This is a genomic window from Fuscovulum ytuae (assembly GCF_029953595.1).
GTDB classification, from domain to species: Bacteria; Pseudomonadota; Alphaproteobacteria; order Rhodobacterales; family Rhodobacteraceae; genus Paragemmobacter; species Paragemmobacter ytuae.
This window is the reverse complement of sequence record NZ_CP124535.1, coordinates 339,735-454,176: the sequence shown is the minus strand read 5'-3', so window position 1 is coordinate 454,176 and position 114,442 is coordinate 339,735. Positions and strand designations below refer to the sequence as shown.

The 114,442-nt window shown below is 63.4% G+C and carries 111 protein-coding genes, 1 tRNA gene, 1 pseudogene and 1 other annotated feature (2 of these 114 only partly in view); of the genes and pseudogenes, 63 read left to right on the top strand and 50 right to left on the bottom strand.

Translation table 11 applies throughout. The annotated features are described in order from the left end of the window. The 19 genes from QF092_RS02220 to QF092_RS02130 all read left to right on the top strand — a co-directional run. Positions 1–295, top strand: the 3' portion of a protein-coding gene (locus tag QF092_RS02220) for a glycosyltransferase family 2 protein (RefSeq protein ID WP_281467216.1). Its footprint begins 731 nt before the window's first position; the window shows 295 of its 1,026 coding nt (coding positions 732–1,026); the start codon falls outside the window, past its left edge; its stop codon occupies positions 293–295. A 226-nt stretch (positions 296–521) separates the two neighbouring features. Then, positions 522–1,550: a phosphoadenosine phosphosulfate reductase gene (locus QF092_RS02215; protein WP_281467214.1), complete on the top strand. Its 1,029-nt coding sequence runs from the start codon at positions 522–524 to the stop codon at positions 1,548–1,550. A 74-nt stretch (positions 1,551–1,624) separates the two neighbouring features. Further along, positions 1,625–2,665: a dihydroorotase gene (pyrC, locus tag QF092_RS02210; protein WP_281467212.1), complete on the top strand. Its 1,041-nt coding sequence runs from the start codon at positions 1,625–1,627 to the stop codon at positions 2,663–2,665. Positions 2,666–2,799: 134 nt separating this feature from the next. After that, complete coding sequence (locus QF092_RS02205; protein ID WP_281467210.1) at positions 2,800–3,480, top strand: orotate phosphoribosyltransferase; 681 nt, start codon at positions 2,800–2,802, stop codon at positions 3,478–3,480. Between the two features lie 235 nt (positions 3,481–3,715). Continuing rightward, positions 3,716–5,218 carry a replicative DNA helicase gene (locus QF092_RS02200; protein ID WP_281467209.1) on the top strand — a complete coding sequence of 501 codons (1,503 nt, stop codon included), beginning with the start codon at positions 3,716–3,718 and terminating at the stop codon, positions 5,216–5,218. Between the two features lie 8 nt (positions 5,219–5,226). Next, a complete protein-coding gene (locus QF092_RS02195; protein ID WP_281467207.1) occupies positions 5,227–6,015 on the top strand; it encodes an L-fucose dehydrogenase in 789 nt (262 codons plus the stop codon). Positions 6,016–6,248: 233 nt separating this feature from the next. Next, entirely contained in the window at positions 6,249–7,307 is a 1,059-nt protein-coding gene (gene alr / locus QF092_RS02190; protein WP_281467205.1) for an alanine racemase, read from the top strand. Then, positions 7,304–8,089, top strand: a complete 786-nt coding sequence (locus tag QF092_RS02185; protein WP_281467203.1) for an MlaE family ABC transporter permease — start codon at positions 7,304–7,306, stop codon at positions 8,087–8,089. The genes alr and QF092_RS02185 overlap by 4 nt, the downstream gene beginning before the upstream one ends. Then, entirely contained in the window at positions 8,086–8,832 is a 747-nt protein-coding gene (locus QF092_RS02180) for an ABC transporter ATP-binding protein (RefSeq protein WP_281467201.1), read from the top strand. Before QF092_RS02185 ends, QF092_RS02180 begins: the two co-directional genes overlap by 4 nt. After that, a complete protein-coding gene (locus QF092_RS02175; RefSeq protein WP_281467199.1) occupies positions 8,832–9,209 on the top strand; it encodes a hypothetical protein in 378 nt (125 codons plus the stop codon). Before QF092_RS02180 ends, QF092_RS02175 begins: the two co-directional genes overlap by 1 nt. A 137-nt stretch (positions 9,210–9,346) precedes the next feature. Next, positions 9,347–10,126: a DNA repair protein gene (locus tag QF092_RS02170; protein ID WP_281467197.1), complete on the top strand. Its 780-nt coding sequence runs from the start codon at positions 9,347–9,349 to the stop codon at positions 10,124–10,126. A gap of 36 nt (positions 10,127–10,162) precedes the next feature. Beyond that, complete coding sequence (locus QF092_RS02165) at positions 10,163–10,591, top strand: paraquat-inducible protein A (RefSeq protein WP_281467195.1); 429 nt, start codon at positions 10,163–10,165, stop codon at positions 10,589–10,591. 32 nt (positions 10,592–10,623) lie between these two features. Continuing rightward, positions 10,624–11,982, top strand: coding sequence for a DNA repair protein RadA (gene radA, locus QF092_RS02160; RefSeq protein WP_281467194.1), 1,359 nt, complete (start codon positions 10,624–10,626; stop codon positions 11,980–11,982). A 33-nt stretch (positions 11,983–12,015) separates the two neighbouring features. Beyond that, complete coding sequence (locus QF092_RS02155) at positions 12,016–12,609, top strand: CvpA family protein (RefSeq protein WP_281467192.1); 594 nt, start codon at positions 12,016–12,018, stop codon at positions 12,607–12,609. A 112-nt stretch (positions 12,610–12,721) separates the two neighbouring features. Continuing rightward, the gene (purF, locus tag QF092_RS02150; protein ID WP_281467190.1) at positions 12,722–14,185 is read left to right on the top strand and encodes an amidophosphoribosyltransferase; all 1,464 of its coding nucleotides are present in this window, start codon (positions 12,722–12,724) and stop codon (positions 14,183–14,185) included. Beyond that, positions 14,185–14,397, top strand: coding sequence for a hypothetical protein (locus QF092_RS02145; protein WP_281467188.1), 213 nt, complete (start codon positions 14,185–14,187; stop codon positions 14,395–14,397). Before purF ends, QF092_RS02145 begins: the two co-directional genes overlap by 1 nt. 312 nt (positions 14,398–14,709) lie before the next feature. Continuing rightward, on the top strand, positions 14,710–15,276 hold the full coding sequence (locus tag QF092_RS02140) for a hypothetical protein (protein WP_281467186.1): 567 nt from the start codon (positions 14,710–14,712) through the stop codon (positions 15,274–15,276). Between the two features lie 109 nt (positions 15,277–15,385). Then, a complete protein-coding gene (locus tag QF092_RS02135; protein WP_281467185.1) occupies positions 15,386–16,048 on the top strand; it encodes an SDR family NAD(P)-dependent oxidoreductase in 663 nt (220 codons plus the stop codon). A gap of 92 nt (positions 16,049–16,140) precedes the next feature. Continuing rightward, positions 16,141–16,875, top strand: coding sequence for an SDR family oxidoreductase (locus QF092_RS02130; protein ID WP_281467183.1), 735 nt, complete (start codon positions 16,141–16,143; stop codon positions 16,873–16,875). Positions 16,876–16,993: 118 nt separating this feature from the next. Here the strand turns inward: QF092_RS02130 and QF092_RS02125 are convergent, their stop codons facing one another. The 6 genes from QF092_RS02125 to QF092_RS02100 all read right to left on the bottom strand — a co-directional run bounded on the left by QF092_RS02125 (position 16,994) and on the right by QF092_RS02100 (position 27,242). Next, a complete protein-coding gene (locus QF092_RS02125; protein WP_281467181.1) occupies positions 16,994–18,109 on the bottom strand; it encodes a cystathionine gamma-lyase in 1,116 nt (371 codons plus the stop codon). A 144-nt stretch (positions 18,110–18,253) separates the two neighbouring features. Continuing rightward, positions 18,254–19,153, bottom strand: a complete 900-nt coding sequence (locus tag QF092_RS02120; protein WP_281467179.1) for an NAD(P)-dependent oxidoreductase — start codon at positions 19,151–19,153, stop codon at positions 18,254–18,256. Between the two features lie 24 nt (positions 19,154–19,177). Beyond that, positions 19,178–20,608 carry an aldehyde dehydrogenase family protein gene (locus QF092_RS02115; protein ID WP_281467177.1) on the bottom strand — a complete coding sequence of 477 codons (1,431 nt, stop codon included), beginning with the start codon at positions 20,606–20,608 and terminating at the stop codon, positions 19,178–19,180. A gap of 7 nt (positions 20,609–20,615) precedes the next feature. Continuing rightward, on the bottom strand, positions 20,616–22,169 hold the full coding sequence (locus QF092_RS02110) for a trimethylamine methyltransferase family protein (protein WP_281467175.1): 1,554 nt from the start codon (positions 22,167–22,169) through the stop codon (positions 20,616–20,618). A 117-nt stretch (positions 22,170–22,286) separates the two neighbouring features. After that, on the bottom strand, positions 22,287–24,746 hold the full coding sequence (locus tag QF092_RS02105; protein WP_281469714.1) for a GcvT family protein: 2,460 nt from the start codon (positions 24,744–24,746) through the stop codon (positions 22,287–22,289). A 54-nt stretch (positions 24,747–24,800) separates the two neighbouring features. Further along, a complete protein-coding gene (locus QF092_RS02100) occupies positions 24,801–27,242 on the bottom strand; it encodes a GcvT family protein (protein ID WP_281467173.1) in 2,442 nt (813 codons plus the stop codon). A gap of 123 nt (positions 27,243–27,365) precedes the next feature. On the opposite strand from QF092_RS02100, the gene QF092_RS02095 reads away from it, so the two are divergent. Further along, the gene (locus tag QF092_RS02095; RefSeq protein ID WP_281467171.1) at positions 27,366–28,217 is read left to right on the top strand and encodes a LysR family transcriptional regulator; all 852 of its coding nucleotides are present in this window, start codon (positions 27,366–27,368) and stop codon (positions 28,215–28,217) included. 259 nt (positions 28,218–28,476) lie between these two features. On the opposite strand, the gene QF092_RS02090 is transcribed toward QF092_RS02095, so the two are convergent. Continuing rightward, a complete protein-coding gene (locus tag QF092_RS02090) occupies positions 28,477–29,160 on the bottom strand; it encodes a GntR family transcriptional regulator (protein WP_281467169.1) in 684 nt (227 codons plus the stop codon). Then, complete coding sequence (locus tag QF092_RS02085) at positions 29,160–30,506, bottom strand: formimidoylglutamate deiminase (RefSeq protein WP_281467167.1); 1,347 nt, start codon at positions 30,504–30,506, stop codon at positions 29,160–29,162. The genes QF092_RS02090 and QF092_RS02085 overlap by 1 nt, the downstream gene beginning before the upstream one ends. A gap of 72 nt (positions 30,507–30,578) precedes the next feature. Between QF092_RS02085 and hutI the strand changes: the two genes are divergently transcribed. The 3 genes from hutI to hutU are packed head-to-tail and all read left to right on the top strand — an operon-like array spanning position 30,579 to position 34,980. Then, on the top strand, positions 30,579–31,766 hold the full coding sequence (gene hutI / locus QF092_RS02080; RefSeq protein ID WP_281467166.1) for an imidazolonepropionase: 1,188 nt from the start codon (positions 30,579–30,581) through the stop codon (positions 31,764–31,766). Beyond that, positions 31,756–33,285 carry a histidine ammonia-lyase gene (hutH, locus tag QF092_RS02075; protein ID WP_281467164.1) on the top strand — a complete coding sequence of 510 codons (1,530 nt, stop codon included), beginning with the start codon at positions 31,756–31,758 and terminating at the stop codon, positions 33,283–33,285. Before hutI ends, hutH begins: the two co-directional genes overlap by 11 nt. 12 nt (positions 33,286–33,297) lie before the next feature. Continuing rightward, a complete protein-coding gene (hutU, locus tag QF092_RS02070) occupies positions 33,298–34,980 on the top strand; it encodes a urocanate hydratase (RefSeq protein WP_281467162.1) in 1,683 nt (560 codons plus the stop codon). 94 nt (positions 34,981–35,074) lie between these two features. Here hutU and QF092_RS02065 read toward each other — a convergent pair whose 3' ends face one another. Further along, positions 35,075–36,028 (bottom strand): PHP domain-containing protein, encoded by a 954-nt coding sequence (locus QF092_RS02065; RefSeq protein WP_281467160.1) that lies wholly within the window; start codon positions 36,026–36,028, stop codon positions 35,075–35,077. A 136-nt stretch (positions 36,029–36,164) separates the two neighbouring features. Between QF092_RS02065 and QF092_RS02060 the strand changes: the two genes are divergently transcribed. Further along, positions 36,165–36,668, top strand: a complete 504-nt coding sequence (locus QF092_RS02060) for a flavin reductase family protein (protein WP_281467159.1) — start codon at positions 36,165–36,167, stop codon at positions 36,666–36,668. A gap of 210 nt (positions 36,669–36,878) precedes the next feature. Beyond that, the gene (locus tag QF092_RS02055; protein ID WP_281469712.1) at positions 36,879–37,163 is read left to right on the top strand and encodes an ArsR/SmtB family transcription factor; all 285 of its coding nucleotides are present in this window, start codon (positions 36,879–36,881) and stop codon (positions 37,161–37,163) included. A gap of 3 nt (positions 37,164–37,166) precedes the next feature. Here the strand turns inward: QF092_RS02055 and QF092_RS02050 are convergent, their stop codons facing one another. From QF092_RS02050 to QF092_RS02035, 4 genes are read right to left on the bottom strand one after another with little or no spacing between them, the layout of a single operon-like run. Then, positions 37,167–37,901, bottom strand: a complete 735-nt coding sequence (locus QF092_RS02050; RefSeq protein WP_281467156.1) for an SDR family oxidoreductase — start codon at positions 37,899–37,901, stop codon at positions 37,167–37,169. After that, positions 37,898–39,643 carry a glycosyltransferase family 4 protein gene (locus QF092_RS02045; RefSeq protein WP_281467154.1) on the bottom strand — a complete coding sequence of 582 codons (1,746 nt, stop codon included), beginning with the start codon at positions 39,641–39,643 and terminating at the stop codon, positions 37,898–37,900. The genes QF092_RS02050 and QF092_RS02045 overlap by 4 nt, the downstream gene beginning before the upstream one ends. Next, positions 39,592–39,789 carry a hypothetical protein gene (locus QF092_RS02040; RefSeq protein WP_281467151.1) on the bottom strand — a complete coding sequence of 66 codons (198 nt, stop codon included), beginning with the start codon at positions 39,787–39,789 and terminating at the stop codon, positions 39,592–39,594. The genes QF092_RS02045 and QF092_RS02040 overlap by 52 nt, the downstream gene beginning before the upstream one ends. A 3-nt stretch (positions 39,790–39,792) precedes the next feature. Next, the gene (locus QF092_RS02035) at positions 39,793–40,392 is read right to left on the bottom strand and encodes a hypothetical protein (protein ID WP_281467149.1); all 600 of its coding nucleotides are present in this window, start codon (positions 40,390–40,392) and stop codon (positions 39,793–39,795) included. Positions 40,393–40,624: 232 nt separating this feature from the next. On the opposite strand from QF092_RS02035, the gene QF092_RS02030 reads away from it, so the two are divergent. The 9 genes from QF092_RS02030 (at position 40,625) to QF092_RS01990 (ending at position 50,951) form a co-directional block, all read left to right on the top strand. Continuing rightward, positions 40,625–42,448, top strand: coding sequence for a glycosyltransferase family 2 protein (locus tag QF092_RS02030; RefSeq protein ID WP_281467146.1), 1,824 nt, complete (start codon positions 40,625–40,627; stop codon positions 42,446–42,448). Between the two features lie 102 nt (positions 42,449–42,550). After that, a complete protein-coding gene (locus QF092_RS02025) occupies positions 42,551–43,366 on the top strand; it encodes a hypothetical protein (protein ID WP_281467144.1) in 816 nt (271 codons plus the stop codon). Between the two features lie 4 nt (positions 43,367–43,370). Beyond that, complete coding sequence (locus tag QF092_RS02020) at positions 43,371–43,517, top strand: hypothetical protein (protein WP_281467142.1); 147 nt, start codon at positions 43,371–43,373, stop codon at positions 43,515–43,517. Positions 43,518–43,524: 7 nt separating this feature from the next. Beyond that, entirely contained in the window at positions 43,525–44,964 is a 1,440-nt protein-coding gene (locus QF092_RS02015) for a hypothetical protein (RefSeq protein ID WP_281467140.1), read from the top strand. Further along, positions 44,964–45,719 carry a LamG domain-containing protein gene (locus QF092_RS02010; RefSeq protein ID WP_281467138.1) on the top strand — a complete coding sequence of 252 codons (756 nt, stop codon included), beginning with the start codon at positions 44,964–44,966 and terminating at the stop codon, positions 45,717–45,719. Before QF092_RS02015 ends, QF092_RS02010 begins: the two co-directional genes overlap by 1 nt. Beyond that, positions 45,709–48,075 carry a sulfatase-like hydrolase/transferase gene (locus QF092_RS02005; RefSeq protein WP_281467136.1) on the top strand — a complete coding sequence of 789 codons (2,367 nt, stop codon included), beginning with the start codon at positions 45,709–45,711 and terminating at the stop codon, positions 48,073–48,075. Before QF092_RS02010 ends, QF092_RS02005 begins: the two co-directional genes overlap by 11 nt. Continuing rightward, complete coding sequence (locus tag QF092_RS02000) at positions 48,068–49,204, top strand: glycosyltransferase family 61 protein (protein ID WP_281467134.1); 1,137 nt, start codon at positions 48,068–48,070, stop codon at positions 49,202–49,204. Before QF092_RS02005 ends, QF092_RS02000 begins: the two co-directional genes overlap by 8 nt. Then, on the top strand, positions 49,197–50,093 hold the full coding sequence (locus tag QF092_RS01995) for a hypothetical protein (RefSeq protein WP_281467132.1): 897 nt from the start codon (positions 49,197–49,199) through the stop codon (positions 50,091–50,093). Before QF092_RS02000 ends, QF092_RS01995 begins: the two co-directional genes overlap by 8 nt. After that, complete coding sequence (locus QF092_RS01990) at positions 50,094–50,951, top strand: hypothetical protein (protein ID WP_281467130.1); 858 nt, start codon at positions 50,094–50,096, stop codon at positions 50,949–50,951. A gap of 6 nt (positions 50,952–50,957) precedes the next feature. Here QF092_RS01990 and QF092_RS01985 read toward each other — a convergent pair whose 3' ends face one another. Then, complete coding sequence (locus QF092_RS01985) at positions 50,958–52,043, bottom strand: glycosyl transferase family 90 (protein WP_281467128.1); 1,086 nt, start codon at positions 52,041–52,043, stop codon at positions 50,958–50,960. Between the two features lie 318 nt (positions 52,044–52,361). On the opposite strand from QF092_RS01985, the gene QF092_RS01980 reads away from it, so the two are divergent. From QF092_RS01980 to QF092_RS01955, 6 genes are all read left to right on the top strand, one after another. After that, positions 52,362–53,489 carry an extracellular solute-binding protein gene (locus QF092_RS01980; RefSeq protein WP_281467127.1) on the top strand — a complete coding sequence of 376 codons (1,128 nt, stop codon included), beginning with the start codon at positions 52,362–52,364 and terminating at the stop codon, positions 53,487–53,489. A 176-nt stretch (positions 53,490–53,665) separates the two neighbouring features. Next, a complete protein-coding gene (locus tag QF092_RS01975; RefSeq protein WP_281467125.1) occupies positions 53,666–54,748 on the top strand; it encodes an ABC transporter ATP-binding protein in 1,083 nt (360 codons plus the stop codon). A gap of 3 nt (positions 54,749–54,751) precedes the next feature. Continuing rightward, positions 54,752–55,675 (top strand): ABC transporter permease, encoded by a 924-nt coding sequence (locus QF092_RS01970; protein WP_281467123.1) that lies wholly within the window; start codon positions 54,752–54,754, stop codon positions 55,673–55,675. Between the two features lie 12 nt (positions 55,676–55,687). Continuing rightward, positions 55,688–56,527 carry an ABC transporter permease gene (locus QF092_RS01965; RefSeq protein WP_281467121.1) on the top strand — a complete coding sequence of 280 codons (840 nt, stop codon included), beginning with the start codon at positions 55,688–55,690 and terminating at the stop codon, positions 56,525–56,527. Positions 56,528–56,865: 338 nt separating this feature from the next. Next, entirely contained in the window at positions 56,866–57,645 is a 780-nt protein-coding gene (locus tag QF092_RS01960; RefSeq protein WP_281467119.1) for a hypothetical protein, read from the top strand. Further along, the gene (locus QF092_RS01955) at positions 57,642–58,352 is read left to right on the top strand and encodes a phosphotransferase (protein ID WP_281467118.1); all 711 of its coding nucleotides are present in this window, start codon (positions 57,642–57,644) and stop codon (positions 58,350–58,352) included. The genes QF092_RS01960 and QF092_RS01955 overlap by 4 nt, the downstream gene beginning before the upstream one ends. Here the strand turns inward: QF092_RS01955 and QF092_RS01950 are convergent. Both QF092_RS01950 and QF092_RS01945 read right to left on the bottom strand, forming a co-directional pair. Next, the gene (locus tag QF092_RS01950; RefSeq protein WP_281467116.1) at positions 58,349–59,572 is read right to left on the bottom strand and encodes a sigma-54-dependent transcriptional regulator; all 1,224 of its coding nucleotides are present in this window, start codon (positions 59,570–59,572) and stop codon (positions 58,349–58,351) included. The two genes, QF092_RS01955 and QF092_RS01950, sit on opposite strands and share 4 nt — an antisense overlap. A gap of 1 nt (position 59,573) precedes the next feature. Further along, positions 59,574–60,953 carry a sensor histidine kinase gene (locus tag QF092_RS01945; RefSeq protein WP_281467114.1) on the bottom strand — a complete coding sequence of 460 codons (1,380 nt, stop codon included), beginning with the start codon at positions 60,951–60,953 and terminating at the stop codon, positions 59,574–59,576. A 206-nt stretch (positions 60,954–61,159) separates the two neighbouring features. On the opposite strand from QF092_RS01945, the gene QF092_RS01940 reads away from it, so the two are divergent. Genes QF092_RS01940 through QF092_RS01920 form a run of 5 tightly spaced genes read left to right on the top strand, consistent with a single transcriptional unit; the run spans position 61,160 to position 68,063 of the window. Beyond that, entirely contained in the window at positions 61,160–62,746 is a 1,587-nt protein-coding gene (locus QF092_RS01940; RefSeq protein WP_281467113.1) for a response regulator, read from the top strand. Next, positions 62,739–63,953, top strand: a complete 1,215-nt coding sequence (locus QF092_RS01935) for a glycosyltransferase family 4 protein (protein WP_281467111.1) — start codon at positions 62,739–62,741, stop codon at positions 63,951–63,953. The genes QF092_RS01940 and QF092_RS01935 overlap by 8 nt, the downstream gene beginning before the upstream one ends. Beyond that, a complete protein-coding gene (locus tag QF092_RS01930) occupies positions 63,953–65,119 on the top strand; it encodes a glycosyltransferase family 4 protein (protein ID WP_281467109.1) in 1,167 nt (388 codons plus the stop codon). Before QF092_RS01935 ends, QF092_RS01930 begins: the two co-directional genes overlap by 1 nt. Then, positions 65,116–66,885 carry an ABC transporter ATP-binding protein gene (locus QF092_RS01925; protein WP_281467107.1) on the top strand — a complete coding sequence of 590 codons (1,770 nt, stop codon included), beginning with the start codon at positions 65,116–65,118 and terminating at the stop codon, positions 66,883–66,885. The genes QF092_RS01930 and QF092_RS01925 overlap by 4 nt, the downstream gene beginning before the upstream one ends. Then, the gene (locus tag QF092_RS01920) at positions 66,882–68,063 is read left to right on the top strand and encodes a phosphotransferase family protein (RefSeq protein ID WP_281467105.1); all 1,182 of its coding nucleotides are present in this window, start codon (positions 66,882–66,884) and stop codon (positions 68,061–68,063) included. The genes QF092_RS01925 and QF092_RS01920 overlap by 4 nt, the downstream gene beginning before the upstream one ends. 26 nt (positions 68,064–68,089) lie before the next feature. On the opposite strand, the gene QF092_RS01915 is transcribed toward QF092_RS01920, so the two are convergent. Continuing rightward, positions 68,090–68,347: a hypothetical protein gene (locus QF092_RS01915; RefSeq protein ID WP_281467103.1), complete on the bottom strand. Its 258-nt coding sequence runs from the start codon at positions 68,345–68,347 to the stop codon at positions 68,090–68,092. On the opposite strand from QF092_RS01915, the gene QF092_RS01910 reads away from it, so the two are divergent. The 6 genes from QF092_RS01910 to QF092_RS01885 all read left to right on the top strand — a co-directional run bounded on the left by QF092_RS01910 (position 68,339) and on the right by QF092_RS01885 (position 74,887). Next, positions 68,339–69,220 carry a phosphotransferase gene (locus QF092_RS01910; protein WP_420026525.1) on the top strand — a complete coding sequence of 294 codons (882 nt, stop codon included), beginning with the start codon at positions 68,339–68,341 and terminating at the stop codon, positions 69,218–69,220. The two genes, QF092_RS01915 and QF092_RS01910, sit on opposite strands and share 9 nt — an antisense overlap. Before the next feature lie 305 nt (positions 69,221–69,525). After that, the gene (locus QF092_RS01905; RefSeq protein WP_281467099.1) at positions 69,526–70,329 is read left to right on the top strand and encodes a phosphotransferase; all 804 of its coding nucleotides are present in this window, start codon (positions 69,526–69,528) and stop codon (positions 70,327–70,329) included. Continuing rightward, complete coding sequence (locus QF092_RS01900; RefSeq protein WP_281467097.1) at positions 70,326–71,453, top strand: glycosyltransferase family 4 protein; 1,128 nt, start codon at positions 70,326–70,328, stop codon at positions 71,451–71,453. Before QF092_RS01905 ends, QF092_RS01900 begins: the two co-directional genes overlap by 4 nt. Next, a complete protein-coding gene (locus tag QF092_RS01895; RefSeq protein ID WP_281467095.1) occupies positions 71,447–71,977 on the top strand; it encodes a histidine phosphatase family protein in 531 nt (176 codons plus the stop codon). Before QF092_RS01900 ends, QF092_RS01895 begins: the two co-directional genes overlap by 7 nt. 137 nt (positions 71,978–72,114) lie before the next feature. Then, the gene (locus QF092_RS01890) at positions 72,115–73,794 is read left to right on the top strand and encodes a D-apionate lactonase family protein (protein WP_281467093.1); all 1,680 of its coding nucleotides are present in this window, start codon (positions 72,115–72,117) and stop codon (positions 73,792–73,794) included. 76 nt (positions 73,795–73,870) lie between these two features. Continuing rightward, the gene (locus tag QF092_RS01885; RefSeq protein WP_281467061.1) at positions 73,871–74,887 is read left to right on the top strand and encodes a Gfo/Idh/MocA family protein; all 1,017 of its coding nucleotides are present in this window, start codon (positions 73,871–73,873) and stop codon (positions 74,885–74,887) included. Positions 74,888–74,941: 54 nt separating this feature from the next. Here QF092_RS01885 and QF092_RS01880 read toward each other — a convergent pair whose 3' ends face one another. From QF092_RS01880 to epmA, 11 genes are all read right to left on the bottom strand, one after another. Then, complete coding sequence (locus QF092_RS01880; RefSeq protein ID WP_281467059.1) at positions 74,942–76,564, bottom strand: dihydroxyacetone kinase subunit DhaK; 1,623 nt, start codon at positions 76,562–76,564, stop codon at positions 74,942–74,944. Between the two features lie 15 nt (positions 76,565–76,579). After that, positions 76,580–77,572 carry an ABC transporter ATP-binding protein gene (locus tag QF092_RS01875; protein ID WP_281467057.1) on the bottom strand — a complete coding sequence of 331 codons (993 nt, stop codon included), beginning with the start codon at positions 77,570–77,572 and terminating at the stop codon, positions 76,580–76,582. After that, complete coding sequence (locus QF092_RS01870; RefSeq protein WP_281467055.1) at positions 77,565–78,662, bottom strand: ABC transporter ATP-binding protein; 1,098 nt, start codon at positions 78,660–78,662, stop codon at positions 77,565–77,567. The genes QF092_RS01875 and QF092_RS01870 overlap by 8 nt, the downstream gene beginning before the upstream one ends. Next, entirely contained in the window at positions 78,655–79,020 is a 366-nt protein-coding gene (locus tag QF092_RS01865; protein ID WP_281467052.1) for a bleomycin resistance protein, read from the bottom strand. The genes QF092_RS01870 and QF092_RS01865 overlap by 8 nt, the downstream gene beginning before the upstream one ends. Positions 79,021–79,025: 5 nt before the next feature. Next, positions 79,026–79,214, bottom strand: coding sequence for a hypothetical protein (locus QF092_RS01860; protein ID WP_281467050.1), 189 nt, complete (start codon positions 79,212–79,214; stop codon positions 79,026–79,028). Next, positions 79,211–80,152, bottom strand: coding sequence for a carbohydrate ABC transporter permease (locus QF092_RS01855; RefSeq protein WP_281467048.1), 942 nt, complete (start codon positions 80,150–80,152; stop codon positions 79,211–79,213). Before QF092_RS01855 ends, QF092_RS01860 begins: the two co-directional genes overlap by 4 nt. Beyond that, complete coding sequence (locus tag QF092_RS01850; RefSeq protein ID WP_281467046.1) at positions 80,149–81,093, bottom strand: carbohydrate ABC transporter permease; 945 nt, start codon at positions 81,091–81,093, stop codon at positions 80,149–80,151. The genes QF092_RS01855 and QF092_RS01850 overlap by 4 nt, the downstream gene beginning before the upstream one ends. 128 nt (positions 81,094–81,221) lie before the next feature. Then, positions 81,222–82,538 carry an ABC transporter substrate-binding protein gene (locus QF092_RS01845; RefSeq protein WP_281467044.1) on the bottom strand — a complete coding sequence of 439 codons (1,317 nt, stop codon included), beginning with the start codon at positions 82,536–82,538 and terminating at the stop codon, positions 81,222–81,224. Between the two features lie 227 nt (positions 82,539–82,765). Further along, positions 82,766–83,830, bottom strand: a complete 1,065-nt coding sequence (locus QF092_RS01840; RefSeq protein ID WP_281467042.1) for a LacI family DNA-binding transcriptional regulator — start codon at positions 83,828–83,830, stop codon at positions 82,766–82,768. A 168-nt stretch (positions 83,831–83,998) separates the two neighbouring features. Then, positions 83,999–84,418, bottom strand: coding sequence for a response regulator (locus QF092_RS01835; RefSeq protein ID WP_281467040.1), 420 nt, complete (start codon positions 84,416–84,418; stop codon positions 83,999–84,001). Between the two features lie 383 nt (positions 84,419–84,801). Further along, on the bottom strand, positions 84,802–85,863 hold the full coding sequence (gene epmA / locus QF092_RS01830) for an EF-P lysine aminoacylase EpmA (RefSeq protein ID WP_281467038.1): 1,062 nt from the start codon (positions 85,861–85,863) through the stop codon (positions 84,802–84,804). A gap of 105 nt (positions 85,864–85,968) precedes the next feature. Here epmA and efp point away from each other — a divergent pair, with 105 nt between their 5' ends. The 6 genes from efp (at position 85,969) to QF092_RS01800 (ending at position 90,805) form a co-directional block, all read left to right on the top strand. Beyond that, a complete protein-coding gene (gene efp, locus QF092_RS01825; protein ID WP_281467036.1) occupies positions 85,969–86,535 on the top strand; it encodes an elongation factor P in 567 nt (188 codons plus the stop codon). A gap of 296 nt (positions 86,536–86,831) precedes the next feature. Beyond that, on the top strand, positions 86,832–87,002 hold the full coding sequence (locus tag QF092_RS01820) for a hypothetical protein (RefSeq protein ID WP_281467034.1): 171 nt from the start codon (positions 86,832–86,834) through the stop codon (positions 87,000–87,002). 152 nt (positions 87,003–87,154) lie between these two features. Beyond that, positions 87,155–87,940, top strand: a complete 786-nt coding sequence (gene surE, locus QF092_RS01815; RefSeq protein ID WP_281467032.1) for a 5'/3'-nucleotidase SurE — start codon at positions 87,155–87,157, stop codon at positions 87,938–87,940. Further along, complete coding sequence (locus tag QF092_RS01810; protein ID WP_281467030.1) at positions 87,937–88,605, top strand: protein-L-isoaspartate(D-aspartate) O-methyltransferase; 669 nt, start codon at positions 87,937–87,939, stop codon at positions 88,603–88,605. Before surE ends, QF092_RS01810 begins: the two co-directional genes overlap by 4 nt. Positions 88,606–88,658: 53 nt before the next feature. Next, complete coding sequence (locus QF092_RS01805; RefSeq protein ID WP_281467028.1) at positions 88,659–89,897, top strand: peptidoglycan DD-metalloendopeptidase family protein; 1,239 nt, start codon at positions 88,659–88,661, stop codon at positions 89,895–89,897. 41 nt (positions 89,898–89,938) lie between these two features. After that, the gene (locus QF092_RS01800) at positions 89,939–90,805 is read left to right on the top strand and encodes an FkbM family methyltransferase (RefSeq protein WP_281467026.1); all 867 of its coding nucleotides are present in this window, start codon (positions 89,939–89,941) and stop codon (positions 90,803–90,805) included. Here QF092_RS01800 and QF092_RS01795 read toward each other — a convergent pair. The 5 genes from QF092_RS01795 to QF092_RS01775 form a co-directional block, all read right to left on the bottom strand. Continuing rightward, positions 90,802–92,082 carry a hemolysin family protein gene (locus QF092_RS01795; RefSeq protein WP_281467024.1) on the bottom strand — a complete coding sequence of 427 codons (1,281 nt, stop codon included), beginning with the start codon at positions 92,080–92,082 and terminating at the stop codon, positions 90,802–90,804. The genes QF092_RS01800 and QF092_RS01795 overlap by 4 nt on opposite strands. A 63-nt stretch (positions 92,083–92,145) precedes the next feature. Next, positions 92,146–92,988 carry an ATP-binding protein gene (locus QF092_RS01790; RefSeq protein WP_281467022.1) on the bottom strand — a complete coding sequence of 281 codons (843 nt, stop codon included), beginning with the start codon at positions 92,986–92,988 and terminating at the stop codon, positions 92,146–92,148. Continuing rightward, positions 92,985–93,848, bottom strand: coding sequence for a twin-arginine translocase subunit TatC (gene tatC, locus QF092_RS01785; protein ID WP_281467020.1), 864 nt, complete (start codon positions 93,846–93,848; stop codon positions 92,985–92,987). Before tatC ends, QF092_RS01790 begins: the two co-directional genes overlap by 4 nt. Then, complete coding sequence (tatB, locus tag QF092_RS01780) at positions 93,845–94,504, bottom strand: Sec-independent protein translocase protein TatB (RefSeq protein ID WP_281467018.1); 660 nt, start codon at positions 94,502–94,504, stop codon at positions 93,845–93,847. The genes tatC and tatB overlap by 4 nt, the downstream gene beginning before the upstream one ends. A 101-nt stretch (positions 94,505–94,605) precedes the next feature. Then, positions 94,606–94,842 carry a twin-arginine translocase TatA/TatE family subunit gene (locus QF092_RS01775; protein ID WP_281467016.1) on the bottom strand — a complete coding sequence of 79 codons (237 nt, stop codon included), beginning with the start codon at positions 94,840–94,842 and terminating at the stop codon, positions 94,606–94,608. Between the two features lie 148 nt (positions 94,843–94,990). Here QF092_RS01775 and QF092_RS01770 point away from each other — a divergent pair, with 148 nt between their 5' ends. From QF092_RS01770 to QF092_RS01760, 3 genes are all read left to right on the top strand, one after another. Then, positions 94,991–95,347 carry a helix-turn-helix transcriptional regulator gene (locus QF092_RS01770; protein WP_281467014.1) on the top strand — a complete coding sequence of 119 codons (357 nt, stop codon included), beginning with the start codon at positions 94,991–94,993 and terminating at the stop codon, positions 95,345–95,347. Positions 95,348–95,416: 69 nt separating this feature from the next. Continuing rightward, positions 95,417–95,800: a hypothetical protein gene (locus QF092_RS01765; RefSeq protein ID WP_281467012.1), complete on the top strand. Its 384-nt coding sequence runs from the start codon at positions 95,417–95,419 to the stop codon at positions 95,798–95,800. A gap of 31 nt (positions 95,801–95,831) precedes the next feature. Then, positions 95,832–96,512, top strand: a complete 681-nt coding sequence (locus tag QF092_RS01760; protein WP_281467010.1) for a helix-turn-helix transcriptional regulator — start codon at positions 95,832–95,834, stop codon at positions 96,510–96,512. On the opposite strand, the gene QF092_RS01755 is transcribed toward QF092_RS01760, so the two are convergent. Continuing rightward, positions 96,502–97,617 carry an ABC transporter ATP-binding protein gene (locus QF092_RS01755; protein WP_281467008.1) on the bottom strand — a complete coding sequence of 372 codons (1,116 nt, stop codon included), beginning with the start codon at positions 97,615–97,617 and terminating at the stop codon, positions 96,502–96,504. The genes QF092_RS01760 and QF092_RS01755 overlap by 11 nt on opposite strands. Before the next feature lie 136 nt (positions 97,618–97,753). Here QF092_RS01755 and QF092_RS01750 point away from each other — a divergent pair, with 136 nt between their 5' ends. Further along, positions 97,754–98,335 (top strand): histidine phosphatase family protein, encoded by a 582-nt coding sequence (locus QF092_RS01750; protein ID WP_281467005.1) that lies wholly within the window; start codon positions 97,754–97,756, stop codon positions 98,333–98,335. Positions 98,336–98,440: 105 nt separating this feature from the next. Here QF092_RS01750 and tdh read toward each other — a convergent pair whose 3' ends face one another. The 6 genes and pseudogenes from tdh to QF092_RS01720 all read right to left on the bottom strand — a co-directional run bounded on the left by tdh (position 98,441) and on the right by QF092_RS01720 (position 104,508). Beyond that, a complete protein-coding gene (tdh, locus tag QF092_RS01745) occupies positions 98,441–99,466 on the bottom strand; it encodes an L-threonine 3-dehydrogenase (protein ID WP_281469710.1) in 1,026 nt (341 codons plus the stop codon). Between the two features lie 13 nt (positions 99,467–99,479). Then, complete coding sequence (locus QF092_RS01740; RefSeq protein WP_281467002.1) at positions 99,480–100,670, bottom strand: glycine C-acetyltransferase; 1,191 nt, start codon at positions 100,668–100,670, stop codon at positions 99,480–99,482. 147 nt (positions 100,671–100,817) lie between these two features. Beyond that, positions 100,818–101,372, bottom strand: a complete 555-nt coding sequence (locus tag QF092_RS01735) for a helix-turn-helix domain-containing protein (protein WP_281467001.1) — start codon at positions 101,370–101,372, stop codon at positions 100,818–100,820. Between the two features lie 51 nt (positions 101,373–101,423). After that, the gene (locus QF092_RS01730) at positions 101,424–102,857 is read right to left on the bottom strand and encodes a protein adenylyltransferase SelO (RefSeq protein ID WP_281466999.1); all 1,434 of its coding nucleotides are present in this window, start codon (positions 102,855–102,857) and stop codon (positions 101,424–101,426) included. A gap of 85 nt (positions 102,858–102,942) precedes the next feature. Next, positions 102,943–103,446 carry a putative pterin-binding protein gene (locus QF092_RS01725; protein ID WP_281466997.1) on the bottom strand — a complete coding sequence of 168 codons (504 nt, stop codon included), beginning with the start codon at positions 103,444–103,446 and terminating at the stop codon, positions 102,943–102,945. 232 nt (positions 103,447–103,678) lie between these two features. Then, positions 103,679–104,508, bottom strand: a pseudogene (locus tag QF092_RS01720) (IS3 family transposase). Between the two features lie 227 nt (positions 104,509–104,735). After that, positions 104,736–104,793: a sequence feature (sul1 is cis-regulatory element that is thought to sense ions involved in sulfur or methionine metabolism; They are found in Alphaproteobacteria), on the top strand. A gap of 58 nt (positions 104,794–104,851) precedes the next feature. On the opposite strand from QF092_RS01720, the gene QF092_RS01715 reads away from it, so the two are divergent. Both QF092_RS01715 and QF092_RS01710 read left to right on the top strand, forming a co-directional pair. After that, positions 104,852–106,342: a SulP family inorganic anion transporter gene (locus QF092_RS01715; RefSeq protein WP_281466995.1), complete on the top strand. Its 1,491-nt coding sequence runs from the start codon at positions 104,852–104,854 to the stop codon at positions 106,340–106,342. 10 nt (positions 106,343–106,352) lie between these two features. Beyond that, complete coding sequence (locus QF092_RS01710) at positions 106,353–107,210, top strand: universal stress protein (protein WP_281466993.1); 858 nt, start codon at positions 106,353–106,355, stop codon at positions 107,208–107,210. 269 nt (positions 107,211–107,479) lie between these two features. On the opposite strand, the gene QF092_RS01705 is transcribed toward QF092_RS01710, so the two are convergent. The 10 genes from QF092_RS01705 to QF092_RS01660 all read right to left on the bottom strand — a co-directional run. Then, positions 107,480–108,505 carry a fatty acid desaturase gene (locus QF092_RS01705; protein ID WP_281466992.1) on the bottom strand — a complete coding sequence of 342 codons (1,026 nt, stop codon included), beginning with the start codon at positions 108,503–108,505 and terminating at the stop codon, positions 107,480–107,482. A gap of 261 nt (positions 108,506–108,766) precedes the next feature. After that, positions 108,767–109,153, bottom strand: coding sequence for a DUF6481 family protein (locus QF092_RS01700; protein ID WP_281466991.1), 387 nt, complete (start codon positions 109,151–109,153; stop codon positions 108,767–108,769). 41 nt (positions 109,154–109,194) lie between these two features. Continuing rightward, a complete protein-coding gene (locus QF092_RS01695; RefSeq protein WP_281466990.1) occupies positions 109,195–109,413 on the bottom strand; it encodes a hypothetical protein in 219 nt (72 codons plus the stop codon). A gap of 225 nt (positions 109,414–109,638) precedes the next feature. After that, complete coding sequence (locus QF092_RS01690; protein ID WP_281466989.1) at positions 109,639–109,950, bottom strand: DUF982 domain-containing protein; 312 nt, start codon at positions 109,948–109,950, stop codon at positions 109,639–109,641. Between the two features lie 76 nt (positions 109,951–110,026). Next, complete coding sequence (locus QF092_RS01685) at positions 110,027–110,233, bottom strand: cold-shock protein (protein WP_281469708.1); 207 nt, start codon at positions 110,231–110,233, stop codon at positions 110,027–110,029. 226 nt (positions 110,234–110,459) lie between these two features. Beyond that, a complete protein-coding gene (locus QF092_RS01680; RefSeq protein WP_281466988.1) occupies positions 110,460–110,669 on the bottom strand; it encodes a hypothetical protein in 210 nt (69 codons plus the stop codon). Between the two features lie 166 nt (positions 110,670–110,835). Beyond that, positions 110,836–110,925 (bottom strand) — tRNA-Ser (locus QF092_RS01675). A gap of 67 nt (positions 110,926–110,992) precedes the next feature. Continuing rightward, the gene (locus QF092_RS01670) at positions 110,993–111,712 is read right to left on the bottom strand and encodes an alanyl-tRNA editing protein (RefSeq protein WP_281466987.1); all 720 of its coding nucleotides are present in this window, start codon (positions 111,710–111,712) and stop codon (positions 110,993–110,995) included. Beyond that, a complete protein-coding gene (locus QF092_RS01665) occupies positions 111,709–114,231 on the bottom strand; it encodes a DUF3772 domain-containing protein (protein ID WP_281466986.1) in 2,523 nt (840 codons plus the stop codon). The genes QF092_RS01670 and QF092_RS01665 overlap by 4 nt, the downstream gene beginning before the upstream one ends. Before the next feature lie 32 nt (positions 114,232–114,263). After that, on the bottom strand, positions 114,264–114,442 hold the 3' portion of the coding sequence (locus tag QF092_RS01660) for a cysteine synthase A (protein WP_281466985.1). 856 nt of this gene lie beyond the right edge of the window; 179 of the gene's 1,035 nt are visible here — the last part of the coding sequence; the start codon falls outside the window, past its right edge; the stop codon is at positions 114,264–114,266.

Here is a 114,442-nt window from a genome sequence, read left to right as displayed (position 1 = left end):
CGACCTTGGCTATTGGGTGGACCGCAACCACTGCGGGGTCGAGGATCGGTCGATCCTGTCCCTGTCCAGCCGCGCCCTGCGCGATGAATTGATGGCCGACCCCGACCTTGCCCGTCTGCATCGCGCGGCCTTCGACTGGCGGTGCAACAGGTTCCGTGACCTGATGCGCGAGGAAGGATGGCGTGCGCTGTTCGGGCGGCTGATGATGGCCCCGCCCACACGCAGCCTGACGGCGGCCGAGGCGCGCACCATCTGGACCCATGCCCTGCGCCCCGCTGCCGAAACCGATGATTGACATGGTGCCGCCCCCGCCCCACATCCCAAGGGATGGCCGACCCCTGTCCCCATCGCATCGGATCGACCAAAGGATCACGCAATGGCCCGCATCCGCTAAAGATTCGCCATAAACTTGCCCTCACCAGCGCCTAGCTCAGGGGCAAGATAAAGATAGACGGTATCGCGGCAGCACAGGCTCCGAAGCCGCCGCAACAGAAACGAAGATGATGAAAGGGCACAGGCCCATGTCCGACCGCGCCGATGGCGACCTGACTGATCCCGAAGATGCCGCGCCCGATGCGCTGGCAGGCGTCGTCACGCTGCAACGGGCCGAGTGGATCGAAAAGATCGACAGGCTCTGCGCCGAAGAAGGGTATTTTGAGCCGCTTGGACGCCGCCACCACGCCTATTTCCACGATGACGGTCCGGTTCTTCTGGTCACCTTCGAATCACTGGAACGCATCCTCGCACGGCGCGGGCAGATGCCCTTTGGCCACGACCTCGCCCTTGCCAATGGCTGGTCCCACCTGACCCTGATCTGCGAAGGCGAAACATGGTTCCGCGATCCGGCGGTCTGGGGCTATTTCGACCGCCTGGTTGATGACGCTTTCTTCGAAGATTTCGACCGTGTCCTCTTCTTTGGCGCCGGGGCCTGCGGTTACGCCGCCTGCGCCTATTCCGTTTGCGCCCCGGGGGCGAATGTCCTCGCACTCAGCCCGCGCGCCACGCTTGATCCCGCCTTCGCCGGATGGGATCGCCGCAACCTTTCGGAACGCAGGCTCGATTTCACCTCGCGTTACGGCTTTGCCCCAGACATGACCGAAGGGGCGGCGCAGGTGCACATCATCTTCGACCCGACAGTGCCCGAAAATGCGATGCATGCGGCCCTGTTCCGCAAACCTTGGGTGACCCCACTTCCGGTGCGCCATTTCGGCGACTCGCTGGAAAACGCGCTGGAACTCACCGACCTTCTGCCCGATCTCGTGCGGGCGATCTTTGAAAACCGCCTGACGCCGCTTGCCTTCGCGCGGCTTTGGCGCATCCGTCGCCGCTTCCTGCCCTACCTCAAAAACATGCTGCGCAAGGCCGAACTGGCCGGGCGGCCACGGCTTGCATTGATGGTCTGCCGCTCGGTCACGCGGCGGCTGGGCGCGCCACGCTTCCGCAAACGTCAGGCCGATCTGGAACGCCATCTCGGCATCCAAAGCCAGATCGCGCCACCTGAAACCGACGCTGCGGCAACAGATCGGCCATCTCTCGCCACCTCGGCCTGATTTGCGCAGAAGGGGCGGTCGCCTGCCGCAACTCCGCTCTGGAAAGACGGGCGAAGTTGCGCTAGGCGCGGATCATGACCGATCGCCTCACCCTCCGCCGCCCCGATGACTGGCACCTCCATCTGCGCGACGGCGCGATGCTGAAAGGCGTCCTGCCCGAAAGCGCGCGCCACTTCGCCCGCGCCATCATCATGCCGAACCTCGTCCCGCCCGTGGTGACGGGCGATCAGGCCGCCGCCTATCGCGACCGTATCCGTGCCGCCCTGCCGGACGGCATGCAGTTCCAGCCGCTGATGACGCTCTACCTCACCGAAGGCACGGACCCCGATGATGTCGCCGCCGCCCATGCGGCCGGGATCGTGACGGCAGTCAAACTCTACCCCGCTGGCGCCACCACCAATTCCCATTCCGGCGTGCGTGACATCGCCAAGGTCATGCCCGTTCTAGAACGCATGGCCGAGATTGGCCTGCCGCTCTGCGTCCATGGCGAAGTGACCACGCATGAGGTCGATATCTTCGACCGCGAGGCCGTATTCATCGACACCGTCCTCGATCCGCTGCGCCGCCGCCTGCCGGAATTGCGCGTGGTGATGGAACATATCACCACCGAAGAAGGCGTTGCCTATGCAAGGGCGGGCAACGAAAACCTCGGTGCGACGATCACGACCCATCACCTGATCATCAACCGCAACCACATCCTCGCGGGCGGGATCAAACCGCATTACTACTGCCTGCCCGTGGCCAAGCGGGAAAAGCACCGCCTCGCCCTGCGCGCCGCCGCCACATCCGGCGACCCGCGCTTCTTCCTTGGCACCGACAGCGCCCCGCATGTCGACGCGCTGAAAGAACATGCCTGCGGCTGTGCGGGCTGCTTCACCGCCACGAACACGCTGCAACTACTGGCCCATGTGTTCGAGGAAGACTCCGCCCTCGACCGACTTGAGGCCTTCTGCAGCCTGAACGGCCCCGCCTTCTACCGCCTCCCCCCGAACGAGGATCGCATCACCCTGATCAAGGGCGCTGCCGCCCAATGGCCCGCCAAAATCCTGACCGAGGCCGGCCCCGTCACCGTCTTCGACCCCGGCTTCACCGTGCATTGGCATGTTGAAGCCTGACTCCTGCGAAAAATTTTCCCCGAAAATTTTTCGCCCCCACCCCCGCGCCGAAGAATTTTCGGCGAAAATTCTTCTCAACCGCCCCGAAATCTTTCACGGAAAGATTTTGGGGCCTGTCGACAGGACACGCGCCCATGATCCCCACGACCTTCCCGCCCAAAGAGGAAATCGCCCGCCTCACCGCCCGCGCGCTGTTGGAGATCAAGGCCGTCCACTTTAACGCCGAAACACCCTTTACGCTGGCCTCGGGCCTGCCCTCGCCCACCTATATCGACTGCCGCAAGCTCATCTCCTATCCGCGCATCCGCTCGACCCTGATGGATTTCCTCGCCGTGACCATCATGCGCGACGCGGGGTTTGAGGCATTTGACAATATCGCAGGCGGCGAAACCGCAGGCATCCCCTTTGCCGCGCTGGTGGCCGAACGCCTTGCCCTGCCGATGACCTATGTCCGCAAGAAACCCAAAGGCTATGGCCGCAACGCCCGCATCGAAGGCGCGATGACCGAAGGCCAGCGCGTGCTTCTGGTCGAAGACCTCACCACCGATGGCGGGTCGAAACTCTCCTTCGTGGATGCCATCCGTGACACGGGCGCCACCTGCGCCCATACGGCAGTGATCTTCTACTACGGCATCTTCCCCGAAACGACGCAGCGTCTGGCCGATCACGGCGTGGCGCTCCATCACCTCTGCACCTGGTGGGACGTGCTGGCCGAGGCCCGCGCCAGCGCGGCCTTCGACAGCAAGACACTGGCCGAAGTGGAAACCTTCCTCACCGATCCCCGCGCCTGGCAGGCAGCCCGCGCCAAATCCTGAACGAAGCGTAAAATTTCCTGTGGGCGGCCCTGTGGATGCTTTGTGCATGACTCACCCTTCGTCAGGGCCGAAACAGCCCTCGCTGGTGGCAAAGCCGGACAACCGCCGCAAGATGTGGTAGAACAGGCGCACCCCCTGCGACTCGCCGCGTGCTTTTCCACAGGGTTGTTCCTGCCTGTTCCCGCAGGCCGAACCGGGGCATATCCGACCCCGGCAGCAACGAACCGAGGCAGACATGACCGAAATCGCGACCCTCCGCCCCAACCTGCCCACCGCCCCCCAACCCGGCCCGGAACCCGAGGCGCTGCCCCATAATATCGAGGCCGAACAGCAGCTCCTTGGCGCGATCCTGACGAATAACGATGTCTATGATCGCATCGCCGCCCTCGTGAAGGCCGACCATTTCTTCGACCCCGTCCATCAGCGCATCTTCGACAAGGCCGCCGCCCGCATCCAGAAAAACGCGCTGGCCTCCCCCGTCACGCTGAAACCCTTTTTCGAAGATGACGACGGGCTGAAGGAACTCGGCGGTCCCGCCTATCTCGTCCGCCTTGCCGGTGCCGCGATCTCCTCCTTTGCCGCCCGCGACTACGCCCAGATGATCTACGACCTCGCGGTCCGCCGCGAACTCATCTCCTTGGGCCGCGACATCGCCGCCAAGGCCGCCAAGGTCGATGTCACATCCGAACCCCGCGAACAGATCACCGAGGCCGAACAGCATCTCTACAAGCTTGGCGAACAGGGCGTCGCCCAACGCGGCTTCGTCTCCTTTCTCCGCGCCACGACCGAGGCGGTGAATTCCGCCAACGCCGCCTATCAGCGCGGCGGTGGCCTTGCCGGCATCTCGACGGGCCTCGTCGATCTCGACCGCAAACTCGGCGGCCTCCATCCATCCGACCTGCTGATCCTCGCCGGGCGCCCCTCCATGGGGAAAACCTCGCTCGCCACCAACATCGCCTTCAACATCGCCAAGGCCTATCGCCGCGGCCGCCTCTCGGATGGCAGCGAAGGCGCGGTCGATGGTGGCGTCGTGGGCTTCTTCTCCTTGGAAATGAGCAGCGAGCAGCTTGCCGCCCGTATCCTCTCCGAGGCATCCGAAGTTCCCTCCGAACAAATCCGCCGCGGCGACATGACGGAAGAGGAATTCCGCCGCTTCGTCGAGGCCGCCAAATCCCTCGAATCCTGCCCGCTCTATATCGACGACACCCCCGCCCTGCCCATCAGCCAAGTCGCCGCCCGCGCCCGCCGCCTGAAACGGACCCATGGCCTTGATGTGCTGATGGTCGACTACCTCCAGCTCCTCAAGGGCACGGGCCGGGGCGAAACCAACCGCGTGCAGGAAGTCTCGGAAATCACCCAAGGCCTCAAGGCCATCGCCAAGGAGCTCAACATCCCCGTCGTCGCCTTGTCACAGCTTTCGCGGACGGTCGAATCCCGCGACGACAAGCGCCCGCAACTGTCCGACCTGCGCGAATCCGGCTCCATCGAACAGGATGCTGACGTGGTCATGTTCGTCTATCGCGACGAATATTACCACGAACGCCTCAAGCCACCGGAAGAGGATCCCCGCTTCGCCGAATGGTATGAGAAAATGAACCGCGTCCATGGCAAGGCCGAGGTCATTATCGGCAAGCAGCGCCACGGCCCCATCGGCACGGTGGAACTCAGCTTTGAGGGCCGCTTCACCCGCTTTGGCAACCTCGCCCAGCCTTGGCAGGGCGACGGCGGCGGGTACTAGGGGGCGACATGGATCTGCAGCTGAAAGACAAGCTCGTGATCGTCACGGGCGGCGGCCAAGGCATCGGCGGCGCGATCAGCATGGCCCTTGCCGCCGAAGGCGCCATCCCCGCCATCCTCGCCCGCCGCGCCCCTGATCCGGCCTTCCTCGCCCGCCTGACCGCGCTCCAGCCCAAGGCGGGCTGGGTGCAGGTCGATCTGTCCAAAGACGATCAGATCACACAGGCCGTGGACGAGGTGCATGCCCGATGGGGGCAGGTCTACGGCCTCGTGAATAATGCAGGCACCAATGATGGCGTGGGGCTCGACGCAGGCCCCGCCGCCTTCCGCGCCTCGCTCGACCAGAACCTGATCCATTACTACACCCTCGCCCATCTGTTGCAGGATGACCTCAAGGCGCAGCGGGGGGCCATCGTCAACATCTCCTCCAAAACGGGCGTCACGGGGCAAGGCTCCACCTCGGCCTATGTCGCAGCCAAGGCCGCCCAGCTTGGCCTCACCCGCGAATGGGCCGCCGCATTTGCCCCCCATGGCGTGCGCGTGAACGCCGTCATCCCGGCCGAAGTCCTCACCCCCATGTATGACGCCTGGCTCGACACTTTCCCGAACCGCGCCGAAAAACTGGCTGAAATCACCCGCCGCATCCCGCTTGGCCAGCGCATGACGCTTGATACCGAAATGGCCGATACTGTCGTCTTCACCCTGTCTCCCCGCGCGGGCCACACGACAGGCCAATGGCTTTTCGTCGATGGCGGCTATGTCCATCTCGACCGCGCCATGGCAGGCCTGCGCGACTGACCCGCCCCTTCATCTTGGCGGAAAATACTCTCCAGGGGTGAATGGCCGCGCGGGCACCGCGCGGACAGAGGGGACGGAACGTCCCCTGACCACGGAGCCGGAGCGCGGCAGCGCGCAGGCGACAGGAAAGGCTTGCGCGAAGCGCTCCGCAGGATCACGCCTCCGCCACCTCACCCCCCCGCCACCAGAATTCCCTTGACCCCAGCCCCGCCCCTGCCGAAAACCCCCGCATCATGGCCACAGCAACCCTCACCATCGACCTTGACGCCATCGCCGCCAATTGGCGCGCGCTGGATCGTCTTTCCGCCCCCGGCACCCAGACCGCCGCTGTCGTCAAGGCCGATGCCTATGGGCTGGGCATCGACCGTGTCGCCCCGGCCCTCGCCCGCGCAGGCGCGCGGCGCTTCTTCACCGCCGTCGCCGAAGAAGGCGCCCGCCTGCGTCAGATCCTCGGCCCCGGCCCCCAGATCGGCATCCTCGGCGGCCATATGGCGGGCGATACCGAGATGATCCATGATCTCGACCTGACACCGATGCTCAACTCGCTCCAGCAGGTCACCCGCCACCTCGAAGCCCTGCCCGGTCATCCTTTCGGCATCCAGCTTGACACCGGGATGAACCGTCTGGGTCTGGAAGACCCCGAATGGCGCGCCATCGCCCCCATCGTGCTTGAGGCGGGCCCCGATTTCCTGATGTCCCACCTCGCCTGCGCCGATGAACCCGACCACCCGATGAACGCCGCGCAACTGGCGCAGTTCCACCGCATGACCGACGGGCTAGGCATCCCGCGCAGCTTTGCCGCCACGGGCGGCATCCTCCTCGGCCCTGACTACCATTTCGATCTCACGCGCCCCGGCATCGGCCTTTACGGCGGTCAGCCTTTCGCGGATGCGCGTTCCAGCCTGACCCTCTCCCTCCCCGTCATCCAGACGCGCGAGGTGGGGCCGGGCGAAACCGTGGGCTATGCCAATTCATGGACGGCGGAAACCGCCACCACGGTCGCCACGCTTTCCGCAGGCTATGCCGATGGCCTGCCCCGCACGCTGTCAAACAAGGTCCATCTCTGGGATGGCGACACGCCCGTGCCCTTGATCGGCCGCGTCTCGATGGACCTCATCACCGCCGATATCGGCCACTTGGCCGAAGTGCCGCGCAGCCTCGATATCATCGGCCCGCATCAGGGCGTCGATGACCTTGCCGCCATCGCAGGCACCATCGGTTATGAAATTCTCACCTCGCTCGGCCCCCGTTACGCGCGCCGCTATGTGACCCGCCAAGGGGGACAGGCGTGACCGCCCTCACCGCCCCCCTCGCCGCCCTCGGGCGGCCTGTTCTCGCGGCCCTCGCCGCCATCGGCCGCGTGGCGCTTTTCGCCGCGCAGGTCATCAGCCATCTCTTCCGCCCGCCCTTCTACCCGCGCGAAATCCTGCATGCCCTCGTCCAGATCGGCTGGCTCTCGCTGCCCGTCGTGGGCCTGACCGCCGTCTTCACCGGGGGGGCGCTCGCCCTGCAAATCTATTCCGGCGGCGCAAGGTTCAACGCCGAGGCCGTCGTCCCCTCCATCGTCGCCATCGGCATGGTGCGCGAACTTGGCCCCGTCCTTGGCGGGTTGATGGTCGCGGCCCGCGTCGCCTCTTCCATCGCGGCCGAGATCGGCACCATGAAGGTCACCGAACAGATCGACGCGCTGGTCACCCTCTCCACCAATCCGATCAAATACCTCGCCGTCCCCCGCGTTCTGGCCGCCACGCTGGCCGTCCCCGTCCTCGTCGCCGTGGGCGACGCCATCGGCATCGCCGGGGGCTGGCTTGTGGGCGTGAACCGGCTTGGCTTCAACTCAGCCACCTATCTGCAAAACACCGTCGATTTCCTTGAAACATGGGATGTCGTCTCGGGCCTGTGGAAAGGGGCCGCCTTCGGCTTCATCGTGGCGCTGATGGGCTGCTATCACGGCATGAATTCGGGCCGCGGCGCGCAAGGCGTGGGTGCGGCCACGAAATCCGCGGTGGTGGGCGCCTCGGTCCTGATCCTTGCCTCCAATTACATCCTCACCGAACTGTTCTTCTCCGCATGATCACCCTCACCGCCGTCACCAAGACCTTCGGCAAGAACCGCGTCCTGCGCGGGGTGGACCTGACCATCCCGTCTGGCCAAAGCATGGTCATCATCGGCGGCTCTGGCACCGGGAAATCGGTCCTGCTGAAATGCATCCTCGGCCTTGTCCATCACGACACCGGCACCATCACCCTCGATGGTCAGGACGTGACACAGGCCGACCGCGACGCCTTCCTTGCCCGTTTCGGGATGCTCTTCCAAGGTGGTGCGCTCTTTGACTCGCTCCGCGTCTGGGAAAACGTGGCCTTCCGCCTGATGCGCGGCCCCACCAAACGCCCCAAGGCTGAAGCGCGCGAGATTGCCATCGAAAAACTTCGCCGCGTGGGCCTGAAACCCGAGGTCGCCGATCTCTTCCCCGCCGAACTGTCGGGTGGCATGCAGAAACGTGTGGGCCTTGCCCGCGCCATCGCGGCGGAACCGGAAATCATCTTCTTTGACGAACCCACCACCGGGCTTGACCCGATCATGGCTGGCGTCATCAATGATCTGATCCGCGAGATCGTGACAGAGATGGGCGCCACCGCCATGACCATCACGCATGACATGACCTCGGTCCGCGCCATCGCCGACCGCGTGGCCATGCTGCATGACGGCGTGATCCAATGGACAGGCCCGATCGCCGAGCTTGACACCACACCCGACCCTTACGTGCAGCAATTCATCCACGGTCGTGCCACCGGCCCCATCGCCGCGGTGCGCTGATGCTGCTGGATTGGCTGGCAGGGGTTCCGCACACGCTCGCCGCCTCGCCGCTGTTCCGCGCCCTCGCCCTTGCCCTGCCCGTGGCCATCACCGTCGCGGCCATCGCGGGCTGGCGACAAAGGGTCGAAGGCGCAGGGCAATTGGCCCTCTTCGGCATTGTGGTCTGCCTCTGGCTGGGCCTGCCATGGCATTCCACCTATCTGGAACTGCAACAGGCCAGTCTTGTGCTGTCCATCCTGTGCTGGTTCTGGCTGCTCATGGCCTGGGGGCGGCATGTTCTGGGCGACTGGCCCGCGCCGATCTGGGGCCATTGGCTGGTCGGCACGCTGCTTTGGCTGCTGCCGCTGATCGGCACCATTGTCCTGATCCGGGGTTAACTGTTTCCCATACAGAAACGATCCGCCCGCTGCACTGCGATAACCGCCCGTCACGGAGCGTCGACCATAAAATCGTTGCCGAATCCCCCCCGGGCATCCTTTTCTGTGATCGTGGTTAAGAGTGTTCCGGTTTCCCCATGTCGCAGTCCATGCCGTCTTTGTCCTTCCGCCGCCTGCATCCGGCCCTCTCCTATGCCCAGACCCTTGCGCATGGCCTGCTCGTCCTTCTAACCCTCGCCGCCCTTGCCGCCTCTGGTTTGGCGGCCTTTGGTCAGCTGCCTTGGCTTGATCTGGCGCTGCGCTACGGCGCGATGGACCTGCCGCAGTCCGGCATGTGGGCGCAGCTTTCCCTCACCGCACTTCTTTGCCTCATCTGCCTCTTTTTGCCCGCCAATGCCCGCATGGCGCGGCTGGAACGCAGCCACCGCTCCTTTGCCATGGGGTTGGACGATGTGGCCCATGCCTATCGCCTGGCCCATGCCGCCGACCGCGCCGGGGTCTTCGCCCTGTCTGGCGAATTCGAATCCATGCGCGCCCGCCTTGCCCATTTGCGCAACCACCCCGACCTTGGCCAACTGGAACCCGAACTCCTGCAACTCGCCGCACAAATGAGCTTTTTGACACGCGATCTCGCCCGCACCTATTCCGACGACCGCGTGGCCCGCGCCCGCGCCTTCCTTCAGCAGCGTCAGGAAGAGGTGACCATGCTCACCGACCGCATCACCCTTGCCCGCACGACCGTCGACGAACTCCGCCGCTGGCTCACGGATATCGAGGTCGAGGAACGTCAGGCCGAAACGCAGATCAAACGGCTTGAGGCAGACCTGCGCGAAATCCTGCCCCAGCTTGGCTATGCGATGGAACCCGAAGAAACCCGCGACGCCACCGTCGTTCAACTTCCCAAACCGGGGAAATGACTTGAACCGGGGCGGTATCGGGGGCCAGATGCGCCCATGCGCTTGGCCCCCCTTCTGAACCTCTCGCTTCTGATCCTCTTTCCCGTGGCATGGTTCGCGCCGCTTCTGCGCGCGGGGCTTCTGCCGATCTTCGGCCTTTCGGAAATCTCGGTCCTCACCGGGCTGCAATCACTCTGGGACACTGACCCCGCCCTTGCGCTTCTGGTCAGTTTCCTTGCCCTCTTCGCCCCCTATGCCAAGGTGCTGGGCCTCGCGCTGATCGACTTCGGCCTCCTCTCCCCCCGCACCCTGCCCGCGCTCCGCCTGATGGGCCGCCTCGCCATGGCCGATATCTTCCTCGTCGCGCTTTACATCGTGCTGGCCAAGGGGACGGGCTTTGGCACCGTTGAAACCGCGTGGGGCCTCTGGCTCTTCACCGCCTGCGTGGCGCTCTCGCTCCTTCTCTCACACCGCCGCCACACTTGAACCCCCGGCCCCCAGCGGCTACCCAATGGGGCATGAGCAAATCCGCCCCCGCCTTCACCTGCACCGCCTGTGGCGCTGTCCACCGCAAATGGGCGGGCAAATGCGATGCCTGCGGCGCGTGGAACTCCATCGTGGAAGAGGCACCGCTGTCCACCGGCCCCAAATCCCTTGGCGCCAAGGGGAAAACCATCTCCCTCACCGACCTCGCCACCGAAGAGGCCCCGCCCCCCCGCGCCGCCAGTGGGATGGATGAACTTGACCGCGTCCTTGGCGGCGGCCTTGTCCCCGCATCCGCCATCCTCGTGGGCGGCGACCCCGGCATCGGTAAATCCACCCTCCTTCTGCAAGCCACCGCCAGCTTTGCCCGACGCGGCCTCAAATGCCTCTACATCTCGGGCGAAGAGGCCTCGGCACAGGTCCGCATGCGCGCCCAACGCTTGGGCCTTTCTGACGCGCCCGTGGCGCTCGGCGCCGAAACCGCGCTGCGCGACATCCTGACCACGCTCGACGCCGAACGCCCCCACCTCGCCGTGATCGACTCGATTCAGACCATGTGGCTCGACACGGTCGAAGCTGCCCCCGGCTCCGTCTCGCAGGTCCGCGCGGCGGCGCATGAACTGGTTACCTTCGCCAAACGCCGCGGCGTGGCGATCATCCTCGTCGGCCACGTCACCAAGGAAGGCCAGATCGCAGGCCCCCGCGTGGTCGAACACATGGTCGACACCGTCCTTTATTTCGAAGGCGAACGCGGCCACCAGTTCCGCATCCTGCGCGCCGTGAAGAACCGCTTCGGCCCCGCCGATGAAATCGGCGTGTTTGAGATGACGGGCGACGGCCTTGCCCAAGTCACCAACCCCTCGGCCCTTTTCCTGTCCGATCGCGGCCAAACCACCCCCGGCTCTGCCGTCTTTGCTGGCATCGAAGGCACAAGGCCGGTGCTGACCGAAATTCAGGCCCTCGTCGCGCCCTCGAACCTCGGCACCCCGCGCCGCACGGTCGTGGGTCTCGATAGCGGCCGCCTCTCCACGATCCTCGCGGTGCTCGAGGCGCGCTGCGGCATCCCCTTCGCAGGCCTTGATGTCTTTCTCAACGTCGCAGGCGGCATGCGCGTCTCCGAACCCGCCGCTGACCTTGCGGTCGCCGCAGCCCTCCTTTCAGCGCGCGAAGATGTCGCCCTGCCCCCCGACATGGTGCTTTTCGGCGAAATCTCTCTCTCTGGGGCACTCCGGCCAGTCGGCCAGACGGAAAACAGGTTGAAAGAGGCGTCGAAACTTGGTTTCTCACAGGCGATTGCGCCGGACCGCTCTAAGATTGGGGTGGAAACGGGGATGCGGGTGCGTCAGATGCCCGACCTCACGGCCTTTGTGGGCGAAATGTTCGGGGCAGGCTAAAGAACCCCGGCAGGGACAGGAGCAGGACGGCACATGGAAGGTTTTACCCTGATCGACGCCGTAGTGGCCGGCATCATCATCCTCTCGGCGATCCTCGCCTATAGCCGGGGCTTCGTGCGCGAAGCGATGGCCATCGTCGGCTGGATCGGCGCGGCCTTTGTCGCCTTCCTCTTCGCCGCCCCCGTGCAGCCCTTGGTCAAGGAACTTCCCGTCGTGGGCGAATTCTTGGGCGATAGCTGCGAACTCTCGATCATCGCGGCCTTCGCCGTGGTTTTCGCCGGTGCCCTCATCATCGCCTCGCTCTTCACGCCGCTCCTGTCCTCGGCCATCCACCGCACCGCTCTGGGGGGCCTTGATCAGGGCCTCGGCTTCCTTTTCGGCGTGGTGCGGGGTGTCCTTCTCGTGGCCGTGGCCTTCCTCGTCTACGACCGCGCCGTGGCCGCCAATGCCATCCCCATGGTGGATGACAGCCGCTCGGCCAAGGTCTTTGCCACCTTCCAAGACAATCTGGATGCGCAAGTGCCGACCGATGCCCCCGGCTGGATCGTCGCCCGCTACAACGACCTTACACAGGTCTGCGTCGGCGATGCGGCCCCCGCAGAAACCGCCCCCTCCACCTCTGGCTGATCTGCAAACCGGTCTTGCAGCGACATCGGCCAACTGCGGCCAAAGGGGGCGTGACTTCACCGTCACAAAGCACTAGATCACTCCCATCCCTCTCCCCGGATTCGGAGGCCCCATGCGCCCCTTCCTTTCGCACCCCTTCGACGATGACAAGCTGAAGGAGGAATGCGGCGTATTCGGCGTCATCGGCGTGGCCGATGCGGCGAATTTTGTGGCCCTTGGCCTGCACGCGCTTCAACATCGCGGGCAAGAGGCAGGCGGCATCGTCGCCTATGACCCGGATCAGGGGTTCAACTCGGCCCGCCGTTTTGGCTATGTGCGCGACAATTTCACCAAGGCCGATGTCATGGCCACCCTTCCGGGCGAATTGGCCATCGGCCATGTCCGCTATTCCACCGCCGGGTCAAAGGGCGCGACCGCCATCCGCGACGTGCAGCCCTTCTTCGGCGAATTTTCCATGGGCGGGGCCGCCATCGCCCATAATGGCAATCTGACGAATGCCGCAGCCCTCCGCCGCGAACTGATCGAACGCGGCTCCATCTTCCAATCCTCCTCCGACAGCGAATGCATCATCCACCTGATGGCGCGCTCGATCCAGAAGACGATCCCCGAACGCATCAAGGATGCGCTGCGCCGGGTCGAAGGGGCCTTCTCCGTCGTCGCCATGACGCGCACCAAACTCATCGGCGTGCGCGATCCCTTGGGGGTCCGCCCCCTCGTCCTTGGCCGCATCGGCGATCATGGCTGGGCATTGTCGTCGGAAACCTGCGCGCTTGATATCATCGGGGCCGAATTCATCCGCGAAATCGATCCCGGCGAAATGGTGGTGATCGAGAATAACAAGGTGGAAAGCTTCCGCCCCTTCTCCCCCGCCAAATCGCGCTTCTGCATCTTCGAACATGTCTATTTCTCGCGCCCCGACTCGATCCTCGGCGGCCGCTCGGTCTATGAAACCCGCCGCCAGATCGGCGTTGAACTGGCGCGCGAAGCGCCCGTAGAGGCCGATCTCGTCTGCCCCGTCCCCGACAGCGGCACCCCCGCCGCCATCGGCTTTGCCGCCGAAAGCGGCATCCCCTTCGGCCTCGGCATCACGCGCAACCAATATATGGGGCGCACCTTCATCGAACCGACCGAACAGATCCGCAACATGGGCGTGCGCCTGAAACTCAACGTCAACCGCGCCCTCATCAAGGGCAAGCGGGTGATCCTCGTCGATGACTCGGTCGTCCGTGGCACCACCTCGCGCAAGATCAAGGACATGATCCTCGACGCAGGCGCGGCCGAGGTGCATTTCCGCATCGCCTCCCCCCCCACCGCATGGCCCTGCTTCTATGGCGTAGACACGCCCGAACGCGAAAAGCTCCTCGCCGCCACGATGTCCGAGGATGAGATGCGCGATTGGATCGGCGTCGATAGCCTGAAGTTCATCTCGCTCGACGGGCTCTACCGCGCCGCAGGCGAAGCGGCGGGCCGCGATGCAACCAACCCCCGCTACTGCGATGCCTGTTTCTCGGGCGATTACCCCGTGGCTCCGTCCGACAAGCTCGAAGAGGGTTTCCAGATGAAGGCTGCCCAATAATGCCCGGCAGCGCGGCCGCGGTAGATGCCGACCTCGCCGCCCTGCTCTCTGACCAGAAGACCGCCCTGCGCCACCTTCGCGAATTCTTCGCAAGATTGTTGCACGGCCATTTCGAATGCATCTCCTACGCCATGCCCGGCTTTCTCCAATCGGGACCACAGGGCCGCATGGTCGCTGGCTACGTTGGCTTCCGGCGGCATCTTTACCTCTAGCCGCGTTCCGGCAAAGTGATCCCGTGGATCGACTGCCGCCCATTCAAAACCTCAAAAAACGGTATCCTCTCCACCTCCAGCCACCGGTTTCCCGAACCGCTGCCACCGCCATCATCGCCGCTCGCCTAGCCCAATGCGCCGCCGAGCATCTGTATAGGCAGTGACCTTCCCGTCCGCGTTGTTCAAATATCCCACGAAGTTTCCGTGATGTTCCCTAACAAAGCTTCGCTTGCGACAGAGGCAGTCACGGTGATATTCAACAGTGGTGCCATGAGTTCCAAGTAACGTTCCAACTGAAGGCTGCTGTGTTATATGCGAGTTCAACCTTTTGAAAACATCTTCGTTCTGTGCACGGGACGATGCGGCTCCACGACTTTTGTGCAGGCAGCGCGACACGCGACCAATTTCACCGCGTCTCATGAAAGCCGAACACATTTGGCTGGCGCCCTACGCCTCGCCTATCCATCCAAGCATATTGAAGCAGACAATCGGTTAACCTGGCTGCTCGGTCGGCTGGACGTCACCTGGGGCACCCGCCCGCTCTATGTGCATCTGCGGCGCGACGCGGAAGAGACCGCACAATCCTTCGCCAAACGTGCAAATCAGGGCATACTTCTGGCCTATCGAACGACCATTCTGATGGGGGCTGCCAAGCGGAACACGTCTACAGAAATGATAGATTTCTGCCGCGATTACGTACAGACTGTCGAACAGAACATCGCGCTTTTTCTGCGCGACAAACCGCATGTCACGCAGGTGACACTTGAAAACGCACAGACCGATTTCCCAAATTTCTGGGACCGGATAGGAGCCGAAGGCGATCTGGACGCCGCTATGGCGGAATGGGCCGTCAAGCATAACGCCAGCAAGTCCGCCTGACCGCCCTTGAAAGCCCGCGACGCGCCCCTTTCACAGTGGTGACCAAAGGCCCTTGCCCCTTCACCTTGGATCAAATACTTCACGCCCGGCCAGTCACGGAGCATGAGGCATGACCCAGAAGATCGCCCTCGTCACCGGCGCCTCGCGCGGCCTTGGGTCCGCCATGGCCGAACAACTGGCCCTGCGCGGCTGGCATGTGGTCGCCGTCGCCCGCACCGTCGGCGGGCTTGAGGAACTGGATGACCGTGTGAAATCCGCCCGCCTTCCCGGCGCAGGCGCGCTGACCCTCGCGCCGATGGACATCACCAATGACGATGCGATGCGCCATCTCTGCCGTTCCATCCATGATCGCTGGGGCCATCTCGACCTCTGGGTCCACACCGCCATCCATGCCGCTCCCCTCGCGCCCATGGGCAGCCTTGATGCCAAGGACTGGGAAAAATCCATCGCCACGAATACCCGCGCGACGGGCATGCTCATCCCGATGATCGAACCCCTGCTGCGCGCCGCCCCCGATGGCGGCACGGCCCTTTTCCCCGATGATCCCAAAGCGGGCCAGAAATTCTACGGCGCCTATGGCGCGACCAAGGCCGCGCAGATGGCGCTGGCGCGCTCATGGCAGGCCGAGGCGACAAAGCATGGCCCCCGCATCCTCATCGGCGAACCGGCCCCGATGCCCACCGCCACCCGCGCCCGCTTCCACCCCGGCGAGGATCGCGCCAAACTGGCAGATATCCGGACCGAAGCCAGCCGCCTTCTTGACCTGATCTGACACCCGTGGCGAACTGACATGTCAGTTTGCCCTTGCCCCGCCCCCGCGCATCCGCTTGACTGCGCGCGACAGGGATAAGGGATGATCTGACCATGCGCCTCGCCGGGAAAACCGCCTTCTGCACTGCCTCCGGCGCCGGGATCGGCCTTGCCACCGTCCGTGCCTTCAAGGCCGAAGGCGCCCGCGTCATCGCTACAGATATTAGCAGCAAGGCCGTCGACGACCTCCGCGCCGAAGGGTTCGAAGCGCACCGCCTAGACGTGACCGATGCCGCCGCCGTCGCCGCCATGGCGGCCCAGACAGGCCCCGTCGATATCCTTTTCAACTGCGCGGGCTTCGTTCATGCGGGCACCATCCTTGACTGCGAGGAAAAGGATTTCGACTTTTCATTCGAGTTGAACGTGAAATCGCTCTACCGCGTCACCCGCGCCTTCCTGCCCGCGATGCTGGAAAATGGCGGCGGGTCGATCGTCAACATCGCCTCGGTCGCCTCCTCGATCATCGCCGCTCCCAACCGCTTCGTCTATGGCGCGACCAAGGCCGCCGTGATCGGCATCACAAAATCCATCGCCGCCGATTACGTCACGCGCGGTATCCGCTGCAACGCGATCTGCCCCGCCACAGTCGAATCCCCCTCGCTGGAACAGCGCATGCGCGCCCAAGGGGATTACGAGGCCGCCCGCGCCGCCTTCATCGCGCGCCAGCCCATGGGCCGCATCGGCAAGCCGGAAGAGATTGCCCATCTCGCCGTCTACCTCGCCTCGGACGAGGCCGCCTTCCTGACCGGGCAGGCGATTAGCATCGACGGCGGCTGGACCAACATCTGACAGGGCAGACAGCGAAAATTCTTCCCTGAAGAATTTTCGCCCCACCATATAAACAGAAGATTTTTCTACGAAAAATCTTTGCCTCTCAGAAAATTCTTCTGCGAAGAATTTTCGGCGCTCACACCGCCGCCAGCCCGTCCTTGATCCCTGCCCACAGCGCCTCAACCGGCTCCACCCCGATCGACAGGCGCAAGAACCCCTCCGGCACCGCATCGCCCCAGCGCGCACGGCGTTCGCCTGCACTATGGGTAGACCCGAAACTCGTGGAGCGGGCCATATAGGGGCAAGCCTCCAGAAACCGCTCCGCCGCCTCGGCGCTTTCCAGCACCATCCCGATCAGGAAGCCAAAGCCCTGCGCCTGCCGGGCCATCACCGCATGCGACGGGTCCCCCGGCAGCCCCGGATACCGCAGGCCCCCCACCTTGGGATGATTGGCCAACCGCTCGGCAATCACCTGCGCGCTTTGACACATCCGCGCCATGCGCAGCTCCAGCGTCTCGATCCCCCGATGCACCAGCCAGGCCTCGAACGCCCCCGGCACCGCGCCCGAAAGCTTGCGCCAATCCCGCACCCTCTGCATCAGCGCGTCATCGCGCCCTGCCACATGGCCGAACAGCACATCGGAATGCCCCCCCGGCGCCTTGGTATCCGCCGCCACCACCAGATCGGCGCCAAGCTCCAAAGGCCGCTGCAAGACCGCGGTTAGCGTCGTGTTGTCCACGATCACCCGCGCCCCCGCCGCCTTGGCCCGCGCCGCAACCGCGGCGATGTCGCAGACATCCAGCCCCGGATTGGAGGGCGTCTCGATATAGACGATCCCAGCCCCGGCGAAATCCGCCACCGCCATCTCGACCGTCGGCACATAGTCCAAGGTCACGCCGAAAGGTTTCAGAAACCCTTCCGCGAAAAGCCGCACCGTGTAATAGCCATCCGAAGGCAGGATCACCCGCTTGCCCGGCAGAACGGCAGCGAACAAAGCCGCCGAAATCGCCGCCATGCCCGAGGGAAAGCTGATGCAGGGCGCGCCTTCCAGCACAGCCAATTGCGCCTCCACCTCTTCCCATGTCGGCATGGACATGCGGCCATACATGAACCCGCCCTGATCCACGCGCGGCAGATGATAGGTCGCGGCACTGACAAGGGGCGGCGTCACCGGATCGCCCTGTTCCAATCGCGCCGCGCGGTGATGCAGCAGATCGGCGAAACGGCGGTCATCGTCATTTCGGATGGTCATGGCACATGTCTCCTTCGCGCCGATCCTTCCTCCGTCGGACGGGCGGATGCAACCCCGCCCCGGCGCGCCCAGCGGCACCCGCCGGGAGGGCTGCCCGCCCTCCCGGACCCACCAGGGGATATCTTCAGACAGAAAATGAAGGGGTCATTCAAGCCGTGCGGGGAAGCCTTCGGCCCGCAGATCGGTGCCCAACGCATCTTCCAAAAGTTTCACGATCTGCGTCGATTGCGCCGTGCCGCCATAGACGGCCTTGCCCTTCATGAAGGTCTGATTGGTCAAGGAGGCAAGGTCGAGGGGCACCCCGAATTCCTTGCCAAAGCCCATCGCAAAGCCCAGATCCTTCAGAGCAAGGTCCATGGTGAAGGCGATGTCATAGCTGCCATTCAGGATCAGCTGACCTTCCGTTTCATGCACGAAACTCGTGCCGGACGAGGCCGTGATCGCCTCCCATGCCGTCTTGAGGTCCAGCCCCCCCCGCTTGGCCAGCATCAAGGCCTCGCCATCCGCGACCAGATGGATGAAGGCGAGCATGTTGGTGATCACCTTGATGATCGCCGCCGATCCCAACGGCCCCATATGGAAGATCCGGCTGCCGATCGCCTGAAGCGCGGGCTTGTGCATCTCGAAAAGCTCGGCATCGCCGCCGACCAGCACCGTGATCTCGCCCCGCGCGGCAAGGTGAACGCCCCCGGTCACCGGCGCCTCGAGCAGCCGGACGCCCCCCGTATGCGCCAATCCCGCCAGCCGCAGAATATCCTCGCGCCCAAGCGTCGAATTCTCGATCCATGTCGCGCCGGGCTTCATCGTGGTCAAAAGCTGCGCCAGCACCGCCTCGGACACGGCAGGCGAAGGCAGGCAGGTAAAGACATGATCCGACGCCGCCGCCACCTCGGCCGGGCTAGAAGCGACCTTGGCCCCCATCGCCCGATGCCGTTCAGCAAGGCTTTCATCGCGGTCATAGACCGTGACCTCATGCCCGGCACGGATCAGGCTTGCCGCCAAGTGCCCGCCCAGATTGCCCAGGCCCACATATCCGTATTTCATTCTCGCCTCTTACCCCCCAGGTCCTTATGCCCCATGTCCCACGATGGCCTTGACCTCGCAGAAATCATGGATGCCCCAATCGGCATATTCCCGTCCGTTCCCCGATTGCTTGTAACCGCCAAAGGGCGCGAACGTATCCCAAGCCGGATAGTTCAGGCTGACCTGACCCGCCCGCAGCCGCCGCCCCACTGCGATCGCCTCGGCCGTATCGCCCTGCACATAGGCGGCAAGGCCATAGACCGTGTCATTCGCCATCGCCACCGCCTGATCGACCGTGTCATAGCCGATGACAGACAGAACAGGGCCAAAGATTTCCTCTCGCGCCACTGTCATGTCATTCGTCACATGGCCAAAGATGGTGGGCCGCACGAACCAGCCCCGGTTCACGCCCACCGGTCGGCCCACGCCCCCGGTCACCAGCGTCGCCCCTTCATCGATCCCCTTCTGGATCAATGCCTGCACCTTGTCGAATTGCAGCTTGGACACCAGCGGCCCCATCGTCACCGCAGGGTCATTCGGGTCGCCCACCACAACGGCCTCGGCCGCCGCCTTCGCCACGGCCAGCGCCTCATCCATCCGCGCGGCAGGAACAAACATCCGCGTCGGCGCATCGCAGGATTGCCCCGTATTGCCAAAGCAGCCCTCGACACCGCCCGACACCGCCGCCGCCAGATCGGCGGAAGGCAGGATGATATTGGCCGATTTGCCGCCCAACTCTTGCGCCACCCGCTTCACCGTGGGGGCCGCCGCCGCCGCAACCGCTGTGCCCGCGCGGGTGGACCCGGTAAAGGACACCATATCCACCTCCGGATGGGCCGACATCCGCGCACCAACCTCCGGCCCCGTGCCGTTCACCAGATTGAACACCCCCGCCGGAACCCCCGCCGCATGGCAGACCTCGGCAAACAGGATGCCCGACAAGGGCGCGATCTCCGACGGTTTCAGAACCATGGTGCAGCCCGCGGCAATGGCAGGCCCCACCTTGCAGGCGATCTGGTTCATCGGCCAGTTCCACGGCGTGATCAGGGCACAAACCCCGATCCCTTCGCGGATCAACAGCGTCTCGCCCCGCATCTCTTCCCAGTGGAACTCCTTCGCAGCCTTGATCGTGGCCTCCAGATGCACCTGCCCCGCCCAGGCCTGCGCCTCGCGCGCCCAGGCCATTGGCGCACCCATCTCGGTGCTCATCGCAACGGCGAAATCCTCATAGCGCTTGTTATACTCGGCCAAAATGGCCTCCAGCAGCGCGATCCGATCCGCCGCCTTCCAGGCGGTGAACCCGTCAAACGCAGCCCGCGCCGCCAGGATGGCCCGGTCGGCATCGGCCACCGTGCCAAGCGCCACCTGCGCCACGATCTCTTCGGTGGCAGGGTTCTCCACCCCCATCGTGGTGCCCCCCAGCGGTGCCACCCATTCCCCGTTGATGTAGAACTTCGACAGATTTGCGTAGGTCATTCTTCCCTCACCGGAAATAGATGTTGAACCGGGCCCGGATGGCGGCATCGATCTCGGGATCGACACGGCATCCCGCCTTGGCAAGGATGTCATTCTTGCGCCGGATCGCGGTGTCCAGCAACAAAGGTTTCCCTGCCTCGTTCCATTCCTTCGGGCTCATGCGGTTGCCCACATTGGGATAGATATATTCCGTCTGCATCAGGGACAGCGTCTGCTCCGATCCAAGGTAATGCCCCGGACCGCCCAGACAGACCTCCTTCATCGCCTCGATGGAGGTCGAGTCCTCCGTCACATCGATCCCCCGCACCAGACGCATCGCCTGCCCCAGAAGGTCATCCCCCAGCACCAAGGACTCAAGGCAGAAGCCCAAGAGCGAGGCATGCATCCCCACCGCCTCATAGCACATGTTCAACCCCGACAGGCCCGCCAACGAATTGGTGATCCCCTGCTCCCACCCGGCCTGCATATCGGGCAGCTTGCTGTCGGAAATCCCCGACGCCGCCCCACCCGGCAGGTCATAGAACCGGTGCATCTGCGCGCAGCCCGCCGTCAAAAGCGCCTGCTCCGCGCTGCCCCCGCTCATCGCCCCGGTCCGCAGATCGCTGACAAAGGGCCATGTGCCAAAAATGGCAGGCGCCCCCTTCTTGATCGCATTCACATAGACGACCCCGGCAAGGCATTCCGCCACCGCCTGCACAATGGTCAAGGCGATGGGCGCAGGCGCCGTCGCCCCCGCCTGACCCGCGCTCAACAAAAGCATGGGCATGCCGCGCCGGATGCAATCCTCCATCGTGATGCAGGACTCTTCGGCAAACTTCATCGGCGGCACGACAAAACAGTTGGAGTTCGAAACAAATGGCCGCTCCAGCCATTTCTCCTCACCCCCGGCAACCATGTAAAGCATGTCAAAGCAATCCGCGACATGGGACGGATCGCTAAAGGATGTCCCCACATGCTTCTTCGTGCCCGCAAGGCAGGCATAAAGCGTGTTCAGGTCCATCTCCTTATTGTCCACCACATCGCGGCAGACCATCGTGCGCTGGTAGAAATGGATGTTGTCAAGGTTGTCGACCAACCGCGCCCCGTCATACAGGTCCTGCGCCGTGGACTCCCGGTATTCCAGCGTGACCGGGTCCACGATATGCACCGCCGCCCCCGCCGTGCCGAAATGCACATTGGTCCCCGACAGATGCAGGTCATGCTTGGGATCGCGGGCATAAAGCGTGATGTCCCGCGCCGCCACCGCCAACATATCCTCAACCAGCGCGCGGGGGAACCGCAGCCGCCCGTCATCACCCTGAATGGCCCCCGCCGCTGTCATGATCTCGACGCCCGATTTCGGCGCCTGACTAAGGCCGATCACCTCCAGCGCCTCCAGCGCCGATTGGTGAATCTTCGCCATCCCCGCATCCGTCAGGGGCTTGTACTGCCCCCCCGGCATCCCCGCCCGCACGGGCCGCACGTCATCCGCCAAGGGGGCCGCCCGCAGCGCCACCCGCGCCGACCGCCCGCCCGACCGCCGCGCCCGTGCCGGTTCGCAAACCTCACCGATATCGCTCATTTCGCAAGCCCCTTCATCTTGGCCCAAATACTCATCTTCCCCCGCTCCCAACCGCGCCACGCCCGTGGTCCCGCGCCGGGGGGTCCGGGGGGGCGCATGGCCCCCCCGGCGTTATCCTCACATCCGCACCCGTTCCGATTTCGGATCATGCATCGGCACCAGCGAGGCGACCGCCCGATGCCGCACCCCCGCCACTTCGATCTCGTAGGAAGACGCCAGCACCTCCCCCTCGCTCTCGCCTGCGCAAGGCACGTATCCCATGCCCACCGCGCCCCCAAGGAAATGGCCGTAATTCCCGCTCGTCACCGGTCCCACGATGCGCCCGTCCCTGACGATCGCCTCATTGTGGAACAGCATCACCTCCGGGTCCTCCATGCGGAATTGCACCATCCGGCGCGAAAGCCCCGCCTCCTGCCTGCGCAGCACCGCCTCACGCCCGATGAAGCCAGCCTTCTTCTTGGAAACGGTGAAGCCCAGCCCCGCCTCCAGCACATGATCCTCATCCGTGATGTCATGGCCCCAATGGCGATAGGCCTTTTCGATCCGGCAACTGTCCAGCGTGTGCAGCCCGCAAAGCGTGAACCCAAGCCCCTCGCCCGCCGCCTCCAGCGCCTCAAAGACATGCGCCGTCTGGTCAGAACTGACATACAGCTCCCAGCCCAGCTCGCCCACATAGGTCACCCGATGCGCGCGGGCCAATCCCATCCCGACCTCGATCTCCCGCGCCGTCCCGAACGGATGCGCAGCGTTCGAAAAATCGTCCGGAGAAACCCGCGCCATCAAGTCCCGCGCCTTCGGCCCCATCACGCACAGCACCGATTCCGCCGCCGTCATATCGGTGATGGTGACGAATTCCTCCCCCAGACAGCGCCGCAGATGCGCCAGATTGCGCTGCAAGGTCGCCCCCGGCACCACCAAGAGATAGGCCGTCTCCGACAGGCGCGTGACCGTCAAATCCGCCTCGATCCCACCCCGCGCATTCAGGAACATCGTATAGACGATGCGCCCCGGCGCCACATCCACCTCCGCCGAACAGACCCGGTTCAGAAAGGCCGCCGCATCGCGCCCCTCCACCCGGATCTTCCCGAAAGAGGTCATGTCAAAGAACCCAACCCCCTCGCGCACCGCCATATGTTCGGCCTTCTGGTTCTCGAACCAGTTCTGCCGCTTCCAGCTATAGCGATATTCCCGCTCCTGCCCCGGCCGCGCGAACCAATTCGCGCGCTCCCATCCGGCCACCTCGCCGAACACCGCGCCCCGCGCCTTCAGATGCTCGTGCAACGGCGTCCGCCGCACCCCGCGCGACGTTTCCACCTGCCGATAGGGGAAATGGTCGGCATAAAGCAGCCCCAGCGTCTCGCTCACCCGCTCCTTCAAATAGGCGCGGTTGCGCTGGAACGGCTGCGCCCGCCGGATGTCCACCTCCCACAGATCAAAGGGCGGCTCCCCTTCCGTGATCCACGAAGCCAGCGCCATCCCCGCGCCCCCCGACCCTGCGATGCCCACCGAGTTATACCCGGCGGCAATCCAATACCCCCCCAGTTCCGGCGCCTCGCCCAGATAGTATCGGTCATCCGGCGTGAAACTCTCGGGGCCATTGAAAAAGGTATGAATCCCCGATGTCTGGAACAAAGGCATCCGGTGCATCGCCTGCTCTAGGATCGGCATGAAATGATCCCAATCCTCGGGCAGCGTGTCGAACATGAAATCCTCGCGGATGCCCTCCATCCCCCAAGGCTTGGCCTTGGGTTCAAAGGCCCCGATCATCATCTTGCCCGCGTCCGACTTGTAATAGGCGCATTCATCCGGCACCCGCAGCACGGGCAGATGGCCAAGCCCCTCCACGGGTTCGGTGATCAGATAGAAATGCTCGCAGGCATGCAAAGGCAGCGTGACGCCCGATTGCGCCGCCAAGTCGCGCCCCCACATACCGCCGCAATTCACCACCACATCGGCGGCGATAAAGCCCGGCTCGCCATCCGCGCTCACATACTCCACCCCCGTCACACGGCCGCCCGCCTGCCGCACCCCGGTAACCTTCGTATGCTCAAAAATCTGCGCCCCGCGCATCCGCGCGCCCTTGGCCAGCGCCATCGCGATATTGGCCGGGTCGCATTGCCCATCCAGCGGCAGATGCACCGCCCCCACCACATCGCCCACATTCAGATGCGGATACATCTCCTTGACCTGAGACGGCGAGATTTCCGCCACATCCACCCCAAAGATGCGCGCCACGGTGGCCTGCCGCAGCAACTCCTCCCGCCGATGCTCGGTCAGCGCGACCGAGATGCTGCCCACCTGCCGCATCCCCGTCGCAACCCCCGTCTCCGCCTCCAGCTTCACATAAAGATCCGCCGAATATTTCGCGAGCCGCGTCATATTGGCCGATCCGCGCAACTGCCCGATCAGCCCCGCCGCATGCCAAGTCGTCCCCGATGTCAGCTGCTTGCGCTCCAGCAACACCACATCCGTCCACCCGGCCTTGGCCAGATGATAGGCCACCGAACAGCCCGACACGCCCCCGCCGATGACCACCGCCCGCGCCTTGCCCGGAATTCCCATCGCCCCGTCCTTCATCTTGGCCAAAAATACTCCGGGGGTCCGGGGGCTGGCCCCCGGTCCCGCCGCCTGTCACGCGCGCAGCCGCTCGTTCTTTGCGTCCCAAAGCGGCGCATCCTCGCAGACCACCGCCTTGCAGCGCTCCCCGAAGATCTCCACCTCGACCGCCGTCCCCGGCATGGCCAGATCGGCCCGCAGCATGCCCAAGGCCACCACCTTGCCCACCCGATGCCCGAAATAGCCGCTCGTCGTCTCGCCCACGACAGCACCGTCATGCCAGATCGTGCTCATGTAAGGCGGGTCACACTCCCCCGCCTCGACCGTCAGGGTGACAAAGCGCTTCGCCACGCCCCGCTGCTTTTCCGCCTCCAGCGCAGCCTTGCCCCGGAAGTCCGGCTTGGCCCAATCGACGAACCGCTCCAATCCGCCCTGAAGCACGGTGTAATCGGTGGAAAGATCCCCCTTCCACGCCCGATAACCCTTCTCCACCCGCAAGGAATTCAGCGCGAACATCCCAAAAGGCCGCAAGCCCGCTGGCACACCCGCCGCCATCACCGCGTCAAAGACCGCAGGCGTATCCGCCACCCGCGAATGGATCTCCCAACCCAATTCCCCAGCAAAGCTCACCCGGAACAGCGTGACCTCTGCCCCCGCGATCCGCGCCGTCTGGAACGTCAGCCAGCCCTTCGTCAGGTCCGCATCCGAACAGGCCGCCAGCACCTCGCGCGATTTCGGCCCTGTCAGGATTTGGCAGGACCAATCCTCCGTCACGTCCTCAAGGCGCAGCCCCGGCACCAGATGCCGCTGCAGCCATTCCTTGTCATGCATCTGCGCCGTGGCGGCGGTGATCAGAAGGAACTGATCCTCCCCCATCCGCGCGACCGACATCTCGGTCACGATCCGGCCCTTGTCATCCGCGAAATAGGCCAGACCCAGCCGCCCGACCGACGGCAGCTTGCCCGTGACCTGCGCCGACAGCCACGCCGCCGCCCCGTCGCCCGTCAGCACGAACCGCGAAAACCCGGGAAGGTCGAGGATGCCACAAGCATCCCGCACCGCAAGGCATTCCTCGCGCACCGCACCGAACCACGGGCCTTCCCGGTCCCATGTCCGCTGCGCGTCCTCCGATGTGTCATCACCGGGCCGCGCATACCACAGCGCCCGCTCCCAGCCATTATAGGGCCCGAACTGCGCCCCCATCGCCGCCACCCGGTCATGCACGGCGGAATGCTTCTTCCCCCGCCCCACTGGCCAGACATGATGCGGGAAATGGATGGCATATTCGTGCCCGTAAACCTCCATCCCCTTGTCGACGCAATATTGCGGGTCCTCGAACCCTGTGAAACGGCGCGGATCGCAGGACCACATGTCCCATTCCGTCGCCCCTTCCGTCACCCATTCCGCCAGAACCTTGCCCGCGCCACCCGCCTGACAGATGCCAAAGGTGAAAACGCAGGCCTCAAAGGCATTGGGCACCCCCGGCATCGGCCCGATCAAAGGGTTTCCGTCCGGCGTATAGGGGATCGGCCCATTGATGACCTTGGTCAGATTGGCCTGCGCCAGCAAAGGCACCCGCGCCATCGCGTCATTGATATGCCATTCCAGCCGCTCCAGATCGTCGGGGAACAGCTGGAAGGAAAAATCCTCCGGCATCGGATCATCCGCCGTCGCCCAATGCGCGCGGCAATTCCCCTCATAAGGCCCAAGGTTAAAGCCGTATTTCTCCTGCCGCAGATAGTAGGAACTGTCCACATCGCGCAAAAGCGGCAGCTTATGCCCCACCCCCTTGGACCAGCTTTCCAGTTCGGGGATCGTGTCGAACAGCAGATATTGATGGCTCATCACCATCATCGGCAGATCGCGGCCAAACATCTTGGCCACCTCACGGGCGTAATATCCGGCGGCATTCACCACGATCTCGCAACGGATCTCGCCCTTCGGCGTCTCCACCACCCATTCATCGCCCTCGCGCCGCACGCCCGTCGCGGGGCAGAACCGCTCGATCCGCGCGCCCATCTGGCGCGCGCCCTTGGCCAAGGCCTGCGTCAACTGCGCCGGATCAATGTCGCCATCATAGGGGTCATACAAGGCCCCGCTCAGATCATGTGTCTCAAGAAACGGATAGCGCGACCGGACCTCGTCAGGCGACAGGATATCAAGGTCCATTCCCTGATACCGCCCCATCCCCACCACACGCTTGAATTCCTGCAACCGCTCCTTGGAATGCCCCAACCGCACCGATCCGGTGACGTGGTAATTCATCGGATAATCGACCGCCTCACCCAGACCCCGGTAAAGCTGGGCCGAATAGCGCTGCATGTTCATGATCGACCAGCTTGACGAAAAGGTGGGCACATTCCCCGCCGCATGCCAAGTGGACCCTGCGGTCAATTCGTTCTTCTCCAGAAGGACGCAATCCGTCCACCCGGCCTTCGCCAGATGATAAAGGGATGAGGCCCCGACAGCCCCCCCCCCGATGATCACCACCCGCGCGCTCGTGGGAAAATCCGCCATGCCATCCTCCACCGTCCCGTGCCCGCAAAGGGCGCATTTCGCGCGGCAGGATGACAGCGCTTCAGCGCGCTTTCAATTCGGGCAATTCGCGCCTATTGATCGGAAAATCCGATCAGAGGCACCATGCAGATCGACCTTCTCGACACCTTCCTCGACCTTGCCGAAACCCGCAGCTTCAACCGCACGGCAGAACGGATGGGGCTGACCCAATCCACCGTCTCTGCCCGCATCGCGGCACTGGAACAGGCGCTGGGGGCGAAACTCTTCACCCGCTCCCGCGCGGGCACGGACCTCACCATCGAAGGCGGCCGCTTCGAATCCCATGCCCGCGCGCTCCGCCACGAATGGCACGAGGCGCGGCGCCGGATCAAAGTCCCCGACCGCGCCGCCCATCTGATCCGCCTTGGCATCCAGAACGACCTCGCCGCCCAGCATATCGGCGAATGGATCGCCGATTTCCGCCGCGCGCTTCCCGACACGGCCTTCTATATCGAACCCGATTATTCCAACCAGATGTGCGCCGATGTCCTGACGGGCATCCTCGACTTCGCGGTGATGTATTCCCCAAAACCCCATCCCGACCTGCATTTCGCACAACTGGGTGAGGTGACCTACCGCATGGTCAGCACCGATACCGACCGCCGGGCCGAGGTGAACCCACAGACCTTCATCTTCGCCCATTTCTCCCCGGCCTTTGAGGCGATGCATCGCGACCTGACGCCCGAATTCGCCTCTGCCCCCGTCTCGGTCGGACAAAGCGCGACGGTGGCCTCCCTCCTCACCGCGATGGGCGGGGCGGGCTATGTGCTGGAACGCACCGCCACCCAGATGCTCGCCTCAGGCCGCTTCCGCGAGGTGGCCGATGCCCCGGTCCTGCGCCAGCCCGTCTATGCCGCAACCCATCTGCGCCACCGCATCACCCCCCTGCACCGCAAACTCCACCGCATCGTCCAGCGCCGCCTGACGGGGCGATGACGTCCCTGTTCCATTTTCTGTCTGAAAAGCGCCTCGGGGGGGTCGGGGGCAGACAGCCCCCGGGGGCCCGCCACCCCACGCGACGCCGAAGGCAATTTCCCCAAAACCCCACGGCCCAGACGCCAGCCCTATCGCCAAAGCTCCCGCCATAACCCCTGCCTATACCCGTTGCGCCAAACCCCGCCAAAGCGCGCGCTCCGTGCCCACAGTTTGCTGCACAGAATCCGGCACAAAACAGGGGACAGCCGATGACAGCGCCTCAGACCATCGTCCGCAGCCGATATCCCGGCCCATGCAGCAGCCGCACAAAGGTGATCGGGGCCTCCGCCGTCCATGTCGCCCGCTCTGTCACAAAAACCGGATCGCCTGCCCTTATCCCCAATGCCGCCGCCTCTTCAGGCCGTGCGCTTTCGGCAGAAAACTCAATATCCCCAGTGGCATAGGCCACATTCTGCACCAACCATTCATTGGCGCTCACCTCGCCAAAATCGGGCACCACGCCCCCCGGCAGCACAGCAATATTCAACCACCGCACCTCATGCGCAAAGGGCCGCCCCCCCGCCAGATGTAGCGTCTCAAGGAACATCATCCGCGCCCCCGCCGCCACCCCCATCCGCAAGGCCACCGCCAAGGGCACGCCTTCCATCCGGCTCTCCAACACGCGATGGCCATAGACCTCGCCTCGCGCCTCAACCTCTTGCCGTATAATGGAAATTTCCAGCGTCGCCTTGCGCACCGGCAACAGAGCCACCCGTGTTCCCGCCTTCCTGCGCCGCTCCAGAAGCCCCGCCTCCGCCAGATCGCGCAGCGCCCGGTTCACCGTCGCCCGCGCCACCCCGAATTCCACCGCCAAGGCCTCTTCCCCCGGAATAACCTCTCCCGGCGCCCAGTCCCGCGCCCGAATTCGGCGCAACACCTCGTCCCGCACCCCTTCCCAGCCCATCACGCCCGCTCCCGCAGGCCCGCCATCACCGCGCGGAACCGCCCTTCCACGCGCTCCCGCGCCACATGCCGCCCCCCCGTCACGATATGCCGCCCGGCCGACCAGACCTCGGCCACAAGCGCATCATTTCCTGCAAAAACAAAGGCATCAAGGATCTCATCCGCTTCCCGCCCCGCCAGATGGACCGATCCCATATCCAGCGCCACAAGATCCGCCACCGCCCCCTCGCAGATCGCGCCAGAGGCGCGGCCCGCCGCCATCGCCCCCCCTTGCACCGCCCCCTCCCACAGCACTCGCCCGGTCGACCGGGAACCCTCGGCCAGCATCGCCCGCCCCCGATCGCGCAACCGCTGCGAATACTCAAACAGCCGCAATTCCTCGGCCAACGAGATACGCACATTGCTGTCCGACCCCACGCCCCAGCGCCCTCCCGCGCCTGCAAAGCGCACCCCGTCAAAGATGCCATCGCCCAGATTTGCCTCGGTGATCGGGCACAGCCCCGCCACGGCCCCGGAACGCGCCAAGGCCACTGTTTCGGCCTCGGTCATCTGGGTGCAATGGATCGGGCACCAACGCCCATCCACCGCCGCATTGGCCAAAAGCCACTCTACCGGACGCGCCCCATAAGCGGCAGAAACCTCTTCCACTTCAGCCACTTGCTCAGCCAGATGAATGTGGATCGGCGCATCGGGGGCAAGCCGCTCTGCCATCTGCAACCCCGCCACATCCACCGCCCGCAGCGAATGCGGCGCAACCCCCGTTGCCCCATCCGGCAACCGTTTCACCGCCGCGGCCGCCCCCTCCCACATCCGTGCGAACCGCTCCGGATCATTGCCAAACCGCATCTGCCCTGCCGACAGCGCCCGCCCGTCACAGCCGCCACGCTGATAGAGAACCGGCAGCAGCGTCAGGCCAAACCCGGTTTCTTCCGCCGCGTTGACGATGCGTTCAGACATTTCTGCCAGATTGGCATAAGGCACGCCTCCGGGCTGATGATGCAGATAATGGAACTCCGCCACGGCGGCGAACCCGGCTTCTGCCATCTCAACCATCACCTGCGCGGCGATTGCCTCCACATCCTCGGGCGTCAAGCGGTCCAGAAAGCGATACATCAACGAACGCCAGGTCCAGAAACTGTCCTGCCCGGCACTTCGCCGCTCTGTCATCCCCGCCATCGCGCGCTGAAAGGCGTGCGAATGCAGGTTTACGGGCGCGGGCAACAGGCAGCCCACCCGCTGGCCACCCATGGCTGGCCCCACCGCCACCACCCGCCCGCCCTCGATACGCACCCCCACATCCGACGCCCAGCCCTTTGGCAACAACGCGCGTTCTGCATGGATCAACATCTCAGCCCCTCGCTTGACAGGTCTTTATGTATATACATAATAACGTCAACCTCAGACATAAGGCAAGATGGGATGGCGATTCTCCTCACCGGGATCACGGCGGCCACGATGCAGGGCGGCTATGGGCTAATCCCAGATGCGGCCCTTTTGATCGAAGGCGAAACGATCGCCTGGATCGGGCCTCGCAGCGCGGCACCAAAGGCGCAAACCATTGACCTAAATGGAAAACTCCTTACCCCCGGCCTGATCGATGCCCATACCCATCTGGTCTTCGCAGGCAACCGCGCCGCCGAATTTGAACTGCGCCTGCAAGGCGCCAGCTACGAAGAGATCGCCCGCCAAGGCGGCGGCATCCTCTCCACCGTCACTGCCACCCGCGCTGCTTCCGAAGACGACCTGATCGCCCAATCCCTCCCCCGCCTCGACGCGATGATCGCCCAAGGCATGACCACCGTCGAAATCAAATCCGGCTACGGCCTTACTGCGGAGGATGAGCTGAAAATGCTCCGCGCCGCCCGCCGCCTCGGCCAGTTGCGCCCTGTCACGATCACCACCACCCACCTCGCCGCCCATGCCATCCCCCCGGAATATAAGGGAAATGCGGATGGCTATATCAATGAGGTTGCGATCCCCTCGCTCAGCGCCGCGAAGGCCGAAGGCCTGATCGATGCCGTAGACGCCTTCTGCGAAACCATTGCCTTCACGCCTGCGCAGGTGGACCGCCTCTTCACCGCCGCCCGCGCCTTGGGCCTGCGGGTGAAACTTCATGCCGAACAACTCTCAGATCAAAGCGGCGCGGAACTCGCGGCCCGCCATGCCGCCCTCTCTGCCGATCACTTGGAACATCTCTCTGCCGAAGGCATCGCGGCAATGGCCCGCGCGGGCACCGTGGCGGGTATCCTGCCGGGGGCCTTCTACACACTTCGCGACACCCATATCCCCCCGATCACGGCCCTGCGTGCGGCGGGTGTCCCGATGGCCGTCGCCACCGATTGCAATCCCGGCTCATCCCCCATGACCTCGCTGCCCTTGGCCATGAACATGGCCTGCACCCTCTTTCGCATGACCCCGGAAGAGGCGCTTCTTGGCACGACCGCCCATGCGGCCCGCGCGCTGGGTCTGGCCGATCGCGGCACCCTTGCCCCCGGCATGCGCGCCGATCTTTGCCTTTGGAACCTGACCCATCCGGCCGAACTTTCCTACCGCATCGGGGCCGAGGCTTTGCACAAATCAATCTTCGGAGGCCATCTTGACGCCTGAAATTCTCAATCCCGGTGGCACAACACTTACACAAATCGAACATATCTACCGATCTGGCTGCCCCGCCCGCCTGCACCCCTCCGCCCGCACGGGTATCGATGCGGCATCCGCCCAGATCGCCGCCGCCGCCGCAGGCGATGCCGCCGTCTATGGGGTCAATACCGGCTTTGGCAAACTCGCCTCGCTCAAGATCGCGGCCAAGGATACCGCCACGCTTCAGCGTAACCTGATCCTGTCGCATTGCTGCGGCGTGGGCGACCCGATGCCCCGCAATGTGGCCCGCCTGATGATGGTGCTGAAACTCCTCTCGCTTGGGCGCGGGGCCTCTGGCGTCCGCTGGGAAATCGTCGCCCAGATCGAGGCGATGCTCGAACAGGGCATCACCCCCGTCATCCCCGCCCAAGGCTCCGTCGGTGCCTCCGGCGACCTTGCCCCCCTCGCCCATATGGCCGCCGTGATGATCGGCGCGGGGCAGGCCGAGGTGGACGGCCACACCCTCCCCGCGACCCAAGCCCTTGCCAGGAAAGGCCTTTCCCCCGTCACCTTGGGCCCGAAAGAGGGCCTCGCCCTCATCAACGGCACACAGTTCTCCACCGCCTATGCCTTGGCAGGCCTCTTCGACGCATGGCGCAATGCGCAGGCCGCCCTTGTCATTTCGGCCATGTCGACCGATGCAATCATGGGTTCCACCGCCCCCCTGCATCCACAAATCCACGCCCTTCGGGGCCATACCGGCCAGATCGAGGCTGCCGCCACCCTGCGCGCCCTGCTCGATGGATCGCCCATCCGCGAAAGCCACCGCGACGGCGATACCCGCGTGCAAGATCCCTATTGCATCCGCTGCCAGCCACAGGTCACCGGGGCCGCCATGGATATCCTGCGGCAGGCCGCACAAACCCTTGAAATCGAAGCCAATGCTGCAACCGACAACCCACTGGTCCTGTCCGACGGGCAGATCGTTTCGGGCGGGAATTTCCACGCCGAACCCGTGGGTTTCGCGGCGGATATGATTGCCTTGGCGGTTTCAGAAATCGGCGCCATCGCCCAGCGCCGCGTCGCACTGATGGTGGACCCCACGCTTTCCTTCGACCTGCCGCCCTTCCTCACCCCGAACCCCGGCCTGAATTCCGGCCTGATGATCGCCGAGGTGACGACAGCAGCTTTGATGAGCGAAAACAAACACCTCGCCCATCCCACCGTCACCGACTCCACCCCCACCAGCGCCAATCAGGAAGACCATGTCAGCATGGCCGCCCATGGTGCGCGCCGCCTTGGCCAGATGAACGCCAACCTCTCTCACATTCTGGGGGTCGAGGCGCTTTGCGCCGCGCAGGGGATCGAATTTCGCGCCCCCCTGACCACATCGCCCCCGCTGCAAAAGGCCCTCGCCCGCCTGCGGGCCGAGGTCGAAACGCTGGGCGAAGATCGCTACCTCGCCCCTGATCTTGAAACGGCCTCCCGCCTTGTCGCCGCAGGCGACCTTGCGGCGGCGGCTGCCATTCCGCTTCCCATGCTTTGAAGGGTAAACCCTATGAACAAGCGTCATAATCTCCGCGACATCTACCCCCCCACCGGCCCGGAAATCACCGCCAAAAGCTGGCTGACAGAGGCCCCGATGCGGATGCTGATGAACAACCTGCATCCCGATGTGGCCGAGAACCCTCATGAACTGGTGGTCTATGGCGGCATCGGCCGCGCTGCCCGGACATGGGAAGATTTCGACCGCATCGTTGCTACGCTGAAAACCCTGAACGATGACGAAACCCTTCTCGTGCAATCCGGCAAACCTGTGGGCGTTTTCCGCACCCACAAGGACGCGCCGCGTGTTCTGATCGCCAATTCCAACCTCGTCCCTCATTGGGCAAATTGGGATCATTTCAACGAGTTGGATAAGAAAGGCCTGGCCATGTATGGCCAGATGACCGCTGGGTCGTGGATCTATATCGGCACGCAAGGCATCGTCCAAGGCACCTATGAAACCTTCGCCGAAGCAGGCCGCCAGCACTACGGCGGCTCCCTTTCGGGCCGCTGGATTCTGACCGGGGGTCTTGGCGGGATGGGCGGTGCGCAACCCCTTGCAGCTGTCATGGCGGGTGCCTCATGCCTTGCGGTCGAGGTGGATGAAACCCGCATCGATTTCCGCATCCGCACCCGCTATCTGGATGCCAAGGCCCATACGCTGGACGAAGCCCTTGCCCTCATCGCCGACTGGACCTCGAAGGGAGAGGCGAAATCCGTGGGCCTTCTCGGCAATGCCGCCGAAATCTTTCCTGAACTCGTCGCCCGGATGAAGGCAGGCGGCCCCCGCCCCGACATCGTCACCGACCAGACCTCGGCCCATGATCCGCTACATGGTTATTGCCCCGCAGGCTGGACCACCGCGGAATGGCGGGCCAAGCAGGAAACCGATCCAAAGGCCGTGGAAAAGGCCGCCCGCGCCTCTATGCGCGCCCATGTCGCCGCGATGGTGGATTTCTGGAATGCGGGCGTGCCCACGCTGGATTATGGCAACAATATCAGACAGGTGGCACTGGATGAGGGGTTGGAGAATGCCTTCGCCTTCCCCGGCTTTGTTCCTGCCTATATCCGCCCCCTCTTTTGCAAAGGGATCGGCCCCTTCCGCTGGTGCGCGCTGTCGGGTGACCCCGAGGATATCTACGCCACCGACCGCGCGATGAAGCGGCTTTTCCCCGAAAACGCCCATCTGCACCGCTGGCTGGATATGGCGCAGGAACGGATCGCCTTCCAAGGCCTGCCCGCCCGCATCTGTTGGATCGGGCTGGGCGACCGGCACCGCGCCGGGCTGATGTTCAACGATATGGTGAAATCGGGCGAGTTGAAGGCCCCCGTTGTCATCGGCCGCGACCATCTCGATAGCGGCTCTGTCGCCTCTCCCAACCGCGAGACAGAGGCAATGCGGGACGGATCGGATGCGGTATCGGACTGGCCACTTCTGAATGCGCTTCTGAACACGGCATCGGGCGCGACATGGGTGTCGCTGCATCATGGCGGCGGCGTTGGTATGGGCTTTTCACAGCATTCCGGGATGGTCATCGTGGCGGATGGTACCGAGGATGCCGCGCGCCGCCTGAACAATGTGCTCTGGAACGACCCGGCCACGGGCGTGATGCGCCATGCCGATGCGGGCTATGACATCGCGCTCGATCATGCCCGCGCCATGAACCTGCGTCTGCCGGGTATTCTGGGGAATTGAAACAGACAGGGGGGCTTTGCGCCCCCCTCTTCGCCTGCGACGCATTCATCCCCCGCAGGATAGTTTCAGACAGAAAATGAAGGGGTTGCGCGCCTCAGACCCGTGGGTTCCCGCCTTCGGTATCGCGCCAGAACGGGTTTGACCACGCCCGCTTGCCCGCCGCATCGATCACCGTCACACGCAGCCACGGACTGTTGAGGAGCCGCGCCAGCGGCACCTCGGTCCGGGTCATGGATGCCCCGTGCACCCCTTTCGCCCCCGTCCCCCAGCCCTGCACGATGACCGAGGCCACGGCAGAGCTTTCGACCACCACCGCATCCCCCTCGATCCGCACGTCGCGCAATTCCGGCCCTTGCGAGGAATAGAAATCCCCCCGCTTCAGCGCGGCAAGCAAGGCCTCCGGCGCGTTCTCCTCGGCCTTCACCATGACCCAGCCGCCAAAATGATCGGGTTCCGAGAAATGGGCGTCATCCGTGGCGATCATCGAAAGCTTGCGCCCTTCGCTCAGCAGAAGGTCCGCGATGGCAAAGCCGTCCGGTCGGTCGCAGCCTGCGGCGCAACCGTGGTTATAGACCTCTACCGCATGGGCCGCCGTGATCGTCCGCGCATCGGCCAGCGTCAGGCCAGACCATTGCGGATGGGCAATGGCCACGAAAGCCCCCGCCGCCACCGCCCGCGCGGCAATCTCGGCCGCCGTTTCCTGATCGGGGCGCGGCAGGAAATCCGGGGAATGCGACGGGGCGAAATCCGGCGGCAGGCCGACGGCAAGGATATGCCACAACTCGCCATTGGCCATCGCGCCCGAATGCAGCTCTGCCCCAAGGATGGTGGTGAAGCCTTCGGTTCGGAAGGGAACCGTATCCACGATCGGATAGCCCCACAGCCCCACGAAATGATCGGTCAGGGCAAGGAAATCATAGCCTTCCGCGCGATAGCGGCGGCACACCTCTTCTGGTGAAAGCACCCCGTCCGACCGGGTGGAATGGGTATGCAGATTGCCGCGCCAAAAGCGTCCCGATGCCGTAAAGGCGGAAAGCGGTCGCTGCATGAAGATCCTCCTCGCTGAGTCGCGCCGCAGCCTAGCGCCGCTCTGTAACGGGCGCATCCCCCTGCCTTCAGATCCGCCATTGCCCTCGAGGTGAAAACCCTTATCTGAACAGCCCGCATCGCACGAGGCCCGCCCCATGACCGACCCGTCCCCGCTTGAATTCACACCAGGCCCCGAAACAGGCCGCGCCTTGCGCGATGCGCTTGGGCGCTTTGCCACGGGCGTCACCGTCATCACCTGCCGCGGCCCTGACGGCCCGCTGGGGATCACGGTAAACAGCTTCGCCTCCGTCTCGCTTGACCCGGCGCTGGTGCTTTGGTCAGTCGACCGCGCCTCTTCGCGCGCCGCCGCCTTTGTTGCGGCGGACACCTTTGCCATCCACATCCTTGGGCGTGAAGAACGCGACATCGCCGCCCGCTTCACCCGCAATGGGGCCAGTTTCGATGGTCTGAACTGGACAAGTGGCCCAGATGGCCTGCCCGTCCTGAACGGCACTCTTGCCCGCTTTGAATGTGCCCGCCACGCCACTCACGATGGAGGCGATCACCTAATCCTTATCGGCGCGGTGCGACGCGCGGCGTTCCGAAACGGTGCCCCGCTGATCTTTTCCCAAGGGCATTTCGGCGATTTTGCCTTCTGATCCACTTTAAATCGGCAAGACATACCCCATCTGAAGCGCAAGAGAGCAGCGAACGCGGCAAGATGGCATGGCGGACCATATCGCCAGCAGCGCCTTGCTGTGATACAGGCTAAGGAAAGGGTAAGGCAGGACATGCAATTGCGGGTGCCTCTGAGCGAACTTCAACCCGATGACGCACAGGATGGCTGCGGCCATCTTGCCGTGGATGAAATGACCGAACGCGCCACGGCGGCGGCGGCATTTCTGAAGGCGCTGTCGCATGAGGGGCGGCTGATGATCCTGTGCCACCTTTCGTCGGGCGAAAAGTCGGTCACCGAACTGGAACGCCTGCTCGATCAACGTCAGGCCGCCGTCAGCCAGCAATTGGCGCGCCTGCGTCTGGAAGGCCTCGTCGCTTGCCGCCGCGAAGGCAAGGCGATCTTCTACTCCATTCAAGACCCCAAGGTCAGCCGCACCATCGCGCTGGTCTACGACATGTTCTGCCGCGAGGTGTAAGGGTCATCCCCGTCCGACAAATGGCATGTCCCGCGCCATGATCGTCAGGAAGGGGATGTTCGTCGACAGCGGCAGGTTTGCCATGTGCAACACGGCTTCGGCGACATGGGAAACATCCATGACGGGTTCTACCTTTACCGACCCATCCGCCTGCGGCACACCTTTTGTGAAAGCGGCGGCCATTTCGGTCAGGGCATTGCCGATATCGATCTGACCGCAGGCGATATCAAAACGCCGCCCGTCAAGGGCAAGCGTTTTCGTAAGCCCCGTTACCGCATGTTTCGACGTCGTATAGGGCGCCGATCCGGGCCGGGGCGCATGGGCCGAGATCGACCCGTTATTAATGATCCGCCCGCCCTGCGGCGTCTGCCGACGCATAAGGCCAAAGGCCGCACGCGCGCATAAAAACATACCGGTGATGTTCACACGTTCAAGCCGCAGCCAATCCTCCACCGGAATTTCGTCGATCGGCGCGGCCTTGACCAAAATCCCGGCATTGTTGAACAGAACATCCAACCGCCCCCAATCCCGCGCCACTGCGGCGAAGACCGCCTCCACCTCTGCCGGATCGCCCACATCCGCAGGCAGGATCAGCGCGCCACTGTCGCCTGCCGTTTCCTCCAGCGCATCCCGCCGCCGCCCGACCAGCGCCACCTGCCAGCCTGCGGCAAGGAAGGCCCGTGCAGTCGCACGCCCGATGCCGCTGCCTGCGCCCGTGATCAGGATATGTCCGTTCATGGCCTGCTTTCCTCTGCGTATCCGTATTTCATCAGCCAAAGAAGACAGCGCTCCGTGCGAATGGTGGTCTTTCCCGTCACCGCCGCGATCCCGGCTGCTGTCGCCTCACCCAGCGCGGCCAAGGCTTCGGCCGCAGCCTCCACATCCCCTGCTGTCTCAAAGACACGGCGTGTGGTCGCATAATCGCGCAAAGACCACAACCGGGCCAACGCAAGCGCGCCCCCGACCCAGCGATAGGTCATCTCGCGCGGCAAGGCGCGGGTGGGAAAGCTTGAGAAATACAGCGCGGGCGACGGCGCAACGGGCAAACGCGCGGCAGGGATCGGCGGATGACGCGCCGGATCGGCCCTTTGCCGGATAGCGCCCAGTTCGGCAAACAAATCCTGCATGACCGGAACGACCGCGCTCCAATCAAAAAGGGATCGCGCCCGCGCACGCCCTGCCGCCCCCATTTTTGCCCGCAAATCTGGCTGGGTCATAAGGGCGCGAACCGCATCCGCCATCTTGGCGACATCAATCGCCGTGACGGCCGAAAGCTGGCTAAGGTACTGAACGTAATTATCCGTTCCGCCCTGATAGAGCAGCCCCGTGCCCGTCACATGTTCCACCCGCGCCCCGATGACGGGGATGCGAATGCCCGCGTCACCATCCACCGTATCGCGGATGCCGTCCCAATCCGACGCGACGACGGGCAGGCCCGCCGCCATCGCCTCAACCGGAGCGATGCCAAAGCTTTCCTGAAGATTGTCGATAGGAAACAGGAACATCTCGGCCGCAGACAAGGCTGCCAGACGCCGCTCTGCATCACGATGAGGAAGATGATGCAGGGTGACATCAGGCATGACCTCACCCGCCGTCGCAAGGAATATCCGCCGCCCATACTCATCCGCGAAATCGCCATAAAGGATCAGATGCAACCGCCGCCCCGTCCCCGCCTGTGCCCGTTGCAAGGCAAGATAGACCGGCAAAGGGTCAAACTTTTCATGCGGGCTTAGCCGCGCCACCACCAAGGCCACGCTGTCTGCATTGGCGATGCCCAGTTCCTCCCGCAGCGTGGCCCCGGCCTTGGGGTCGGGGTTAAAGGCATCGCATTCGACGCCCAAGGGGATGATCGGCATCTGCGCCCTCGGCGGCATAACGCTCCCGAACCGATTGGCAAGGAAGTCGTCGATCATGTCCAACTGCGTCGAAAGCGCCGCCTTCACCGCGCGCGACGTGCAGATCACCGCATCCCATTCCGCCTGCGGACTGGCTCGCAGATGCCACGCCCCCTCCATCACCGCCTTGGTCGAAATCGTATGCGTGATCCCGCAGATCGAATAGGCCGTCGCCCCCCAGATTGCGCGCCGCCACGTCTCTGCATCGAAATTCGGGCCGGAAAAGAACATCGTTCCGACAGGCGCAATGGCGCGGGCATTTTCCAGCCGTTCCACCCGCACCGCATCGCCGGGGCGATGCATTTCGGCCAAAGCACGGAAGGCCCTTTCGCTCGATGGCGAATGCGCCACGCCCAGCCATTCTTCCACGCCAGCATGGCGGAACCAGCCGCGCAAGAAGCTGTCGCCCGCCATGCGACGCCCGTTCACCCCCTTGTCGGGGTCATAACCATCGGGGGAAAACCAAATCGCCGCATTCCGCGCTGTCTTTTCAAAACCCGCCGCGCCTGCCCGACCACCCAACCCCGTCACCATCATGCCCCCTTCCGCCGCATCCACAGCCATGGTGTGGGCGACGACCGCCATTCCCATAACAAAAGCAACCGATCCATATCCGAAAGCTGCTCTGCCCAGTCGGGCAAGCCCCTGTCCTCCAGTCGCCGTCCGATCCGTCGGATATCATGGCTGGCGGCAAAGCGCTGTTCGATCAGGCCAAGGCTTCCCGGCCTCATTCCTTAATGCACTTCGACCAACAGGTCTGCCCGCCTCAAGCTTGGCGCCACCTCGGGGTTCAGCAATTCGACCTCTGCCCCCTCGATATCGCACAGGATCAAACAGCGCCCCATGATCTGCGCTTCGAAATCGGCATGTGCCACCTCCCCCGCAATATCGACCCGCGCAGCGACGCCATTAGCCGCCGCCAGCGCGGCACAGGCCGCCCGCGCCTTGGCGTCGCTGTCGCGCGCCATCACATGTGCGCCCGGCATCCGCAGGGCAAATCCCACCGCGTAATATCCCTCTGCCGACCCGACATCGATCACCCGGTCGTAGCCTGCCTGCACAATCTCCTCGATCACCGGCCCAAGGCTCGCCTCATAACTGCCGATCAGTCGTGGATTGCGCGCCCCCTCTGACGCCCGCACCGGATAGGCCATCCCCCGGAACGGCCCAGACAGGACCCGATCCCCCGACCGTCCAACCAGCGCGCGGCCCAGCAAATCTGACCGCCATTTCGCCAGCAAACGAAGCGCAGAGACAAGCTTCCTCTGGTCCGCCTCCCCCGCCAAGAGGTCAAGAACCTGCGCCTGCACGGTCCTGTCCAAACCCGCAACCATCACTCGCACTCCTAAACTCGCACACCTGCACCGATCACGCACCGCAATGCTAGAAGCGCCACAGGTTCCGGTCCACCCCACCACAGCGCGTGCCACGTGGCTTGACGCGCGCTGCGGCAAAGAGGCATCAGGGGGCGGCGTGGCGTAGAAGGTTCGGGCTTGGGCAGGGATGAAAATGGCGGCGCAGCAGAAACCCAGACGGCCCCGCGGGGCTTCCGATCTGTGGGGCAGCGTGCCCTTTTCACTTCGGCGGCACATCAGCCCGCATGGGCAGGTCACCGCCGTCTCGATGATGAAGGACGAAGGCCCCTTCGTCATCGAATGGGTCGCCCATCACCTTGCCGTGGGCTTCACCGACCTCGTGGTCTACACCAATGATTGTTCGGACGGCACGGATGACATGCTCATCCGGCTGGAGGAGTTGGGCCTCGCCCATCACCGCCGCAATGTCATCCCCGAAGGCCTGCGCCCGCAGCCCAGCGCGCTGAACTATGCACAGGAAGAACCCGTCGTCTGCAAATCTGATTGGGTCATGGTCTTTGACGCCGACGAATTCCTGTCGATCCGCCACGGGGACGGCACGCTTGACGGCCTGATCACTGCCGCCAAGGATCAAAACGCCAATGGCATCGTCGTGACTTGGCGCATCTTCGGCTCCGGCGGCGTGGTCGATTGGTCACGCGCACCCGTAACCGAACAATACCTCTATGCCGCCCCACCGATGTGGAACAAGGGCTGGGGGGTCAAAACCCTCTTCACCTTCGATCCAGATTACTGGAAGCTTGGCATCCACCGCCCCAAGATGAAGACCCGCCATATCGAAACGGGCTTTCCCGACACCGTCAAATGGCTGAACGGCTCGGGGCGCGAGATGGAGGATTACTTCAAATTCCGCGGCTGGCGGTCGATCACCCGCACGGTGGGCTATGACTGGGTGCAACTGAACCACTATGCCGTGAAATCAGTGGACAGCTACGCCATCCGCAAGATGCGGGGAAACGTCAACAACAAGAAAGACAAGTATAATTCCGATTATTGGGCACTTCAGGACCGCAACGAGGTGCGCGATGACACCATGCTGCGCTACACAGATCGCCGCAATGCCCTCATGGCGCAGCTTCTGGAAGACCCGGTCCTGAACCGCCTTCACCACGCCGCCCTCGCCCGTGCAGAGGCCCGCCTTGCCGAGCTGAAAGAGACCGAGGCCTATCACCAACTGGTCGCCGATCTGGCAAAGGCCTCTGCCATCCCGATCACCCAGATCACCGCCAAACCGCCGCAACCGCGCGACAAGGAAAAGATCGCGGCCTTGATGTCAGACGTTGAAAAACGCCGCAACGCCAAGGCGAAAGAGGATCGCAAGGCCGCCCCCCCCGAACCGAAGCCCCCGGTCACGCCCATGGGCAGCTATGTTTCGGGGACAATCGACGCCACGCTCGACATCCCGCTCGACTGGAAGGCGAACCATACAGTCGAAGTGCCGATGGACCCGCGCATCTTCACCCCGCCCACCCTTCTGATCATCGAGGCGGGCAAGTTTGAACGCGGCCTCGCCCGCCGCATGCCGCATCTTCTGCCAAGGGATGGCACGCTTCTCACCCTTGGCGCGGGCTGCGGTTTCCTGCCTGCCCATCTGGCCCGAACGCGCCCCGACCTCACGCTTCTTATGCAGGAATGCGACAGCGGGCTTCATCCCGTCATCGCCCGCCTGGCCCAGCGTAATGGCCTTGCCGAAAACCCCCGCCTGCGCCTTTTGCGTACGGCGCTTGGCAACGATCCAGCCACCACGCTGCGCGCCTTGATTGCCGATCACCGCCCCAACGCGCTGCATATTGCGACGGCCACGCTTCCCCCCGCTGCCCTGATCGCGGCCCTGCCGGATCTGAACCCTCTGCCCGAACAGCTTTTCCTCGCAGGTCGCTGGATCGAGGCTTTTCACACCGATCTGACCCAGATCGAAACGGCCCTCGCCGCCCAGGGCTGGTATGGGCCGCAATATGGCTTCGACCCCGTGATCACCCGCGGCTATGGGCGTGTCCCGGCATCCACACCCTAAAGCCAAGCGCGCCGGAACATCCTAAAGGATGGACAGGCCCCCGCGCTTTCGGGCAATCTGCCCAAAACCAGAAGAAGCCCGCATCGGGCAGAGTGAGGCATCATGTCAGTACCCCAGCGCCGCCCCGTGGCATCCCTCTGGATCGGCGACCGTTTGCACTATCTCAACCAGCTTTGCCTGCTGTCGCATGTCAGGAACGGGCACCCTACCATCCTTTACTGCACGCATGACGTGACAAACGTCCCCGAAGGCGTCGAGGTCCGCAAAGCGACCGACATAATGAAGATCGATATGGATATCGTGGCGCAGACCTCGGAATCCTTCCTGTCGAACGTCTTCCGCTACAAGATGATCCAAGCCATCGACGCGATCTGGATCGATTGCGACGCCTATTGCCACAAGCCCTTCCCCGATGAGATGCAGAACATCTTCGCAGGCCATGGCTTCCGCGGCGCGCTGAATTGTGGGGTGGTCTATATCCCGCCAAAGGGCGAGTTGATCGACCGCCTCCTCGACTATTACGAAAACCTCCCCGACGCGCCCGCATGGTTCAACAAACAGCAGAGGAAAAAGCTTGAAAAACAGCCCTCTTCCCTGCCGCAAGCCGTGCGCATCTACAACGCCGAACGCACTGCCTTTGGCCCGCAGGCCTTTACATGGTTTGCCCAGCAGACGGGCGATTACGACAAGGCGCTGACGCCCGATTACCTTTACCCTGTGCCGTTCCAATTGAACGACGTCTTCTACGATCCCTATGGCCGCGTCGAAGGGCATTTCACCGACAACACCCTATCGGTTCATCTTTACACCAACGGCACCAAACCATGGTGGCGCAGGAACCCGCCTTTGCCCAATTCCTATGCCGCGCGGATGTGCGAAATTGAAGCTGTCGACCCCTCGAAAGCGCTTGAGGAATAGCGCCTTGCTTGGCCCACGCCCCGCTCTATCGGAGGCATTGCCCGCAGATGCCGATCTGGCCGAGGCTCAGCGGCACCGCCAATGGTGCGCGCTGAGCAAGGCCTTTGGCGAAGGCGACGACCCGTCCCACGTCAACCTCGACTGGATCTGAGGCGCCGATGCCCCGTCGCCCGCCGCCCACAGACAAGCCTTCCGCCCTGGATGCCCCCTCCGAAGGCGTGCTGATCCGGGCCGAAAACGGCGATGTTGTCACTTGGGATGAAACCGGCCTGACCCTTCGCCTGTCCGATAAGGTGCTGGCCGATCTGCGCCAGCGCCTGCCCCTGCCGGCACCGCGCCAGGATGCGCGCGCCCTGGGTGATATCGATGCATGGAACCTGCGCGATCAGGACGGTTGGCTTTTCTTCGATGCCCGTTTCGACCCCGCCCTTGGCCCCCGCACCTATCGCCGCTCTCACGCCGGAGGTGACATCGTCGCCGCAGCGCCCGGCCCCCTTCTTGGGCTTTTCGCCATCGGCGGGCAGCGCCGAGCAGGCTTTATCTCGCGCCCGCCCCTTTTCGCCCAACACATCGTCGCGCCCGGCGATGATATCGGCGCGGTAGGGTTGGAAGGCACAGCCACCGCGCAGTCCACAGCAAAGCTTCAATCGGTTCCTTGGTCCACGCGCGAAACGCTGCTGGCCGAATGTCTGCTGCAAGACCGTCTAGCCCAAGGCCGCGCCCTGCCCCTGCATCTTTGCCGCGCCGAAACCGATGGCAGCACAAGCGTGTATGACCTGCCAACCGGATTGGCCTTTGCGAACCTCCTTACCGCGATCGACAGCGGCATCGCCGCCGCACGCAGCCTTGGCACGCGCCTTTCCGTCCCCGCCATCGCCATCGATTTCGGGCCAGAGGATCGCCAATGTGACGCCCCCACCCTCGCCCAAGGCCTGCGCGCCCTCATGGCGCGGCTTGAGGCAGAGCTGATCCGTCGCGACATCGCCCGCCCAGTTTTCCTTTTGACAGCCGAAGCCGGCACCGCCCGCGACACGACCCATCCCGCCATTGCCGCCCATGCGACCCTGTCATGGCGACCCGGCCCCCATCGCCTGACGATCCCCGCCCCCGGCTATATGTTCGAACAGACAGCCCTTGGGCGCCCGACGGATACCGCCCGCGCCCGCATGGCGCGTATGGATGCTTTCGCCCTGACCGAGGCACTGGCGCGGCGCGACTGGCATTGCCCAACCTTCCTCCTCGCCGAAGCAATGGATAACCAGATCCGGGTCACGGCGCAGGCCATGGGGCCGCTCGTTCTGTCTGACGCCCTTTCTCCCGGCCCGGCGCTGGGGTTCCGCCTTACCGGCACAACCGCACGGATCACCGCCGTCACCCTTGCCGAGGATGACCCTAAGGCGCTGATCCTTTTGACCGATGCCTGCGCCACAGGCGGGACGCTTCACTATGCCCATGGGGCAGAGCCTTCTCCCGGCGCAGCCGGCTTGCCGCCAAATCGCGGCGGTATCCGCGATGATTGGAAGGCCGACGATCCCGCCGGGGGTCCGCCCCTACATCGCTGGGCCCTGCCCGCAATCCTTCCAGTCTGGGGGGCGTGATGGCTGATCCGATCCACTTCCCCGGCCGCCTGCCGAATGGTGCGCTCGTCTCGACCCTAGAGGCACCCACGGCATCCAACACCAAACAGCAACCGCTCCCGGCGCAACAAAAGGCCCCCTCTGGCCCGCCAGCGCCGCTCTGGCTGTCTTGCGACCATGCCCCCGAAACCACGCCACTCCATCTTTGGCCATCGACGGAAGGTCAGGCGGCAACCTCTGTCCCCGCCAATGAAACTGGCACGGCACGCAGCACGGAAGGCGCGCTCCTGTTCCAAGCGGGCGTCAATTCCGGCCTCTGCCTGTCCGACGCGCTGCCAGATCTGGACGGTGTCACCTGCGCCTCACTCTTCCGCCCCATGCCGGGGGCGGCAGCAGGCACGGTCCTTTCCATCCAACCCAAGGATGGCAGCGGTTACCTCTTTCTCGCGCATGAGGATGGCCACCTGCGCATCGGGCGCAAAGACAGCGATTTGTCCCTGACCGCACCGTCACCCGATGGGGTGATCCTTGCGGCCATCTCGCTCAGCGCGGGCAATGTTGCGCTGTCGGTGAATGGACGCAGCGCCGCCACCGCCCCCCTCGCCATTGGCGGCCCGGCGGACCTTTACATCGGCTGCCGGAATGCCCGACCGGGGCTGAAGAACAAGCTTGGCAGTTTCCACCTTTTCGACATCCTCATTTGGCCCACGGACGGCCAGCCCGACCTTTCAGCTGCCCTCACGCTGCGCAGGGAAAGGGGGCGACATGGGCTTTGACCGCACGACGATCCAGAACGGCAATCTCTGCCTGATCTGGATCGACGACATGATCGACATCTTCACTTGGCGCACGGCCTTTGGCGTGACGATCCAGACACCCAATATCGACCGGCTGATGCGCGAAGGCACCCGCTTTGCCAATGCCTATGCCACTATCCCGCTCTGCGCCCCCTGCCGGGCAGAAATCTCCACCGGCCTATCCCCCTTCCGTACCGGTCTGGTAGACCTCAACCGCTTCTGGCGCGATGTGCTGCCGCCCACCGCCTCATGGGTCTATGACCTGCGCCGCGCGGGCTTTCGCACCTTCACCACCGGCAAGACCGACGCGAATTACAGGCCGATGCCGGAAGACTATCGCCGCATCCTATTCCACGAGGATGTTGAGGCCGCCGATCGTGGCCGTCGCCGGGATGTCCATCCCTATCTCGACAAGGGGCCGGGGATCGCAGGCGTGAACTATCCCAATGACGACGGGTCAATGGATCACACGTTCTATGACCACGCCGTTGCCCAGAACGCCATCGACTATATCGGTCGCGCCGATCCCAACCGCCGCCACCTGATCCAGCTGGGCTTCAAGCACCCGCATTACAACCTGACCTGCCCCGACCGCTTCTATCAACTCTATGACCCCGACGCGATCTGTTGGCCCGACAGCGCCCATCCCGATGATTTTAACGGGCCGCAACCCGGCATGGCGGTCTATGAACTGGCCTATATCGTCAACGGGCAATGGACGCCCGAAAAGGCGGGCGATCACGCATGGCGGCAGGTGGTGCGCGCCTATTTCGCCGCCTGCTCTCATGTCGATCATGAAATCGGTCGCTTCATGGACACACTGCGCGCCTCGCCGCTTGGGACCAAGACCACCGTTGTTCTGCTCTCCGACAATGGCTTCAACCTCGGCACCCATGACAGCTTTCATAAGATGAGTCAGTGGGACAGCGCCGCCCATGTTCCCTTGGGGATCTGGCACGCCGCCATGCCCGGCGGGGTTGAGGTCGCGCTGCCCGTTTCGCTGCATAACCTGCCCAAGACGCTGCTCGATATCGCGGGCCTTTCCCCGCCCGAGGAATGGGTGTCGGGGCAAAGCCTGCTTCCGCTGATCGACCCCTCTTTCGGCATGTATGACCGCAGCAAATCCCCGCTGACAGCCGTCTTCGGCACGCTCTCGGTCCGCCCTTCGGTCGCGGGTCTCGATCACCTGCGCTATTTCCGTTACCCAAATGGCGAAGAACATGTCTACAACGTGGTCGCCGATCCGGGCGAAACGACGAACCTGATCGACGGCCCCGATACACCCGCCCTCAGGCAAGAATTGGTCAAGGCAGCCGCCGATCTGGGCCTTGATCTTCGCGGCATGGAACATCCCGGTGCGGGCCTGCATGCCATGATGGCCATGGATGGCACCGTGGTGCTGGACGGGGGCGCAGCTGACAATAATTACTGGGCCTATGGCAGCGCCGCCGACCAGATCGTCGAACGCCCTGATGGCGGGCATGACACGCTTTGGTATCTGGCCGGACCCGACGGCCATGTTCTGCGCGTGCCCGCAAATATCGACTGCGTCCGCATTGGCACCGTCACGGCAAGAAACGAGGCGGATGGCAAAATCGGCAAGGTCCTCCGAATCGTCGCCCATCCCGAAAGCGCCATCGAATTTGAGGCGTCCGAACGCGTCTCCGTCCATGTGCGCGGCTCAGATCAAGGCGATGTGATGCTGGGCCCCGTCTATGCGGGCGCGATCTTTGAAGGCGGCGCGGGTGATGACCGCCTTGTCGCCCAATCCATGCGCCGCAATGACCGCCATGCCTTCTTTGGCGGAGCGGGGAATGACACGCTGATCGGCGGCAACGGGCGTGACACGCTTGACGGCGGCCCCGGCGATGATGTCATCACGGCAGGCGACGGCTTTGCAAAACTCTATGGCGGCCCCGGAAATGATACGCTTCGCGCAGGCGACCGCAGCGTGGAAATTCACACTGGCCCCGGACGGAACGAGGTTATCTCAGGCCCCGGCCGTGACCGCATCTTCGTAGGCCCCGGGGAAAACCGGATCAGCGGCGCAGGTGGTGGCGTCACCTACACGGTCGCATGGGGCGGCGTGACCGACATCACGGGCTTTTCCAGCGAAGACCAGCTTATCCTTGCAGGCTGGCCCGAAGACCCCGTACTCGCCCGCGAAGGCAATGGCGTCAGCATCATCGCAGGCCTGTCCACCGTGATCTTGCACGGCCAGCACGACCCGGACCAGATCTTGCGGCAAATCTCGCGCATCGACCGCTTTGATCACGCCACCGCCCCGCGCCCCGACAGCTTCACCCCCCCGGAAGACGAGGATGGCGATGGCTGACACATCCCCCCTCCCCCCCTTCGATCCCGACCGCCCGCTTGATCTGGACATACTCCCGGACGTGACCCAAGTGCCTTGGGGCATGACCGATCCGCCCGGCGCGCGCCGCGCCGCCGCCCTCTTTGATGGTGCAGGCGCACCGATCCCTGCCGCCGAATGCTGGCGCTGGTGGGGCGAACCGATCACCACCCTGCCCGACCACGATCCTGCCGCCACAGCCGAACATCTGCCGGGCCGCTGGCTCTTTGGCGGGATATTCTACGGCCATTTCGGTCATCTCTTGTGCGAATCCACCGCGCGCCTTTGGGCGCTTGACCATGTTCAGGGCGTGGACGGCATCCTCTTTCACCCCAAACTCCGCTTCGGCCACGAAAACCGCATGATCCGCGATCATCTCGCGCTATTTCATGCCATGGGCCTGAAAAGGCTCAGGATACGCGCGCCGCAATCCCCTGTGATCGTGGATGAAATGGTCATCCCCGAGCAGGGGTTCGGCATTGGCGACATGGCGGCAGGTCGCCCGGAATACCGTGCCTTCATGCGCGACAGGCTTTCCCGCGCCGCCCCGCCTGAGGGGCCGGAAAAGCTTTACATCTCCCGCTCTCGCCTGCCTTCGAAACGCGGCTCGGTCCTTCTGGAAAGCGTGATCGAGGCGCAGATGGAACAGGCGGGCTATACCGTCTTTCATCCGCAGGAACATCCGCTGACGGTGCAGCTCGCCCGCTACCGTGCGGCGCGCGCCGTCGTGGCCTTGGATGGATCGGCCCTGCACCTTGCGGCCATGGTGTTGCCGGAAGGGGCACAGGTTGCCATCCTGAACCGTGGCCCGTCACAGAACATCGACGACTACATCCGCCAGTTCCGCCATTTTGCCGCCACCGACCCCACGCGGATCGACGCTATTCGCGACTTCTGGTTTCCGACCGGGCGCCGCGTGGTCAAACGCGAAACCCATGCGCTTCTCGACTTTCCGCATGTCGGGCAAGCCCTGTCGCAGGCGGGTTTTCTGCCCGCTGGCACGCGTTGGCAGACCCCCAGCGAAGACCAAATCGCCCGAGCCGTGGCCGACATCGAAGCCCGCCAAGGTCAAGCCATGACACGCTATCCGGTGATTGCCACCCATGCCTGATATCGCTTTCCTCTTCGTTGTCGAAGGCCCGCGACTAGAGGCACAGTCGCTGCTTCTTGCCGCGTCGATCCGGCGCCATCACCCCTATTCGATGATCATCGGCTACCGCCCGATCGGCACCGATCCGGCCCCTGCCGCCGTGCAATCCATGTTCAAGTCGGTGGGCGGCCTGATCCTGCCCCTACCGTCGTCTCAGGGCCTTTGGCGCGGGGCCTATCCGCATGGCAACAAGATCATCGCGCTGGCACAACCGCGCGACGCGGCCATTTCTGTGTTCCTTGACACCGACATGGTCATGGCCGCCCCGCTTGATCCGACGGACCTTCCCGCCCACGGCGAGGTTTCGGTGGTGCCCGAAGGCATCCAATCCTGGGGCAAGGAAGAGGGGCGCTGGGAACGGGTCTATGCCCATTTCGGCCTTCCCATGCCCGAAGATCGCATCCGCCTTTTGCGCGGGGCGCGGCGGCGGTCACCGCCCTATTTCAACGCAGGGTTCATCGCCCAGCGCGAAACCGATAGGGTCGATGGCAAGACCTTCGGCCAACTCTGGCTGGATACCGCCCGCAAAATCGACCATGAGGTCGGCGTCGCCAACAAACGCCCTTGGCTTGACCAGATCGCCCTTCCCGTAGCGATGCGCCGCTTCGGTCTGGCCCATAAGATCATCGACGAAGCGGCGAATTTCTCAATCTCGAACGGGCGGACCTTGCCCGATCCCTTCACGCCCAAGATTCTGCACTACCACCGCGCGCGCTTTCTGCGCGACTGGTCAGGATCGGCCGAGGTGATCGCCCAGGCCCTCGATCGTCTCCCCCACACTGACCAACCCGAAGCCGAGGCGCTGCTCACCGCCGCAGGGTTTCTGGGTGACCTGACCGAAGAGGAATGAATGGCCAAGGATTTCGCCTGCGCCCTGACCCATGTCCGCCACGAAAGTTTTTTCCTCGCGAAATGGATCGCCCATTACGGCGCCATCGTGGGCCGGCAGAACCTTTTCGTCGTCATCGACGGCGATGACTGGGAACCGGATGTCGACCTGACGGGCATCAGCGTCGAAGTCGTCACCGGCGCCCCCCGCCAGCGCATCCGCAACGACCGCTGGATCGCCAAGGAACTTTCCGCCCGCGCAAACAGGTTGCGCAAGAAATACACCCATGTGATCCGGGGCGATGTCGACGAATATGTTGTGATCGATCCGACAAGCGGCCTCGACTGGCCCGATGCTTTCGGGGAACTCGGGGATCAGGGCTATATCTTCGCCATGGGGGTCGACATGGTGCAAGCCGCCACGGAAACGGCACCGCTTGACCGCGCCGCGCCGATCCTTGGGCAAAGGCGGCACGGTTACGTGGCCGACCGCTACTCCAAACCCTTCGTAATCTCGCGCTGGAACAATTGGGCAGGCGGGGCGCATCGCCTTCTGAACCGCGATGTGCGTCTTAGCCAGCACTTCTTTCTGTTCCACATGGCGCTTTGCGACAGTGGGATCGGCCAAGAACGCCTTGCCGCGCGCGGCGGGCTGACACAGCATTCCTCTTTCGTCGAACATCAAACCCTGCGCCTTGATGCGCTGGGGATGACGGATGCCCCCCTCGCTTGGGACGAAGCGCTGACCCTTGCCCATACCCATTTCCCGGTCGAGGCGGATGGCAGCCCAGCCGGACGCCCCCGCGCCAGCACCGATCCACGCGCCACCGACAAGGGTCTTCCTGTGATCGTGCCGGATCGGTTCTTTGGGCTGGTCTAAGAGACCCTAGCCTTCCAAGCGCGGCAAGGCCGCCACCTGCGCCACGATCCGGCGCAAAACCTCGGCCCGCAGATCGGCCCGCAGCAGAAGTGCCGCCGTTTCCCCGGCCTGCGCCACCATGGCGCGCACCTCGTTCTGATGCGCCTCGGCCCAGTCCAGCCGCTCCCCAAGGTCCGATCCATCCAATCGGAACGGAAGATAGGCCTCCCCCGGCCGGAAATGGGCCGAGGCAAAGGTTTCAAACGGCGTCTCCATCACAAGGCCAAGACTGCCGGAATTCATCACCCAATAGAAGGATGACCCCACATCAAGCCCCCGCAACACCGCGATGTAACGATAGCGCTGCATCTCGACTTGCGGCACGCGGGGTCGCTCCAGATGCGCATGCAGCGGCGTCTGCGCGATGACGTAACCATCCCCATCGACAAAGCCCATGTCAAAGCGCGGATCGCCCTGCATCCGATCCAAAAGACCCCAGCGCGGGCAGGCCACCAGCACCTCGCGCAGTTCCGTTTCGGTCATCCGGCCTTCGCGCAGGCGGCGCATCGCCATCTTCATGCGCATCCCTTCGACAAGCCCCGCTGCATCCATCGCAGCACGCCCGCCCGTGATCCCACGCCAAACAACCCGCGGCACCTTATCTTCCCACGCCACCGCGTCAGGTCGCACCACATCTGCAAACTGGCCCGTCCCGAAATCATGATAGATGGCCAACGGCATCAGTATGCGCCGCGAATCCCCTTGCAAACGGTTAAAGGCAAAGACCGGGGGTGTTGGCGCCTCATCCGGTGCCATGCGCGCGGCGCGGCGGTCCTGCATGTCGATGATGAAGTCAAAATCCGGCGCATAGGCCAACAGATCGGCCAAGGCGCGCGCCGTCTTGACCGGAAGCGCCTTCCTTTCCACCCGACGCAGCCCTACCCCGTCTGCATCCAGCGCAAAGGCTTCCCCCAAGGCAGGCCGAAAGGCGATCCCCATGCCGCTGCAACGCTGCAAAGCACGCGACAGCGCCGCCTCGCCCTGCGCCATGGGTCCAGCATAGCCCCCCATCTGCAAGGCAACCGATTCTTCGACAAAAGCATTCACTGACATGGCCGGAACCTAGCCTCATCCTTGGCCCGCGCAAACTGTCCGTGTCAGTCCACCCCGCCGAAAGGCACCGCAAAAGGGGTAAACGGCAAAAGGCTATTCAACACGGCCTGCCCCCATCCTTCCGGTTCTTCGGACCTGTCTCTTGGGCAGGATGACGCACCTTTTCAAATTCGCCCCGACCATCACGCAACTATCATGAAAACACAGTTTGATATCCGCGCGAATCGTGCCACCAATACTGCCAAGATCGGCAGGGTAGTCCGATCAGCACTCCGCCCGCTGCACAGTGCAACCGGGCGGCCAGAAATGGGGAGCTATATGACCAAATCCTACTCCACCCTCGACCGCCGTACGCTGCTCAAGGGCACCGCCCTTGGTATTGGCGCACTCGCTGCACCCGCGATCGTGTCGCGCAAGGCCCTCGCCTCTTCGGGCGAGCTGAACTTTACCGGCTGGGCCGGCTATCCCTCCTTCGCCGAGAAGGTCTTCCCGGCCTTCGAAGCCGCGACCGGCATCAAGGTCAACTTCAAGGAACTTCCCGATCAGGACACGATGTTCGGCGAAGCCAAGGTCGCGCTGGAAGCTGGCGGCATCGACCTGATCGAACCGACGATTGACCGCGTCGGCGCTTGGGATTCGAACGGCCTTCTGGGCGCTTTCGATGAATCGAAGCTTGCTATGGACAACTACCTTCCCGGCCTCGCCGATGGCGCGGCGGGTGAACGTTCGCGTCCGGGCGGCGTCCTGAAATACGTCCCCTCTGTCTGGGGGACCGAGTCGCTTGTGGTCAACACGGCCGATGCCAAGCTGTCGAACCCGCCCTCGCTGGGCGATCTCTTCAGCGCCGACAACATGGCCGTGCTGCGCCCGCATTCGGCGCTGGCCGCTATGGGCCGCTATCTCGACGCGCAGGGCAAACTGCCGCGTCCGTGGATGGACAGCTACACCGATATGGGCGCCATGGCCGAACTCTGGGACATCGCGCTGGCCGAGGCCGTGAAGGCCAAGGGCAACGTCGTCCAGTGGTGGTCGGGCGAGAATGAGGCCAATGCCGGCTTCACTGCCAATGGCGCAACCGTCGGCCTGTGCTGGGATTCGACCGGCTTCAACCTGCGCAATGACGGCTATGCCTATCTTGCTCCGGTGGAAGGTGCCTTCGCCTGGCATCAGGGCTTCGTGATCATGAAGAACGCCACCAACGTCGATCAGGCCCATGAATTCGTGAAGTGGGTCTCCACCGGCGAAGGCGCGGCCATGTGGGCGACCGCCTTCTCGGCCAACCCGGTCGGCAAGGGCGCGGCGGAACTCATGGATCCGGATGTTGCCGCCTATTACAACGGCACCTTCAACGACGAGGCCCTGTCGAAACTGTGGTGGTGGCCCGACCAGTCGGCCGAATTCCTCGCCAAGCGCGCGGAATATGCCGACAAGTACAAGGCCGCCTGATCGCAGGATCAGCAACGCCGCACGCCGGGCCCCATGGCCCGGCGTGTTCATTTGTTCAGCACTGCACACCATCTGGCCCCATGCGGCGCGACCATCTGGCGATACACATTGCGCCCGGTGTCCAGCCTGCTAGCCTGAGGGCAACCAAAAGAACAACGACAGGGGAACACAGCGCGATGAGCGCCGGTATCGAACTTGAAAACGTCTGCTGCGATTTCGGCAGCTTTCGCGCGGTCGACAATGCCAATGTGTCGATCAAGCCGGGGGAATTCTTTTCCTTCCTAGGGCCATCGGGCTGCGGCAAGACCACGATCCTCCGCATGATCTCGGGTTTCATCGACCCAACGAAGGGCGTGATCCGCATCGGTGGCATGGATATGAAGGGCCAGCGCCCGAACCAGCGCCCCACCGCGCTCATCTTCCAGAACCTCGCGCTTTTCCCCCTTATGCCGATCTGGGAAAACATCTCCTTCGGGCTTGAGGTGCGCGGCGTCGACAAAGCGACCCGCCGCGCCAAGGCCGAGGAGCTCTTGAAACTCGTCGATCTGCCCGGTGCCGCCGACAAGATGGTGTCGCAGCTTTCCGGCGGCCAGAAACAGCGCGTCGCCATCGCCCGCGCCCTTGCCGTCGAACCGCAGGTCATGCTGCTGGACGAACCGCTTTCCGCGCTCGACCTCAAACTTCGTCAGCACATGCGCGCCGAACTGCGCGCCATCCAGAAACGCACGGGCGTTACCTTCATCTACATCACCCACGACCAAGGCGAAGCCCTTGCCATGTCCGATCGCGTCGGCGTCATGAGCCATGGCCGCATTCAGCAGATCGCCGACCCGCGCGAAATCTATAACAACCCGGTCAACGGCTTCGTGGCCTCTTTCGTGGGCGAGAACAACATCTTCTCCGGCGATGTCGGGATGACATCGGACGGGCTGGCCAGTTTCTCCACCCCGCACGGCCAGTTCCGCGCAAGACTGGGAGAAAAGGCCACGGGCAAGGGCGTGAAACTTTACGTCCGTCCCGAACACACGCTTATCAGTGAAAGCGCGCCCTCTGAAAATGCCATCCATGGCCGGGTGGAAGAGGTTTCGTTCGAAGGCAATTTCATCGCCATCCACGCCGTCACCGACAGCGGGATGAAGATGACGGCGGAACTTCGCAACGATGGCTCCTCTGCCATCCCCGAGGTGGGCGCGCAGGTCTGGATGGGCTTCGATGCCCGCCACGCCGCCATCCTGCCCGATGCGGACACAAGGGGCTGACCCATGCAGGATCTGATCCGACGCTACGGTCTGGGCCTGACGACGATCATATGCCTTCTTGTTTTCTTCTGGTTGGCCATCCTCGTCATCATCCCCAACATCACGCTTTTTGAAAGCTCCTTCCGCCCCTATCTCCCGGTGACAGAGATTGGCGGGCCGAAGGATGTGTACTCCTTCGACAACTACCTCAAGGTCTTTGGCGGCGAGGTGGAGGTTTCGCCCTTCGGCATCACCTTCATGGTCCCCGTCCACGTGATGACCTTCTTCCTCACGATCTGGTATTCGGTGGTCGTAACAACGCTCTGTTTTCTGATCGCCTATCCCATGGCCTATTACATGGCCAAGATCGCCAACCCCCGGTCCGTCCCTACCCTGCTCCTCCTGATCTTCGTGCCCCTCTGGGTGTCCGAAGTGCTGCGCGCCTTTGCATGGTGGATCATCCTTGCCTTCAAGGGGCCGCTGAACTCGCTCTTGCTGGCCATCGGGGTGATCGACTCTCCGGTCCGTTGGATCACCGACTATGACGCGGTGGTGATCGGCCTGATCTATACCTACGTCCTCTTCATGCTGTTCCCGGTCTACAATGCCGTGTCCTCACTCGACACCAACCAGATCGAGGCGGCAGAAGACCTTGGCGCGCCGTGGTGGAAGATCCATTGGCGCATCGTCCTGCCCCATGCAAAGCCCGGCGTGGCCTCTGGCTCTGTCATGGTTTTCATGTTGTCGGCAGGGTCCTTGCTGGTGCCGTCGATCCTTGGCTCCACCACTTCGCAATGGTTCACACAAACCATCAACCAGTGGTTCAACGACGCGCTCGACTGGAACACGGCCAGCGCCTATGCCTTCCTGCTGCTTTTCCTCTGCACGGTCTTCGTCGCCATCGCGATGTGGGCCTTCAAGGTAAAGCTCTCGGATATCGCGAAGTAAGGGGGGCATAGGATGAACCGACTTCGCCTTAGCCTCTCGCATCTCTATGCGACGCTGTTCCTGATCTACCTGATCGCGCCGCTTCTTGTCATGGCGGGGGCAGCCTTCAACGACTCGCGCCTTCCTTCCATCGTGCCGTGGAAGGGCTGGACCCTGAAATGGTTCGGCGAAATGGCAGGCGACGACCGAATGATGCTCGCCTTCGTCAATACGCTCTGGGTTGCGGCTGCCGTGGCCATCCTTGCCGTGATCGTGGGCACCGCATCGGCCATCCTGATCAACTCCATCTCGGGCCGGGTGCGCACCATGGTCTATGGGCTGATGATCTCCACCATCCTCATCCCCGGCGTGGTGATCGGCATCTCGACCATGCTGCTCTGGACGAAGGTGGGGAATGCGTTGGATACGGATTTCTTCCTGTTCCGTGCGGGCCTGCACCTCTCGGTCCTAGGTCAAGTCAGCTATATCGCTGCCATGGTGATGCTTCTGGTGCTGGCGCGACTGCAAAGCTTTGATGCAGGGCTGGAAGAGGCGGCGCTTGATCTGGGGGCCAGCCATGCGCAAGTGATGCGGCGCATCCTTCTGCCGCATCTCTACCCCGCCATCGGTGCGGGCGGGGCGGTGGCTTTCTTCCAATCGATCGAGAATTACAACGTCACCCAGTTCACCCGTGGCGGGGCGGATACCTTGACCGTCTATGTCTTCTCCATGGTGCGGGCCGGGATCACACCTGCCATCAACGCGCTGGCCGTGGTGATGATCAGCGTCACGATCCTGGCCGCGATCCTTTATGAATTGCGGCGGCGGCGGATCGAACGGATGATGCGCGCCAACGCGCCGCCGGAAGAGTGATTTGGGGGGGCGATCCGAACATAGGATCGCCCCCTTTTCCCGGCCTTGGGCGAAATGCCCCAAGGGTGGCTGTGGCCACAACTTGCTGCACAGTTTGCGGCACAGCATCCTGCACAACAAAAGCCGGGGTTTCTGCTGTGTCCTCTACCCAGATCGTCTTCTTCGCCACGTCGAAATCGGGCCTCGGTCACCTGCGCCGCAGCGCCACCATCGCCCGCGCCCTGCGCCGCGCCGCCCCCAACCGCCACCTCAGACTGATTACCAACGCCGCCCCACAAGGCCTTGATAAGGAAGATATTTCTGCCTTTGACCACATAGCCGTAGCAGAGCGTGACCAGATGCCGGCAGCGGCAGGCCCCACGCCCTTCATAGCCGTTCTCGATACAATGAACCTGCCGGAACTGGAGGATCGCGCCAAAGCACGCATCCTCATTCTGCGAGAAACTCCGCACGAGCATCTTTCGCGCTTCCACCCCCACCACTGCCCTTGGACTCGTATCCTGATTGCCAATCCGGCCGATCACTGGGTTCCTCAAATGCCTGATGGAACCAGCCAAGGCCTTGTTTCTGTGGGTTGGATTTACCGAAATACAGAAATGCCAGCGCCGCCCGCCCGAAGGCGCGCCCTGCTGCTTATTGCGACGGGCGGTGGCGGCACCGCGCAAACCTCGGCAGAGATCTATGATCGGATTGGGACTCTTCTTTCCCAACTACGTGCGGCCTGCCCTGTCCCTTTTGATGCGGTGCAGGCCATAGGACCGCGCGCGAAGGCCTTTGGCCAAGTCTCTGGAATCGATGGAACAATTGACCCCGGCGGCAACCTCAACCAACACTTCATGACAGCAGATGCCGTGATTTCGACGGCTGGTTACAATTCCGTCCTCGAACTCGCCACCACCTCCACTCCCGCGCATCTGATCGCCATCCCCCGCTCCATCGACAACCAAAACGACCGCGTCGCCCATTGGGCCCCCCACCTATCGCCAAACGGCACGATCCACCCGACAAACGGCCTTTGGCTCGCCAAGGTCCTTCAGCACCGCCTGCGCCGCCCGCCTGTCATCTTGGGGCCGAGCGGTGAAGACCAAGCAGCGCAAGCGATCTTGGCCACGGGATGAACGCGCGCGTTACCATCGGGCAAAGCACTGTTCTAAAGCGCTTTTCTTCGGCAGCAGCAGCAGAGGCCGCCTTGGCGCGCGCAAAGGCGCTGCACGAGGCAGGGATTACAACGCCAGTTCCGACCCGGACGAGCGACCTGACCTTGTGCTTTCCTCGCATTCATGGCGACACTGCGACGGCACTTCTTGCTTCAAAGCCCGACCTACTCGCGCCCTTGGTCAATCTGCATCGGATCAAGCCACCCGGACTTAGCCTGCAACCTTACGATCCCCTCGCCCGCATCCATCCCCGTCTTTCCTTGGCCCCTATCTGGATGACCAACCGGATCAGGCAAATCATGCCGCGGCTGAGGAACGAGATGCAAAGGCTCTGCCACGGCGATTTCCACCCGGCGCAGGTGATCCGCGACGCCGAGGGTCTTAGCTGGCTTCTTGATCTGGATGATCTTGCCCTTGGCCCAAGTGAAGCCGATCTCGGCAATCTGATCGCCTGGCTCGCCACCCAACAAGGTCCACCGGACATGGCGCTGGCAGATCGGCAAGAGCAGGCGCGGCGGTCGGTCCTTCGGGAATGGCGTGCCATGGCAGGCGGCATTGATCTGCTCAGCCTTGGGGATTTCACGACACTTGCAATCTTTCGCAGGGCGCTGAAACAGGCGGAAAAGGGCGATACCTCCCTTCTGCATCAGGTTGAATATCTGATTTAACGCCTTGAAATGCCGAATTTCTCCATGCGATAGCGCAGCGTGTCCCGGGATATTCCCAACATCTCAGCGGCGCGCGAAACATTTCCGCCCGTGACCCGCAATGCCTTGACCAGTGCGGTTTCCTCCATCTTCGTCAGGTTGGGCACGGCCGCTTCTTCACGTTCGGAATGATCGATGATCTTGATATCGCCGGCGCTGATCATGCCGTCGTTCGACTGAATGACGGCGCGTTCAACGCAGTTCTCAAGTTCCGCGACATTGCCGGGCCAATCATGTTGCAACAGCTTTACCCTTGCCTCCCCGGTCAGACGAGGACGCGTTCTCGAAAAGCGGAACGCGGTTCGGCGGGCGAATTCCTCGGCCAGAGGCAGGATATCGGAACTATGATCTGCAAGCGGGGGTACATCGACCCAGCCAACTTGTATGCGATAAAGAAGGTCGGGACGGAAATTTCCCTTACGCTCCAAAGCGCCAAGGTTGCGCGCGGTGGTGGCAATAACCCAAAGTCCCGGATCGGCCTCCAAAGCGCGGACGAGTTTTCCCTGCTCTTCTTCGCCCATAGCATCGACATGCCTTAGCATCAGAACCCGCGCCCCGGCCTGCAAGGCTGTTTCGACCTGACCTTCACCGACCGAACAGTCGATGCATTCCATCTTGCCGCGGATGTCCTGAACCGTTTCGTGCAAGGCCCGTGCGGCGAGGGTTTTGCCACTGCCCCGCGGACCGCTCAGCAGAACGCCGGGCGGCTGCAGCCCTTCCGCCGCCGAAGCCAGACGGCGCAGAGTGGCACGCAGGTCAATGGCTGCAGAGGATCGCCCAACGATCCTGTCCACCCCCGTTACATCCACGGGGCGCGCATTATCCTGAAGGATCAATTCAGCAGCCATCCCGGCGATCATCGCAAGCGGGGCGGGTTTCATCAGAAAATCCCGTGCACCCCGCTTCATCGCCTCGACCGCGATGCCAACATCGCCATGCCCTGTCATCACAACAATCTGCGCTTCGGGGTTGATCCCTCGCAGGGTCGGAAGAAGATCAAGCCCATTCTCGCGCCCAAGTCGGACGTCAAGGATCACCAATCGCGGTCTCTCACGCCGGAAAAGGGCCACCGCGCTTTGTCCGTCAATCGCAAATCCCGCCGAAAAACCGCGTCTTTCAAGAAAACCCACAATCGAACGGGCAAGAACGTCCTCGTCTTCGATGATCAGAATGTCAGTCATGTCAAGCATGCCCCGGAAGGATGAGGGTGACTTCCACACCCTCGCTCGGGCGGTTCTTCAGATCGAGGGAGCCCCCCATCCGTTCTACGATGCGACGGCCCAGCGCGAGACCAACGCCAAGCCCCGCCGCCTTGCCAGTTTCAAAAGGCTTGAACAGGCGCCCAACCATGTCTGGCGGGATACCGGGGCCGGTGTCGGTGATAATGATGGCCACTTTGCCGTCAGGCCGGGTGGACCAGCCAATACCCAGTTTCCCCCCCTTTTGCATGGCCTCGATACTGTTCGAGATGATCGAGTTCAGGACCTGCTCAAGCTCGGAAGGTTGTGCCAAGGCAATCGGATGGCCCCTTCCTCCCGACATCACCGCAACGATGCCCCGCTTGCGCATCTGTGCTTCGAAGTTTTCCAAACAGCGCTGGATCACCTGATCGATCTGCGCCTGGTCGGAAAGGCTGCCGGGGTCGTTGCGGCTGCGGATCAGGAAGGCGCGAATCCAGCTTTCCAGACGGTCAACTTGGTTGGTGATGTCGCGGATGGCGTCCCGGCTGTGATCGGGGATGTCGTCTTCCATAGTCAATTCGGCGCAGGATCGGATGGCCGCAAGCGGATTGCGCAAACCATGCGCGACGGCAGAGGCCATCTCTCCTACCACGGCGAGACGTTCGGTTTCGACGATACGGGCTTCCTGCCGCTGCAAGACGCGGCTGGCATAGGCGACAACGACGGCAAGCCCCCCAAACAGCGCACAACCTGCCGCAAGCGCACCAAGCCAAGCCAGTTTTCGAATTTCGGTCATAGAGGCAAGCAGGCTTTCCGGTGCCTTATACACTTCGACAGCGCCCACAACCTCACCCGTGATTTCGCGCCGGATCGGAATGTAATATTCGATAAAGCGGTCCACGCCGTCCGGAAAGCCGACATGTTCATCCTTGTCGCCGCGACTGATCACGCTCAACTCAGGTTCCAACCGACCTTCCATCGCCTCGGCGAGTTCCTCGTTGTCATCAAATTTCTTTCCAACCATCTGTGGATCGCTAGACCAAAGAATATGTCCGTCAAAACCATAGACATTCGCCCGGAAGACATCCGGCAAACGTGAAACGTGGGAGACGAATTCCTTTACGTCAGGTGGGGTTGGCGCGTCCGTAATGCCAAGGAAATAGGGGGCGGCCTGTTCAACATGGACAATGGAGTTCAGGAATTCCGTCGAAACGATCGCATCGCGCATCATCATCTGGTCGATGATGTACCGTGAAAGCGCCGTCGACAGGATCACTGCCGTGGAAAAGATTGCAACGAAACTGATCACGAAAAAGATCGTGAGCATCCGCAAATGATGCGGTGAATCGCGCAGACTAGTGGCGCCGATCAGAAGGCTCATGCCATCCTCCGCTGGGTCCATCGTGATTGCACCAAACCACAACTTGCGTCGCGCGCAAATCAGGTCGGATGGAACGGAGAGAGGGTAATGGGGCTTTTGCCCCATTTTGCCCCGGCGATTTGCCCCAAAGCGCGGCTAGAGCAGGCAGCGGCAAGCGATCCAACACCCTAGGATGACCCCCAGCACAAGATCCGCCGGGGGCAAACATGTCGGATATCCTTCTTATCGAAGACGAACCAATCATCGCCCGAAATATCTCTATCTTGCTGGGCCGTGCGGGGCATACCGTGACGCATGCGCCTTCTGCCTCTGCGGCGCGGCTTGCCCTTGGGTCGGGGATGCAGCCCGACCTCGTGATCGCGGATATCTCTTTGGGGGATGGCGACGGGCTAGAGGTGCTGACTGCGCATATCGACAGGCTGCGCGATTGCCCGGTCATCGTCATGAGCGGTCAAGATACCACGGCAAACCGCCTGCGTGCCGAAGAAATCGCGGTGGCGGCTTTCCTGTCAAAGCCCTTCGCGATGGCGCGACTGTCCGAATTGGTCGCTGCACTCTTGGCGCAGAACCTGCCACAAGGTCAGCGACGCCCCGGTCCGTCGGTGATGATGTATTCGCATGACACAATCGGGCTGGGACATATGCGCCGCAACAGCGCGATTGCCGAAGAACTGGTGGCCCGCGTCCCCGGCCTTTCGGTTCTGATGTTGGTGGGCTGCCCGGCGGGTATGATTTTTGCGCCAAAGCCGGGGATCGACTACATCAAACTGCCCTCTCTGGCCAAGCTGGGCCGGGATCGCTGGCAGTCGGGCAGCCTGCGCATCGATGCGGAAACCGCAAGCGCGATGCGAGCAGGGATACTTCAGCAGGTCGCAGATACCTTCAAGCCGGACATCTTTCTTGTCGACCACGAACCGACAGGTGTTTGGAACGAACTTATGACCCCTCTGCGCCGCCTGAGGGAAATGCATGGAACGCAGACAATCCTTGGCCTACGAGACATCCTAGATGAGCCGGAACGAACACGCAGCCGATGGTGCGAAACCGGAACGGATAAAGTGATCGCGGGGCTTTATGACGATGTCCTGATCTATGGGAATGCCGATTTCTACCCATCCAGCCGAGCCTATGGACTTGATGCTCTACGTCCGGGCCATGTGCAATATTGCGGCGCGGTCACAACAGTGCAGGCCCGGCGCATGCAGCGCCGCGAAAAAGGACCGCGCCGTGTTCTCGTTTCGGGCGGTGGGGGTCGGGATGCATTCCTCCTGCTTGCTACAGCGCTTGAGGCACAGGCCCTGCTGCCACGCCGTTACCGCCCCGAGCTTACGTTGATCGCTGGTCCCTTGATGGACAACGAACTTCGCGAAAGGCTGCATATACGCGCGGCGGAACTGGATGTGACCTTCCTTGATCAGGTCAACGACATGCCAGCCCGCATCGCGGCGAGCGACCTTTTCGTGACGATGGGCGGCTACAACTCTGTGACCGAGGCCCTCGCCATAGGTGTGCCTGCCCTCGTCGTGCCACGTGTCGGACCTTCATCCGAGCAGCGCATCCGTGCGGAACGGCTGCGCTCTCTTGGGCTTGCTCAGGTCATTGAACGGCCCGACCTCACACCCAAGGCCTTGTCGCTTCACCTAAGCGGGACCAGCGCATCGCCATCCATACGTCCCGCGCAACTTTCTCTGGCATTCGACGGGGCCACACGGGCGGCGGTTCATATCGCCGCACTGCTGAAGCAGCGCGCACCGAAAGAGACTGAACAGAGTTTGCAGGTGTCGCATGGATGATCGCAACTTACGGGTCGGATATGTCGTCAAACGCTTTCCGCGATTTTCTGAAACCTTCATCCTGAACGAAGTGCTGGCCCTTGAAGCAAGGGGCATCACGGTTGAGGTGTTTTCGCTTCTTGACCCGCCCGATGAACCCCGCCACGCAGGGCTTGCCAAGCTAAAAGCCCGGATTACCCGCCTAGCCGATACATCGGGCCCTATGATGACGCCCGATGATGAGGATGCGGCACTCTTCGCGGGAACGACTGCCGCCGCAGCGTCCCGGCTGATCGCAAAGGCAGAACGGGTGGCAGAGCTGGCACGGGCGCGGGGACTTCACCACCTGCATGCACATTTCGCGTCGGATGCGACGACGGTGGCCCTTCTTGCCGCGCGCAGTGCAGGCCTGCCGTTTTCGCTGACAGCGCATGCGCGGGATATCTATCATGATTACGTAGACCCAGAAACCGATACAGCCAAGCGCAGGACAAAGCTTATTGCTGCAGCTTTCACGGTGACCGTGTCTGACTTCAACTTGCGCCATTTGACGACGCTTTGTCCCGAAGCAGAAACCCGCATTCATCGGATCTATAATGGAATTGACCTTTCGTCCTTCCGGCCTGCCGGACCCGCGAGACGCAAACCGGGACGCATCCTCGCCGTAGGGCGTCTGGTCGAAAAGAAGGGTTTTCGCGACCTGATCGACGCCTGCGCAAGCTTGGCCGAAAGGGGCACGGATTTCGACTGCCGCATCATCGGCGACGGCCCACTTCATGGTGCGTTGACAGAGCAGATCACGAAGCTTGGCCTTGATGAGCGCGTTCAACTTCTGGGTCCGATGCCGCAAGAAACACTGACCCATATTCTTGAAGAGGCAAGTCTTGTTACCCTCCCGTGCATCGTCACGCCGGATGGGGATCGCGATGGATTGCCGACGGTCCTTCTTGAAGCGATGGCGAAAGGTCTGCCTGTGGTGACCACGACCGTCACTGGTGGCCCGGAGATCGTCGCGGAGGGCAAGACGGGTCACCTCGTTTCACCCGGTGACCCCGCCGCATTGGCAGAGGCCCTGCAAAGCCTGATCCGTGACCCCGCGCGGGCAATCTTGATGGGACAAGCTGGTCGCCTGCGGGCCGAAGCGCAGTTCGACCTTAGGGCCAGCAGCGCGGCGTTAGCGGGGCTTTTCCATAAGGCCTACGGGCGACAGATCAGGGGGGCCGCGTGATGCGCATTGCCTATCTTTGCGCCGATGGCGGCATTCCTGTCTTTGGTCAAAAGGGCGGGTCGGTCCATGTTCGCGCCATGATCAAGGCCTTTCGGGACGAAGGCCACGAGGTAGAGGTGTTTTGCGCCGAAGCCGGAACGGACGCGGCCGAATTTCCCGTGATCGCCCTTGGCCCCGACTTTCCGACCGCCGCTGACCGTGAGGCAAAGGAACGCCGCCTGATCGAGCTTGCCGCAGCAATGCAACGGCTTTTTGAACAGCGTCACCGCGACCATCCTTTCGACCTTATCTACGAACGTTACGCGCTATGGTCGGCGGCGGGCGTCCGCGCGGGGCAGCGGCTTGGGCTGCCCGCCGTGATCGAGGTCAATGCGCCGCTGGTCGAAGAACAGGCGCTATTTCGCAAATTCGTGCTGCGCGACGAGGCCCGTGCGATCGAGTCAGAGGTCTTTTCAAAGGCAGCCGCACTTGTCGTCGTTTCTCGGGGGGTCGCCGACTATGCCCAATCGCGCGGGGCGGCACGGTCGAAGGTGCATGTGATCGGGAATGCCGTTGACACGTCTCTCTTCCACCCGGCAGTTGCGGCCGCCCGCGTTCCGGGAATTGCCGATACCGACTTCGTTGTGGGCTTCACCGGATCTCTGAAGGCATGGCATGGCACGGAGGTGCTGCTTGACGCCTTTGCCCTGGTACGGGATCGCCTTCCAGCGCATCTTCTAATCGTCGGTGATGGGCCGGAACGCGACACCCTCATGCAACGAGCTGAGGGACTTGGGTTGACCGGATCAGTTACGTTCACCGGATGGGTAGCGCATCAGGACCTTCCGGGCCTCATTGCGCGCATGGATGTGGCTGCCGCCCCCTACCCGGCAATGGTCAACAACTACTTTTCGCCCCTGAAACTCTTTGAATACCTCGCGATGGGGCGTGCCATCGTGGCAAGCCGTATTGGCCAGACCGCAGATCTTTTGGGGCAAGACGGCAGCGGATTGCTGGTTCGGCCCGGCGATGCTGTGGCCTTGGCGGATGGGTTGCAAAAAGTGGCGACTGACCCCGACCTCTCCTGCCACTTGCGCCACAAGGCAGCGCATCAGGCCAGCCATCACGATTGGCGCGCGAATGCCCGCCGCATCCTTGACCTTCTGCCAAAGGCGCAGGCCGCATGAGCAAGAATCGCAAGTTGCACCCCGCCACCATCTGGCGGCTGCTGCGCCGACTGTCACCCCACGCGCGGCCCTATCGGACCAAGCTTGCCTTGGGCTTTCTTGCCATGTGCTTTGTGGCCTTGGCCGAGATCATCCGCCCTTGGCCTGTGAAGATTGTCTTTGATGGCATTCTCATTCCGCAGGAACAGCCGGATTTCGTGATGACCCAAGTCCTCTCTTGGGTTGGGTCGGGGCAATCTTTGCTATGGCTCTGCTGTATAGCCATTCTTGGGATCGCCGTGCTGGGCGGTCTGGCAGGCTATGTCCAATCAACTTTGATCGCCGGGGTAGGACAAAGGGTCGTCGCCGATATCCGGCTCGATCTGTACCGTCATGTGCAACGTCTGTCGCATTCCTTCCACGACAGCGTATCAACGGCCGAGATTGTGTCACGCCTTACCAGCGACGTGCGGATGATGCGCGATTTGCTGATCGAGGCCGGCGTTCTTTTTGCAGCGCGCAGCCTTGTTCTGATCGGGACCGTCCTGATCATGGCACTGATGGATTGGCGACTGACCCTTGCCGCCATGGCTATTCTTCCCGCACTTGCCTTTCTGACCCACCGCTATGGTGGCCGCATCAAGGATGCCGCACGCCACCAAAGGCGCGGCGAGGGGCGTATCGCCGTTGTCATGACTGAAGGCATTTCAGGCATCTCTCTGGTCAAGGGCTTTGCCAACGAAGCATATGAAGAGGCCCGCTTTTCTGAACAAAACCTGTCATCAGCCGAAGCAGGTGTCATGGCCACGCGCATCTCGGCAGAGATGGACAGGTTGGTTCAGGTCGTTCTTGCGATCGGCACCTGTCTGGTGATGTGGTATGGCGTCACCCGTGTTCAGGCCGGGGGGATCAGTCCGGGCGATCTTTTGGTCTTCACGGCTTATCTGACCACCCTGCACAAACCTATCCGGCGCATGAGCAGCATGTCAGCCCGGGTCGCAAAAGCCACCGCAAGCGGCGAACGTTTGCTGGAAGTCCTTGACCTTAATCCAGAAATCACCGATCGGCCGAATGCCCGCAAAGCACATTCGCTGCGTCGCTGGATCAGCATTATAGATCTGACCTTCGCCTATCCCGGCTGCGAACCTGTCTTGAAGAATGCCACCCTTACGTTGCGTGCAGGGGAAACCGTGGCACTTGTCGGACCAAGCGGGATGGGAAAATCCTCGGTCGCCAAACTGCTGATGCGGTTTTATGAACCGCAATCCGGCCGCATCTTGCTGGATGGAACCGATATCCGTGACCTGACGCTGGACTCGCTTCGGGAACAGATCGCCGTCGTGCTTCAGGACTCGCCCCTCTTCGCCGCCACAATCCGCGAAAATATCGCATATGGGCGTCTTGATGCCGATGAGGAAGACATTGCAGCCGCCGCCCGCGCGTCGGGTGCGGACAGGTTTATCCGCCGCCTTCCCCAAGGCTATGACACCGTCCTTGGCGAACGCGGCGAAACGCTTTCCGGTGGTCAGCGTCAAAGAATTGCAATCGCGCGCGCCTTATTGCGGGACGCCCCGATCCTCATTCTGGATGAACCGCTGACCGGACTTGATCGCACGACGGCTGCCGAACTTGTCCAGACCTTGAAGATGATCAGCCGGGATCGGACCACCCTTCTGATCGCGCATGACGACCTGACACTCAGCATGGCCGACCGCATCGTGCATCTTGTGGATCGCAAGTTCGCGGAAGACGGCTTTCCCCCGCTAGTCTTGGAGCGCAAGGCATGACACAGCATATGCCCAATCCGACCCCAACGCTTCCCCCGACCGAATTGATCCATGCGATGATCGGCGGGCAGCTGCCCGGCCTCGGTCCGATCCAGTTGATGCGCATGCATTTTCCATCAGGTCGCGCGCCCCATGCGCAAATTCTGCATCAGGGTCAGGTCTGGATTCTTGAATGGTTCGGCCAAGCTGCAGCAGATCGGCGCGACGCCGAGACTGAGCGTCTGGCGCGCATGGGCCAACCGGATAGCCTGCGCTGGAATGCAAAGGCCGGGGTTTTGTTGCGCCGGCCTGGAACCGACGCAAAGCTTCCCGGCCTGCGCCTGTTATCCGACAAAGAACTAGCGGAGCGCTGCCTGACGGACATCGGCTTGAAGGGCCCTTTCACTATCGCATTGGTCGCCCATCGGCTTGGCCGGAGGGCCGTGTTGCGCATCCGCCACGCCGATGGAACCGCTTATGCGCGCTTGCGGTCCCCCACTGCGCAAGCCGCAGCGGCGGCCATCGCGCGGCATCAGTCGCTCTGGCAGGCCATGTCCCACAATAATGACCTGAGGCTTCCCCGTCCCTTGGGTGTGGATCGGGCGCTTGGCCTTGCCCTTTACGCAGCGTTGCCCGGCCATCCGATGCAGCTTCGCGGACTGCGTGGGTTTTCCGGCATTGATGCGACAGCGCGGGCGCTGTCTGCCCTGCAACAGTCACGATGCGACGCGCCGCATTGGACAGCAGAGGATGAAATCGCGCTTTTGTCGCAATGGGAAGACCGCGTCATCACGGTGTTCCCCGATCTCGGCCACAAAATTCAGCCGAAACTACTGTCGATCCGCAAAGCCCTGCGTGAATTGCCTGTCATGGAGCCGGTGACCTGCCACCGCGACCTGCATGAAGGGCAGATACTTCTGTTTCGTGGCTTGGCCGGATTGCTGGATTTCGACACGCTTTCGCGCGGCGATCCGGCCATGGATTTGGGCAATCTGCAAGCGCATCTCGATCTTGCCGGGCTGCGAAAAGACCGCAGCTTCGCCGCCTATGCCACGGCTGCAGAACGGCTTTTCCCACAAATCAAGCTGTCACGCATCGCAGTATGGCGACGCGTGGCCCGGTTGCGGTTGGCCATGCTCTGGGCCTTTAGCGGCGAGCCGCGCGCCAACCTTTCCGCCCTGCTGGAGGATGAGGTATGAGAACCGCTTTTCCAAAGGACCCCGTTCTAAGCGGCCTTCAGACTTTGTCGCAGGAGGATCTGTCGCGCATCACAGGCGCCGCAGAAGTGGAGGTGCTGCGCCTGCGTCACCATCCCGGCTTGCGAGCCGCCCTTCATGTCGCCCTTGGGATCGGAAAAACCCGACGGGAAGGCGTGATCTGGTTCCTGCGCCGAGAAAAGCTTTTGCATCTGCGGATCAAGCGCCCCCATCTGCGGATCGATGAGAAGATCCCTGCCGCTTTCGAAGCCTTTCCAATGGATCACAGGCTGCCGGAACTTGCAACTTTTCTAAATGAAAGCCGAGACTTGGCTCCTCGGCTTCTTGGTTGCAATGCGCAGTCTTTGCCGCAAATTGTTCGCTACCGTCCGGGTCTTTCGGCAACCTTTCGCTGGATGTCGGATGATGGCCGCCCCTTCTTCGTGAAGGTCGCGCGCAACATGCAGGCCCAGGCGCATGCCGATCTTCATTCCAGACTGGAACGCCAGATCGAGGGCAGTATCTTGGGCCTAACCCCTGTCACGGGTCTTTTGGCGGAACGCGGGATCATCGCCTATGCCGCCGCCCAAGGTGAAAGCCTTGAGGATATTCTGGTCGAAGGCGATACCGAGGCGATCACAACGACCTTGAACCGTTGCCATGAGGCGATGCGGGTCTTGTGGTCCTGCGACGCGCCCGCGCTGCTTGCCATGACGCTTGACGACTATCTGCTCCCTGCCCGCCGGGCGGCCAGCCTTATTCTTGATGCCGATGTCGAAGCGGGCCAGCAGGCGCGGCGCATCATCGAGTCTTGCGCAGCCAATCCACCTGTCTTGCACCATGTCCCACTTCATGCCGACCTGAAACCTGATCATCTCTTCGTTGAATCCAGCCGGGTCACCATGATCGACACCGAAAGCATGAAGCGGGGCGATCCTGATTTCGACCTTGCACTGCTGGATGCCCGATTGGACCTTGGATCGGTCATCGGGACCTTCTCGACCAAGGCTTGTATTGCCGCGCGCAAGGTTCTTTGGCAGGCAGCAGGCCCCAATTTCCATTGGTTTCACGGTCTTGCACGCATCCATGCCGCAAAATTCCTGGCACTGCGGGATGGCGCGTCGGCCGCGCAGGATATTCGCAAGGTCCTGCTGGCATGATGATGCTGGCCCCATCCCCACTGGTGCAGCGCTATGCGTTGATCGGCCATTGCGAAAACGCGTCGCTTCTGGCCAAGGCTGATGCCCTTGTGGCGGCGGACCGTCCGGCACAAGCCCTGCTTTGCAAGCCCGGAGCGGCAGTATCAACCGACATCCAAACGCGCCTGCGGGATGGTGTCTTGCGGCTGAAACAGATCCTATGGACGGTGCAAGCCCCGCTACGATCAGCGCCGGGATTGCAGGCGCGCACACTATGCCTTGGGCCGGAAAAGCTGTGTTGGTTCGATCTGGAAGACGATCCGGCCTTGCACCTTGATGAGCCGCTCGCAGACCCCGCAACACGCATCCTGCGCTATATCCCCGGACGCCGCGCCACCGTGATGATGGCGGGCAGCGGCGAACCGATTATCCAAAAATTCAAGAAAAAAGAACGGCTTGTCGAAGCTATCTCACGCCATAGGATGGTCGAGCGTGCGGCATCTGGCCAGTACATCCCAATCCCCCGGCTTCAAACCGATCAGATCGGCTATTGCCTTACCTTCTGCCAAGGCGAGGCGCTTGAGGGCGGACTTGCCAACGCAAATCGACTTGAGGCGCTTGGGTCGCTGATCGCGCGCTTGCATGATTGTGATCCTGCTGGGCTACCAGAAGTGGATGTACCGAACGATCCGTTGCCGTGGTTGCAAGCCGCCATCCCGGGTCTTGCGCCAAGATTGCAAAGGATATGGGACGCTTTGCCAAAGGGGAATGAAAAGCATCTGTCACTTTGTCACGGCGATTTATCGCTGGCCCAGGTTCTTGTGGATCGCGGGACGGATCCAGATCACCTGACCCTGCTTGACTTTGACCGGGCCGGGGCGGGCGATGCGGGACGTGACCTTGCGACGCTGCTATGCGGCTTGCAGGATGCCGCATTGGATCACAGCTTCAACGCGGAACAGTTTGTTATTGAGGGATATTCCAGAATTTCATCGCCTCCTGCAAACCTGCGTCCGGCACGCGCGAAGGCCGAACTGGAAAGGCTGCGCCACCTGATCCGCAAGGGCGGTACGCCAAGCCGGAGGGTCATTGCCGGCCTGGAAAAGGCAGAGGCAGCGAGTCTGGCATGACGGTACGGGTCGCCCATATTCTTAACTCGCTTGGCACGGGTGGTGTGCCAGAGGCGGTTCTGGGACTGGTGCGCCATGGTCGGGCGAACTGCTTTGCGCCGCATGTCTATTGCCTGAAGCCTGCTGCCGAACCAGAAGCCGCGCGGGCCTTGCGGCAGAAGTTCGAAGCGGCTGGTGCGACCGTGCATGTCGCGCTGGGGGCAGACAAGATCGACGCGGTGGCGCAACTGGCCGATTGGCTGATGCAACAAGAGATCGGCGTCATGCATAGCCACAGTTTCAGGCCGAACATATTCGGACGAATGGCTGGTTTTCTTTTGCGTGACAATGGTTTGCGGATCATTTCTCACTATCACAACCAATATGATGACAAGTGGCTTCCGGGGTCTTCGGCCCTGTCACTGGAGCGGCGGATGGCGGCGGGGACGGATGCGTTGGTGGCCGTTTCAGGTGCGGTGCAAAAGCATGTTGCGGCGCGGTTGCAGGTGGCGATTGACCGGGTTGAGGTCATCCCGAACGGCATCGACTGCGAGAAAGTTGGGAACCAATCAAAGGCGGAGGCACGGGCAGCCTTTGGGTTGGACGCCGAGGCCGAGGTGATCGGCTGCGTGGGGCGTATCTGCCGCCAGAAAGGGCAAGACCTGTTCGTAGAGGCGGCGCTGGACTTGCTGGCGCGGGGGCATTTGGGGCAGTTCGCCCTGATCGGTGCAGCGGAAGATACCGCCTTGACCGAGATATTGAAGGCCCGCGTGGCTGCGGCGGGGGCTGGTGATCGGATCATTTTTCTTGGCCATATCAAAGACATGGCGACTGTTTATGCGGCGCTTGACCTGCTGGTGGCCCCCTCGCGGTGGGAAGGGTTCGGCCTGATGATTGTCGAGGCGATGGCGGCGGGCTGCCCGGTTGTTGCGAGCAACGCGGGCGCAATCCCCGAAGTGGCAGGGGGGGCGGCGCGGTTGGTGGCGGTGGAGGATGCAGGGGAACTGGCCCGTGCGATGGCGGAAACCGGCTCCAAGATGCGGGCGAAAATGGTGGTGGCGGGGCGGAAACGGGCCGCCGACTTCGGCTGGCCGCGCGCGACGGCGGCGGTAGAGGCGCTTTATGAACGGGTGCTAAGGTGTTGATTCATTTGGCCCGCCATGGCGAGACGGCAGGGAATGGGCGCTGCTATGTGGGGCGACAGGACCTGCCCTTGACGGCCATCGGAGAGGCGCAGGCAGAGGGGGTGGCGCGGGCGCTGGCGGGGCGGCGGATCGGGCAGATCTGGGCCAGCCCCTTGCAGCGGGCGGTGCAGACGGCGGCCCCCTTGGCGCAGGCGACGGGCCTTCCCCTGCGAACCGATCCGCGCCTGATGGAGATTGATTTCGGCATTCTGGAAGGGCGCCCCAAGGGAAAGCAATCCCTTAGCTTGCGGAAGGCCCATGCAACGACCCCTATAGATGGTGGCGAAAGCCTTGCCCAAGTCACCGAGCGGGTGATGGATTTTTGGCGCGATCTGCCCCCTATAGCGGACGGCGAGGTGGTGATCGTGGGCCATTACTGGGTCAATCGGATGCTGTTTGGTCGGATCGGCGACGGGCGGGACTATCGTCCGGTGACCGGGTCCGTGGTCAGCTTTACCCCCATCTGGGCGGAAAATCTGCTGTAACCTCTGTGCCCTGTTTTGTGCCGTATTTTGTGCAGCAAACTGTGGGCACGCAGCGTGCGGTGGCGAAAGGTTTCGGCAATACTTGAGATGGCCGTCGCAACTGGTATGATGAGTTGCGGAATGGGACGGAGGGACCGATGCGCAGCGTCACATTGGGGCCGGTCCGGCTGTCGATCCTGGAAGGTGATCTGAGGGCCATCACCTTTGACGGGGTCGAGGTGCTGCGCCGCCTGTCCTATCCGGTGCGCGATCCGAATTGGGGCACCCATCCGACCGAAACGTTGGAAGAGCGGCTGGAGGAGGAGGCGGGGCGCATCCGCTATCTTCATCGCTTTCGGGGAAGGGAGGCGGGCTTTACCGGCGTGTTTCGGGTGGAAGTGACCGCAGAGGATGGCGCGGCGCGGATCAGGGCCGAGGTCAGTTTGGAGGCGGAGGCCGATCTGGCGGTGAACCGGGCGGGGTTCACCTTGCTGCATCCGCTGCGGGGTGTTTCGGGGCAGGCCTTGCGGGTGCGTCATGCGGATGGGGATGAGGAGGCCACGGTCTGGCCTGCGCTGATCTCTCCCAGCCAGCCGGTCTTTGACATCGCGGGACTGGCGCATGAGGTGGAGGGGGTCTCGGTTGAGATCGCGATGCAGGGCGAAGTCTTCGAGATGGAGGATCAGCGGAACTGGTCGGATGCGAGTTTCAAGACCTATTGCCGTCCCTTGCGCCTGCCCTTGCCCTTCACGCTTGGCCCCACGGCACCGGTCGGCCAAATGGTAGAGATCACGCTCTCGGGGCGGGCCAAGGGGGCGGCGGCACAGGTCGCTGCGCGCCGTGCCCGCCTGCCCGTCGTGGAGATGGCGGTGGAGCCGGGGCTGACCGCCCTGCCCCGGCATCCGGACCTGCCCGATCTGCCGCGACTGATCCGGCTGGAGGCCGGGGTGTCGGATGCTGTGCTGGCCGGGCTGGCGGGCGGGAGGGCGGATGCGCTGGAGATCGTGCTGGCCGAGGGGGATGACCCAGAGGTGGTCTTGCGCGGCCTTGCCGAGCGCTTGACGGTGGCGGGATTGCGCCCTGAGCGGGTGATGGCCCTGCCCGCGCCCTATCTGAAAAGCCATCAGCCCGAGGGGCCTTGGCCCGATGGCCCGCGCCCGATCGACCTGATCGCGCCTTTGCGGGCGGCCTTTCCCGGCGTGGCGGTGGGGGGCGGGATGCTGACGAATTTCACCGAATTCAATCGCTGCCGCCCGGATGCGGGCCTTGTGGATTATGTGACATGGGGCGGTACGGCCATCGTGCATGCAGCCGATGACCTGAGCGTTCTGGAAACGCTGGAGGCTCTGCCGGAGATTTTCGCATCGGGCCGGGCCTTGGCGGGGGGGCGGCCTTTGCATCTGGGGCTGTTCAGCATCGGGATGCGATCCAACCCCTATGCCGCAGCCTGCCTGCCCAATCCGGGGCGGGAGCGGTTGGCCATGGTGCAGGACGATCCGCGGCAGGGGACGGGCTTCGATGCGGCCTTTGCGGTGGGGGTGCTGGCCGGGGCGGCGGTGGAGGGGGTGGCATCGCTGGCGCTGGCGATGGCGGACGGGCCGTTGGGGGCAAGTGGCGATCTGGCGCGGGTGGTGGCTTGGGCGGCCGCGCGGGCGGGGGAGCCGGTGGAGGTGGAGACGGGGCCGGTGGAGACGGGGCCGGTGGAGACGGGGCCGGTGGTGGCGATCAGGTCGGCCAAGGGCCGGCTGATCGCAAATCTGACGGTTGAGGCGCGGGAGAATCCTTTTGGCGCAGGGATTCTGGCCCCGGCCAGTGTGGTGATCGAGGATGGGGCCTGAGCGCCTTGGGCGGTCAGCCGGCCTTTGGCCGGACCTGACCGCCCCGGCACGGTTTGGGAACAGGGGAGGACGGGGCATGGCGTTTCGGGGGGTGCTGATCGGCTGCGGATTCTTCGCGCGCAACCATATGGCGGCTTGGGCCGATCTTCCGGGGGTGGAGATCGTGGCCGTCTGTGACCGCGACGCCGAGAAGGCCCGTGCCTATGCGCGGGATTTCGGCATTCCGCATTGGGGGGTGGATGCGGAGGCACTGCTGGCAGAGCTGCGCCCGGATTTCGTGGACATCGCGACAACGGTGGGGTCGCATCGCGCCCTGGTGGAATTGGCGGCAGGGCAGGCGCGGCTGGTGATCTGTCAGAAACCCTTTGCCGAGACGATGGAGGATGCCCGCGCCATGGTGGCGGCCTGTGCGGCGACGGGTGCGATACTGGCGGTGCATGAGAATTTCCGCTGGCAGCGGCCGATCCGCGAGGTGAAGGCCCTGCTTGAGCAGGGGGCAATCGGCGCGCCCCGCTGGCTGCGCCTGTCGTTCCGGCATGGCTATGACATCTATGCCAACCAGCCTTATCTGGCCGAGGTGCGCGATCTGGCGCTCACGGATATCGGGCTGCATCTTTTTGACATGGTGCGGCATCTGATGGGGGATGTAGAGCGGCTGTCCTGCGAAGTGCAGCGGCGCAACCCGCGAGTGGCGGGGTTCGACGCCTTTCAGGCGCTGCTGCGGCATGGGTCAGGGGCGGTGAGTTCGGTCGAATGCTCCTTTCATTCGCAGCTGTCGCCGGACCCGTTTCCGCAAAGCCTGCTGGTGGTGGAGGGGGATGCGGGAACGATCGAGGTGGCGGAAGGCTTCCGCCTGCGGCTGCATCGCGGCGATAGGGTCGAGGCGCGGGCGGTGGAGCCGGATTGCCCCACATGGGGCGCGCGGCCTTGGCATTTGATCCAGGAGTCGGTTCTGGCCTTTCAGCGGCAGGCGGTGGCAGCGCTGGAGGGGCGCGGGGGAATGGAGCCGTCGGGGGCGCATAACCTTGGCACGCTGGAGCTGGTGCTGGCGGCGATCCGGGCGGCGGATGAGGGGGTGGTGGTGCGGCTTTAGCGGCCTGTCGCGCTGGGAACCCCTTGCCTTTCAGGGCAAGGGGTTCTTGCCGCGTCAGGCTTTGGCCAGCGTCTCGAAAAGACGCGCCACGCCTTCGGCGCCGGGGTCGTTGAAGCCTGCGAGCTTGTCTGCGGTCAGATAGGAGGCGCGGCCCGCCTTGGCGCGGGTCATGCCTGCCGTCGCATCGGCCCCGGCGCGGGCGGCGGTGGCGGCGGCTTCTATGCCTTGTGGCAAGGCGGCGAGGGCGGGGGCCAGCGCGTCGATCATTGTGCGGTGCCCCGGCGCGGCGCCGCCCACCTGCATCACCCGGTCAAGGCCAGCCGAGAGCGCGCCGATCCAGTCACGCCCGCTGGCCGAGGCATCGCCTGCGGCGGCGAAGAAGATGGCAAGCAGCACGCCGGACGATCCGCCCATGGTCTGTGACAGTTCCATTCCGATGGCGCGGTAAAGCTGTGTTGCATCGGCGAGCGGCAGGCGATCCAGCGCGGATTGCAGCGCGCGGGCGGCCCCGGCGAGGGTGGAGCCGGTGTCGCCATCGCCGGATTTGGCATCAAGCGCGTTCAGGTCCTTCTCGCAGGCGATGAGCGCGGCGCAGCAGCGATCCAGCAGCGCGCGGTGTGCGGGATGGGCCGAGGGCACGGGCTGGATCGGGGCCAGACCATCGGGCAAGGGCCGCAGCGCGATGGGGGCAAGGGTGGAGAGGCCCGGCCATGCCGGCGGCGCGACGGGGGCGGCGAGATGCGCGACCTCTTGCCCCGTCACGGGCAGGAGCGAGACGGAAAAGCCATGCATGTCGAGCGACGTCATCAGCGGCGCGGGGCCGATCAGCCATTTGACACGGTCGCCCAAGGGGGAGCGGGCGAGTTCTTCGGCCAGAACCGACATTTCAAGCGGCGTCGTGGCCCCGAGGTTGTTTAGAAGGGCCGCATGTTCCCCCTGCCCCACATGCGGCAGAAGCCGATCCACCACCATGGCCATGGCGGCGCGGGCACCGGAGAAATCGACCTGTTCCACCCCCGCCTCGCCATGGATGCCAAGGCCAAGTTCGGCCTTGCCCGCGCCGATGCGGTCTTCCTTGGGCGATCCGGGCACGGTGCAGGTGTCGAGCGACATGCCGATAGAGATGGCCCCGCCGATGATGCGATGGGCGGCGGCGGTGATCGTATCGAGATCGGCCCCGGCTTCGGCCATGGCGCCCGCGATCTTGTGGACGAATAGCGTGCCCGCCACGCCGCGCGCCTGCGGCAGATCGGGGAGCGCCACGTCGTCATCGACGATGACCATGGAGACCTTGAGGCCGAAGGCCCGCGCCCGTTCCGCGGCGAGGCCGAAATTGAGCCGGTCGCCGGTGTAATTCTTGACGATCAGCAGGCAGCCCGCCTTGCCCGTGACGGCCAAGATCCCGGCCAGAACGGCATCGACGGAAGGCGAGGCGAAGACATCGCCGCAGACGGCCGCCGTCAGCATCCCCTGCCCGACGAAGCCCGCATGGCTGGGTTCATGCCCGGACCCGCCACCCGAGACGAGGGCGACCTTCGAGCGGTCCCAATCGGCGCGGAGGGCCACTTTGATATGCGGATAGCCGTCGAGACGCGCCAGCCGCCCGTTGGAGGCGCGGATCAGGCCATCGAGCGCCTCGGTGACCAGCGTTTCCTTGCTGTTCATGAACTGCTTCATCGCGGTCTCCTTCCGTCAGATGCGGTTGCCGCTGGCATCGAACCAGAGCGGGGTTTCGGGGCGGATCGCCACGGCATCGCCGGGGGCGAGGGTGGTGTGGGGATCGGCCAGCGTGATGATCTCATGCCCGCTCATGGTCAGATGCAGGCGCGTCTGGTCGCCCAGATGTTCCACGCGGCGGACGGTGGCGGCTTGGCCTTCGCCCATATGGACATGTTCGGGCCTAAGGCCGATCTGCGCCGCGCCGGGCTTGGCCGCGCCAAAGGCATCGGCGGGCAGAAGGTTGATGCGGGGCTGACCTAGGCGGCTGGCGACATAGGTGCTGATGGGGTTTTCATAGATGTCGCGGGGCGTGCCGAATTGCACGAGCCTGCCCTGATCCAGCACACCGACATGCGAGGCCATGGTCATCGCCTCGATCTGGTCATGGGTGACATAGAGGAAGGTCGCGCCCAGTTCGGCATGGATGCGTTTAAGTTCGATCCGAAGATCGGCACGGAGTTTGGCATCAAGCGAGGAAAGCGGTTCATCCATCAGATAGATGCGCGGGCTGCGGACAAGGGCGCGGCCGATGGAGACGCGCTGCATCTCGCCCCCCGAAAGCTGCGTCGCCTTGTTGTCGAGCTTGTGGGAGATGCGCAGCACCTCGGCCACTTCGCCGATCTTGCGGGCGATGTCGGGTTCGGACCAGTTCAGAACCGGGGAACGCAGCGGGAAGGCGAGGTTTTCGCGCACCGTGAGGTGGGGGTAGAGCGAATATTGCTGGAACACCATCGCCACGTCGCGTTGGGCGGGTGTGTCGGAAAGCACCGAGCGGCCTTCGATGCGGATATCGCCTTGATCGGGGCGGTCGAGGCCCGCGATCAGGCGGAGCGTGGTGGTCTTGCCTGCCCCGGTGGGGCCAAGGAGGACGACGAAAGAGCCATCCTCGATGGTCATCGTCATATCGGTCAGCGCGCGCGTCGTGCCGTAGGATTTGGTCAGGCCGGAAAGGACGACGTCAGCCATGATGCACCCCCGCATTCGCCGCTGTGCGGAAGGCGCGGCCCGTGGCGGCATCAAAGACCGACAGGCTGCGCGCGGTGAAGGAGAGGCCCACTGTTTCGCCGGGTCGGGCGACATGGCCAGAGGGGATGCGGGCCTTAACGGAACCATGGGCGGTGGAGAGCGTCACGATCTGGGTGGTACCGAGATATTCCGTCGCCTCCACCCGGCCGCGATAGGGGGCGTCATCGGTGAGCGTCACATGTTCGGGGCGCACGCCAAGAACAAGGGGGCGCGGCGCGGCCTCGGCCTGAAGTTCAGGGGTTTCTATGGGGACGCCGCCCAACATGATGGAGGTGTCGCCTGCACGGAAGGCCCCTTCGAAGCGCAGGAAATTCATCGCTGGGCTGCCGATGAAATCGGCCACGAAGAGCGTGGCGGGGTGGTCATAGATATCCTGTGGCGTGCCGAATTGTTCGACGACGCCATGGTTCATCACGACGATCTTGTCGCCCATTTGCATCGCCTCAAGCTGATCATGGGTGACATAGACGGTGGTGGCGCCCATCCGGTCGTGAAGGGCGCGAAGCTCTTCCGCCATCAATTCGCGGAATTCGGCGTCGAGCGCGCCCAAGGGTTCGTCCATCATGAAGGCCTTGGGGCGGCGGACGATGGCGCGGCCCAGCGCCACGCGCTGACGGTCGCCGCCCGAAAGGCCGCCCACGCCTTTGTCGAGCAGGTGTTCGATGCGCAGGATGCGGGCAACTTCCTCGACCCGCCGCTTCACCTCATCCTTCGCGACGCCTTGGCTGACGAGTGGATAGGCGATGTTTTTCCGCACATTCATATGCGGGTAGAGGGCGAACATCTGAAAGACCATGGCGATGTCGCGCTGCGAGGCGGGCTTTTGGCTGACATCTTCGCCGTCGATGAGGATCTCGCCCGAGGTCGGCAGTTCAAGGCCCGCGATCATGCGCAGCGTGGTGGTCTTGCCGCAGCCGGAGGGGCCGAGCAGCATGAAAAACTCGCCATCGGCGATGGTGAAGGAGGATTGCTGGACAGCGGTGAAGCTGCCGAATTCCTTGCGCAGGTTGCGGATGACGATCTCAGCCAAGGGGAAGCTCCTGTCCGGCGCGGATGAGGCTGCCGTTAAGGTCGATGAGGGCAAGTTCGCGCATGCCCCAAGGTTTGTCTTCGGCGCGCATCAGGCGCGGGATGCCCGTGGCGGGCAGGCCAAGGGCGGCCCATTCGGCGTCGAGCGCGTTAACGTTGGCCGGGCGCAGGTAGGCGCCGTGGTCGTTCTTTGCCGGGTCGAGCGCGGCGTGGTGGAAGAAATGCACCTCGGCCCCGTCGCGTTTCATCAACAGGTATTCGGCATCGGCATAGACGGTTTCGAAGCCAAGGCGGGACCAGAAAGCTTTGGTCTTGGCGATGTCGCGGGCGGGAAGGATCGGGGAGAGCTTTTCCAGCATCGGGCCTAGTCCGGGAAATGCGAGACGATGATGAACATCACCGTGCCGAGAAGGGTGACGAGGAAGCTCCAGGTAAAGAGCGCCAGCGCGAAGGGCTGCATCAGCATGAAGACGCCAAGGCCGATCAGGATCGTGGCGAGCATCTCCCACGGGCGGCGGCGCAGGCGCAGAAGGCCGGAGAGGAAGGACATCATTTGCGCACCGCTCCGAAGGTGATGCCGCGCAGGAGGTGTTTGCGCAGAAGGATGGTGAAGATCATCACGGGCAAGAGGAAGATCGTGGCCCCGGCGGCGACGGCAGGCCAGTCCTGCCCGCCCACGCCGATGATCGTGGGGATGAAGGGCGGCGCGGTCTGGGCGGTGCCAGAGGTGAGGAGGACCGCAAAGGCATATTCGTTCCACGCAAAGATCAGGCAGAAGATGGCGGTGGAGGCGATGCCCGTGGCGGCCTGAGGGAGGACCACTTTGCGGAAAGCCTGAAACCGCGTGTAGCCGTCGATCAGCGCGGCCTCTTCGTATTCGCGGGGGATTTCGTCGATGAAGCCTTTCAGCAGCCAAACAGCGAGGGAAATGTTCACCGCCGTGTAAAGCAGGATCATGCCCAGATGCGTGTCCGACAGGCCCAGTTCGCGATACATCAGGTAGATGGGGATGGCGACCGCGATGGGGGGCATCATCCGGGTCGAAAGGATGAAGAAGAGAAGGTCATCCTTCAGCGGCACCTTGAAGCGCGAGAAGGCATAGGCGGCCAATGTGCCAAGGAAGATCGACAGGAAGGTTGAACCAAAGCCGATGATGACAGAGTTGAGGAACCGTTCGCCAAAGCGCGACGGCCCCGCAATGACCATGCCTTGGTCGCGGACGATCTGATCATACCATGTATCGGGCGGGGGGAGGTTCTGGAATTCCTCGGCCGCGACACGGGTGCGGGTGGTGAAGAGGTTCACATAACCTTCGAGCGAAGGTTCGAACACAACCTTGGGCGGGTAGGAGATGCTGTCCGGCCCGGATTTGAAGCCGGTAGAGATGATCCAGACCAAGGGGAGCAGCGTCACGATCGTGTAGAGCGTGACAAGGCAGGCGGCGACGAATTTCGACCGTCCGGTGGGTTCGGTGACGGAATAGGCGGTCATCTTTCCTTAACCTTGTTCAGGGCCTTCACATAGATGGAGGCAAGGCCGAAGACCGTGACGAAGAGGATGATGGCATAGGCCGAGGAATAGCCGGTGCGCCATTTTTCAAAGGCTTCGCGTTTCAGGTCGATAGAGGCGAGGAGGGTTTCGTTGCCGGGGCCCCCGCCCGTGAGCAGGACCACCATGTCGAACATCTTGAAATTCTCGATCCCCCGGAAGAGGACGGCGAGCATCAGGAAGGGCAGCACCATGGGGACGGTGATCGTCCAGAATTGCCGCCATTTGGAGGCGCGGTCGATTTCCGCCGCCTCGTAGATGTAATCGGGGATGGAGCGCAGGCCCGCGAGGCAGATGAGCATGACGAAGGGCGTCCACATCCATGTGTCGACGATGATGATGGACCAAGGGGCATAGCCGCCGGGGCCGAGCATGGAGAAGGACGAGGCGGGGATGCCCGTCACAAGTTCGACGACATAGTTCACCAGACCGATTTGCGGTTGGTAGAGGAAGGTCCAGAAATTCCCCACCACGGCGGGCGAGAGCATCATGGGCAGCACGATCAGTGTCGTGAGCAGATCGTTGCCTTTGAATTTGCGGTTGATGAGCCAGGCAAGGGTGAAGCCGATGACCACCTGAAAGAACAGCGTCCAGAGCAGGAAATGGGCCGTGGTCTGCATATTGGCCCAGATGCCGTCATCGGTGAGGATGCGTTCGTAATTGCGCAGGCCGACCCATTCCACCTCGCGGTTGGGGCGGTTGGCGGCGTAATTGGTGAAGGAGAGCCGGATCGTCCAGATCAGCGGGAAGATGTTGATCGCCAGCAGAAGAAAGATCGTGGGGGCCACGAACAGCCACGCGATGGCACGGTCGGACAGCCCGCGGATGCGACGGGCGACGGGCGCGGGCGTGGCGCGGGCGGCGGCGGTGATCGGGTCGGTCATGGCATGGTCCCGTAGGGGCGGGAGGGGGCGGTGGCCCCCTCACCCTGCCCCCTTCCCGTGCGGAAAGGGGGGTGCGGTTGATCTGGGATGGGCCCCGCCCCGGCACCGGGGCGGGAACCGGGATCGGATCAGAGCTTGCCTTCGTCTTCGAAGACTTCGGTCCAATCCGCGATCAGGCCATCGAGCGCCTCTTGCGCGGTGCCCTGATCGGCCACGATGTAGTTGTGGAGCCGTTCCTGCATGGCCAACAGAAGCTGGGCATAGGCCGGTTCCTGCCAGAAGTCCTGCACCCCACCCATGGCTTGAAGGAAGTCACCCGCGAAGGGGGCGGTGTTTACGAAGTTCGGGTCATCCAGCACGGCCTTGTGGCAGGAATAGCCGCCCATCGACCACCATTTCTTTTGCACATCCGGATTGGCGAACCATTTGATATAGGCCAGCGCACCATCCATGTTGTCGGTATTGGCGACAACCGAGATACCCTGACCGCCCAGCGTGGAGGCCGCGACGTTCTGTGCGGGGTTCACGAAGAAGTCGATCTTGTCGCCCCCGGTGTTGGGATCGGCATAAAGGCCGGGGAAGAAGGCGAACCAGTTCATCGCCATCGCCACCTGCCCAGATTTGAAGGCGTCGAGCGACTGTTCCATATAGGCGTTGTCATAGCCCGGAGGCGTGCCGGTCTTGTAGAGTTCCTTGTAGAATTCCAGCGCCTCGACCGCCTCGGGCGAGTTCACGGCACCTGCCATATCATAGCTGCCGGGGCTGTTTTCATATTTGAAGCCCCAAGCGTAAAGCGCGCCGGTCGCGCCCATGGTGATGCCTTCCGACCCGCGTTCCGTGAAGATGGACGCACCGTAGACGGTCTTGCCGTCGATCTCGCGCCCTTGGAAGAACTGGGCGATTTCAAGAAGTTCTTTCTGGGTCTGCGGTTCGCCCAGATCGCGGCCATATTGTTCCTTGAAAGCGGCCTGAATTTCGGGACGGGCGAACCAGTCCTTGCGGTAGAACCAGCCATTCGCGTCGCCCATCGCAGGCAGGGCGAAATAGTTGGGCGTGCCCTTTGGCCATGTGGAATAGGCATAGACCGTCGCGGGGGCGAAGTCGTCCATGCTGATGCTTTCGGCAGCGAAGAAATCGTTCAGTTTCAGATACCAGCCGTTTTCAGCGGCACCGCCGATCCACTGGCTGTCACCGATCAGCAGATCGCACAACTGACCGCCGGAGTTCAGTTCGTTCAGCATGCGGTCCGCGAAATTCGGCCACGGCACGAATTCGAAGTTCATCTTGATGCCCGACTGGGCCTCAAAATCCTTGGAAAGTTCCACCAGCGCGTTGGCGGGGTCCCATGCGGCCCAGCAGAGGGTAAGCTCTCCGCCCTGCGCCTGCGCCATCGTCGCAGCCGACAGCGCAACCGCCGAGGCGGCGGCCATAAGTCTGATCTTCATTTCTTGTTCCTCCCGGTTCAGTCGAATGACGTCAGCGTCGCGTGCCTTTGTCCGCGATCCTGTCGCGGCATTTCCGCGTGCCCGTTCGGACGGATGCCGCCCCCGGACCTTCTGTAAGTGTGACGATAGGCGGGGTGGGTGAGTCTGTCCATCAATTTTTGAGGTACGTTCCTCATTTTTCCATCGGGGCCGTTAGCCCCCTGCCCCCCGCACGCAGATGACAGGGATCAGGACAGGCTGCGGGGGCCCGGTTCCGGGCTTTCGGGGGGAAGGTTTTCGCGGATCACCACCTCGATCCGCAGGCGCTCTTGCCCTTCGTCGATGGGTTGGCGATCGGCCTTGGCGCGCAGCACGCGCAGGGCCGAGCGGGCGAGGTGGCCGGGGTTCTGGGCGATGACGGCATCCAGATGGCCCGCCATCAGTGCCGCGCGGGTATGGGGGGTGAGTTCGTGGCCGATCACGACGAAACGGCCCAGAAGTCCGCGGTCACGCAAAAGCGCCGCCAAGGCGCGGTGGCCAGAGCCGAGGAGATAGATGCCCGCAAGATCGGGCGTGGCGGCAAGGCGGTCACCGGCAAGGCGGTGCAGGAGATCGGGCGCGCCATGGGTTTCCAGCGTGGGCAGAACGGTGAGCGCGGGGAATTCGGTCTGGATCACCTCATCGAACCCACGGCGGCGTTCGATGCTGTCGCGCAGAAGCATGCTGTCGGCCAAAACGAGGATCGACCCTGTGAGGCCCCGGCAGAAGCGGCCCATGAGGACGCCCGCCGTGCGGCCTGCGGCATGGCTGTCGATGCCGACGAAATGATCGCGGGCGGTGTTGGGCAAATCAGAGGCCAGCGCCACAACGGGAATCCCACGCGCCCGGAGCGCGCGCACAGCATCGCGCACGACGGGGGTTTCGGGGGCCATGAGGCCGACGCCCGCCACATCGTCGGGATCAAGCGCGGCAAGCGTGGAGGCCAGAACATGCATATCTTCGGGCGGATAGCGCAGAAGGCGCATTTCGGTGCGGGTGGCGGCGGCGAGGGCTGCGGCGTCATCCAGCGCGGCGGCGAGAGTTGTGACGAACTGGCTATCGCTGGCGGGCAACAGGACCACCATGCGGTAGGAGCGACTGCGGGCAAGGTTTGCTGCGGCAAGGTCACGGACATAGCCAAGCCGCGCAATGGCATCATTGACCGCCGAGATCGTCTTTTCGCGCACGCCGGGGCGGGCGTTCAGCACGCGGTCCACGGTGGCCAGGCTGACGCCCGCCTCGCGCGCGATGTCGTTGACGGTTGGTCTGGTCATAGCCTCATCCCATCCCCTGCCCTGCGGCGGGTCTTTCCTTTATCCGGCGACGGATGAGGTACGTCAATCAATCCCTTTGCGGCAGCCTGCGCGGCGGGTTACGGGACAGAAAAAAGGCCCGATCACCATGCTGAGCGGTGACCGGGCCTTGAGTATGTCGGCACGCTGTCAGGCGTGAGCGCGTGAAGCGCCGTGTCCGACGAGGCAGACGATGCTTTCGATTCCGGTAGAAGAGATGGGCTTCGGCAGGAAGCCATTCATCCCTGCGTCAAAACAGGCGCGGCGCGACGTGTCGTCGATATGCCGCGTGAGGGCGACGATCGGAACCGTGGCCCCACGGCGCGATCCACCGCGCAGGGCGCGCGTCGCGGCAAGGCCGTCCATGCCCGGCATTTCCAGATCCATCAGGATGAGGCCGATATCGGCCGTGGCCGCAAAGGTCAGCAGAGCGGATTCGCCATCTTCGGCTTCCAGCACTTCATAGCCGCGCGCCTCGATCAGGACGCGGGCGACGAGGCGATTGATCGCGTCATCGTCGACCACGAGGACCTTTGGCCGGTCTGGGGTGGCAGGGCGATAAGCTGTCACGTCAATGTCCTGTTGCGGTTGCATGCGGGCCGGCCTTTTGGTCCGGGTGAAAGGGTGTGGCGATCACGGAAGCCCCCTCCAAGAACATGTCACCGCAACCGCCATACACAGAGCGTGCGAGGGATTTGCGAGTCGGGCAAGCGGGGGGCGGGCCCGTTTCGGGACATATCGCGGCGCTTTGCTAACTGCGTTTATCGCAAATAAACTTTGGTTTACGCCCAAAGGGGGCAGCTGCGAAAGGATCGCAGGGCCTTGATTTCCCTATGGGAACCAGTGGAAGCCCGTGTGGCGGATTGTCGCCCAAGCTTTGACAGTGACGCAATTCACGCTTGGCGGACCTGTCAGAGAAAACGACTCGATCCAGTGCGGCTTTAGGGGCCGCGTCAGGGCGCGACAGGGGCCCAGATCACGTCATCAATGCGCGGGGCACCGGTGGCAAGCATGACCAGACGGTCAAAGCCCAGCGCGATGCCCGAGGCGGGCGGCATATGGGCGAGGGCTGCGAGAAAGTCTTCATCCAGCGGGTAGCGTTCGCCATAGACGCGGGCCTTTTCATCCATCTCGATCTGAAAACGGCGGCGTTGTTCTGCGGGGTTGGTGAGTTCGCCAAAGCCATTGGCAAGTTCAACGCCGCAGGCATAGACCTCGAACCGTTCCGCTTCACGCGGGTCATCGGCGCAGGTGCGCGCAAGCGCGGCCTCGGCGGAGGGGTAGCGGTCGAGGACGGTGATGCGGCCGAGGCCGAGATGGGGTTCCACCTTGGTGACAAGGACCTTGGAGAGAAGGTCCGACCATGTGTCATCGGGGGAGACCTGCATCCCCTGCCCCACCATCTGCGCGGCCAAGGCATCGCGGTCGGGCGTGCCATCAGGGCGGATCGTGGCCAAGAGGTCGAGGGCGGCATGGTGAGCGAAAGCGTCGGCCACCGAGAGACGTTCCCACGGGGCGAAGGGATCGCAGGTTCGGTCGCGGAAGCGCAGGAGGGGCGCGCCAGTGGTCTGGGCGGCGAGGCGGAGGAAGGTGACGGTGTCCTCCATCAGGACAGCGTAATCTTCACCCGCGCGATACCATTCCAGCATGGTGAATTCCGGGCTGTGCAGCGCCCCGCGTTCGCGGTTGCGCCAGACATGCGAAAAGGCCGCGATGCGGGTTTCCCCGGCGGCGAGGAGTTTCTTCATCGCGAATTCGGGTGAGGTGTGCAGATACATCCGCCGCGCCGTGCCGTCATGGGCAAGGGCATCGGTCGCGAAGGCGTGCAGATGCGCCTCGTTTCCCGGGCTGATCTGAAGGGCGGCGGGATCGACTTCGGTGAAGCCCTCGGCTGCGAACCAACCGCGCAGGGCGGCCTGAATGCGGTTGCGGGCGAGCAGAAGGGGGCGGCGGTCCTGATGGCGGTCGGGGTGCCACCATGGGGTCGGGGCAGTATGATCGTCGCGCGTGGTCAAGGGATGCCGCTTTCGGTTTGAGATTTGGCGGAAGATGCGCTAGGTGCAGCGCCAATCGCCCGCGTGAGTTAAGCGGGCCTTCCCGAAACCGCAAGGAAAAGACCCGTGAAAGTCATCGCCTCATCGCTCCGCAAGGGGAACGTCGTCGATATGGACGGCAAGCTGTATGTCGTGCTGAAAGCCGAAAACTTCCACCCCGGCAAAGGCACGCCCACGACCAGCGTGGACATGCGCCGCATCTCGGACGGGGTGAAGGTTTCGGAACGTTGGCGCACCACCGAGATGGTGGAGAAGGCCACGGTGGACGAACGGGAATACGACTATCTGTATGAAGACGGCGAAGGCTTCCACTTCATGGAGCCGAACACCTATGAGCAGGTGGTCGCCGCTGCCGATATGGTGGGCGATGACAAGGTCTTCCTGACCGACGGGATGAAGGTTTACCTGCAGACCTTTGAAGGCGTGCCGATCGCCATGACCCTGCCGCAGAAGGTGGTTGTGGAGATCACCGAGACGGAGCCGGTGGTGAAAGGGCAGACGGCATCGTCTTCCTACAAGCCCGCGATCTGTTCGAACGGGCTGCGCGTGATGGTGCCGCCGCATATCGGGGCGGGGACGCGGATCGTGATCAACACGGCCGACCTGACCTATGTGGAACGCTCGAAGGATTGATCCTTGGTGCAAGGCCACTGATTGAGGGGCGCCCCTGCGGGCGCCCTTTTTGCATTCATGGCGGGGTGTCGCGCACAGGGGGCCTGCGGGCGCGCGGGTTTTTGCCATGCTGCGCTGCGGCATGACGTGGGGGAAGGATATTTCGCTGCACGCGCGAAATGGCGCTTAGCGCGGGACGATTTCCGGCAAAATCCCGCTTGAGGGGAGGACGTTCCAAAACTCCGCTAAATTTCAGGACCCGAAACATTGCGTGATGGGCTATCATCAAGATGAATCGACTCGGAGGAGCGCTGCCCATGCCCAAGACCCTGCCGATTGCCCGCCCCGGCATCCAACGCCCCGTGAAGGCGGCATCCCTTGGGGCCATGTCCTTGTTTCTGATCGTCTACCTTGCCATTCTTGGCGTGATGTTCGCGCCCGAAGGGTTCTTTCTTTCCTCTGCCAACCCGGTGGCAACGGCGGAGTGAGCGCCGCAGCTGCACGATGTCTTGCTGCGGGGAGTGCCCCTTGATGCAGCATGCAGGTCACGCCCTGCCTTGGTCTTGGCGTGATCGGACCGCTTCGCCTTGTCGCCCTGCCTGCCCTGTTCTAATCAGGGGCAAGCAGACGAAGGCAAAGCATGCGCATCCTGATTACCAATGACGACGGCATCAACGCCCCCGGGCTTGAGGTGCTGCACGAAATCGCTACCGCCCTTGCAGGGCCGGAGGGCGAGGTCTGGACCGTGGCCCCGGCCTTCGAGCAATCGGGTGTGGGGCATTGCATCAGCTATACCCATCCGATGATGATCGCAAAGCTTGGCCCCCGCCGCTTTGCCGCCGAGGGGAGCCCGGCGGATTGCGTGCTGGCGGGGCTGTATGACGTGTTGCAAGGCGCGCGGCCCGATCTGGTGCTGTCCGGTGTGAACCGGGGAAATAACGCCGCCGAGAACGTGCTTTATTCCGGCACGATTGGCGGCGCGATGGAGGCGGCCTTGCAGGGCATCCCGGCCATCGCCCTGTCGCAGTTCTTTGGGCCAGAGATGGACGGGCTGGCCGATCCGTTCGAGGCGGCGCGGCAGCACGGGCTTTCGGTGGTGAAGGCGCTGCTGGAGCGGGGCATCTGGACGCAGGATGATTACCGGGTGTTCTATAACGTGAATTTCCCGCCTTTGCCTGCGGCACGGGTAAAGGGGGTGAAGGTCGCCGCGCAGGGCTTCCGGCGCGACACGTCCTTTAGTGCGGAGGCGCAGCTTTCGCCCACGGGGCGGCGCTATCTTTGGATCAAGGGCGGGCCGCAGCAGACGCCCACCCTGCCCGGCACCGATGCGGCGGTGAACCTTGAAGGCTTTGTCGCGGTGACGCCGATGCGGGCGGACCTGACGGCGCATGACCTTTTGGCGGAGCTGGAGGCGCGGCTGGCATGACGGGGGATGCGGACTTCGACGAGGACGGGTCCGCCGCCGAACGCAAGATGCGGTTTCTTTATGCCCTGCGGTCACGTGGCGTGACCGACCAGCGCGTGCTGTCCGCGATGGAGTCGATCGACCGGGGGCTGTTCGTGCGCGGGCTGTTTGCGGAACGCGCCTATGAGGACATGCCGCTACCCATCGCCTGCGGCCAGACGATCAGCCAGCCGAGCATCGTGGGGATCATGACGCAGGCCTTGGCTGTGCAGCCGCGCGACAAGGTGCTGGAGGTGGGCACGGGGTCGGGCTATCAGGCCGCGATCCTGAGCCAACTGGCGCGGCGCGTCTATACGGTCGACCGCCACCGCAGGCTGGTGCGCGAGGCGGAAGGCATCTTCCGCGCGCTGGACCTGACCAATATCACGGCGATTGCGGGGGATGGCAGTTTTGGCCTGCCCGATCAGGCGCCTTTTGATCGCATCATCGTGACGGCCGCCGCCGAAGACCCCCCCGGCCCCCTATTGGCGCAATTGAAAACCGGGGGTATCATGGTGTTGCCCGTCGGGCAGTCGGATGCGGTGCAAAGCCTGATCAAGGTTACCCGCACCGAGACTGGCTTTGACTATGACGAACTTCGACAGGTGCGCTTTGTGCCGCTGGTCGAGGGACTTGGGACGGAATGAACGAGAACGGTTCCGGGGCAACAACCCGGACAGGCAGAGAGGCAAGGCAGAGCATGACCACGGCATCCTTCCGGCTGCGCGCCATCGGACTGACCACCGCGCTTTTGGCGCTTTCGGCCTGCACGGGGGGACAGCCCGGCATGCTGAACGATCTGGATTGGGATTTCCGGGGCGGGGCCAATACCTTGGACACAACGGCAGCGGCCCGACAGGCGACGGCGGCGCGGCCCAGCCCCGATGCGAATGGCGTGATCAGCTATCCGGGCTATCAGGTGGCCGTGGCGCGTCGCGGGGATACGGTGACAAGCCTTGCGGCACGGGTCGGGCTGAACCCGGGCGAATTGGCCAGCTATAATGCGATCCAGCCCGATGCGCCTTTGCGCGATGGCGAAGTGCTGGCCCTGCCACGCCGCGTGGCGGCCGCAGGCAGCGGCGCGGGCGCGGGTGGTGTGATCGGCGGCGGCAATGTCGCGGCGGCCCCCTTGCCGACTGCGGGGGCGGTGAGTGTCACCTCTATCGCGACGACGGCGCTGGACCGGGTGCAAAGCAGCCCGTCCTCGGCCCCGGCGGCAGCGGCGGCAGCACCCGATGACAGCCGTCTTGGCGCGATGGCCCCGACGCGGCATCAGGTGAAGCGGGGGGAAACCGCCTTCTCGATCGCGCGGACCTACAATGTCTCGGCCCGGTCTTTGGCGGATTGGAACGGGCTGGGGCCGGACCTTGCGGTGCGCGAAGGGCAATATCTGATGATCCCGACGCCATCGGGCGCCCCGCCGGAAAAACCGGTCGAGGTGGTGACCGCGCCGGGGCAAGGATCGCCGACGCCGACGCCGCCTTCGGCGGCAAAGCCGCTTCCGGCGGAGGAGACGAAACCTGCGGCGCAGGCGGCGCAGGATCGCCCAGCCTCGCCTGATCTGGGGCAGCAGCGCACCGCGTCCTCGGCCGCGCAATTCGCCATGCCTGTGGCGGGCAACATCATCCGCGGCTATGAGCCGCCGAAGAATGAGGGGATCGACATCGCGGCCCCGGCAGGCACGCCTGTGAAGGCGGCGGCAGCGGGCACGGTGGCGGCGATCACGCAGGATACGGCACAGACGCCGATCATCGTGATCCGGCATGAGGGCGGTCTGCTGACCGTCTATGCCGGTGTGGCGGGGACGACCGTGAAGAAGGGCGACCGCGTGACCAAGGGCCAGACCATCGCCAATGTGCGGTCGGGCAACCCGTCCTTCCTGCATTTCGAGGTGCGCCGTGGTGCGGCCAGCACGGACCCGATGCCTTTCCTGAAGTAACCCGCACCTGAGTAACCAGTTTCTGTGAGAAAGGCCTTGCCATGGCAAAGACCAAGACCTCGCCTGCCCGCAAGGGCAAGGCCATGAGCCGCCCTTACGCCGGGAAATCCGGGGTGAAAGCGGCGGCGACGCCCCAAGTCAAGGCGGTGACGGCCGGGGGCACAGCAGCGGCGGCTGCGGCAGCAAAGGCCGTGTTGCGCGAGATTGTAGCACCCCCTGCCCCGGCGCCAGCTGTGACAATCGTGGCGCGTCTTCATGGGATCGAAGTGCCTGCGGCGCCGCATCTGGATGCGGCCCTGCGGCAGGCCATCGACGAGGGGCGCTATGAGGCGCGCGAGATCAGGGCGGCGCTGGCCTGCATTCCGAAAGGGGCGCGCATCCTTGAATTGGGCGCAAGCACGGGGATCGTCGGCGCGGTGCTGGCGCGTCAGCTTGCCCCGGCGGCCATGCTGTCGGTAGAGGCCGATCCGAGGGCGATGGAGGCGATAAGGGCGTTGCATTCCCATAACGGGCTGTCAGAGGTGATAAGCCTGCGGAATGCCGTCGTGCTGTCGGCCCCGGATGCGGCTGAGAGCGTGGAGCTGTTCTTGCGGGAGAATGGCGTTGGTGTCTCCATCCTTCCGCCAGATGGCGGAGAGGCAAAGCCCGTGGCTGTACCGGTGCTGCGTTACGCCGATCTGGCGGCGGAGTTTCCGCATGACGCGATCATGATGGATATCGAAGGGGCCGAGCTGGACTTTCTGCGCCATGCCGATCTGTCGGCGGTCAAGATCGTGGTGGGAGAGTTTCACCGCGATGTCTATGGCCGCCCCGGCATGCGGGAATGCCGCGAATTGCTGGCAGCGCAGGGCTTTGCGATGGATGAAGAGCAGTCGCGCAATGGCGTCTGGGCCTGGGTCAGGGTCTAGGGTGAAGATTGACGGCTGACCATGACCTTGTCGATGCGGCGGTCGTCGAAATCCACCACCTCGAACCGCCAGCCTTCGGCGGGCATCCCTTCGCCCAGATTGGGCATCCGGCCAAAGAGGTTGAGGACAAGCCCCGCCACGGTTTCATAGCCCCCCGCCAGATCGCGCGGCAGACCGACGCGGTCGAGGAATTCATCGGCGGGCATCCAGCCGGAGACGAGGAGGCTGCCATCCTCGCGTTCGATCAGGGCGGGTTCGGCGTCGCTTTGCGTGGCGACGGTGCCGGTGATCGCCTCAAGGATGTCGCCAGAGGTGATGATGCCTTCGAAATGGCCGTATTCGTCATAGACCAGTGCAAGGTGATGGTCGCTGCCTTGCAGGATATCCATCACATCCAGCGCATCGGTCATGTCCGACACGACCGGCACTTCACGCAGAAGGCGCGCAGGGTCGAGGGATTGCTTGCGCGAGAGGGCGTCAAACGCTTCGGCCAATAGAATGATGCCCAAGACTTCGCCGGTTTCGGGGTTCTGCACGGGCATGCGGGGGCGACCGATGCGGCGGATGGCGGCGACGGTTTCGGCAGGGCTCGCGGTGATGTCGAGCATCTGCACCTCGTGCCGGGGGGTCATCAGGGCGCGGGCCGAGCGGTCGGCAAGGCGCATGACACCGGCGAGCATCTCACGCTCTTCCTCTTCGATGATGCCTTCCTGATGGGCTTCGGTCAGAAGGGAATGCACCTCTTCCTCGGTCACCTTGGCGCCGCCATCGCCGCGCGCACCCAGCAGCCAGAGGAGGACCTTGCCGGAACGGTCAAGGAACCACACCACCGGGGCAGCAATAAGCGACAGAAGGCGCATGGCCGGGGCGACGCGGATGGCGACGGCTTCGGGGTTGCGAAGGGCGAGTTGCTTGGGCACCAGTTCGCCCACGATCAGCGAGAGGTAGGTCAGCACGATGACCACGCCGCCAACGCCAAAGGTGGCGGCAAGGTCGTCATCCATCCCTTGCGTGACAAGCCATCCCGACAAGCGCGCGCCGAGCGTTGCGCCAGAAAAGGCCCCTGACAGGACGCCCACCATGGTGATGCCGATCTGCACGGTGGAGAGGAAGCGACCGGGATCTTCTGCCAGACGCAAGGCCGTGGCCGCGCCGCGCGATTTGCCCTCCATCGGCTTGAGGCGCGCGGGGCGGGCCGAGACGATGGCGAGTTCGGACATCGCAAGAACACCGTTCAACAGGATGAGGCCGAGAACGATGAGGATTTCGGTAAGCATAGCGCCCTTGAGAACAACCGGAAGCAGCGGAGATAGGGGATCGCCCCCCTGCTCCGCAAGGGGTCAACCGATGCGAACACCTTCGCGCGCGGCCAGATCGCAGAAGAATTGCCACGCCACGCGGCCAGAGCGGGAGCCGCGCGTGGCCTGCCATTCCACTGCCTCGGCATGAAGCCGATCCTCAGGCACCCGCACGCCATGGGCGGTGCAATAGCCGCGGATCATGTCGAGATATTCATCCTGCGAGCAGGGGTGGAAGCCAAGCCAGAGGCCGAAACGATCGGAGAGCGAAACCTTCTCTTCAACCGCCTCGGACGGCGTGATGGCGGTAGAGCGTTCGTTTTCGATCATGTCGCGCGGCATGAGGTGGCGGCGGTTCGATGTGGCGTAAAACAGCACGTTTTCGGGCCGCCCTTCGATGCCGCCATCCAGCACGGCCTTCAGGCTTTTGTAATGCTGGTCATCATGGCTGAACGACAGATCGTCACAGAAAAGGACAAAGCGCAGATGGGGCGCCGCGCGCAGATGCGCCAGAAGCCGGGTGACGGAGGGCAGATCCTCGCGGCTGAGTTCGACGATCTTCAGATCGTGTCCTTCGGCGCGGACGGCGGCATGGACGGCCTTGACCAGTGAGGATTTCCCCATCCCACGCGCGCCCCAGAGAAGGGCGTTGTTGGCAGGCAGGCCTGCCGCGAAGTGACGGGTGTTTTCCAAAAGCGTGTCGCGCGATCGGTTGACGCCCACCAAAAGCGACAGGTCCACGCGGGAGACGCGCGCAACGGGTTCCAGACGATCAGGCGCGGTGTGCCAGACAAAGGCCTCGGCCCCGAAATCGGGGGCGGGCATGGGGGCGGGTGCCATCCGCTCGAGCGCGGCGGCGATGCGGGTCAGGGCGTCTTCGGTCATGCCTTGGGTGTATCCTCGTCTGCCTCATCATCGACCCATGTGCCGTCAGCGCGCATCTGCGCCTCGCGCTTTTTCTCGATCCGGCGGATGAGGAAGATCGACACTTCGTAAAGCGGGTAGATCGCGCCGAACAGGATCAGCTGCGACATGACATCGGGCGGGGTGACGAGGGCCGCGACGCAGAGGATCAGCACGATGGCATAGCGGCGCATCCCCGCCAAACCGCGCGACGAGACAAGCCCCGCCTTGCCCATCAGCGTCAGTAGAACGGGCAGCTGGAAGCAAAGGCCGAAGGCCATGACGAAGCTGGTGGTGAGCGACAGATATTGTTCCATCGACCCTTGGAACACGATGCCCGCGGGCGCATCCGGCCCGACCGTGCCTGTGGTGGCATCGCCGCCGAAGTTCTGCTGGAAGTTCAGGAAGAAATTGAAGGCGATGGGCAGGACGACGTAATAGGCGAAGGATGCGCCTGCGATGAACATCGCAGGGGAGGCCACGAGGAAAGGCAGGAAAGCCTGCTTTTCCGTGCGGTACAGGCCCGGCGCCACGAAGCGCCACATCTGATAGGCGATGACCGGGAAGGCCAACGCGAATCCCCCCAGAACCGAGATGCGGACGGCGACGAAGAAGCCTTCCTGAAGCTTGATCAGGACAAGGCCGCAATCCTGTTGGCGGTCGGCAAGCGCCTCGCAGATCGGGTGGGTGAGGAAGTTGAAGATCGGGTTCCAGACGGTGAAGCAGATCACCATCGCCACGACGAAAGCCGCCAAGGAGTAGAGGATGCGCGTCCGAAGCTCCGCCAGATGTTCGATCAGCGGGGCCGAGCTGTCGTCGATGTCATCGGGGCTGGCATTCATTCTGTCTTGTCCTGTGCCTTGGCTGCGGCGCTGCGCTTGGGCGTCTTTGGTGTCTTGGGGGCGTCTGTCGTGGCTGCCGGCTTGGCCGCTTTGGGCGCGGCCTTGGCGGCAGCCTTACGCGGCGCTGCGGCGGCGGGTTCGACATCCACGGCGCGCAGTTTTTCTGCCGCCTCGCGGGCGATGGCAGCCTTTTTGGCCTGCTTGTCGGCAAGGGCCTGCGTCGCGGGGCCAAGCGGTTTTGCAGTGGCGGCCGCGGCGGGTGCAGCTTCGGTCGCGGCGGCCGCCATAGCGGGGGTGGGCGGCACGGCCGCGGGCATGGGCGGCGGCACGGGCATCTTGGGCGGCGGCGTGGTGGGTTTGGCCGCGTTCTTCAGCGGGTCCCACTTTTCGAACTTGTCGGCGGCGGATTTCACGGCCTCCAGCCCCATCGCGCGGGGCGAAGTGGCGGTCTTTATGTCCTTGAGGTCCTTGGCCACCTCATCCACGCCGCTGTCGCGGGCGGCCTGTTCCATCGCCCGCGAGAATTCGCGCCCCATCGACCGCGCCTTGGCGGTGAAGCGGCCAAGCGTGCGGAACATTTCGGGCAGATCCTTGGGGCCAATGACGATCAACGCCACGACCCCGATGATCATCAGTTCGGCCCAGCCGAAATTCATCGCCTTACCTCTTGTTCTTCAAACCCGGCAACGGTGCGGGGCGCGCTGCATCCTTGTCGGCCGCCCTGTCCCAAAGGCGGGACAGCCGATCCCGGAACAGCTTAGGCCTTGTCCTTGTCGGCGGCAGCGCTCGCGGTAGCGGCGGGGGGCGTGACGTCGCGCGCGGCGTCGGAGGCTTCGGCGTCAAGCTCGGCCTTGCCGTCGTTCACACCTTTCTTAAAGGCAGTGATGCCCTTGCCCACTTCGCCCATCAGGGACGAGACTTTGCCGCGCCCGAAAAGCACAAGCACGACGACGGCGATCAGGATAAGGCCCATCGGCCCGATATTGTTGAACATGATCCGCTCCATTCCTTGGGCCGATCCCGGCCCGACCCATGTCTGACGGGAATGAATAGGGCGTGGCGCGGGCAGCTTCAAAGGGAAAGGGGGGTTTTCGTGACGTTCAACTGACAGTATTTTGTCAGTTGCCCCTTGGAGTCCCCTGATGAAGCGTGACGACCGCATCTATGACCTGATCCAGATCCTGCGCGACGGGCGGCTGCATACGGCGGCGGAACTGGCGCAGGCGGTGGGCGTATCGACGCGCACCATCTGGCGCGACATGGAGATGATGGCGCGGACCGGCCTGCCGGTCGAGGGTGAGCGGGGGCTGGGCTATATCCTGCGGTCGCCTCTGATGCTGCCCCCCACGCTGATGAGCCATGACGAGATGGAGGCGCTGGTCGAAGGGCTGCGCCATGTGGCCGAGGATGACGCCAATCCGCGCGCGCGGGCGGCGCGGAACCTGCTGACCAAGGTGGCCACCCTGATGCCGCAGGCGGGGATTGGGCCAGAGGGGTAAGGCTACTGCCAGGCTGTTGTCAGTTGGACCCTGTCACAAGGGGCGCATCGGAGTTTTCACAGGAGAAACATGATGCGCCCGGCCCTGATCCTTGCAGCAGCCTTTGCCTTTGCCCCGACCCTTGCCCCGGCGGAGGGCGCGCGGGGGGCGGCGTCCCGCTGCGTCGAGGTGGTGACCTTTCGCCTTGTCGCTGGGGCGGATGAGTCGGTCTTTGTCCAAGCCGCGCGCGCGACCGAGGCCCCCTTGCGCGGCCAGCCCGGTTTCCTGAACCGCAGGCTCTTGCGCGGAGCGGATGGGGTCTGGACCGATTGGGTTGAATGGCGCGACCTTGCCGCGGCGCAGGCGGCGGCAGAGGCGATGATGGCGGCCCCCGCCTTTGGCCCTTTCATGGCCTTGATTGACCCCGAAAGCATTGTGATGCGGCATGACCTGCTGACCTTCGCGATGGATTGACCTGCGCGCCCTGCCCCGCCACCCTTTGCCCATGCGCCGCACCGACCGCCTTTTCGACCTGATCCAGATCCTGCGCGACGGGCGGCTGCACACCGCCCGCGACATGGCCGAGCGGCTGGAAGTATCCACCCGCACGCTGTGGCGGGACATGGCGACGCTGATCGCCTCGGGCCTGCCCGTCGAAGGGGAGCGGGGCGTGGGCTACATCCTGCGCGAACCGATCACGCTGCCGCCCCTGACCCTGACCGAGGATGAGACAGAGGCGCTGGCATTGGCCCTTCGGCTGTTGGCGGAAGGGGCCGATCCGGGGATGGCGGGTGCGGCGGCGCGGTTGTCGGGAAAGATCATGGCGGCGCTTCCGTCTTCACGAGCAGGGCGGGCCGATCCCCCGGTCTGGATCTTTCCGGGAACGGAGGCGCTGGCCGCAGCCCGGCATTTGCCGGACCTGCGGCGCGCGATCCGGTTGGGGTCGGTGCTGGAGATCGCTTATGCGGATGCCGAGGGGCGAGAAACGGTGCGGGCTGTCCGGCCGCTTGTTCTGGAATTCTGGGGGCGCGTCTGGACCTTGGCCACATGGTGCGAGGCGCGCGAGGATTTCCGCAGCTTTCGCGTCGATAGGATCGTCGAGATGCGCGACACGGGCCGGGCGGCGCTGCCAGAACCGGGGCGCGATCTGGCGGCGTGGCGCGCAAAAGCGGGGATCAGCGGCTGACGGGGAAAACGAAGCAACGGTCGCGGCGGATCATCAGCCAAAGGGCGGTGCCCGTCTTGGGCAGGAAGACGCCGGGAACCGAGGCGGTCAGGATCGACCCATCATGATCCATGCGGAATTCGACAAGGCTTTCGCGGCCCAGATAACGCGCGCGCTGAACAAGGCCGCGCGCAGGGGTGCCATCGGCCACGGTGGGGTTCGGCCCACGACCACCGCGATCGAAGTCGATCTTCAGATGCTGGGGGCGGATGACGATCTCCACCTCGCCACCGTCGGCATGGCCGGGCGTCAGGAAGGCGCCGAAAGGCGTATCGGTCAGCGCCCCGCGCGACGTGCCGCGGATCACGTTGATATCCGAAAAGAACGCCGCCGCCGCCTTGTCGACCGGGGCGTTGTAAATGTTGTAGGGCGCGCCGCGCTGCACGATCCGCCCGCCGCGCATCAGCGCGATTTCGTCGGCCATGCGCATCGCCTCGTCCGGCTCATGGGTCACAAGAAGGACGGCGGTGCCTTCTTCCTTGAGAAGGTCAAGCGTCGCGTCGCGGATGCCGTCGCGCAGGCGATTGTCGAGGCCGGAAAAGGGTTCATCCATCAGCATGACGCGCGGCCGCGGGGCCAGCGCGCGGGCCAGCGCCACGCGCTGCTGTTCGCCGCCCGACAATTGATGCGGATGCTTGTCGCCATAGCCCGCGAGGTTGACCCGTTCCAGAAGTTCGCCCACCCGCGCGGCCTTGGCCGCCTTGTCGCCCGACAGGCCGAAGGCCACGTTCTGCGCCACGCTGAGATGGGGGAACAGCGCGAAGTCCTGAAACATCAGGCCTACCGAACGCGCTTCGGGCGGCAGCGAAAGGCCGGGGCGACAGACTTCGGTGCCGTCGATGCGGATGGTGCCGGTATCGGGCTGTTCCACCCCGGCGATCATGCGCAGGGTGGTGGATTTGCCGCAGCCCGAGGGGCCGAGAAGGCAGGTCACCTGCCCTGCCGCCACCGAAAGCGACACGTCATCCACGACGGGCCTGCCACCGAAGGCGCGGGTCAATCCGGCCACCTGAAGGCGGGGTTGGTCCTGTCGTGAGGGATGACGGTCGGGCGGAGGGGTGGGCATGGGTTCCCAAGCAAATTGATCGGGATTGTCCCTAGCAGGCCAGACGCGGCGGGGCAAGCCGCGCGGGCTAACCCAATCGTGAGGGGCAAAGGCGCTGCAACGCCCTATGTGGTGCATCGATAAACAAGAGGTTTCCATGCACCATGTCACCTTGGCCGTGATCGCCCCAGTGATCGCCCCAGTGATCGCCCTAGTGATGGCCCTGCCCGCCCGTGCCGAGTGGCCTTATCCCGCCGCCTTGGCCCAAGGGATCGGCGCGGATGTGATCTTTCTGCGCCATGCGCTGGCCCCCGGAACGGGTGATCCTTCGGGCTTTCGGCTGCGGGATTGCGCCACGCAGCGCAACCTTTCAGAAGATGGGCGCGCGCAGGCCCGCGCCATCGGGCAGGCCCTGCGGGACAGCGGACTGCAGATCACGGGGGTAATGACCTCAGAATGGTGCCGGGCGCGGGATACGGCAGCCCTCTTGGACCTTGGCGAAGTGGTGGAGGAGCCGGGGCTGAATTCGTTTTTCGGCAACCCGGATGCCCGGCAACCGACGCTGGACCGCTTGAACGCAAGGCTGGCCGACCTGCCCGAGGGCGCAGAGGCGGGGCTGACCGTGATGGTCACCCATCAGGTGGTGATCACCGCCATCACGGGGCGCACGGTCGCCTCCGGCGGGGCAGTGCTATTCGACATCGACAGCGGGGCGGCGGTGGATTTGCCCCTGCCCTGATCCTCTCTTCGGCTGATCTTCATCTTGGTGAAAAATACTCTCAGGGGGTGAGGCCGAAGGCCGAGGGGGCGGAACGCCCCCTACAACGCCCGCCCGAAGGCACCGTCAGGTCCAATCCAGCACAACCTTGCCGGAAAGGCCCGATTTCATCGCCATGAACCCGTCGCGGAAATCATCCACCTTGAAACGGTGGGTGATGACCTTGCGCACATCAAGGCCGTTTTCCAGCATGGCGATCATCTTGTACCATGTCTCGAAAATCTCGCGCCCATAGACGCCCTTGATGGTGATGGCCTTGAAGACGATCCGGCTCCAATCCACGGGGCTTTTGCCGGGGGGGATGCCCAGCATGGCAATGCGGCCGCCCATCACCATGGCCTCGACCATCTGGTCGAGCGCGGCTTGATTGCCGCTCATCTCCATGCCCACATCGAAACCTTCAGTCATCTTCAGCCGCGCCTTGACGTCGGCGAGGTGTTCCTTCGTCACATCGACGGGCGTGACATCGGCCACCGCGGCGGCCAATGCGAGACGCGCGGGGTTCACATCGGTGATCACCACATGCCGCGCCCCCACATGGCGGGCGACAGCGGCGGCCATGATGCCGATGGGGCCTGCGCCGGTGATCAGCACATCTTCGCCCACCAGATCAAAGGAGAGGGCCGTGTGAACGGCATTGCCGAGGGGGTCGAGGATCGCCCCGATCTCGTCATCAATCGCATCCGGAAGGGGGACGACGTTGAAGGCGGGCAGGCGCAGATATTGCGCAAAGGCCCCCTGTTCGTTCACCCCGATGCCGCGCGTGGCCGGGTCGAGGTGGAACTTGCCCGCCCGCGATTGGCGGGATTGGCGACCGATCAGGTGGCCTTCGCCCGAACAGCGCTGGCCGATGGTCAGGCCTTCAACATTGCGGCCGATCTCCACGATCTCGCCCGCGAATTCGTGGCCGGTCACAAGGGGCACGGGCACGGTGCGGGCGGCCCAGTCATCCCAGTTCCAGATATGGATATCGGTGCCGCAGATGCCGGTTTTGCGGATGCGGATCAGCACGTCATCGGGGCCGATCTCCGGCACGGGGCGGGTTTCCATCCAGAGGCCCGGTTCGGGATGGGATTTCACAAGCGCCTTCATTTCATTGGTCATGTCAGATCACCCCCAGCGCGCGACCGGCCTTCGTGAAAGCCTCTAGCCCGAAATCCAGATCGTCCTGCGTCAGCCGCGCGTTCATCTGCGTGCGGATGCGTGCCTGCCCCTGCGGCACGACGGGGAAGAAGAAGCCCGCGACATGCACGCCCCTTTCCGCCAGTTCGCGCGCCATGGCCTGCGCAAGCTGCGCCTCGCCCAGCATGACGGGCACGATGGGATGCTGCCCCGGCAGGAGGCGAAACCCTGCGGCCTCAAGCCCCGCGCGCCAATAGGCGGCATTGGCGAAAAGCTGGGCGCGCAGGTCATTGGCCCCCTCGACGATATCCAACGCGGCAAGAGCCGCCCCCACCACCGCAGGGGGCAGAGCGTTGGAAAAGAGATAGGGCCTCGCCCGCTGACGAAGAAGGTCGATCACGGGCTGGGGTCCGGCGACATAGCCGCCCAGCGCGCCGCCCAGCGCCTTGCCCAAGGTGCCAGTCAGAATATCGACCTTTACCCCGAAATGGGCAGGCGTTCCCTGCCCTTTTGGCCCCATGAAGCCTGTGGCGTGGCAATCATCCACCATGACCAAGGCGCCAAAGCGGTCCGCCAGCGCAGTGATTTCGGGCAGTTTCGCCAGATAGCCATCCATGGAAAAGACGCCATCGGTCGCGATCAGGATGAAACGTGCGCCCTCGTCGCGCGCCTTTACCAATTGCGCCTCAAGATCGGCCATGTCGGAATTGGCATAGCGATAGCGGCGGGCCTTACAAAGGCGGATGCCGTCGATGATGCTGGCATGGTTCAGCGCGTCTGAGATGACGGCATCTTCCGGGCCAAGGAGCGGTTCGAAGAGGCCGCCATTGGCATCGAAACAGGCGGCAAAGAGGATGCTGTCTTCGGTGCCGAGGAAACGGGCCAACCGGGTTTCCAGCGCGCGGTGAATGTCCTGCGTGCCGCAGATGAAGCGGACGCTGGCCATGCCATAGCCATGATCCTTCATCGCGGCCTCGGCCGCCGCGACAAGGCGGGGGTCGTCGGCAAGGCCAAGGTAATTGTTGGCACAGAGGTTCAGCATCCGTCGCCCGCCCATGGCGACCATCGCCCCCTGCGGGCCGGTGATGAGACGTTCCCGCTTGGTCAGACCGTCGCGGTCGATCCCGTCAAGGACCGTGGTCAAGTGGGAAAGAAAGGCCGACTTGTCCGACATGGCGGATATCCCTCCGTTTTGACGGATTTATCGCGAGGCTGGCCACTATGTCAATATCACGGAACGGCCTCCGTGAAAACGGAAATGCCGCTTCATCTTGGCCCAAATACTCAAATCCGCCCGTTCAGCCTGTGCAAGGCCGAGGGATCAGGACCCCTGCACGATCAAGATCGCCCGCGCCTTGGCCCCGGCCCGGATGGCATGCGGGCGGTCGGCGGCATAGCGCGCGGTGTCTCCGGGACCAAGGTCTTCGGCATCCTCTCCCGATTGCACCGAAAGCGCGCCTTCCACCACGGTCAGATGTTCGCGGCAGCCGGGGGAATGCGGGTCGGAGACCAGAGCGGCGCCGGGTTCGAACGAAAGGTCATAGACCTCATGTTCCCCTACGGCTTCGGCGGGGGAAAGGATACGGATGCGGACGCCGGGGCTGCGGGCGATGACGGGGGCGGCGCTGGCGCGCGTGATCTCGATCCCCGGAGCGGGGCGGCCTTCGAGAAGGCCCGCGAAATCCACCTGCAAGGCCTGCGTCAGGTTCCAAAGCGTGGCCACGGTGGGCGAGCTTTCGCCGCGTTCGATCTGACTGACCATCGACCGGGAGACGCCCGACAATTTCGCCACCGCATCCAGCGACAAGCCGCGCGCCTTGCGCGCCTCGCGCAGAGAGGCGGCCAGTCGGTCATGGATATCGGAACGCGCATTCATGGCGGTGACGATGCAGTGCGACGGCGTCTGCGTCAACGTGGCTTGCGGCCGTCAGGTGCCGCAGAAGGTGACATGCGGGCCGAACCCCTGCGGGGCGGGCAGCATATAGGGCTCTGCCGCGTCATAGGGTCGGGTCACGGCGGCAAGGAGGGCGTGGAACGGGTCCATGTCGCCGGCGGTGGCGGCATTCAGTGCCTCTTCAACCTTGTGGTTGCGCGGGATCACGGCGGGATTGGCCGCGCGGATACGGGCCTCGGCATCAGGGGCGAGGCGGGCCTGCCAGCGGGGCAGCCAATCCAGCAGCCTTGACGGGTTGCCGAAGAGGGGCGCGATGCCCGTGGCATCGCCGCCCACGGCATCCGCAAGGCGGCGGAAGGTGAGCGTCCAGTCCGCCCCCTGCCCTTCCATCGCGGCCAGAAGGCCGTCAGCCAGCGCGCCATCGCCGTCCTCGGCCCCGGCAAGGCCCAGCTTGGCACGCATCACCGCCACCCATTCGGCGCGATAGCGCGCGGCGATGCCTTCCAGTGCCGCATTGGCCTTGTCCACTGCCCGGTCCTGATCCGTATCGAAGAGGGGGAGCAGCGCCTCGGCCAGACGGGCAAGGTTCCAGCCAAGGATCAGCGGCTGATTGGCATAGGCATAGCGTCCGCCATGATCGATGGAGGAAAAGACTGTGCCCGGCGCATAGCCCTCCATAAAGGCGCAGGGGCCGTAGTCGATGGTTTCTCCCGAAAGCGCCATATTGTCGGTATTCATCACGCCATGGATGAAACCCACCCCCATCCATTGCGCGATAAGGCGGGCCTGACGCGCGATGACGGCGTCGAAGAGCGCAAGATAGGGGTTGTCCGCCCCCAGCAGATCGGGATCATGGCGGGCGATGGTGTAATCGGCCAGCCGCTTGACCTGCGCATGGTCGCCACGCGCAGCGAAGAATTGAAAGCTGCCCACACGGATATGGCTTGCGGCCACACGGGCCAGCACCGCCCCCGGCAATTCGGTTTCACGCAGCACCGAGGCACCTGTGGCCACGACGGCCAGCGCGCGGGTGGTGGGGATGCCTAACGCAGCCATCGCCTCACCCATCAGATATTCGCGCAGCATTGGGCCGACAGCGGCCTTGCCATCCCCACCACGCGCAAAGGGCGTACGGCCCGACCCTTTCAGATGAATATCGAAGCGGCGGCCATCGGGAGCGATGACCTCCCCCATCAGAAGCGCGCGGCCATCGCCCAGCTGCGGGGAAAAGCCGCCGAATTGATGGCCCGCATAGGCCTGCGCCACAGGGTCGGCCCCTTCTGGCAGGCGGTTGCCGGAAAACACCTCAGCCGCCATGGCCTCTAGCGCATCGGGATCAAGGCCCAGCGACCCTGCCAAGGTGCGATTGAACACCAGAAGGCGCGGCGCCGGGGCCGGGGCGGGTTGCACGGACAGAAAGGTTCCGGGCAGGTCGCGGACCCATGAGTTGTCGAAGGCGATGGTCATGCTGCCCTTTCCGCCACGCGTCAGACGGCGTGGCCCCACATGCCGCAGATATGGGCGTTGGCGGCAGCGGGGGCAAGCGGAGGGATCAGCGAAACTCCATCCGCTTTACCTGCCAGATAGAGCGGGCATAGATCAGTTCCGAATGATATTCGGCCTTGGCATCATAGGGATAGATGACCCAAAGCGGCCCCTTGTCCCGCACCGAAAGCGGCGCGCCATTTTGCGCAAATGCAAGGATCGGCCCGTCTGGAACGGCATCGGAAAGCGGGATTTCGACCGTGTAGTCATTCAGCGCCGACGCGGCGATGACGCTGCCTCCGGCCCCCAATTCATCGATCAGCCGCGACAGAAGAACCCCTTCGAAGACCTGCGGTCCTTCGGTCCAGATCGTTGTCGTTTCAATCTGGATCGGGTCCATCTCCTGCAACATGGCGACATCAAACACCGCGTCGCCATCACTGTTGGTTTTCGAGATCAGTCCAGTGACGGTAAGCACCACATCATGCGCAGGCGCAGGCAAATCCTGCGCCCCTGCCTGGGTTGCGACAAGAAGCAGTCCTGCACAGAGCAGTCCACGAAGCGGCAGCATGGTCCCTCCAGTGGCGACGCTATCAGCTTAGCGGACCTTGGGCGCATGGCCAGCTATTCTTTAGGGGTAGATGCCGATTACACGCACAATCGTAAGCAACAACGACGTAAGATGCGGCAATGGCCAGGGATGTGACCTGAACGGCCTGGGCGAAGGCTGGATCGACCCCTTTACCCGACGCATCGAATGCGAGCCTGAGCCCCCCCGATCTCTGGGCAGATTTCCGGGTGATTTAAGCTGCCTGGCTCTTCTGATCGGTTTGGGATGCTTTGACGTAGACCAAGGCGGGCGGTTGACCGCCATGGGCGGCATGGGGCCGCTGGTGGTTGTAGGAGGTGATCCAAGCTGCGATGCCAGCCCGAGCCTTTGATCCGGTTTCCCAAGCGTGCAGGGAGACCCAAACATAATTCAAGGACCGCCGTCCTTCGGACCTTTCGATGAAGATACCGTCGATGCTCCGGCCCTTGCCATCCATCGAGATCCAGGTGCCGACCCGTTTTGGCCGATCGGTCCAAGCGAAGGATGTGAAATGGCTGACTTGATCGGCATTCATAATCTCGGGCGGGCCGAACTTGTGGATGGCCTCGTTCAGCGCCTCGACGCAAAAGTCCGCCTCCAGCGTGTTTGAGATGCGCCAGGCCAGAACCTTCCGAGTGTGCCAGTCCATGATGGCGACCAGATAGAGGAAGCCCTTTCGCATGGGCAGGTAGGTGATGTCGGCGCAGCAGACTTGGTTGGGCCGGTCCACCCGCAAGCCGCCGAGGAGATTAGGGGTAGGTCTTTTGTCCCTTCGCGGGTCGGCTTGTGACGGGCTTCCGGTAGATCGGCAGCAGACGTTCGCGGGCAGCGCCTGCTCCGTATCCTCATCGACCGCGGGGGCCTTCTTGCCGCCCCGCGCGAAGATATCCGCCGCGCCGTCCGGCACCGCCTTCTTCCACTGGTGGATCATCGTCGGATGCACGCCGTATCGGCGGCCAGTTCCGACACCGTGCGTTCGCCCTTCACGGCTTCCAGCGGCATGAGGCACTTGAACCCAGCGTCGTGGTTCCTGCGTTTCTTCATGTCCTGATCGCCTCGTTCTTGGAGACCAGCAGAGGTCAGATCATAGCTTTCGTCACTGTCCGATTTTCGGGGAGGAGCTCGCTTCCTCGGGTTCTTCGTTCATCTGGACCAAGACCACACATCAACGTGGCGTCGTGAACCGCAATGATTTCGACAGGTGTCAGATCCTAACGCGGACACAAAGGTTGGCATCGCCTGACTTTCAGGCTAGTGACGCATGCAGTGAACAAGGAGCCGGGTGCAATCCCCGGCTGGCTCTTCTGGCCGCCGATCCGCCGGACAACCTGAACAAACCCGAATGACGGAAGGCGGCCTATGCCAAGGGCCGTTCAGGAAAGATCACATGTTTTCAATCGACAGATACCGGACTGAATGGTTCGGCAACATGCGTGGTGATGTGCTTTCAGGTCTCGTCGTGGCGCTTGCCCTGATCCCTGAGGCGATCGCCTTTTCGATCATCGCGGGGGTTGACCCGAAGGTTGGTCTTTATGCCAGCTTTTCCATCGCTGTCCTGATCGCCTTTGTCGGCGGGCGTCCTGGGATGATCTCGGCGGCGACGGCGGCCACGGCTGTCCTTATGGTCACGCTGGTGCGGGATCACGGGCTTGAATACCTGCTGGCGGCAACGGTGCTGACAGGTGTTATCCAGATTGCAATGGGCCTGCTGCGTCTTGGCTTTGTCATGCGCTACGTGTCGAAATCCGTGATGACAGGTTTTGTTAACGCACTTGCCATCCTGATCTTCATGGCGCAGCTGCCGGAACTGGACCCGCGCGTGGTGACACCCTTGACCTTCGTTCTGGTCGCGGCGGGTCTGGCGATCATTTACCTCTTCCCGCGGGTGACCAAGGCCGTTCCCTCGCCACTTGTCACCATCATCATCCTGACCGCCCTCAGCCTGTTCTTCGACTGGGATGTCCGAACCGTGGGCGATATGGGGGCATTGCCGGATACGCTGCCCGTCTTTCTGATCCCCGACGTTCCGCTGACGCTGGAAACGCTGACGATCATCTTGCCCTATTCGCTGGCCATCGCCGTGGTCGGGCTGCTGGAAAGCCTGATGACACAGAGCCTTGTTGATGATCTGACGGACACGAAGTCGGACCGAAATCAGGAATGCATCGGTCAGGGCATCGCCAACGCAGCAACCGGCTTCATCGGGGGGATGGCTGGTTGCGCCATGATTGGCCAAAGCATGATCAACGTAAAATCCGGCGGTCGTGGGCGGCTTTCGGCCTTTGTCGCGGGTGCGGTGCTTTTGGTGCTGGTGGTTTTCCTTGGCGACTGGGTGGGAAAGATCCCAATGCCTGCGCTTGTCGCCATCATGATCATGGTGTCGATCGGCACCTTTTCATGGTCCTCCATTGCCAACCTAATGACGCATCCGCGTTCATCCTCGGTCGTGATGCTGGCGACGGTGGTGACTGTGGTCTGGACCCACAACCTCGCCATCGGCGTGCTGGTGGGCGTGCTGCTTTCGGGCATTTTCTTCGCCGGAAAGATCGCGCAGCTCTTCAAGGTTACCTCCACCGCCTCAACCGACGGGCGGGTGCGGACTTATGTCGTCGAAGGCCAACTTTTCTACGGCTCGGTCGAGGATTTCATGGCCGCCTTCGACTTTAAGGAGGCGTTGGAGCGCGTCGTTATCGATGTCAGCCGCGCGCATATCTGGGACATCTCATCCGTGCAGGCGCTGGACATGGCGGTGCTGAAATTCCGCCGCGACGGGGCAGAGGTCGAGATCGTCGGAATGAACGAAGCGTCGGAAACCATCGTCGACCGGCTGGCCATCCACGACAAGCCGGGTGCGATCGACAAGCTGGCGGCGCATTGAGGGGGCGGGAATGACACAGGATAAGATCATCGCATTGGTGGACGGGTCGATCTATGCGGCCTCTGTCTGTGAACATGCCGCATGGATCGCAAGCCACACGGGATCGTCCGTGGAACTGGTTCACGTGTTGGGCCGACGCGAGGCCGCGCCGACGGACGACCATTCGGGGGCCATCGCCCTTGGAGCGCGGACCACGCTGCTCACGCAGCTCGCGGAACTGGATGCGCAACGCGCCAAGCTGATCAGCCAACGCGGGCGCGCAATACTTGATGATGCCCAAGCGCTTGTCCGGCAGGCCGGCGTGGCCGATGTCACCACCCGTCTGCGCCACGGCGACATTGTCGAGACGGTGGCTGAGGTGGAGCGCGAGGCGGGCCTGATCCTGATCGGCAAGCGGGGCGAGGCGGCGGACTTCGCCAAGGGACATCTTGGGTCTAACCTCGAACGCATCGTGCGGGCCAGCCACAAGCCCGTCTTTGTCGCCGCGCGTGCCTTCAAGCCGATCTCGAAAGTGCTGATCGCCCATGACGGTGGCGCATCCGCGGCAAAGGCCGTTGATCATATCGCGCGCAGCCCTTTGTTTCAGGGCCTGTCCGTGCATGTCGTCACCGTGGGCGATGCCACCCCTGCGGCAACCAAAGGGCTTGCGGAAGCCAAGGCTCGGCTCAGCGCAGCTGGCATCGAAGCCGAAACCTCAATCCTACCCGGTCAGCCGGAAACTGCCCTCAGCACGTTCATAGACGAGGTGCAGCTCGACATGCTTGTGATGGGCGCTTACGGCCACAGCCGCATCCGCAGCCTGATCATTGGCTCTACCACGACCGAGATGGTACGGTCCTGCAAGGTGCCTGTCCTCCTGATCCGCTGATGTCGCGATCGACCCAAGTGAGGGCTCGACCCTTGCATGGTCCATCAAAGGGACATTGCCGGCTGAGCGGCTGCAAGAATTCCTTTTTCTGTAAATGCTTGCATGCGGTTTTAAGTCAACAAGTGTAGGAATGAACGTCCATCATGGGGCCGAGAGCGCCGTATCTGCTCAGGGCGCTAGAACCATCTCAGCCGCAGCGGCAAATGTCCGCTTCGCCCCCTCTGCTGACCTTCGTCACGCGTGACCTGCGAAAACTTCGGTTTCGGGCTCTACAGGTAGCGTTCTTGCGCCTCACGGATGGAAATCAGCTTATCTTGTTCTTCGTCCCACAGATGCAGTCTTACCGTGCGGAGGCTGTCACGGATGGTCAGGCGCTGAACATCGGCAAGCTCGGCATGGTGGTGAATGACCTCGGGCAAGCGGTAGAACGGGATACGGCTGTAAAGATGATGCACATGATGGATGCCGATATTGCCCGACAGCCAGCGCAACGGTTGCGGAAGCACATAGTGCGAACTGCCTTCAAGAGCGGCGTTGTGCAAATCCCAATCAACCCCCTTTGACCAGTGGGTTTGCTCGAACTGGTGCTGCACGTAGAACAGCCAAACACCCAATGTCGCAGCAACGACCAAAGTGGGTAGGAAAATCACCAGCACCGGCAAGCTGCCTCCGAACCATACGATAAGGGCCAAAGCGATCCCGATCATCGCATTGGTGCCCATGGCCGATGCCCAATAGCGCCAACCCTGAGTCATGAGCCCCAGCGGCACGCGGTTCTGCAAGATGAATAGATAGCTGGGTCCCAGAACGAACAGCACGAAGGGATGACGGTAAAGCCGGTACATGAACCGCCCGAGCGGGCTGCGGGCACGGTACTCCCCCACCGTCAGGGTGGTAACATCGCCGATCCCGCGATGGTCCAGATCACCGTGATGGGCGTGGTGGATGGCGTGGGTACGGCGCCACACGGCATAGGGGGTCAGCGTCAGGACACCGAGGATACGTCCGATCCAATCCTGCAGCCTGCGGTTCCGCAGGAAAGCACCATGTCCGCAATCATGCTGGATGATGAAGATACGTACCAAGAAGAGCCCATTCAGGCACCCCAGCGCCAGCGCCAACCATGGGCTGACGGACATGGCCTTCCATGCCAGAACCCAGATCAGGACAAAGGGCGGAAGCGTCGCGGCGAGTTCAAACAAGCTGCGACGGGTCGAAGGATCACGGTAACGCGCAAGAACAGAAAGCCATTCTCGCGCAGACCGCTTGGCGGCATCATCACTTGGGTCGATCATCTCGGCTTACAGACTGTTGCCGGAACGCCGGCCCTGGCGACAATAAACTGTGGGCGCTGATCGCACACAAGCACAGCATGGCACCTACAGTGAACCGCCCTTTTCTGCAACCTGGCAGAAGGGTAGTCAGCCCCCAAAAATCGGCAGGCGGCGGCAACGCAAGCAGCGACCTCTGGCTGCTCAAATCACGTCGCGGCACCGAAAGCACTGTATGTTTGGCGCCCCTGTGCCGACGGCCCCCCATGTGCCCCTTTTAATGACCTAACGGGCACCCAGTTGCACGGCCTTGCGCTTTGCGTAGCGCAGGTCCCGTGCGGCCTTGCGCGCGGCTTCGTCGGACAGGACAAGCGCTATCCGTCTGGCTTGTGCCGATTGCTTCGCCTCGATCAAGGCCGCTTCCTCCGCCCGACGCTGCATCTCTGTCTCGATCACTGCGGCGGCCTTGGCAGCTTCGATCTGCTGCTCTGCCTGCTTTTCCGCTTTGCGAGCGGCAAGCCGCACGTCGCGCAACCGCGCCACCTCGTCACGGACAGCCAGCTTCTTGGCCAGACCCGGCGCCTTGGCCGCGCTTCTGAATTTCTCCAGCAATGCAGCTTTGGCATTTGCCGCATCGCTTTTGCGATCCGCGTATTCTTTGACTTTTATCATGCTGGTTTCTCTATTGATACCTCAAGGTCGACACGTATCTGTCAGACCGATTTCATGTTCTTTACTGACAGACGGGCCACTTGCTTTCCCGCCTGTTCTCTTTCCAAGCGCGCTATTCTCAGTCGGCTGGTTTTTTCTACATGCGCAGAAATCTCTGCGTCCCATTCTCGCACAGCGCGCGTACGGTCCAGAAACTGCGACTGCGTTTTTTCGAAAGCCATTTCCGCAATCTTCCGTGCTTTGCTCATTGTCTCAGCCATTTTTATCTCCGATTGCAATGTTGTTGAGGAGGCGAAACAGAAAAGACTGACACCTCATCAAATACGACTTCGCCACACGCAAAGAAATCAAAGCATCCGGATTTCCAGAACGGTGGATCGGATCCAATGGCGCGCTGGCTAGGTCTGTTCAATGCACCGCCGATCTTTTCATAGGAAAGTTCGTCTGGATCAGATGCACCATGTTCACCAACGAATGCTGGATGACTAGGCGGCACGACGAGCGGTGTAGCCCACAAGTTCTTCTGGGATGAAGCCTGCTGACTTGGCCGCAGCGGCGAAGGCACGTCGTGCAACGCCAACAGGCACAAGACAATTCATGGCGGCATCGACCTGCTGTAGCGCAATCAGACGTGCATCATCGGCAATCGGCCATTTTCTTAGCAACCAGTGTCTTGCTTGTTCGATCGTGCTGAATGTCTGTACGTCTCCTTCAGGAGACATTACAAAGGAAAGGGGGCGCCCCCAGTTAATTTCGATCAACGCGTTGTCTTTCTTGTATCTTGAACGAAAACGCAAGCTGCGTCTGGATCGTTCTTAACAGAGTGGGGCCACAGTAATGCGGCCCCTGTTTTTCAATCCGAGTGCCCGATCGTCAGGCGAGAGCAAGATTTGTGGCCGACTCGCGGCCATTGCGGTCACGCTCCAGATCGAACGAAACGGCTTGGCCGTCGTTAAGGCCATGAATACCCGCACGTTCCAGAGCGGTAGCATGGACAAACACGTCCTTAGACCCACTTTCGGGTGCAATAAAACCGAAACCCTTGGTAGAGTTGAACCACTTCACGGTGCCATTGGCCATCGTGATATTCCCTTTATAGGTGCCGCCCACGAAATGCGACGGCCAGGCAAAGCTGAAATTCCAAAGCTGAGCCTAGAGGGACAGGTTCGAAGAACAGAAGATGCTCGCAATACATAGTGTAAAAGGCGGACCATTACTAGAATAGGAATTGCAAAGTTGCACTTCCGCCCCCTTAGCGACTGTTATTGCTGCGAACTATTCGTTCAGCGGGATGCATGGTTCTCTTTCACGACCCAAGTTGGTGCATCCAATCCAGATCCCGAACCGCTTGGCGCGCGTCCCTGAAGATGATCTCTGTATCCGTGACAGCCTCGATGGCGGCATCCTCCATGCTCAACGCCAGAGCAACGCCAATGATCGCTTCGGGACGAACCAGTCGCAGCGCCACGACAAGGCGCACAAGGTTCGGAAGACCAAGGGTGCTGCGCGCAACCATGACTCGGCGCCCTGCCCCCTATCACGCAGGCCTCGAATGCACGCAGGCTGCAAGACGCGCCTGATCGGAACGGGTCAAATCCGGGTCGAATTTGAAGGCCGGAAGCGATGGACTTCGCCGATATACCTGATTTCAAGCAGGAGTTTTTGTTTTGCCAATCTGAAGGTGGCGGACAGTGAGGGATTCGAACCCTCGAGACGGTTCCCCGCCTACACACTTTCCAGGCGTGCGCCTTCGACCACTCGGCCAACTGTCCTTGCGGGCTTCCTTAAGGCCTGTCTGCCGGGGGCGCAAGGGGGGTGAGAAGGGGCTAGTGCCTTCTGTCAGTCAAGGAGCGACAGGGACACGCGGCGGTTCTGGCGGCCCTTCTTTTCGATCTTGCCGATGCTGACGCGCCCGATCTCGGCTGTGCGGGCCACATGGGTGCCACCACAAGGTTGCAAATCCACCTGCGTGGCCCCTGTGCCGATGCGCACAAGACGCACCCTGCCCTGCCCCATCGGCGGCATTACGGACATGGTTTTGACCAGCCTCGGATTGGCGGCGAGTTCGTCATCTGTGATCCAGCTTTCGGTGACCGGCAGATCAAGCCCGATGAGCGCGTTCAGACGATCTTCCAGCATCTGCACGTCTTCGGGCGGGTCGGGCATGTCGAAATCCAGCCGCCCGCGTTCGGCCCCGATCTGCCCCCCGGTCACAGGAAGTGGGATCACCACCGACAAAAGGTGCAGCGCCGTATGCACCCGCATGTGGCGGTGGCGGCGATCCCAGTCGAGCCTTTGGCGTACCGTCGCGCCGATGGGCGGCATGGCAGCGGGTTCGGCCGGGACCAGCGCCACCTGCCCGCCTTCGGCCTTGACCGCCGTGGCGATGGCAAGACGGCCCCCGTTCCAATGGATCAGCCCGGAATCGCCCGGTTGCCCGCCCCCAGTGGCATAGAAGATCGACCGGTCACAGAGGATACCCCCCTCGGCGGTGTGACCCGTTACTACCGCCTCTGCCTCGCGCAGATAGGCATCCTCGCGGAACAGCAATTCGGTCATCTTGCCTGTCCTCCTGTTTCGGTTGCGCCGGGGATGGCGGGACGCGCCGCCTCGGCACCCAAGGGCACCATGCCGCGCAAAGCTTCGGCCAAGGCCTCGACATTGCGCAGCGACACTTCGCTTTGGGCGAAGGGGATCTCGATCCCCTCTGCCTCGAAACGTTCGACGATCTGGTGGTTGATCTCGCTGCGGACATTGACCGAGAAGTTCACGTCGCGCAGGATCATCCGGATTTCAAAATTCATCGCATCTGCGCCAAAACCCGTGAAGGCGATCATCGGGGGCGGGTTCAGGACGGCCAAGGGCTGTGCCTCGGCGATCTCGCGCAAGACACGTTCCACCTTGCGGGTGTCGGAGCCGAAGGCCACGCCGATGGGCACGATGACGCGCCCCGATAGATTGAAGCGTGTCCAGTTCGTTACCTGCTGGGTGACGAGATCGGCATTGGGCACGATCACATCTGACCGATCAAAGGTCTGGATCCGGGTAGAGCGGACGGAGATCGATTTCACCGTGCCCTTGACGGGCCCCACCTCGATCCAATCGCCTTCGCTGACGGGGCGTTCGATCAAGAGGATGATGCCCGAGACGAAGTTCGAGACGATGTTCTGAAGGCCGAAACCGATGCCGACGGACAGGGCACCAGCGACGATGGCGAGGCCCGACAGATCGATCCCTGCAGAATTGATGGCGACCAGCGCGGCAAGGAAGATGCCAAGATAGCCCACCCCCGACACAAGCGCGTTCTGCCCGCCTTGATCAAGCGAGGTGCGTGGCAGGATGGTGCCCCGCAGCGCGCCTTGGAAGACACGCGTCACGGCATAGCCTGCGCCGAAGATCACCGCAAAGATCAGGAAATCGGTGGGCGAGACACGGGTCGCGCCGATCTGGAAGCCTTGCAAGAAGCGTTGCCACAATTCGGTGATATCGGCCCAGCGCGCGCCCCAGATCACGGCAAAGATCGGCAGCGATCCAAGGGTCATTGCAAAGCCGATCAGCACGGGGATCAGCCCTTCCTGATCGGCGGCGTCGGACCGGGTGACCAGACCGTAAAGATCAGCCACAAGCCGTTGCAGCAAAAAGAGAACGGCCACAAGGCCGAGCGAGATCACCGACGGGTTGACCAGCGCCGTCGCCGCAGAGAGATAGCCCACCGCGCCAAGGGTGACGCCGGCCACGCTGGACAGCATTACAGCGCGGGCAAGGAAACCCAGAACGCGTAGGCCGTAGGATAGGCCCTCATCGCCTTGTTGCAGGCTGCGGACATGGCGGCGCAGCAATTGGCCCATGCGGAAGATAAGAACCGCCATCGTGGCAAGCACCGGGAAGGCGAGCACGGCATTCGCCGTATCGCTTCCGCCCACCTCGACCAGCAGAACCTGACGCAGTGTTTCAACACCAAGGACGAGGCCGATGGTGCGGGCAAGGAACCGCCCCTCGGCGCGGCGTTCCGCCAGAAGAACGGTTGAACTGTCTTCGCCTTCCTCCACAGGAAAGACCGCTTGACCCAGCCAATTCGCCGCGACAAAGGCGAAGACAACAGCGGGGAGTGCCTCGGCCAAGCTGGCCCCGACAGGACCGATCAGGCCGGTTGCAGTCACCGCGCGGGCCAAGGCAATGGCCCCCAGCGTCGGCAAAACGATCTGGGCAAGTGACAGCAGCAGCGCCATCACGCGCCGGGCGCGGGCCGCGCGGGGGCGCGGCAGGCGGGCCTGCACCATTGCCGTCATGCGTCGGGTCTGGGACAGAAGCGCGAGGCCCAGCGCGGTCAGAAGAACGATCAGAGGCAGGTTATCAAAGAGCGCCCGTCGCCCGTCGCCACGGGTCCAGCGTGTGGTGGTTTCCGTCCAAAGGCGGACTGTGACATCGCCCAAGGCGACCAAAGCCTCAGGCCAATTGGCCGGGTTCACAGGCGATGGCCAGAGTTGCAGCAGCTGGTTGGCCTGCCTTTCGCGCAGGGTTCGGTCCACCTCGCCGATCAGGCCGTCGGCGCGGCGGAAGGCTTCTTCTGCTGCCAGTCCGGGGGCTTGAAGCTGCACAAGCCGTTCGGCCAGTTGCTGGCGGCGTTGCGCGATTTCGGGGGCTTCTGTCTCGCCCTCTGGGGGGGCGGGGCCAAGGGCGGCGATCTGATCGCGCACCGTGGCGATCCGGCTGGAATTGGTGTTCTGCGCGGCAAGGAACTTTGTCCGTTCGGCCACAAGCTGGCTACGAAGCAGTTCTAGCCCGCGGTCTTCCGTCTCTTCATTGGACAGAAGTGACTCGGCCCGCGCCGCAAGCCTTTCCCATGCCGCGTAATCTGGCCCGCTGCTGCTGCCCGATCCTTTTGAGACGACGACGTTCGTTCCTGTCGCGGGCGCGGCGGGCGCGGGTGTCACGGTGGGCCTCGTCACCGTCACCGTGGGCGGGGCGGCGGGGGTGTCGGCGCTGGGGGCGGCTGGCTCTTGGGCAAGGGCCATGCCGGGGCCAAGGCCCAGTGTCAGCAGGACGGCCAGAACGGCCATCCGGGACAGCTTCAGCATGTTGCGCAGCGATCTGCCGCCCTTTTCCCCTGTCATGCGTCTTCGAAGACGGTGGGGATGGCGCGGGGCGCGCGATCAAGCCATTCCGGCACCGGCAAACCTTTTTCCTTCAGGAAGGTCGGGTTATAAAGCTTTGATTGATAACGGTTTCCGTAGTCGCAAAGGATCGTCACGATCGTGTGGCCCGGCCCCATCTCGCGCGCCATGCGGA

Coding starts and splice junctions, on each gene's coding strand:
- QF092_RS01770 (WP_281467014.1), top strand. CDS start 94,991: ATGAAGCGTGACGACCGCATCTATGACCTGATCCAGATCCTGCGCGAC.
- QF092_RS02195 (WP_281467207.1), top strand. CDS start 5,227: ATGGATCTGCAGCTGAAAGACAAGCTCGTGATCGTCACGGGCGGCGGC.
- tdh (WP_281469710.1), bottom strand. CDS start 99,466: ATGAAGGCGCTTGTGAAATCCCATCCCGAACCGGGCCTCTGGATGGAA.
- QF092_RS02040 (WP_281467151.1), bottom strand. CDS start 39,789: ATGAGGCCGGGAAGCCTTGGCCTGATCGAACAGCGCTTTGCCGCCAGC.
- hutU (WP_281467162.1), top strand. CDS start 33,298: ATGAACAAGCGTCATAATCTCCGCGACATCTACCCCCCCACCGGCCCG.
- QF092_RS01810 (WP_281467030.1), top strand. CDS start 87,937: ATGACGGGGGATGCGGACTTCGACGAGGACGGGTCCGCCGCCGAACGC.
- QF092_RS01930 (WP_281467109.1), top strand. CDS start 63,953: ATGCGCATTGCCTATCTTTGCGCCGATGGCGGCATTCCTGTCTTTGGT.
- QF092_RS02145 (WP_281467188.1), top strand. CDS start 14,185: ATGCCCGGCAGCGCGGCCGCGGTAGATGCCGACCTCGCCGCCCTGCTC.
- QF092_RS01935 (WP_281467111.1), top strand. CDS start 62,739: ATGGATGATCGCAACTTACGGGTCGGATATGTCGTCAAACGCTTTCCG.
- QF092_RS02215 (WP_281467214.1), top strand. CDS start 522: ATGTCCGACCGCGCCGATGGCGACCTGACTGATCCCGAAGATGCCGCG.
- QF092_RS01950 (WP_281467116.1), bottom strand. CDS start 59,572: ATGACTGACATTCTGATCATCGAAGACGAGGACGTTCTTGCCCGTTCG.
- QF092_RS01700 (WP_281466991.1), bottom strand. CDS start 109,153: ATGATAAAAGTCAAAGAATACGCGGATCGCAAAAGCGATGCGGCAAAT.
- QF092_RS02125 (WP_281467181.1), bottom strand. CDS start 18,109: ATGACCATCCGAAATGACGATGACCGCCGTTTCGCCGATCTGCTGCAT.
- QF092_RS01920 (WP_281467105.1), top strand. CDS start 66,882: ATGACACAGCATATGCCCAATCCGACCCCAACGCTTCCCCCGACCGAA.
- QF092_RS01795 (WP_281467024.1), bottom strand. CDS start 92,082: ATGCTTACCGAAATCCTCATCGTTCTCGGCCTCATCCTGTTGAACGGT.
- QF092_RS02205 (WP_281467210.1), top strand. CDS start 2,800: ATGATCCCCACGACCTTCCCGCCCAAAGAGGAAATCGCCCGCCTCACC.
- QF092_RS01940 (WP_281467113.1), top strand. CDS start 61,160: ATGTCGGATATCCTTCTTATCGAAGACGAACCAATCATCGCCCGAAAT.
- QF092_RS01765 (WP_281467012.1), top strand. CDS start 95,417: ATGATGCGCCCGGCCCTGATCCTTGCAGCAGCCTTTGCCTTTGCCCCG.
- QF092_RS01820 (WP_281467034.1), top strand. CDS start 86,832: ATGCCCAAGACCCTGCCGATTGCCCGCCCCGGCATCCAACGCCCCGTG.
- QF092_RS01900 (WP_281467097.1), top strand. CDS start 70,326: ATGACGGTACGGGTCGCCCATATTCTTAACTCGCTTGGCACGGGTGGT.
- QF092_RS02155 (WP_281467192.1), top strand. CDS start 12,016: ATGGAAGGTTTTACCCTGATCGACGCCGTAGTGGCCGGCATCATCATC.
- QF092_RS01715 (WP_281466995.1), top strand. CDS start 104,852: ATGTTTTCAATCGACAGATACCGGACTGAATGGTTCGGCAACATGCGT.
- QF092_RS02120 (WP_281467179.1), bottom strand. CDS start 19,153: ATGAAATACGGATATGTGGGCCTGGGCAATCTGGGCGGGCACTTGGCG.
- QF092_RS01740 (WP_281467002.1), bottom strand. CDS start 100,670: ATGTCGGACAAGTCGGCCTTTCTTTCCCACTTGACCACGGTCCTTGAC.
- QF092_RS01840 (WP_281467042.1), bottom strand. CDS start 83,830: ATGACCAGACCAACCGTCAACGACATCGCGCGCGAGGCGGGCGTCAGC.
- QF092_RS01800 (WP_281467026.1), top strand. CDS start 89,939: ATGGCAAAGACCAAGACCTCGCCTGCCCGCAAGGGCAAGGCCATGAGC.
- radA (WP_281467194.1), top strand. CDS start 10,624: ATGAGCAAATCCGCCCCCGCCTTCACCTGCACCGCCTGTGGCGCTGTC.
- QF092_RS02180 (WP_281467201.1), top strand. CDS start 8,086: ATGATCACCCTCACCGCCGTCACCAAGACCTTCGGCAAGAACCGCGTC.
- QF092_RS01990 (WP_281467130.1), top strand. CDS start 50,094: ATGGCCAAGGATTTCGCCTGCGCCCTGACCCATGTCCGCCACGAAAGT.
- QF092_RS01945 (WP_281467114.1), bottom strand. CDS start 60,953: ATGAGCCTTCTGATCGGCGCCACTAGTCTGCGCGATTCACCGCATCAT.
- QF092_RS01750 (WP_281467005.1), top strand. CDS start 97,754: ATGCACCATGTCACCTTGGCCGTGATCGCCCCAGTGATCGCCCCAGTG.
- QF092_RS02100 (WP_281467173.1), bottom strand. CDS start 27,242: ATGGCGGATTTTCCCACGAGCGCGCGGGTGGTGATCATCGGGGGGGGG.
- QF092_RS01985 (WP_281467128.1), bottom strand. CDS start 52,043: ATGTCAGTGAATGCTTTTGTCGAAGAATCGGTTGCCTTGCAGATGGGG.
- QF092_RS01965 (WP_281467121.1), top strand. CDS start 55,688: ATGAACCGACTTCGCCTTAGCCTCTCGCATCTCTATGCGACGCTGTTC.
- purF (WP_281467190.1), top strand. CDS start 12,722: ATGCGCCCCTTCCTTTCGCACCCCTTCGACGATGACAAGCTGAAGGAG.
- QF092_RS01890 (WP_281467093.1), top strand. CDS start 72,115: ATGCGCAGCGTCACATTGGGGCCGGTCCGGCTGTCGATCCTGGAAGGT.
- QF092_RS01805 (WP_281467028.1), top strand. CDS start 88,659: ATGACCACGGCATCCTTCCGGCTGCGCGCCATCGGACTGACCACCGCG.
- tatB (WP_281467018.1), bottom strand. CDS start 94,504: ATGAATTTCGGCTGGGCCGAACTGATGATCATCGGGGTCGTGGCGTTG.
- QF092_RS02130 (WP_281467183.1), top strand. CDS start 16,141: ATGCGCCTCGCCGGGAAAACCGCCTTCTGCACTGCCTCCGGCGCCGGG.
- QF092_RS02110 (WP_281467175.1), bottom strand. CDS start 22,169: ATGAGCGATATCGGTGAGGTTTGCGAACCGGCACGGGCGCGGCGGTCG.
- QF092_RS01960 (WP_281467119.1), top strand. CDS start 56,866: ATGCCGGCAGCGGCAGGCCCCACGCCCTTCATAGCCGTTCTCGATACA.
- QF092_RS02010 (WP_281467138.1), top strand. CDS start 44,964: ATGGCTGATCCGATCCACTTCCCCGGCCGCCTGCCGAATGGTGCGCTC.
- QF092_RS02035 (WP_281467149.1), bottom strand. CDS start 40,392: ATGGTTGCGGGTTTGGACAGGACCGTGCAGGCGCAGGTTCTTGACCTC.
- tatC (WP_281467020.1), bottom strand. CDS start 93,848: ATGAATGCCAGCCCCGATGACATCGACGACAGCTCGGCCCCGCTGATC.
- QF092_RS02085 (WP_281467167.1), bottom strand. CDS start 30,506: ATGTTGATCCATGCAGAACGCGCGTTGTTGCCAAAGGGCTGGGCGTCG.
- QF092_RS01670 (WP_281466987.1), bottom strand. CDS start 111,712: ATGACCGAATTGCTGTTCCGCGAGGATGCCTATCTGCGCGAGGCAGAG.
- QF092_RS02065 (WP_281467160.1), bottom strand. CDS start 36,028: ATGCAGCGACCGCTTTCCGCCTTTACGGCATCGGGACGCTTTTGGCGC.
- QF092_RS02015 (WP_281467140.1), top strand. CDS start 43,525: ATGCCCCGTCGCCCGCCGCCCACAGACAAGCCTTCCGCCCTGGATGCC.
- QF092_RS02105 (WP_281469714.1), bottom strand. CDS start 24,746: ATGAAGGACGGGGCGATGGGAATTCCGGGCAAGGCGCGGGCGGTGGTC.
- QF092_RS01680 (WP_281466988.1), bottom strand. CDS start 110,669: ATGGTTGCGCGCAGCACCCTTGGTCTTCCGAACCTTGTGCGCCTTGTC.
- QF092_RS01975 (WP_281467125.1), top strand. CDS start 53,666: ATGAGCGCCGGTATCGAACTTGAAAACGTCTGCTGCGATTTCGGCAGC.
- QF092_RS01725 (WP_281466997.1), bottom strand. CDS start 103,446: ATGCTGCCGCTTCGTGGACTGCTCTGTGCAGGACTGCTTCTTGTCGCA.
- QF092_RS01925 (WP_281467107.1), top strand. CDS start 65,116: ATGAGCAAGAATCGCAAGTTGCACCCCGCCACCATCTGGCGGCTGCTG.
- QF092_RS02200 (WP_281467209.1), top strand. CDS start 3,716: ATGACCGAAATCGCGACCCTCCGCCCCAACCTGCCCACCGCCCCCCAA.
- QF092_RS01735 (WP_281467001.1), bottom strand. CDS start 101,372: ATGAATGCGCGTTCCGATATCCATGACCGACTGGCCGCCTCTCTGCGC.
- QF092_RS01980 (WP_281467127.1), top strand. CDS start 52,362: ATGACCAAATCCTACTCCACCCTCGACCGCCGTACGCTGCTCAAGGGC.
- alr (WP_281467205.1), top strand. CDS start 6,249: ATGGCCACAGCAACCCTCACCATCGACCTTGACGCCATCGCCGCCAAT.
- QF092_RS01855 (WP_281467048.1), bottom strand. CDS start 80,152: ATGACCGCCTATTCCGTCACCGAACCCACCGGACGGTCGAAATTCGTC.
- QF092_RS01695 (WP_281466990.1), bottom strand. CDS start 109,413: ATGGCTGAGACAATGAGCAAAGCACGGAAGATTGCGGAAATGGCTTTC.
- QF092_RS01970 (WP_281467123.1), top strand. CDS start 54,752: ATGCAGGATCTGATCCGACGCTACGGTCTGGGCCTGACGACGATCATA.
- QF092_RS02060 (WP_281467159.1), top strand. CDS start 36,165: ATGACCGACCCGTCCCCGCTTGAATTCACACCAGGCCCCGAAACAGGC.
- QF092_RS02165 (WP_281467195.1), top strand. CDS start 10,163: ATGCGCTTGGCCCCCCTTCTGAACCTCTCGCTTCTGATCCTCTTTCCC.
- QF092_RS02140 (WP_281467186.1), top strand. CDS start 14,710: ATGCGAGTTCAACCTTTTGAAAACATCTTCGTTCTGTGCACGGGACGA.
- QF092_RS02175 (WP_281467199.1), top strand. CDS start 8,832: ATGCTGCTGGATTGGCTGGCAGGGGTTCCGCACACGCTCGCCGCCTCG.
- QF092_RS02095 (WP_281467171.1), top strand. CDS start 27,366: ATGCAGATCGACCTTCTCGACACCTTCCTCGACCTTGCCGAAACCCGC.
- QF092_RS01845 (WP_281467044.1), bottom strand. CDS start 82,538: ATGAAGATCAGACTTATGGCCGCCGCCTCGGCGGTTGCGCTGTCGGCT.
- QF092_RS01790 (WP_281467022.1), bottom strand. CDS start 92,988: ATGACCGAAGACGCCCTGACCCGCATCGCCGCCGCGCTCGAGCGGATG.
- QF092_RS01955 (WP_281467118.1), top strand. CDS start 57,642: ATGAACGCGCGCGTTACCATCGGGCAAAGCACTGTTCTAAAGCGCTTT.
- QF092_RS01910 (WP_420026525.1), top strand. CDS start 68,339: ATGGATCACAGGCTGCCGGAACTTGCAACTTTTCTAAATGAAAGCCGA.
- QF092_RS02045 (WP_281467154.1), bottom strand. CDS start 39,643: ATGGCGGTCGTCGCCCACACCATGGCTGTGGATGCGGCGGAAGGGGGC.
- QF092_RS01885 (WP_281467061.1), top strand. CDS start 73,871: ATGGCGTTTCGGGGGGTGCTGATCGGCTGCGGATTCTTCGCGCGCAAC.
- QF092_RS01760 (WP_281467010.1), top strand. CDS start 95,832: ATGCGCCGCACCGACCGCCTTTTCGACCTGATCCAGATCCTGCGCGAC.
- QF092_RS01995 (WP_281467132.1), top strand. CDS start 49,197: ATGCCTGATATCGCTTTCCTCTTCGTTGTCGAAGGCCCGCGACTAGAG.
- QF092_RS02090 (WP_281467169.1), bottom strand. CDS start 29,160: ATGGGCTGGGAAGGGGTGCGGGACGAGGTGTTGCGCCGAATTCGGGCG.
- QF092_RS01710 (WP_281466993.1), top strand. CDS start 106,353: ATGACACAGGATAAGATCATCGCATTGGTGGACGGGTCGATCTATGCG.
- pyrC (WP_281467212.1), top strand. CDS start 1,625: ATGACCGATCGCCTCACCCTCCGCCGCCCCGATGACTGGCACCTCCAT.
- QF092_RS02000 (WP_281467134.1), top strand. CDS start 48,068: ATGGCTGACACATCCCCCCTCCCCCCCTTCGATCCCGACCGCCCGCTT.
- QF092_RS02135 (WP_281467185.1), top strand. CDS start 15,386: ATGACCCAGAAGATCGCCCTCGTCACCGGCGCCTCGCGCGGCCTTGGG.
- QF092_RS01860 (WP_281467050.1), bottom strand. CDS start 79,214: ATGATGTCCTTCCTCTCCGGCCTTCTGCGCCTGCGCCGCCGCCCGTGG.
- QF092_RS01730 (WP_281466999.1), bottom strand. CDS start 102,857: ATGACCATCGCCTTCGACAACTCATGGGTCCGCGACCTGCCCGGAACC.
- QF092_RS01665 (WP_281466986.1), bottom strand. CDS start 114,231: ATGCTGAAGCTGTCCCGGATGGCCGTTCTGGCCGTCCTGCTGACACTG.
- QF092_RS01850 (WP_281467046.1), bottom strand. CDS start 81,093: ATGACCGACCCGATCACCGCCGCCGCCCGCGCCACGCCCGCGCCCGTC.
- QF092_RS01865 (WP_281467052.1), bottom strand. CDS start 79,020: ATGCTGGAAAAGCTCTCCCCGATCCTTCCCGCCCGCGACATCGCCAAG.
- QF092_RS01755 (WP_281467008.1), bottom strand. CDS start 97,617: ATGCCCACCCCTCCGCCCGACCGTCATCCCTCACGACAGGACCAACCC.
- hutI (WP_281467166.1), top strand. CDS start 30,579: ATGGCGATTCTCCTCACCGGGATCACGGCGGCCACGATGCAGGGCGGC.
- QF092_RS02170 (WP_281467197.1), top strand. CDS start 9,347: ATGTCGCAGTCCATGCCGTCTTTGTCCTTCCGCCGCCTGCATCCGGCC.
- surE (WP_281467032.1), top strand. CDS start 87,155: ATGCGCATCCTGATTACCAATGACGACGGCATCAACGCCCCCGGGCTT.
- QF092_RS01875 (WP_281467057.1), bottom strand. CDS start 77,572: ATGGCTGACGTCGTCCTTTCCGGCCTGACCAAATCCTACGGCACGACG.
- QF092_RS02050 (WP_281467156.1), bottom strand. CDS start 37,901: ATGAACGGACATATCCTGATCACGGGCGCAGGCAGCGGCATCGGGCGT.
- QF092_RS01705 (WP_281466992.1), bottom strand. CDS start 108,505: ATGATCGACCCAAGTGATGATGCCGCCAAGCGGTCTGCGCGAGAATGG.
- QF092_RS02005 (WP_281467136.1), top strand. CDS start 45,709: ATGGGCTTTGACCGCACGACGATCCAGAACGGCAATCTCTGCCTGATC.
- QF092_RS01880 (WP_281467059.1), bottom strand. CDS start 76,564: ATGAAGCAGTTCATGAACAGCAAGGAAACGCTGGTCACCGAGGCGCTC.
- QF092_RS01685 (WP_281469708.1), bottom strand. CDS start 110,233: ATGGCCAATGGCACCGTGAAGTGGTTCAACTCTACCAAGGGTTTCGGT.
- QF092_RS02055 (WP_281469712.1), top strand. CDS start 36,879: ATGACCGAACGCGCCACGGCGGCGGCGGCATTTCTGAAGGCGCTGTCG.
- QF092_RS02025 (WP_281467144.1), top strand. CDS start 42,551: ATGTCAGTACCCCAGCGCCGCCCCGTGGCATCCCTCTGGATCGGCGAC.
- QF092_RS01775 (WP_281467016.1), bottom strand. CDS start 94,842: ATGTTCAACAATATCGGGCCGATGGGCCTTATCCTGATCGCCGTCGTC.
- QF092_RS02115 (WP_281467177.1), bottom strand. CDS start 20,608: ATGACCTACGCAAATCTGTCGAAGTTCTACATCAACGGGGAATGGGTG.